General features: G+C 57.7%; 127 protein-coding genes, 1 tRNA gene and 3 pseudogenes (2 of these 131 cut by a window edge). 44 read left to right on the top strand and 87 right to left on the bottom strand.

From position 1 onward, the window contains the following. On the bottom strand, positions 1-1,021 hold the 5' portion of the coding sequence (locus ABQX22_RS14220) for a hypothetical protein (RefSeq protein ID WP_349800491.1). Its footprint begins 341 nt before the window's first position; 1,021 of the gene's 1,362 nt are visible here — the first part of the coding sequence; the start codon lies at positions 1,019-1,021; the stop codon falls past the left edge of the window. 512 nt (positions 1,022-1,533) lie between these two features. On the opposite strand from ABQX22_RS14220, the gene ABQX22_RS14215 reads away from it, so the two are divergent. Both ABQX22_RS14215 and ABQX22_RS14210 read left to right on the top strand, forming a co-directional pair. Beyond that, a complete protein-coding gene (locus tag ABQX22_RS14215) occupies positions 1,534-2,271 on the top strand; it encodes a site-specific integrase (protein WP_349800490.1) in 738 nt (245 codons plus the stop codon). A 521-nt stretch (positions 2,272-2,792) separates the two neighbouring features. Further along, positions 2,793-3,308 (top strand): helix-turn-helix domain-containing protein, encoded by a 516-nt coding sequence (locus ABQX22_RS14210; protein ID WP_349800489.1) that lies wholly within the window; start codon positions 2,793-2,795, stop codon positions 3,306-3,308. A gap of 10 nt (positions 3,309-3,318) precedes the next feature. Here ABQX22_RS14210 and ABQX22_RS14205 read toward each other — a convergent pair whose 3' ends face one another. Next, positions 3,319-4,869, bottom strand: a complete 1,551-nt coding sequence (locus ABQX22_RS14205) for a sensor domain-containing diguanylate cyclase (RefSeq protein WP_349800488.1) — start codon at positions 4,867-4,869, stop codon at positions 3,319-3,321. Between the two features lie 470 nt (positions 4,870-5,339). On the opposite strand from ABQX22_RS14205, the gene ABQX22_RS14200 reads away from it, so the two are divergent. The 4 genes and pseudogenes from ABQX22_RS14200 (at position 5,340) to tnpC (ending at position 9,976) form a co-directional block, all read left to right on the top strand. Beyond that, entirely contained in the window at positions 5,340-6,968 is a 1,629-nt protein-coding gene (locus ABQX22_RS14200) for a putative bifunctional diguanylate cyclase/phosphodiesterase (protein ID WP_349800487.1), read from the top strand. 717 nt (positions 6,969-7,685) lie between these two features. Next, positions 7,686-8,018, top strand: coding sequence for an IS66-like element accessory protein TnpA (tnpA, locus tag ABQX22_RS14195; RefSeq protein WP_349800486.1), 333 nt, complete (start codon positions 7,686-7,688; stop codon positions 8,016-8,018). Beyond that, complete coding sequence (tnpB, locus tag ABQX22_RS14190) at positions 8,015-8,350, top strand: IS66 family insertion sequence element accessory protein TnpB (protein ID WP_349800485.1); 336 nt, start codon at positions 8,015-8,017, stop codon at positions 8,348-8,350. Before tnpA ends, tnpB begins: the two co-directional genes overlap by 4 nt. A 61-nt stretch (positions 8,351-8,411) precedes the next feature. Beyond that, positions 8,412-9,976, top strand: a pseudogene (gene tnpC / locus ABQX22_RS14185) (IS66 family transposase). Positions 9,977-10,022: 46 nt separating this feature from the next. On the opposite strand, the gene ABQX22_RS14180 reads toward tnpC, so the two are convergent. Next, positions 10,023-10,862 carry an AraC family transcriptional regulator gene (locus ABQX22_RS14180; protein ID WP_349800484.1) on the bottom strand — a complete coding sequence of 280 codons (840 nt, stop codon included), beginning with the start codon at positions 10,860-10,862 and terminating at the stop codon, positions 10,023-10,025. 46 nt (positions 10,863-10,908) lie between these two features. Between ABQX22_RS14180 and ABQX22_RS14175 the strand changes: the two genes are divergently transcribed. Continuing rightward, positions 10,909-11,715, top strand: a complete 807-nt coding sequence (locus tag ABQX22_RS14175; protein ID WP_349800483.1) for a sulfite exporter TauE/SafE family protein — start codon at positions 10,909-10,911, stop codon at positions 11,713-11,715. Positions 11,716-11,927: 212 nt separating this feature from the next. Here the strand turns inward: ABQX22_RS14175 and ABQX22_RS26950 are convergent, their stop codons facing one another. Continuing rightward, positions 11,928-12,113 (bottom strand): tail fiber assembly protein, encoded by a 186-nt coding sequence (locus ABQX22_RS26950; RefSeq protein WP_441005286.1) that lies wholly within the window; start codon positions 12,111-12,113, stop codon positions 11,928-11,930. A gap of 567 nt (positions 12,114-12,680) precedes the next feature. Here ABQX22_RS26950 and ABQX22_RS14170 point away from each other — a divergent pair. From ABQX22_RS14170 to ABQX22_RS14160, 3 genes are all read left to right on the top strand, one after another. After that, entirely contained in the window at positions 12,681-12,965 is a 285-nt protein-coding gene (locus ABQX22_RS14170) for a hypothetical protein (protein WP_349800482.1), read from the top strand. 338 nt (positions 12,966-13,303) lie between these two features. After that, complete coding sequence (locus ABQX22_RS14165) at positions 13,304-13,588, top strand: hypothetical protein (RefSeq protein WP_349800481.1); 285 nt, start codon at positions 13,304-13,306, stop codon at positions 13,586-13,588. Positions 13,589-14,419: 831 nt separating this feature from the next. Beyond that, positions 14,420-14,650, top strand: a complete 231-nt coding sequence (locus ABQX22_RS14160; RefSeq protein WP_349800480.1) for a hypothetical protein — start codon at positions 14,420-14,422, stop codon at positions 14,648-14,650. 251 nt (positions 14,651-14,901) lie between these two features. On the opposite strand, the gene ABQX22_RS14155 is transcribed toward ABQX22_RS14160, so the two are convergent. From ABQX22_RS14155 to ABQX22_RS26935, 4 genes and pseudogenes are all read right to left on the bottom strand, one after another. Further along, entirely contained in the window at positions 14,902-15,246 is a 345-nt protein-coding gene (locus ABQX22_RS14155) for a hypothetical protein (protein ID WP_349800479.1), read from the bottom strand. Beyond that, positions 15,243-15,455, bottom strand: coding sequence for a phage holin family protein (locus tag ABQX22_RS26945; protein WP_441005285.1), 213 nt, complete (start codon positions 15,453-15,455; stop codon positions 15,243-15,245). Before ABQX22_RS26945 ends, ABQX22_RS14155 begins: the two co-directional genes overlap by 4 nt. Before the next feature lie 407 nt (positions 15,456-15,862). After that, positions 15,863-16,297: pseudogene (locus tag ABQX22_RS26940) on the bottom strand (methyl-accepting chemotaxis protein); the annotation flags it as partial. A 111-nt stretch (positions 16,298-16,408) separates the two neighbouring features. Further along, positions 16,409-17,089: pseudogene (locus tag ABQX22_RS26935) on the bottom strand (PAS domain-containing protein); the annotation flags it as partial. A gap of 964 nt (positions 17,090-18,053) precedes the next feature. Here ABQX22_RS26935 and ABQX22_RS14145 point away from each other — a divergent pair. From ABQX22_RS14145 to ABQX22_RS14135, 3 genes are all read left to right on the top strand, one after another. Further along, entirely contained in the window at positions 18,054-18,227 is a 174-nt protein-coding gene (locus ABQX22_RS14145; protein WP_349800477.1) for a hypothetical protein, read from the top strand. Between the two features lie 114 nt (positions 18,228-18,341). Next, positions 18,342-18,656, top strand: coding sequence for a DUF2303 family protein (locus ABQX22_RS14140; RefSeq protein ID WP_349800476.1), 315 nt, complete (start codon positions 18,342-18,344; stop codon positions 18,654-18,656). Next, positions 18,653-19,087 carry a DUF2303 family protein gene (locus ABQX22_RS14135; RefSeq protein WP_349800475.1) on the top strand — a complete coding sequence of 145 codons (435 nt, stop codon included), beginning with the start codon at positions 18,653-18,655 and terminating at the stop codon, positions 19,085-19,087. The genes ABQX22_RS14140 and ABQX22_RS14135 overlap by 4 nt, the downstream gene beginning before the upstream one ends. 110 nt (positions 19,088-19,197) lie before the next feature. Here the strand turns inward: ABQX22_RS14135 and ABQX22_RS14130 are convergent, their stop codons facing one another. The 5 genes from ABQX22_RS14130 to ABQX22_RS14110 form a co-directional block, all read right to left on the bottom strand. After that, positions 19,198-19,869 (bottom strand): HAD family hydrolase, encoded by a 672-nt coding sequence (locus ABQX22_RS14130; protein WP_349800474.1) that lies wholly within the window; start codon positions 19,867-19,869, stop codon positions 19,198-19,200. Beyond that, the gene (locus ABQX22_RS14125) at positions 19,869-20,264 is read right to left on the bottom strand and encodes a RidA family protein (RefSeq protein WP_349800473.1); all 396 of its coding nucleotides are present in this window, start codon (positions 20,262-20,264) and stop codon (positions 19,869-19,871) included. The genes ABQX22_RS14130 and ABQX22_RS14125 overlap by 1 nt, the downstream gene beginning before the upstream one ends. Positions 20,265-20,280: 16 nt before the next feature. Continuing rightward, positions 20,281-20,817: a dicarboxylate/amino acid:cation symporter gene (locus ABQX22_RS14120; RefSeq protein WP_349800472.1), complete on the bottom strand. Its 537-nt coding sequence runs from the start codon at positions 20,815-20,817 to the stop codon at positions 20,281-20,283. After that, positions 20,808-21,575, bottom strand: coding sequence for a dicarboxylate/amino acid:cation symporter (locus ABQX22_RS14115; protein WP_349800471.1), 768 nt, complete (start codon positions 21,573-21,575; stop codon positions 20,808-20,810). Before ABQX22_RS14115 ends, ABQX22_RS14120 begins: the two co-directional genes overlap by 10 nt. A gap of 68 nt (positions 21,576-21,643) precedes the next feature. Then, complete coding sequence (locus ABQX22_RS14110) at positions 21,644-22,768, bottom strand: alanine racemase (protein ID WP_349800470.1); 1,125 nt, start codon at positions 22,766-22,768, stop codon at positions 21,644-21,646. An 87-nt stretch (positions 22,769-22,855) separates the two neighbouring features. Between ABQX22_RS14110 and ABQX22_RS14105 the strand changes: the two genes are divergently transcribed. From ABQX22_RS14105 to ABQX22_RS14065, 9 genes are all read left to right on the top strand, one after another. Beyond that, positions 22,856-23,761, top strand: a complete 906-nt coding sequence (locus tag ABQX22_RS14105; RefSeq protein ID WP_349800469.1) for a LysR family transcriptional regulator — start codon at positions 22,856-22,858, stop codon at positions 23,759-23,761. Between the two features lie 450 nt (positions 23,762-24,211). Further along, positions 24,212-25,390 carry a methyl-accepting chemotaxis protein gene (locus tag ABQX22_RS14100; protein WP_349800568.1) on the top strand — a complete coding sequence of 393 codons (1,179 nt, stop codon included), beginning with the start codon at positions 24,212-24,214 and terminating at the stop codon, positions 25,388-25,390. Between the two features lie 16 nt (positions 25,391-25,406). Continuing rightward, positions 25,407-25,775 (top strand): response regulator, encoded by a 369-nt coding sequence (locus ABQX22_RS14095; protein ID WP_349800468.1) that lies wholly within the window; start codon positions 25,407-25,409, stop codon positions 25,773-25,775. Then, complete coding sequence (locus ABQX22_RS14090) at positions 25,772-26,077, top strand: STAS domain-containing protein (RefSeq protein ID WP_349800467.1); 306 nt, start codon at positions 25,772-25,774, stop codon at positions 26,075-26,077. Before ABQX22_RS14095 ends, ABQX22_RS14090 begins: the two co-directional genes overlap by 4 nt. A gap of 24 nt (positions 26,078-26,101) precedes the next feature. Continuing rightward, a complete protein-coding gene (locus tag ABQX22_RS14085) occupies positions 26,102-28,234 on the top strand; it encodes a chemotaxis protein CheA (protein ID WP_441005284.1) in 2,133 nt (710 codons plus the stop codon). A gap of 27 nt (positions 28,235-28,261) precedes the next feature. Continuing rightward, the gene (locus ABQX22_RS14080) at positions 28,262-29,893 is read left to right on the top strand and encodes a methyl-accepting chemotaxis protein (RefSeq protein WP_349800466.1); all 1,632 of its coding nucleotides are present in this window, start codon (positions 28,262-28,264) and stop codon (positions 29,891-29,893) included. Between the two features lie 11 nt (positions 29,894-29,904). Then, on the top strand, positions 29,905-30,420 hold the full coding sequence (locus tag ABQX22_RS14075) for a chemotaxis protein CheW (RefSeq protein WP_349800465.1): 516 nt from the start codon (positions 29,905-29,907) through the stop codon (positions 30,418-30,420). Then, on the top strand, positions 30,417-31,223 hold the full coding sequence (locus tag ABQX22_RS14070; protein WP_349800464.1) for a CheR family methyltransferase: 807 nt from the start codon (positions 30,417-30,419) through the stop codon (positions 31,221-31,223). Before ABQX22_RS14075 ends, ABQX22_RS14070 begins: the two co-directional genes overlap by 4 nt. Further along, positions 31,220-32,320 carry a protein-glutamate methylesterase/protein-glutamine glutaminase gene (locus tag ABQX22_RS14065; RefSeq protein ID WP_441005283.1) on the top strand — a complete coding sequence of 367 codons (1,101 nt, stop codon included), beginning with the start codon at positions 31,220-31,222 and terminating at the stop codon, positions 32,318-32,320. Before ABQX22_RS14070 ends, ABQX22_RS14065 begins: the two co-directional genes overlap by 4 nt. A 571-nt stretch (positions 32,321-32,891) precedes the next feature. Here ABQX22_RS14065 and ABQX22_RS14060 read toward each other — a convergent pair. The 9 genes from ABQX22_RS14060 to thrS all read right to left on the bottom strand — a co-directional run bounded on the left by ABQX22_RS14060 (position 32,892) and on the right by thrS (position 40,351). Continuing rightward, positions 32,892-32,968, bottom strand: a tRNA-Pro gene (locus ABQX22_RS14060). Positions 32,969-33,056: 88 nt separating this feature from the next. Beyond that, positions 33,057-33,413 (bottom strand): MerR family transcriptional regulator, encoded by a 357-nt coding sequence (locus tag ABQX22_RS14055; protein ID WP_349800462.1) that lies wholly within the window; start codon positions 33,411-33,413, stop codon positions 33,057-33,059. Beyond that, positions 33,394-33,696, bottom strand: coding sequence for an integration host factor subunit alpha (ihfA, locus tag ABQX22_RS14050; protein ID WP_002553164.1), 303 nt, complete (start codon positions 33,694-33,696; stop codon positions 33,394-33,396). The genes ABQX22_RS14055 and ihfA overlap by 20 nt, the downstream gene beginning before the upstream one ends. A 3-nt stretch (positions 33,697-33,699) precedes the next feature. Continuing rightward, the gene (gene pheT, locus ABQX22_RS14045; protein WP_349800461.1) at positions 33,700-36,078 is read right to left on the bottom strand and encodes a phenylalanine--tRNA ligase subunit beta; all 2,379 of its coding nucleotides are present in this window, start codon (positions 36,076-36,078) and stop codon (positions 33,700-33,702) included. A gap of 36 nt (positions 36,079-36,114) precedes the next feature. Further along, positions 36,115-37,131 carry a phenylalanine--tRNA ligase subunit alpha gene (gene pheS / locus ABQX22_RS14040; RefSeq protein ID WP_349800460.1) on the bottom strand — a complete coding sequence of 339 codons (1,017 nt, stop codon included), beginning with the start codon at positions 37,129-37,131 and terminating at the stop codon, positions 36,115-36,117. Positions 37,132-37,235: 104 nt separating this feature from the next. After that, positions 37,236-37,592 (bottom strand): 50S ribosomal protein L20, encoded by a 357-nt coding sequence (gene rplT, locus ABQX22_RS14035; RefSeq protein ID WP_349800459.1) that lies wholly within the window; start codon positions 37,590-37,592, stop codon positions 37,236-37,238. A gap of 30 nt (positions 37,593-37,622) precedes the next feature. Continuing rightward, a complete protein-coding gene (rpmI, locus tag ABQX22_RS14030) occupies positions 37,623-37,817 on the bottom strand; it encodes a 50S ribosomal protein L35 (protein WP_003442181.1) in 195 nt (64 codons plus the stop codon). A gap of 60 nt (positions 37,818-37,877) precedes the next feature. Beyond that, positions 37,878-38,411, bottom strand: coding sequence for a translation initiation factor IF-3 (gene infC / locus ABQX22_RS14025; protein WP_020290100.1), 534 nt, complete (start codon positions 38,409-38,411; stop codon positions 37,878-37,880). A 17-nt stretch (positions 38,412-38,428) separates the two neighbouring features. Beyond that, positions 38,429-40,351 (bottom strand): threonine--tRNA ligase, encoded by a 1,923-nt coding sequence (gene thrS, locus ABQX22_RS14020; RefSeq protein WP_349800458.1) that lies wholly within the window; start codon positions 40,349-40,351, stop codon positions 38,429-38,431. 381 nt (positions 40,352-40,732) lie between these two features. Here thrS and ABQX22_RS14015 point away from each other — a divergent pair, with 381 nt between their 5' ends. Both ABQX22_RS14015 and ABQX22_RS14010 read left to right on the top strand, forming a co-directional pair. Further along, a complete protein-coding gene (locus ABQX22_RS14015; protein ID WP_349800457.1) occupies positions 40,733-41,047 on the top strand; it encodes a hypothetical protein in 315 nt (104 codons plus the stop codon). Positions 41,048-41,344: 297 nt separating this feature from the next. Further along, on the top strand, positions 41,345-41,557 hold the full coding sequence (locus ABQX22_RS14010; protein ID WP_349800456.1) for a cold-shock protein: 213 nt from the start codon (positions 41,345-41,347) through the stop codon (positions 41,555-41,557). Between the two features lie 62 nt (positions 41,558-41,619). Here ABQX22_RS14010 and ABQX22_RS14005 read toward each other — a convergent pair whose 3' ends face one another. Next, the gene (locus tag ABQX22_RS14005; protein WP_349800455.1) at positions 41,620-41,946 is read right to left on the bottom strand and encodes an I78 family peptidase inhibitor; all 327 of its coding nucleotides are present in this window, start codon (positions 41,944-41,946) and stop codon (positions 41,620-41,622) included. A 365-nt stretch (positions 41,947-42,311) separates the two neighbouring features. Between ABQX22_RS14005 and ABQX22_RS14000 the strand changes: the two genes are divergently transcribed. Further along, entirely contained in the window at positions 42,312-42,509 is a 198-nt protein-coding gene (locus ABQX22_RS14000) for a hypothetical protein (protein WP_349800454.1), read from the top strand. A gap of 6 nt (positions 42,510-42,515) precedes the next feature. Here ABQX22_RS14000 and ABQX22_RS13995 read toward each other — a convergent pair whose 3' ends face one another. The 8 genes from ABQX22_RS13995 to ABQX22_RS13960 form a co-directional block, all read right to left on the bottom strand. After that, a complete protein-coding gene (locus ABQX22_RS13995) occupies positions 42,516-43,493 on the bottom strand; it encodes a nucleoside hydrolase (RefSeq protein ID WP_349800453.1) in 978 nt (325 codons plus the stop codon). Between the two features lie 94 nt (positions 43,494-43,587). Continuing rightward, entirely contained in the window at positions 43,588-43,992 is a 405-nt protein-coding gene (gene rbsD, locus ABQX22_RS13990; RefSeq protein ID WP_349800452.1) for a D-ribose pyranase, read from the bottom strand. Then, positions 43,989-44,906, bottom strand: a complete 918-nt coding sequence (gene rbsK, locus ABQX22_RS13985; protein WP_349800451.1) for a ribokinase — start codon at positions 44,904-44,906, stop codon at positions 43,989-43,991. Before rbsK ends, rbsD begins: the two co-directional genes overlap by 4 nt. Positions 44,907-44,934: 28 nt before the next feature. Then, the gene (locus tag ABQX22_RS13980) at positions 44,935-45,957 is read right to left on the bottom strand and encodes a LacI family DNA-binding transcriptional regulator (protein ID WP_349800450.1); all 1,023 of its coding nucleotides are present in this window, start codon (positions 45,955-45,957) and stop codon (positions 44,935-44,937) included. 1 nt (position 45,958) lies between these two features. Further along, entirely contained in the window at positions 45,959-46,954 is a 996-nt protein-coding gene (locus tag ABQX22_RS13975) for an ABC transporter permease (RefSeq protein ID WP_349800449.1), read from the bottom strand. Next, positions 46,954-48,504 (bottom strand): sugar ABC transporter ATP-binding protein, encoded by a 1,551-nt coding sequence (locus tag ABQX22_RS13970; protein WP_349800448.1) that lies wholly within the window; start codon positions 48,502-48,504, stop codon positions 46,954-46,956. Before ABQX22_RS13970 ends, ABQX22_RS13975 begins: the two co-directional genes overlap by 1 nt. Before the next feature lie 73 nt (positions 48,505-48,577). Beyond that, the gene (locus ABQX22_RS13965; RefSeq protein ID WP_349800447.1) at positions 48,578-49,537 is read right to left on the bottom strand and encodes a sugar ABC transporter substrate-binding protein; all 960 of its coding nucleotides are present in this window, start codon (positions 49,535-49,537) and stop codon (positions 48,578-48,580) included. Between the two features lie 260 nt (positions 49,538-49,797). Then, complete coding sequence (locus ABQX22_RS13960; protein ID WP_349800446.1) at positions 49,798-50,022, bottom strand: YgdI/YgdR family lipoprotein; 225 nt, start codon at positions 50,020-50,022, stop codon at positions 49,798-49,800. 190 nt (positions 50,023-50,212) lie between these two features. On the opposite strand from ABQX22_RS13960, the gene ABQX22_RS13955 reads away from it, so the two are divergent. From ABQX22_RS13955 to ABQX22_RS13940, 4 genes are all read left to right on the top strand, one after another. Then, positions 50,213-50,458 carry a DUF1654 domain-containing protein gene (locus tag ABQX22_RS13955; protein ID WP_349800445.1) on the top strand — a complete coding sequence of 82 codons (246 nt, stop codon included), beginning with the start codon at positions 50,213-50,215 and terminating at the stop codon, positions 50,456-50,458. Between the two features lie 4 nt (positions 50,459-50,462). Beyond that, on the top strand, positions 50,463-51,164 hold the full coding sequence (locus ABQX22_RS13950; RefSeq protein WP_349800444.1) for an endonuclease I family protein: 702 nt from the start codon (positions 50,463-50,465) through the stop codon (positions 51,162-51,164). Positions 51,165-51,376: 212 nt separating this feature from the next. Beyond that, positions 51,377-51,601 (top strand): DUF6555 family protein, encoded by a 225-nt coding sequence (locus tag ABQX22_RS13945; RefSeq protein ID WP_349800443.1) that lies wholly within the window; start codon positions 51,377-51,379, stop codon positions 51,599-51,601. Positions 51,602-51,685: 84 nt separating this feature from the next. Beyond that, a complete protein-coding gene (locus tag ABQX22_RS13940; RefSeq protein ID WP_349800442.1) occupies positions 51,686-51,940 on the top strand; it encodes a hypothetical protein in 255 nt (84 codons plus the stop codon). Between the two features lie 193 nt (positions 51,941-52,133). On the opposite strand, the gene map is transcribed toward ABQX22_RS13940, so the two are convergent. From map to ABQX22_RS13900, 8 genes are all read right to left on the bottom strand, one after another. Then, on the bottom strand, positions 52,134-52,943 hold the full coding sequence (gene map / locus ABQX22_RS13935) for a type I methionyl aminopeptidase (RefSeq protein ID WP_349800441.1): 810 nt from the start codon (positions 52,941-52,943) through the stop codon (positions 52,134-52,136). Further along, positions 52,940-53,194 (bottom strand): ParD-like family protein, encoded by a 255-nt coding sequence (locus tag ABQX22_RS13930; RefSeq protein ID WP_349800440.1) that lies wholly within the window; start codon positions 53,192-53,194, stop codon positions 52,940-52,942. Before ABQX22_RS13930 ends, map begins: the two co-directional genes overlap by 4 nt. Before the next feature lie 78 nt (positions 53,195-53,272). Further along, on the bottom strand, positions 53,273-53,617 hold the full coding sequence (locus ABQX22_RS13925; RefSeq protein ID WP_349800439.1) for a helix-turn-helix domain-containing protein: 345 nt from the start codon (positions 53,615-53,617) through the stop codon (positions 53,273-53,275). A 378-nt stretch (positions 53,618-53,995) separates the two neighbouring features. Further along, positions 53,996-54,196 carry a hypothetical protein gene (locus ABQX22_RS13920; protein ID WP_349800437.1) on the bottom strand — a complete coding sequence of 67 codons (201 nt, stop codon included), beginning with the start codon at positions 54,194-54,196 and terminating at the stop codon, positions 53,996-53,998. A gap of 101 nt (positions 54,197-54,297) precedes the next feature. Next, positions 54,298-55,329, bottom strand: a complete 1,032-nt coding sequence (locus tag ABQX22_RS13915) for an Ldh family oxidoreductase (protein ID WP_349800435.1) — start codon at positions 55,327-55,329, stop codon at positions 54,298-54,300. A gap of 84 nt (positions 55,330-55,413) precedes the next feature. Continuing rightward, positions 55,414-55,851: a GNAT family N-acetyltransferase gene (locus ABQX22_RS13910; protein ID WP_349800433.1), complete on the bottom strand. Its 438-nt coding sequence runs from the start codon at positions 55,849-55,851 to the stop codon at positions 55,414-55,416. Positions 55,852-56,000: 149 nt separating this feature from the next. Further along, the gene (locus ABQX22_RS13905; protein WP_349800431.1) at positions 56,001-56,267 is read right to left on the bottom strand and encodes a PepSY domain-containing protein; all 267 of its coding nucleotides are present in this window, start codon (positions 56,265-56,267) and stop codon (positions 56,001-56,003) included. A 104-nt stretch (positions 56,268-56,371) separates the two neighbouring features. Continuing rightward, entirely contained in the window at positions 56,372-56,560 is a 189-nt protein-coding gene (locus tag ABQX22_RS13900; RefSeq protein ID WP_349800429.1) for a hypothetical protein, read from the bottom strand. Between the two features lie 193 nt (positions 56,561-56,753). On the opposite strand from ABQX22_RS13900, the gene ABQX22_RS13895 reads away from it, so the two are divergent. After that, entirely contained in the window at positions 56,754-58,562 is a 1,809-nt protein-coding gene (locus ABQX22_RS13895) for a monovalent cation:proton antiporter-2 (CPA2) family protein (RefSeq protein ID WP_349800427.1), read from the top strand. 109 nt (positions 58,563-58,671) lie between these two features. On the opposite strand, the gene ABQX22_RS13890 is transcribed toward ABQX22_RS13895, so the two are convergent. Both ABQX22_RS13890 and moaB read right to left on the bottom strand, forming a co-directional pair. Continuing rightward, positions 58,672-59,886: a molybdopterin molybdotransferase MoeA gene (locus tag ABQX22_RS13890; protein ID WP_349800425.1), complete on the bottom strand. Its 1,215-nt coding sequence runs from the start codon at positions 59,884-59,886 to the stop codon at positions 58,672-58,674. 4 nt (positions 59,887-59,890) lie between these two features. Next, entirely contained in the window at positions 59,891-60,430 is a 540-nt protein-coding gene (gene moaB, locus ABQX22_RS13885) for a molybdenum cofactor biosynthesis protein B (RefSeq protein ID WP_349800423.1), read from the bottom strand. A 78-nt stretch (positions 60,431-60,508) separates the two neighbouring features. Here moaB and mobA point away from each other — a divergent pair, with 78 nt between their 5' ends. After that, positions 60,509-61,102 (top strand): molybdenum cofactor guanylyltransferase MobA, encoded by a 594-nt coding sequence (gene mobA, locus ABQX22_RS13880; protein ID WP_349800421.1) that lies wholly within the window; start codon positions 60,509-60,511, stop codon positions 61,100-61,102. 88 nt (positions 61,103-61,190) lie between these two features. Further along, a complete protein-coding gene (locus ABQX22_RS13875; protein ID WP_349800419.1) occupies positions 61,191-61,415 on the top strand; it encodes a YgdI/YgdR family lipoprotein in 225 nt (74 codons plus the stop codon). 158 nt (positions 61,416-61,573) lie between these two features. On the opposite strand, the gene ABQX22_RS13870 is transcribed toward ABQX22_RS13875, so the two are convergent. Continuing rightward, a complete protein-coding gene (locus ABQX22_RS13870; protein ID WP_349800417.1) occupies positions 61,574-62,464 on the bottom strand; it encodes a pseudouridine synthase in 891 nt (296 codons plus the stop codon). A 464-nt stretch (positions 62,465-62,928) separates the two neighbouring features. Between ABQX22_RS13870 and ABQX22_RS13865 the strand changes: the two genes are divergently transcribed. Then, positions 62,929-63,195 (top strand): hypothetical protein, encoded by a 267-nt coding sequence (locus ABQX22_RS13865; RefSeq protein WP_349800416.1) that lies wholly within the window; start codon positions 62,929-62,931, stop codon positions 63,193-63,195. A gap of 39 nt (positions 63,196-63,234) precedes the next feature. Here ABQX22_RS13865 and ABQX22_RS13860 read toward each other — a convergent pair whose 3' ends face one another. Beyond that, positions 63,235-63,471, bottom strand: a complete 237-nt coding sequence (locus tag ABQX22_RS13860; RefSeq protein ID WP_349800414.1) for a glutaredoxin family protein — start codon at positions 63,469-63,471, stop codon at positions 63,235-63,237. Between the two features lie 268 nt (positions 63,472-63,739). Here ABQX22_RS13860 and ABQX22_RS13855 point away from each other — a divergent pair, with 268 nt between their 5' ends. The 9 genes from ABQX22_RS13855 (at position 63,740) to ABQX22_RS13815 (ending at position 71,572) form a co-directional block, all read left to right on the top strand. Then, a complete protein-coding gene (locus ABQX22_RS13855; RefSeq protein WP_349800410.1) occupies positions 63,740-64,054 on the top strand; it encodes a DUF883 family protein in 315 nt (104 codons plus the stop codon). Positions 64,055-64,059: 5 nt separating this feature from the next. Continuing rightward, entirely contained in the window at positions 64,060-64,452 is a 393-nt protein-coding gene (locus ABQX22_RS13850) for a phage holin family protein (RefSeq protein WP_349800408.1), read from the top strand. Continuing rightward, on the top strand, positions 64,449-64,790 hold the full coding sequence (locus tag ABQX22_RS13845) for a hypothetical protein (RefSeq protein WP_349800406.1): 342 nt from the start codon (positions 64,449-64,451) through the stop codon (positions 64,788-64,790). The genes ABQX22_RS13850 and ABQX22_RS13845 overlap by 4 nt, the downstream gene beginning before the upstream one ends. A gap of 122 nt (positions 64,791-64,912) precedes the next feature. After that, positions 64,913-66,076: an EAL domain-containing protein gene (locus ABQX22_RS13840; RefSeq protein ID WP_349800404.1), complete on the top strand. Its 1,164-nt coding sequence runs from the start codon at positions 64,913-64,915 to the stop codon at positions 66,074-66,076. A 71-nt stretch (positions 66,077-66,147) separates the two neighbouring features. Further along, a complete protein-coding gene (locus ABQX22_RS13835) occupies positions 66,148-67,479 on the top strand; it encodes a deoxyguanosinetriphosphate triphosphohydrolase (protein ID WP_349800402.1) in 1,332 nt (443 codons plus the stop codon). A gap of 298 nt (positions 67,480-67,777) precedes the next feature. Beyond that, a complete protein-coding gene (locus ABQX22_RS13830; RefSeq protein ID WP_349800400.1) occupies positions 67,778-68,203 on the top strand; it encodes a response regulator in 426 nt (141 codons plus the stop codon). Positions 68,204-68,559: 356 nt separating this feature from the next. Beyond that, positions 68,560-69,186, top strand: a complete 627-nt coding sequence (locus ABQX22_RS13825) for a response regulator transcription factor (RefSeq protein ID WP_349800398.1) — start codon at positions 68,560-68,562, stop codon at positions 69,184-69,186. 8 nt (positions 69,187-69,194) lie between these two features. Continuing rightward, on the top strand, positions 69,195-71,153 hold the full coding sequence (locus ABQX22_RS13820; protein ID WP_349800396.1) for a transporter substrate-binding domain-containing protein: 1,959 nt from the start codon (positions 69,195-69,197) through the stop codon (positions 71,151-71,153). Positions 71,154-71,395: 242 nt separating this feature from the next. Then, positions 71,396-71,572, top strand: coding sequence for a DUF3606 domain-containing protein (locus tag ABQX22_RS13815; protein WP_349800394.1), 177 nt, complete (start codon positions 71,396-71,398; stop codon positions 71,570-71,572). A 1,761-nt stretch (positions 71,573-73,333) separates the two neighbouring features. On the opposite strand, the gene ABQX22_RS13810 is transcribed toward ABQX22_RS13815, so the two are convergent. From ABQX22_RS13810 to ABQX22_RS13790, 5 genes are all read right to left on the bottom strand, one after another. Then, complete coding sequence (locus tag ABQX22_RS13810; RefSeq protein WP_349800393.1) at positions 73,334-75,499, bottom strand: putative bifunctional diguanylate cyclase/phosphodiesterase; 2,166 nt, start codon at positions 75,497-75,499, stop codon at positions 73,334-73,336. A gap of 264 nt (positions 75,500-75,763) precedes the next feature. Further along, positions 75,764-77,341, bottom strand: a complete 1,578-nt coding sequence (locus tag ABQX22_RS13805; RefSeq protein ID WP_349800391.1) for a sensor domain-containing diguanylate cyclase — start codon at positions 77,339-77,341, stop codon at positions 75,764-75,766. A gap of 221 nt (positions 77,342-77,562) precedes the next feature. Beyond that, on the bottom strand, positions 77,563-77,802 hold the full coding sequence (locus ABQX22_RS13800; RefSeq protein WP_349800389.1) for a hypothetical protein: 240 nt from the start codon (positions 77,800-77,802) through the stop codon (positions 77,563-77,565). 280 nt (positions 77,803-78,082) lie between these two features. Further along, a complete protein-coding gene (locus ABQX22_RS13795) occupies positions 78,083-79,708 on the bottom strand; it encodes a methyl-accepting chemotaxis protein (protein WP_349800387.1) in 1,626 nt (541 codons plus the stop codon). 669 nt (positions 79,709-80,377) lie between these two features. Continuing rightward, positions 80,378-80,896 (bottom strand): glycoside hydrolase family 108 protein, encoded by a 519-nt coding sequence (locus tag ABQX22_RS13790; RefSeq protein ID WP_349800385.1) that lies wholly within the window; start codon positions 80,894-80,896, stop codon positions 80,378-80,380. A 130-nt stretch (positions 80,897-81,026) separates the two neighbouring features. Between ABQX22_RS13790 and ABQX22_RS13785 the strand changes: the two genes are divergently transcribed. After that, positions 81,027-81,398, top strand: coding sequence for a helix-turn-helix domain-containing protein (locus tag ABQX22_RS13785; protein ID WP_349800383.1), 372 nt, complete (start codon positions 81,027-81,029; stop codon positions 81,396-81,398). 115 nt (positions 81,399-81,513) lie between these two features. Here the strand turns inward: ABQX22_RS13785 and ABQX22_RS13780 are convergent, their stop codons facing one another. From ABQX22_RS13780 to ABQX22_RS26925, 26 genes are all read right to left on the bottom strand, one after another. After that, positions 81,514-82,968 (bottom strand): hypothetical protein, encoded by a 1,455-nt coding sequence (locus ABQX22_RS13780; RefSeq protein ID WP_349800381.1) that lies wholly within the window; start codon positions 82,966-82,968, stop codon positions 81,514-81,516. After that, entirely contained in the window at positions 82,965-83,180 is a 216-nt protein-coding gene (locus ABQX22_RS13775) for a hypothetical protein (RefSeq protein ID WP_349800379.1), read from the bottom strand. Before ABQX22_RS13775 ends, ABQX22_RS13780 begins: the two co-directional genes overlap by 4 nt. Positions 83,181-83,237: 57 nt before the next feature. Further along, complete coding sequence (locus ABQX22_RS13770) at positions 83,238-83,804, bottom strand: tail fiber assembly protein (RefSeq protein ID WP_349800377.1); 567 nt, start codon at positions 83,802-83,804, stop codon at positions 83,238-83,240. Positions 83,805-83,806: 2 nt separating this feature from the next. Continuing rightward, entirely contained in the window at positions 83,807-84,304 is a 498-nt protein-coding gene (locus ABQX22_RS13765; protein WP_349800375.1) for a hypothetical protein, read from the bottom strand. 21 nt (positions 84,305-84,325) lie between these two features. After that, entirely contained in the window at positions 84,326-85,051 is a 726-nt protein-coding gene (locus ABQX22_RS13760; RefSeq protein ID WP_349800373.1) for a hypothetical protein, read from the bottom strand. Continuing rightward, the gene (locus ABQX22_RS13755; protein ID WP_349800371.1) at positions 85,048-85,377 is read right to left on the bottom strand and encodes a hypothetical protein; all 330 of its coding nucleotides are present in this window, start codon (positions 85,375-85,377) and stop codon (positions 85,048-85,050) included. Before ABQX22_RS13755 ends, ABQX22_RS13760 begins: the two co-directional genes overlap by 4 nt. After that, positions 85,374-88,610 carry a phage tail tip fiber protein gene (locus ABQX22_RS13750; RefSeq protein ID WP_349800369.1) on the bottom strand — a complete coding sequence of 1,079 codons (3,237 nt, stop codon included), beginning with the start codon at positions 88,608-88,610 and terminating at the stop codon, positions 85,374-85,376. The genes ABQX22_RS13755 and ABQX22_RS13750 overlap by 4 nt, the downstream gene beginning before the upstream one ends. Then, positions 88,610-89,008 carry a DUF6950 family protein gene (locus ABQX22_RS13745; protein WP_441005282.1) on the bottom strand — a complete coding sequence of 133 codons (399 nt, stop codon included), beginning with the start codon at positions 89,006-89,008 and terminating at the stop codon, positions 88,610-88,612. Before ABQX22_RS13745 ends, ABQX22_RS13750 begins: the two co-directional genes overlap by 1 nt. Positions 89,009-89,010: 2 nt before the next feature. After that, positions 89,011-89,613, bottom strand: a complete 603-nt coding sequence (locus tag ABQX22_RS13740) for a hypothetical protein (protein ID WP_349800365.1) — start codon at positions 89,611-89,613, stop codon at positions 89,011-89,013. Then, entirely contained in the window at positions 89,613-90,197 is a 585-nt protein-coding gene (locus tag ABQX22_RS13735) for a hypothetical protein (RefSeq protein WP_349800363.1), read from the bottom strand. Before ABQX22_RS13735 ends, ABQX22_RS13740 begins: the two co-directional genes overlap by 1 nt. A gap of 17 nt (positions 90,198-90,214) precedes the next feature. After that, positions 90,215-90,535, bottom strand: a complete 321-nt coding sequence (locus tag ABQX22_RS13730; protein ID WP_349800361.1) for a hypothetical protein — start codon at positions 90,533-90,535, stop codon at positions 90,215-90,217. After that, a complete protein-coding gene (locus ABQX22_RS13725) occupies positions 90,532-93,597 on the bottom strand; it encodes a phage tail tape measure protein (protein WP_349800359.1) in 3,066 nt (1,021 codons plus the stop codon). Before ABQX22_RS13725 ends, ABQX22_RS13730 begins: the two co-directional genes overlap by 4 nt. Positions 93,598-94,020: 423 nt before the next feature. Next, positions 94,021-94,350, bottom strand: coding sequence for a hypothetical protein (locus ABQX22_RS13720; RefSeq protein ID WP_349800357.1), 330 nt, complete (start codon positions 94,348-94,350; stop codon positions 94,021-94,023). A gap of 44 nt (positions 94,351-94,394) precedes the next feature. Then, positions 94,395-94,892, bottom strand: a complete 498-nt coding sequence (locus tag ABQX22_RS13715; RefSeq protein ID WP_349800355.1) for a hypothetical protein — start codon at positions 94,890-94,892, stop codon at positions 94,395-94,397. A gap of 55 nt (positions 94,893-94,947) precedes the next feature. After that, entirely contained in the window at positions 94,948-95,334 is a 387-nt protein-coding gene (locus tag ABQX22_RS13710) for a DUF3168 domain-containing protein (protein WP_349800353.1), read from the bottom strand. Next, positions 95,327-95,830: an HK97-gp10 family putative phage morphogenesis protein gene (locus ABQX22_RS13705; protein WP_349800351.1), complete on the bottom strand. Its 504-nt coding sequence runs from the start codon at positions 95,828-95,830 to the stop codon at positions 95,327-95,329. Before ABQX22_RS13705 ends, ABQX22_RS13710 begins: the two co-directional genes overlap by 8 nt. 3 nt (positions 95,831-95,833) lie before the next feature. Next, positions 95,834-96,022, bottom strand: a complete 189-nt coding sequence (locus ABQX22_RS13700) for a hypothetical protein (protein WP_349800349.1) — start codon at positions 96,020-96,022, stop codon at positions 95,834-95,836. Positions 96,023-96,032: 10 nt separating this feature from the next. Then, positions 96,033-96,353 carry a head-tail adaptor protein gene (locus ABQX22_RS26930; protein ID WP_441005281.1) on the bottom strand — a complete coding sequence of 107 codons (321 nt, stop codon included), beginning with the start codon at positions 96,351-96,353 and terminating at the stop codon, positions 96,033-96,035. Next, positions 96,353-96,694 carry a head-tail connector protein gene (locus ABQX22_RS13695; RefSeq protein ID WP_349800347.1) on the bottom strand — a complete coding sequence of 114 codons (342 nt, stop codon included), beginning with the start codon at positions 96,692-96,694 and terminating at the stop codon, positions 96,353-96,355. Before ABQX22_RS13695 ends, ABQX22_RS26930 begins: the two co-directional genes overlap by 1 nt. Position 96,695: 1 nt before the next feature. Then, on the bottom strand, positions 96,696-97,076 hold the full coding sequence (locus ABQX22_RS13690) for a hypothetical protein (protein ID WP_349800345.1): 381 nt from the start codon (positions 97,074-97,076) through the stop codon (positions 96,696-96,698). Between the two features lie 57 nt (positions 97,077-97,133). After that, complete coding sequence (locus ABQX22_RS13685; RefSeq protein WP_349800343.1) at positions 97,134-98,327, bottom strand: phage major capsid protein; 1,194 nt, start codon at positions 98,325-98,327, stop codon at positions 97,134-97,136. Positions 98,328-98,396: 69 nt separating this feature from the next. Then, complete coding sequence (locus ABQX22_RS13680) at positions 98,397-99,260, bottom strand: head maturation protease, ClpP-related (RefSeq protein ID WP_349800341.1); 864 nt, start codon at positions 99,258-99,260, stop codon at positions 98,397-98,399. Between the two features lie 2 nt (positions 99,261-99,262). Further along, positions 99,263-100,417, bottom strand: a complete 1,155-nt coding sequence (locus ABQX22_RS13675; RefSeq protein ID WP_349800339.1) for a phage portal protein — start codon at positions 100,415-100,417, stop codon at positions 99,263-99,265. A 297-nt stretch (positions 100,418-100,714) separates the two neighbouring features. Then, complete coding sequence (locus ABQX22_RS13670) at positions 100,715-102,292, bottom strand: terminase large subunit (protein WP_349800337.1); 1,578 nt, start codon at positions 102,290-102,292, stop codon at positions 100,715-100,717. A gap of 111 nt (positions 102,293-102,403) precedes the next feature. Next, positions 102,404-102,949, bottom strand: a complete 546-nt coding sequence (locus ABQX22_RS13665; protein WP_349800335.1) for a terminase small subunit — start codon at positions 102,947-102,949, stop codon at positions 102,404-102,406. 228 nt (positions 102,950-103,177) lie between these two features. After that, positions 103,178-103,471: an HNH endonuclease gene (locus ABQX22_RS26925; RefSeq protein ID WP_441005289.1), complete on the bottom strand. Its 294-nt coding sequence runs from the start codon at positions 103,469-103,471 to the stop codon at positions 103,178-103,180. 229 nt (positions 103,472-103,700) lie between these two features. Here ABQX22_RS26925 and ABQX22_RS13660 point away from each other — a divergent pair, with 229 nt between their 5' ends. Further along, a complete protein-coding gene (locus tag ABQX22_RS13660) occupies positions 103,701-104,042 on the top strand; it encodes a hypothetical protein (protein WP_349800333.1) in 342 nt (113 codons plus the stop codon). Positions 104,043-104,057: 15 nt separating this feature from the next. Here the strand turns inward: ABQX22_RS13660 and lysC are convergent, their stop codons facing one another. From lysC to ABQX22_RS13600, 13 genes are all read right to left on the bottom strand, one after another. Next, on the bottom strand, positions 104,058-104,297 hold the full coding sequence (gene lysC, locus ABQX22_RS26920; RefSeq protein WP_441005280.1) for an Rz1-like lysis system protein LysC: 240 nt from the start codon (positions 104,295-104,297) through the stop codon (positions 104,058-104,060). Further along, positions 104,206-104,637, bottom strand: coding sequence for a hypothetical protein (locus tag ABQX22_RS13655; protein WP_349800331.1), 432 nt, complete (start codon positions 104,635-104,637; stop codon positions 104,206-104,208). The genes lysC and ABQX22_RS13655 overlap by 92 nt, the downstream gene beginning before the upstream one ends. After that, positions 104,634-104,960 carry a phage holin, lambda family gene (locus ABQX22_RS13650; protein WP_349800329.1) on the bottom strand — a complete coding sequence of 109 codons (327 nt, stop codon included), beginning with the start codon at positions 104,958-104,960 and terminating at the stop codon, positions 104,634-104,636. Before ABQX22_RS13650 ends, ABQX22_RS13655 begins: the two co-directional genes overlap by 4 nt. Before the next feature lie 656 nt (positions 104,961-105,616). Next, the gene (locus ABQX22_RS13645) at positions 105,617-106,303 is read right to left on the bottom strand and encodes a hypothetical protein (RefSeq protein ID WP_349800327.1); all 687 of its coding nucleotides are present in this window, start codon (positions 106,301-106,303) and stop codon (positions 105,617-105,619) included. A 33-nt stretch (positions 106,304-106,336) separates the two neighbouring features. Next, the gene (locus tag ABQX22_RS13640; protein WP_349800325.1) at positions 106,337-106,636 is read right to left on the bottom strand and encodes a hypothetical protein; all 300 of its coding nucleotides are present in this window, start codon (positions 106,634-106,636) and stop codon (positions 106,337-106,339) included. Next, the gene (locus tag ABQX22_RS13635; protein ID WP_349800323.1) at positions 106,633-106,839 is read right to left on the bottom strand and encodes a hypothetical protein; all 207 of its coding nucleotides are present in this window, start codon (positions 106,837-106,839) and stop codon (positions 106,633-106,635) included. The genes ABQX22_RS13640 and ABQX22_RS13635 overlap by 4 nt, the downstream gene beginning before the upstream one ends. Then, positions 106,836-108,134, bottom strand: a complete 1,299-nt coding sequence (locus ABQX22_RS13630; protein WP_349800321.1) for a tyrosine-type recombinase/integrase — start codon at positions 108,132-108,134, stop codon at positions 106,836-106,838. The genes ABQX22_RS13635 and ABQX22_RS13630 overlap by 4 nt, the downstream gene beginning before the upstream one ends. After that, on the bottom strand, positions 108,131-108,547 hold the full coding sequence (locus ABQX22_RS13625; protein WP_349800319.1) for a VRR-NUC domain-containing protein: 417 nt from the start codon (positions 108,545-108,547) through the stop codon (positions 108,131-108,133). Before ABQX22_RS13625 ends, ABQX22_RS13630 begins: the two co-directional genes overlap by 4 nt. Before the next feature lie 11 nt (positions 108,548-108,558). Further along, positions 108,559-108,882, bottom strand: coding sequence for a hypothetical protein (locus tag ABQX22_RS13620; RefSeq protein ID WP_349800317.1), 324 nt, complete (start codon positions 108,880-108,882; stop codon positions 108,559-108,561). Next, entirely contained in the window at positions 108,879-109,175 is a 297-nt protein-coding gene (locus ABQX22_RS13615) for a nuclease domain-containing protein (RefSeq protein WP_349800315.1), read from the bottom strand. Before ABQX22_RS13615 ends, ABQX22_RS13620 begins: the two co-directional genes overlap by 4 nt. After that, a complete protein-coding gene (locus tag ABQX22_RS13610; RefSeq protein WP_349800313.1) occupies positions 109,172-109,861 on the bottom strand; it encodes a replication protein P in 690 nt (229 codons plus the stop codon). Before ABQX22_RS13610 ends, ABQX22_RS13615 begins: the two co-directional genes overlap by 4 nt. Next, complete coding sequence (locus ABQX22_RS13605) at positions 109,858-110,622, bottom strand: helix-turn-helix domain-containing protein (protein WP_349800311.1); 765 nt, start codon at positions 110,620-110,622, stop codon at positions 109,858-109,860. The genes ABQX22_RS13610 and ABQX22_RS13605 overlap by 4 nt, the downstream gene beginning before the upstream one ends. Positions 110,623-110,645: 23 nt before the next feature. Further along, positions 110,646-110,745, bottom strand: partial view of a phage antirepressor KilAC domain-containing protein gene (locus ABQX22_RS13600; protein ID WP_349800309.1) — the 3' end only. The gene runs 665 nt beyond the window's last position; 100 of the gene's 765 nt are visible here — the last part of the coding sequence; the start codon falls outside the window, past its right edge — the gene reads right to left on this strand; the stop codon is at positions 110,646-110,648.

Raw genomic sequence — 110,745 nt, 5'->3', positions numbered from 1 at the left:
TCGCCAGACCATTGAGCCCGCTCAAGTTTAGAATTATACCGCCGTTACCGCTTACGCCTTGGGTTCCATTCTGTTCGACCTTGCCGCCGATGATCTTGTTGCCTGCCCCGAGAGTGTTCGCCACCAATCCGACTTGACTGTTTCCACTCCAGACTAAACTGTTGAACGTGTTTCCGTTCGGGAGAGTAAGGGCAGTGCTATTCAACATCATGCCGATGATGCCGTTTTTAAATGCTAGATTCGTGAAGACACTGCTTAGCACCCCATCCATTTCGCAGCCGACTGTTAGATATTCGGTTGCTATATCCTCAACTACTGTCCCGGCCTTGTTCAGCAAATATAGGCCAAATCCAAAATGCCCCTCGGGGTAAGGATGCCCCTGCGGATAAATCGAGAATCCACCAATCCTGTCTTGTGCGTGAATGCCTTGATTTACCGCTGTCGGGTCGGTTCCAGTCAGCTTGAACGCGATGTTTTGTCCGGTTGCCAGCTCAAAGATGGTATTTCCGGCCCCGTCGCCACGGAAATCCAGCCGACGCGATGGGTAAGTAACCTCGGGGAACACCCCAGAGTAATCCGCCACTACCGTCGCGCCCAGTCGATAAACCCCATTTTGCGCGCCTTGGGCACCGCCTGCAGTGAATGCATTCTGAATAAAAGGCGAGCTATCGGTTACGCCGTCAGCCTTGGCACCCCACTGCCGTATGTCGAGTTTCTTGGTGGTAGCTAACTTCCAGCGAGCTCCGTCTGTAGCCAGGATGACTGTGCTCCCATTGTCTAAGCTAGTTGTGTCCTCAGGATCAACGAAGTAGTGGCCTCCCCCACCATCACCCGGCGTGTAATAACCCAGGACCTGTGCACGTTGGTTTCTAGCTGACAGCAGAGATCTTAGTTCAACAATGCTGTTAACAACTCGCGAACTGTTGAATTTAAGGTATTCGTACAACTCGTCGCGTAACGATTCATCGCCGATGTCAGAAGTGCTTAGGGGTGAATTATTTGTTGGATCATTGTTGGCCATGGGTTTCCTTAGGGAAATACGCCCATCACGCGATGGGCTGAATAGTCAAAAGGGCTGCAGGAGCACTCACGTTGTTGTAAGGGTATCCGCGTTCATCCTAGCGTAACGCCGTGGATTGAAACGCCTTGCTGATGTCACTTCTGAAACCAACACTTAAGCGGCCCAACTGCAGCTACGGAAGATCCCTCCCTGCGTGGATGCCAAGTGTCAATCCGGCGCGGCAACGCTCACGATAGTGTAGAGCGCCATCTGCGGGGGCATGCACTCAGCTCTGACCCATGCGTTCTACAATCCGTTGGGGATTCTAAAATCGACAGCCCGTCAGATGACCTTCGTCATCCTATCTTACCTCGAATACTGTATATGCAAACAGTATTTTGGATCAAGTATTAGCGATGGAAACTTCCCAGAAGGACGAGGTGTTGGCCGACTGGTATCAACGGATCAACAACAAGCGGCAATGGCTCAACCCATTTGCCAACTATCGGTTCCTGCCGACCGCGTCGTGAGCCTTGATCACATCCACTGCTGGACGGTTCTCGATCAGTACGCCGCTCAAGCGCTGGCCAACCTCCGCCAGTTGGTCGGGGAACTCAGCCCATAAGTTGTTGCAGGCCGAATGGAAAAATGTCGATCTGAACCAGCAAACCTGGTTCCTCCCCAGCGAGAACGTCAAAGGCACCCGGGGCAAGAAGCAGGACCACCACATCTTCCTCTCCCCCTTCGCCCTGCATTTCTTTCAGGAACTCAAGACCCTGACAGGAGATTCCCAATGGTGCTTTCCGAACAAACAGAATGATGGGCATGTGGACGTGAAGGTGGCGAGTAAACAGGTCGGCGATCGCCAGGCCCGGTTCAAAAACAGCAAGGTCCTCTCCAGACGGCGTCACGACGACACCCTTGTTCTTGCCGACGGCCAGAACGGCGACTGGACGCCACATGATCTTCGTCGCACGGGCGCGACCATGATGCAGGCCTTGGGGGTCAGCCTGGACGTCATCGACCGCTGCCAAAACCATGTGTTGGCCGGGTCTCGGGTCAGGCGCCACTACCTGCATCACGACTATGCCGAAGAGAAGAAGTGTGCCTGGAAGCTGTTGGCGATCGACTTAGCGCTGTGCTGTCCTCCACATATGAACATCAACCGGCCGAGTCGCTGTTGTCATTTCGAACGCACGCGACAACGGGAACAATACTGCCTTCATAGATCTGAATCGGCGTTGTTACCTCGAAATCTCATCACTTCTTGAACAATATCGACTCTTTTTCTAGTTCAATTTCAATCTGGTATCGTCGGCAGATCAGTCAATAGCAGATGCTTACTGCATTCTTTTGGCGTGTTATACAACGGATATTCGTTTATGCTGCGTCGCACACTGGGGCATAGCGAACTCTGCCTTTGAAAATCAGCTTGGCGGCGCTGAGGGATGAGTACTTTTAATCGCTGGCATTCCAAGAACTGACTGCCAAGGGTTTAGCAAGCGCCGGCTTAGCCTCCCCCCGCCACTACTTCCCAAGGATCATCTGCTCGAGTGCGGATCGTTCAGCCGGTGACCGCCATCCCATCAAACCCCTTCTACGCGGCTCGCCCCATGGCGTCCGAGCCAGCACTTATAGATCTATTTTTTCACAGACATAACCGTTTATCCAGGCGATAAAAGCCGCGCTTGGCGGGTGATTGTTACTGGTGATAAACAGTCTTCTAGGGTCAGCCGTCCTGAACCCGCGTGGTCTTCTTCTCAGCCTCGTAAAAAATGGTCAGGTATTACGGATGAAATTTCTCGGCAGGCGATTGACACAAGAAAGAAAAAGGATGGGCTTAAGCCAGGCAGCAACCGCGGAGCTTGGAGGAGTTAGGCCCAATGCCCAAGCTCATTACGAGTCTGGCAAACGAAAGCCTGATGCGAACTATTTAGCATCGGTCTTTGAAGCTGGCATCGATATCAGCTATGTACTTACTGGCTACAGAGCAGATGGACCGCATTTAGAGGCTGTGCAAACAATCATGAATGAATTACACGACCAGCTCTGGAGTACGGCCAAAATGATGACTGAACTATCCCAGCTACTAAACCCATCCGATGGTCGTACTCCCCGAGACCACCTTATCGATTATATAAGATTTTTGGACAGGAATAATTTAATCTTTCCCTATGCCGTTATCGAGTGGGGAAGGATAACGACGAGCTCAAAGGAGTCTTACAACGAATCTGTTCCGCAAACTGGGATTTATCAAAATCGTATATCATATGCTAGTTCCAGAAACATCTATCAAGCTCAAATATAGGTCTCAGGCGCTACACTTTACCGAGGTGATCAACTCCGTATCCTTCATAGATCAATCGACCTTCGACGCAGTTGCGGCCTTTGGTTTTGGCGCAATAAAGCAGTCGATCTGTCTCCTCTAAGGAAGCTGTGCAGCCAGTTTTTCCAGGGGCGTTGACAGCCACTACGCCCGCGCTGACCGTTACATTGCCCATCGGGCTGGCTAAATGCTGTATAAGCGCGCCTACAATGGATAATCTGACTTTCTCAGCAACGCTCATAGCACCGGCCAAATCTGTATCTGGTAGCAGAATCACAAACTCTTCACCACCATACCTTGCCGCAAGATCACCAGCCCGATTGACACTGCTGCCAATAAGCCTTGCTACTTGCATCAAACAATCGTCGCCCTGCAGATGGCCGTAGTGGTCGTTGTATTGCTTGAACCAGTCAATATCCAACAAAATAATTGCGATGACTGAATTATTTCGGCTGGCTCGTCCCCACTCCTGATGCAAGGCGGCATCAAAGCAACGCCGATTGGCCAAATGCGTAAGACTGTCGGTCTGAGCGATGATCTCCAGTTCGGCTCTGGCGATGTTCAGTTCCCCTTCCGCCGTGATCACTTGCTGGATTTGCTTGTACAACAAGATTCCGAGCAAAGCCAAGGCCAGAATGATAATTCCAATCATGCCAATGGATCGATACGCGTATGCCCACCAAGGGGCGAATACATGTTGGCTGGATACCCCCGCAGCGGCGACGATAGGCAATCCGGAAACCCGTCGATACGCGTAGATCCTTTCCACGCCGTCCACAACAGACGTGATCACCGCCGTACCGCTATCACTGTTTGGCAGATAACGAGTGAAGATATCGCCTTTGGCCACATTGGTAGTCATCAGTGCAGTCAACGTAGGGCGTCGAGCGAGCAGATCACCATTGTTCAGCGCGAGGAAAATAACACCATTGTCGTCCACATCCATGCGTTCGAAGAACGTTTGAAAATACGCGACGGGCACAGTCGCCAAAGCCACACCTGCAAACGTACCGTCAGCAGCATTGATTCGTCTACTGATGGGGATGACCATGTCTCCCGTACTGCGGCTCTTCACGATGGAACCGACATGAGTGGATCCATCAGCATTCTCGCGATGATAACTGAAGTAAGCGCGGTCACTGTTGTTTATTGCGCCTCGGGAAAAGGAGTTGGCTACCCAGTTTCCTTGGGCATCGTAAAGGAAGAGCCCTTGAATCGCTGCCATGTTAGCCACGTTCTGAGCCATTAGCTTCGACAGCCGAGTTTGCTGCTCACCCGCAACGCCATCGTGCTCCACGCGCTCGACTAGATCCCGGAGCGTATTGTCGGCCTGCCGTACTGTATCGTGAGCTTGCTGTTCAGCGGCTCGGACAATGTTCGAAACCGAGATTTTGGCGGTGGCAACGCGCTCAAGTTTTGACTGGTTCATCTGCCAGGCTGTGGCCAGAATCAACGAGAGACATACCAGGGCAATGAAGCCTATCAGCGCCTTGGTGAGCGCTGAGGGCGAGAGCCTCGTTGACGTAAGGTAAAAAGACTTCATAAAGTAGTCATCAAATTGGCGGTAAAACGATCTATGCAGTTTCCGTACCCTGCAGCTAAATCCACCCGGAGTGCGGGCTAAATGGCTTGCTCCGTCTGCCCTCTCTGAAAGATGAACCGACGCACTCACCCACGTAACGAATGTGAGACAAATCAGTTGATGACCTGAGACCAGGCGGACGTCCATGGATGTCGGAGCCACTTATTAAACCCGGTGAGAAATATCTTAGTTGTGATGCGGCGCCCAGCTACGTACCGGCTGTCGTTCCCCACGCTCGGCGCGCGTCTGAGCTTCCATCCCAAAACCGCAGCCCTCTTGGCAGTGCGCCCTCCATGCAATGGTATTGCGAGTCATCTGACTACCCATCTCCGCATCGCCTAAATTTATATCGCATCACATGTAAAGAGCTTAACCCAACAACCGATAACAAGGGCATGGCCGCAATGTTAGTGGCCCTTCGAGCGCGCCCCATGACAGTCATTCGTAACCCGCAAATCGTACAAAGTAAGCTCTATGCTTTGCTGGTTTTTTACCTGTTCTCCATCTTCCTGCTGGCTGCTGCTTGGGAATTCAAGTTCGAGGCTGTGGCGATGCAGCTGTTGGACTTGCCTTATGAAGGCGATTTCGAAACCGCTGAACGCTGGCGATTCATCCTGACGTCCACTGGTTTTGCGATAATCGCGATGGTCGTGCCATTCATACTTTTGAAGCAGTTGGTAAACCGCCTGCATCTTAGCTATAGCAACCTTGTTGCGGCCCAGACGCATAGCGACTCGCTGGCTCGCCATGATCCTTTGTCTGGCCTGCTGAACCGACGGGTGTTCCACGAGCAATTGGTTTCGCGCTTGGAGCAGCGGGATGTGACCACAGCCGTCTTCCTGATCGACCTCGATAAGTTCAAAACTATTAATGACACACACGGCCACGCCGCTGGCGATAGCGCTATTTGCTCTGTCGCGGACATATTGCGAGAAGCGACTGCTGGATGGCATGCGGCGGTGGCGAGATTGGGGGGAGATGAGTTTGCTCTTGCTGTGACCGGCGATTTCGGCCGCCTTGAGTTAGCTACGCTAGCGGAGAACATTCTCACTGATATCGCCAGCGCGGTCACAGGTTTGCCAGGGGTAGCTTTCAGCGCAACGTTGGGTATTGCAGTGTCGCCCGTAGACGGTACGGCTGCCGAAACCTTGCTGCAGCGTGCCGACAGCGCGATGTACCGGGGGAAAAGTAGCGGTCGCGCTGTGTTTCATTTCTATGAGGCCAGCTTTGAGCGAGAGCAGCGCGAACAAATGCTCTTTGAGCAGGAACTACGGCAGGCCATTGAAGAGCGGCAAATCCAGCCGTTCTACCAGCCAATCGTTAGCCTTCCTGAACATCAACTGGTAGGGTTTGAGCTATTAGCCCGATGGATGCATCCCGAACGCGGCATTATTATGCCCCAAGATTTCATCCCACTGACCGAACAGTTAGGCCTGATCAAGCTGCTCACTGAAAGTCTCTTGCTCCAAGCCTTCACGGAAGCGCAACAGTGGCCGCGCACCATCATGCTAGCGGTCAACGTTACTTCATCGATGATCGAAAGCATCGACTTTCCTGATTGGCTGGAGCAACTCGCCAATAGGGGAAACTTTCCGCTAAACCATTTGGAGGTGGAGGTGACTGAAAATGCCTTGGTAGCGAATGTGGGCAGCGCCCGTTTGAATCTAGAGCGCCTGCGTGCGATGGGTGTTAGCGTAGCATTGGACGACTTCGGTACGGGTTATTCGGGCCTGTATCACTTGACGCAACTGGCGATTGATAAGATCAAGATTGACCGGGCTTTTTTTGACGAAACGCTGGATAACCAGAGCGAAATGGTCAAAGCCATTCTCGCTTTGGGCAGAAGCCTGCGCATGCAAATTACTGCGGAAGGCGTGGAGCATGAGCAATTGGCAGATTGGCTTGCCACACATGAATGCGATTTTGCGCAAGGCTATTTGTTTGGGCGTCCACTACCGTTAGCACAGGTCGCAGCGCTTATGGAGACTGATCTCGCTTCTGGTCCCTTAAGAGCGCTTGAAGTGCGTGTGGACCCGGCTACTGGCTTAGCTGGCGGGTGATATCCCCCAGCTGCTTCAACAATGGACATCAATGGGCGGCCAGATAAATCAACTTGCGCGAGACAGATAACGGATTACGCAGTCGAGAGGTAAATCAAAACCCACAATAGACTTTTAGAACATTCCTACCAAAGCAGATCTGCGAATATTCAGCCAGCGTCAGTAATGCATGTCATTAAATATAACTGCTCGATACGCCTCAGAAGCCTTCGCGCAAGTCGTATCAGGAGAAGCTATGAGCCACCTGCCATCACATCGTCATCCAGCGTTACCGCCTGACGTGTACCATACCTGGCTGGACCGGTTGCGCGCCATCCGTGAGGCCACTCTAATGTCTCAAGCGCATTTGGAGTCTGCTAGAGGTGAGGGATTTGTCCTAGCCTTGAGCCGAGCCCAAATAATCGATAACCGTGATACTCAAAAGATGCATACAGACTTGCTGCTAGCGTTAACGGAAGCAGAGAGCACCTTTGACGTTTTCCCGGTGGCCGTCATAGAAACACTTAAAGGAGTGTGAAGCATTAGCGATGATTTTGCTTCAACAAGCCATTTAGGATCGCGAGCCGTTCCAAAAGATATAGGCGGACTTCGGAGCTCCAGGGATATGCAGCACCGCAACCGTCCGGCCAAGTCATCTACCCAGCCCCGCAAAGCCAAGACATGGTGTGCACTTAAATTTAAGTGGGCACCAGTTCTAGCCTTTTAAGCGGGTATTTCATGCAGCCCACACGCCGTTCCTATTCCAAGTCCTTCAAGGCCCAGGTCATTCAAGAGTGTGCACAGCCCGGCGCTTCGATTGCCAGCGTCGCGCTCGACCATAGCCTCAACGCAAACCTCGTCCACAAGTGGATTCGGCTGCAAGTGCAGAAAAGCCCGGCGCTCCCACCTGCATTTATTCCGTTAGCCATGCCGCTGGCCGGGGCAATCTCCCATCCAGCATCATCGAATATCTGCGTTGAAATACAGCACCCGCGCGGCACCATCAAAGTGAACTGGCCAACTGAAAGTGCGGCCGCCTGTGCGACTTTTCTTCGAGATCTGCTGCGATGATCCGCATCGACTCCATCTGGCTCGCCACCGAGCCGATGGACATGCGCGCCGGTACCGAAACGTCGTTAGCCAAGGTGATTGCAGTGTTTGGTGCGGCGCAGCCGCACTGCGCTTATCTGTTCGCCAACCGCCGAGCCAATCGGATGAAAGTTCTGGTGCATGACGGCTTCGGAATATGGCTGGCGGCGCGCCGGTTGAACCAAGGCAAGTTCCACTGGCGTGGCATTCGCCATGATTCTGAGATGGAACTGGATGCCGAGCAACTTCAAGCCTTGGTGCTGGGTCTGCCATGGCAGCGCGCAGGTTCTGGAGGTTCGATCACACTGCTTTAACGGCTGCCATTAGCCTATCAGTCTATCGCCGCCAATTGCCTGCTCTGGCAAAATCGGCCCCATGACTTCGCTACCCAATCTTGATCACTTGACCCCTGAACAACTGCGCGCCTTGGCCGCGCAGTTGATGCAGCGTGTCGAGACGCTCGACCACCAAGTCGACACGCTGGGCAAGATGGTCGAAACGATGGGCAAGAAAATCAACCGTGATCAAACGGTTATTGAGAAGCTGACCCACGAGATCGCCCAACTCAAGCGTTTGAAATTTGCCAAGCGCAGCGAGCAGATGAATCCTGAGCAGGCTAGCCTGCTCGATGACCTGATCGATACCGATATCGCGGCAATTGAAGCAGAGCTTCAAGGCTTGCAGGCAGTGATAGCTCTGACCGAGAAAAAGCAAAAACCCAAGCGCACTGCTTTGCCGCTAGAGTTTCCACGCACTTTGATCCATCACGAACCGGACAACACTCACTGTCCATGCGGTTGTGCACTCAAACGCATCGGTGAAGACGTCAGCGAGAAGCTTGATTACACGCCTGGCGTGTTCACCGTCGAGCGTCACGTGCGTGGCAAATGGGTCTGCGATGACTGTGAAACCCTCATTCAGGCACCGGTTCCAGCTCAGGTCATCGACAAGGGCATCCCGACCGCTGGGCTGCTGGCCCACGTCATGATCCAAGTTCGCTGACCATTTGCCGCTTTACCGTCAGGAGTCGATCTTCGGTCGAGCGGGCTTGGCGATTCCACGTTCAACCTTGGCTCAATGGGTGGGCATGACCGGCGTGCAGTTGCAGCCGCTGGTCGATGCACTGCGCGAAGTAGTGCTTGGGCAACAAGTCATCCACGCAGATGAAACACCGGTGCAGATGCTCATGCCGGGAACAAAGAAAACTCACCGTTCCTATGTGTGGGACTACGCCACCAGCCAGTTCTCGGACTTGGCAGCGGTGGTTTATGACTTCAGCCCCAGCCGTGCCGGAGAGCATGCTCGCAACTTCCTGCAAGGCTGGAGGGGCAAGCTGGTCGGTGACGATTTTGGCGGTTACAAAGCCAGTTTCGAACTCGGTGTGACCGAAATCGGCTGGGGCCCATGCACGGCGCAAGTTTTTCGAACTGCACGCAACGAATAAAAGCACGCTCGCCGAGCAAGCCCTGCGCTATATCCAGTTGTTATACGAAATCGAGAGCGAAGTGCGCGATCTGGAACCGGATTTACGGCGCCGAATACGGCAAGAAAAAGCCGTCCCAGTGATGAATATGCTGCATGCCTGGATGATCGCCCAGCGTGACCTCGTGCCAGAAGGCTTGGCCATCAGCAGAGCACTCGATTACAGCCTGAAACGCTGGGCAGCGCTGTCGCGCTACCTTGATGAAGGAGCCGTACCCATAGATAACAACTGGTGTGAGAACCAGGTCCGCCCTTGGGCTCTTGGACGTAAAAACTGGCTCTTCGCAGGGTCGCTACGAAGCGGAAAACGTGCGGCAGCGATCATGAGTTTGATCCAGTCTGCGCGGCTAAATGGGCATGATCCATATGCTTACTTGAAAGATGTATTCACACGCCTGCCGACGCAGCGGGCGAATGAAATTACGGAGCTGCTTCCGCATAAGTGGTTGCCGATTTAACTACGCAAGGCGTGATGGCCGGAAGTAGCTGGTGCCGATAAGCGGCCTAATTAATGAGGTACACCGAAGGTGCCTGACCCAATACTCTGCGAAACATGGTCGCGAACGCAGCGGGGCTTTCATAACCCATTTCTAGCGCCACGGTGGTCACACTGTGCCCGTCGGCCAGTCGTGAAAGGGCCACAACGACGCATGCTCGTTGACGCCATTGCCCAAAGCTAAGGCCGGTTTGCTCCCGAAAAAGACGAGTGAATGTCCGCACACTTATGAATAATGAATCAGCCAATTGTTGGGGAGACAGGTTTATATCCGGCGTCATCAGGAAGGTTTTACAGTGTGTCAGCAACCGCCCATGTGTGGGCATAGGGATGTGCAAAGGAATTTCGTTTGCACGTTGTATTTCGTGCAAAAGAAGACTGATCAGCACGCCATCTCGACCCTCCTCTTCGTACTCCCAAGGCAAGTCCACGGCCTCTTGAAGCAGATGGCGCATTAATGCGCTCACCTCGATCACTTGGCATTGCTCTGGTTTGATTGGTGATTCTTTGGGCTCGATGTACAAACTGTGAGTCCTTACGCCAAGAAAGAGTACTTCGTGGGGTACCTGCGGCGGTATCCACACCGCGCGTTGGGGTGGCACTACCCAGGTGCCAAGGCTAGTCGTTACCTGCATGACACCTTTCGATCCATAGAGCAATTGAGAGCGCCGATGGCTGTGCATCGGTAGGCGATGCCCATGCTCATAGTCTGTGGTAATAGCCACAACGTTACGAGGGGTGGAATCCAGAGTGGCGATGGAAGCATTGTGCATCGTGATGATCCAAGAGGCTTTGGCCGGAACGAAAACACGGTTGGCTTGTTCGCTAAGGTCGTCCAGGCGCCGCATCACTAAGATGCCTGCTCACTAAACATTGAGCAATGGAAGATACTGGATGAGCCTTTTGATCCTCGCAGCCTTTGGCTGCTTGACTGGAGTGACCACTGTGCTGTTCGGGTTCGGCGGCGGCTTTGTGGTCGTGCCGCTCGTATATCACGTTTTGATTGCCGGTCACGCTCCGGGCCAGCCCGGTTATAATTCTGCGATGCAAATCGCGGTGGCTACTTCAACCGCTGTTATGGTGATCAGCGCATCGATGGCAACGTTCAAACAGCATCGGGCTGCAAAACTTGTTCGGGGCTATATCTGGCCGCTGGCAGGTTACATCGCACTTGGTTCGGTGGCTGGAGCAGTGCTAGCCAGTGCAATGAGCAGTAACGGTGTCCGGATAGCGTTCATGGTTTACCTGGGGCTGACCATCGCGGACTGCCTGCTTCGCGAGGGTTTTTTACAGAGCGCAAGTCAAATCAAAAGGACTGTGCGTGCGATACCTATCAAAGGCGTCACCATCGGAACGGTTGCTACCCTGCTGGGCGTAGGGGGCAGCGTTATGACCGTGCCGCTAATGCGCAGAGCCGGTTTGAGTATGGCTCAATCATCGGCACTGGCGAATCCGTTGAGCATGCCAGTAGCGCTAGTAGGATCGCTGATGTACGCAGTTACCGGGCAAATCGAAATGGAGGGAATTAACAACGGTTTTCTAGGTTACATCTATCTCCCCGCATTTGGTTTATTAACCGTCGGTTCGATAATCGGTGTTCGCCTGACCATACCTTTTGCAGGGAGGATCCCGGACAAGCTGCATGCACACATTTACGTTGCGCTGCTCATACTTGTCTTGTTAGCGCTTGTTATCAAATAGCTAACGGCTAGACAAGGCTGGCTTGCGGCACAGGCAAGATGAATTGGCCGGGCGTTTACACTTGAGGAGCTTGGGATAAGTGGTGCGCTGGCGCATGGTGATCCTAGCGATAAGGGCTATGGTGTCCACTTTAGGTGGACACCATCACCTTAAACGATGGCATCAGGAGGTGTGTTGCCCGGACGGTTACGCTGAAATGCAAAATGTAATGGTCAGTTCGCATGTTTTCTCCGGGCAAAAAAATCCTGCTCAACGGCGGGGTGTGGTTTGTGATGAAGTCGGGCGGAGACGGCTGGCCAGTCGATCGTGGTCGGCGTGCCTGTCTGATCGGTGACCCGACTTAGCGCGACGCGGTATTTCTTCCAAACTATGAGCAGCGCAATGTATTCGTCGACCATCTAATTAACTGCGATGGTGTCAGCGGCAAAGCAACCAGGGAGTCTTCAAGCTCGCGCCGCCTGATCTACTAGGCGTACGGATCCCTGTCACCTGCCGGCGCTCGCCGAGAGGATTCACCGCTGGAGCTAAATGCACGCTGGTCGGAAATAACGAATTAAGCCGCACGGTCCGAATCCTTAGCTAATACAGACAAAGGAGCAGCTGATATGGATACCAATGAGAGATTGACCGTCTGGACAAATCGCTGGGCTTTGACCGATGGAATGGTGGTGTGCAAGTTCTGCAAAAACTCACAATTTATGACAGAGGCGGATCATTCCTTTCTGCATGCAGCGAGGTGTACAGCCAGTAGCAACACAGACCCAAATCCATGGATAGAGCTTCATGACGCTTTAGACTATGAAAGGGGTTAGCGATGTAGTGCTCGGCGTCCTTTTTGAAAAGAAATGATGCCATGCGCCAATATCTGCTTCACTCATAAAGTTCTGTGAGCGCCTTCCGCACCGAGGGGTTCGAAGTACGCTACCTTCGGTTTAACGCTCCTGGTGCATGTGAAGGAATCATTTATGAGTGACGATCGCACAAACGATTATAGGTCGCCTGAATCCATCCTCAGCGCCATCGATACGCTGAATTTGCCTGCCCATGTAGCTGGCGAAGCAGCACTGTGCATGCACCAAATCCAGACGTCGACGTCCCTTCTAGACTTGGCTCTCTCATTGGCATACAGCACAGGCCTGGTGCGTGGACTGGGATTTGCTGGCGCCATTGGGGCTGTACAAGAGCAAGGTCTAAGCGCCCTCTTCAAAGCCGCGCATAGCGCCAGGGTCAACGATTTACGAAACGCATAACAAGCTGGGCATTACCTAACAGGCCCGCCGGGAAACGGGCGTTAAAGCATGCCGAAGGACGGACTTTCCGACCGAACCCGACTCTCGCCCAAAGCTTATGCCGAATGGCGGAAATGCTTGAGTGATTTAAGTGAAGCCAACTGCTCAGATCTGTTGCGCTATGAATCAGCCAAAGCCGAGGGCTTTGTGATCAGGCTACATAGTGGCCAGACGATTGATACCGTGCACTGCCATGCAATGTTCGCAGAGCTGCTGCGGGTGTGGATTGCCACCCGAGACTGCCTCGAGAGAAACCTGAGTGTTACTCCACGCAGATAATTATAAAGGAGTGTAAAGGCATGATTGATGAAGGGTACACACACCGTTCCATAGAGGGCGAGGGTTCCGGAAATTCGCATATCCCCTGGGTCAACCTAACGATGAAAGACTGGGCGTCACGTTGGGTAATCCTCGGCAATGGTCAGGCTGGTTGCGTGGCGTGCGGTGCTTCGCAGCGGGCAGGTGATGCTTCGCAACCCTTCGTACATGTCGAAGGGTGCATCAACCAACGCGAGCTTTTACAGCAGCCTTGGGCAACCTTGCGCGAACAACTGCGCCAACTGCCGCGCGAGGTCCCGACCTAAATGACCTATTTTAGCTACCGCGGCCCGGCACACGTGGTGCTTTACCGGAGCGATACGTTCACCGAGTTGCCTTCTGTCGAGGTGCTTTTTGCTCATACTCACACCTGGGCCAGACACTTATCATTGTTTACGAGCCAGATGAACGCATGGCGATCACACGTGTACGCGTAACTCTGCCTGACGGCACCGTCGCGGAAGGCCCGGTGACCTACACCCAGGCATTTGTTTCGATATTTCAAGAGCCTAATCTTTACTCCCCAGAGCGCAGGGAGACAATACGCGTCATGACTGATATTTCCTTGGCCAGCGTTTCCGCGTCTGGAGTCGATACTCCCCGCGCTGTTGGTGGTCATGACCTTTCTCCGGGCAACGAAATCTCGCTCGATGACGGGTTGTGGTGTAGCAATACGATCAGGCGGGAGAGGCCGGCCAATTAATGGTGCTAGGGGAGCCTGGCTGGTCTGTGACTCGATTCAAGGCCACGCGTTACTTCTTCCGAGCCTTTAGCAGAGCGATGTCGTCGTCGGTTGCTTCGTTGACGTCGACGGTGTCTTGCAGTGGAGCTACCACGAAATCCGCAATGGCGGCCGTGTCTACTCCTCGATGGCTGCTGTTGTCGGATCGACTGGGGACGGGCTTGGCTCCGGCCATCGGTGGCATCTCAAACGGTGGTAGCTCCTCAATGCAGCTGGCGCTCCTTGATGCTGACGGTTCTCGAGGATTGGCCCAAGGATTGCTTATACATGTCAGGAACCCAAAAAAGGTTGAAAAACAGGCGCATTGTATTCGCAGCAGCAACCGCTGTCGGGGTCAGCATGCCGAGGAGAAAGCGTGAGATTCAACGAGTTTGACCAACTGTCCCAAGACTACAAATTACTTTCAAATCAGCTGGCGGCAATGAAAGCAGGAACTACATGCGATGACCCTGCGCTGCTGGAAGCGCTGATGGAGCTATCTGAAGCCACCCGTAACCTCAAAGCTAGGCTGGAGGATCTTAGGCGCGCCCAGGTTCGCCAGAAGACTACGCCAAAAAACAAGCCTGCTCTTCGACTCGTAAAGTGAGCGGTAGTCATCCAGTCATTTACCCCTGCTGCGATGCATCTAAGCGTCAACCTGATCGGCGCAGGTGTTTAACAACTTAACCGTTTGATCGTTAAGCTCCCACACGTCGGTGTTGTCACGCAGATCGGTGTCGTCTGTATTGAACCGCTCGCACGGGATTAACTCAGGGGCCTCCAATCTTATTGCCGTCGTGTTAGTTACCACGGACGGCGTTGCCGCGCAGGCCGTCAGGAAGAGGCTGAGCAGCCCAATCAGGAACAGGTTTTGCTATTGCGCTTGAGGTCATCGAAGTCCGTCCTAGCCTTCTTGGCCTTGTCTTTGCTGGCCTCGATTCGCTTATTCAGGTCGGCGGTGTAGGCAACATTGCGAGTAGCCTCGGCTTTCAGCGTGGTGACGGTCGCCTGGCTTTCCTCGTTGGCATTCACGGCGACTTGCTTTGCGTCGCGCTCAACGTTGAGCTTCCCTTCCAGGCTGACCACGTGGGTCTGCTGGATAGCAATGAGCAGCGACATGACGATGCCGACGACCACAGCTACAGCAACGATGCGAAGCGTCGAAGCGGCGTTAGAGACGGCGACAACATGTCCTAGGCTCATACCGAAGCCGCCTTACGTCCGAGGAACCGGATGATGAGTTCCCTGATTGCGGTCACTCCGATAAAGCCGATGGTGCCGCCAGATTTAATAGAGATACTCGATGGCCATAACGTCCATTCAATGACGCTGCTGGCAGAAAGGCTCAACGCGCCGCAAATGAGCGCCTCGAATACGATCCGCCACTTTTTCGTTGGCCCCGTACAGCACACGGAGCAGCGAAATGGTTGCGGCCACGATCGCCCCTTGCCACAGCCCAGAAGTCGGGATTTGTCTTAGGCATTTGGGACACCCGACTGTCCTCCGATGAGAGGAGCTAAATTACAAAGAGCTGGCGTAAATGACCAAATAAGGAAGCGAAATCCAATCGGCTTTGCAATTTGGACCAATGGGAGTCGCGCAGCCTAAAACGAAAAAGCCTCAGCGAGTACCGAGGCTTAGAACGAAACGAAAACAGGTAGGAGCTTGAACCAATTTACTTGTCATGGTGACGTGGCTGGATGTCAGAGAGGAGATTTATATTTACGGACTAGTTCATGCAAACAGGTTCACACGTATAGCCTTTAGCAACCGAAAAAAAAGATACGCTGACAGCCAGTAGCCGACGGACGTCCCTGCCCTACTTCTCACTGTGGCTAACGAATTGGCTCACGGCCAAAACCACCGTTTTAGCTGCGGCTTGTATATCCTGCATTACGTTACCAACACCGTTTGCTAATAATAGGGCCTCTCCGGCTTGATCCTTACTGTGCACAACCAAGGCAACTGCTTTAGATGCGAGTTCCTGATTTTGGTTTACAACACCTACGATTTCCTGCGTGGCTTTAGTGGTACGAGACGCTAACTGCCTGACTTCGTCGGCAACGACAGCAAACCCTCGACCCTGTTCGCCTGCTCGTGCGGCTTCTATTGCGGCATTGAGAGCCAGAAGATTTGTTTGATCTGCAATGCTTCCAATCGTTTTGACAATTGTGCCAATGATCTGGCTCTGTTGGTCGAGTGCAGTGATGCCATCTGTTGCCCCCTCCATCGAGCTGGAGAGCTTTCGCAGAACGTCAAGCGTTTGCTCAATGACGCTTCGACCTTGCTCGGCGCTCGTATCAGTCTGGACAGAAGTGCTATAGGCCATTTCAGCAGCATCCGCAACTGCTAACTCACGATTAACCTGGTCTGTGATTAAAGTTGCTAGCTTAACCACCTTATATAGCTTGCCCTGAGCGTCGGTGATCGGGTTATAGGACGCTTCTAGCCAAACATTCCGCCCGTATTTATCTACCCGAAGGAAACGTTCAACCACAAACTCACCGCGCCGCAGACGGCTCCAAAATTCCGAGTAGCTTTCGGATGAAGTCTCCGCACTCGTGCAAAATATTCGGTGATGCTGACCTACAATTTCTTGGAGCTTGTAGCCCATTGCATCTAGGAAGTTTTGGTTTGCCTTCAACACCTTTCCGTCCAGAGAAAACTCGATGACTGCAGTGGAACGCAAAAGGGCAGTTACAAGAGCCTCGTTCTCCCTAGAGGCCTCAATTGTTCTCGTTAGGTTGCTAGAATAAATGGCAACCTGCTGAACTTTACCGAACTCATCTTTCAGAGGAACAACCATCGAGCGAAGCCAGACCTGAGCGCCATTTTGGCCGACTAACCTCAGTGTACCGCTGTAGTGCACACCTTCCTTAAAGGCCTTGACCGCTCGCTGCTGGTGAGGGTCAGAACTGAGCTCGTTTGGCAGCAGAGATTCAAAACTACGTCCGACAACACTCTCGTCGCGGTAACCGAGCTCGGCGTGAAACAGTTCGTTAACCGACTTTACAGTCCCATCAGGGTTAAGAACCAACGCAATCATTTCTAAGTCCAGCGTTTCTCTGACCTGCTCCAGAGCGGCAAGCCGACGCCTAAGCTCCTGATTTTCTGCCTTAATGCGCGAATTGAACATGGTTGCGGCGTCCACACTGGAGAGTTGTATCATTTCATCGACCGGGTCCAGGCAGCCTTGAGCTGTGGCATGAAATAAAAGTGATCACTACATGACAAAATACGTCCTCTGGATAATGGACAGATGCTTTAAGGGCTCCGGACACGGTAACCCGGCGCACTGGCCGGGCTATGAAGTGGTGTGCGCCGGTGGCAACTTGCGCAACATGGGAAATCCATCTGCATTTATCATTAAATGCAAGAGATTATGTTGCCCTTTAGTAATTCTATAAGTGAATCACCTGCCAAGGTAGCGATTGGCCTGTGTATCCATTTTCTAATAGTGGCCTTCAGCAAATCCCAAGTCGGCTTCCACTCCCGATTCCAATTATTAGGATCGACCACCAGTCCGTAAAAGGCCTTCATCTCGTCGGCCACCCGTGCCGGTCGCAAGTCGGATACGCCGATGACCTCGCATTTGAATGACTGCATCGCAGCTGTTACCTGTCCCACCATTTGGAAAACGTCATCGAGCATTGCTACTCGGAGATTCGCAAGAGCGCGATCCAATCACATGGTCGAGTCAGGCTGGATCGCTATACTCGACACCCCTGTCGCTCGATAGCGAATAGGCGTATTGAATTTTCAACGCCGTCGGTGCATGGAACCAGAGGAAAGCGGCGTGAGGCGAATCATCAAGCCGCCGCAACAGCGCAAGAGAGCACCCCAACATCTCCACACCAACTGATACAGCCGAGTTCCTCGAGGAGCTTAATAGCGGCACTTTCGCCAGCCAGGTCGGCCAAGTCCTGAGAAGTAGCAGCCGGCGTCGTTGACCACGGCAAGCCGGGAAGCTGATCATCACTTTGGCCCCAAGCCATGTTGGCGACGGCCAGATGGTGAAGATCAAGCACAAGCCGACTACAAGCCGACCAACCGCGGTACACGCAGCGAGAACCAGCCTCGATACGCCGATGCGCGTCGGCACCGGCGGCAAGATTTCGCTGTTGCAGGTAAAACAGGATCAGCTGTTCAGTCGTGACGAAGCACCGATCAAGCTCCGCACGTGATTCACCGTTGCACCTCCCTTCCCCTAGAGACTTTGAAAATGTCCCTGAGCAAAGAAGCAATTCAACTCATCACCGACCACACTCGAGCCGACCGGCAAGCCGCTGGCCACTCCCGTGCCCACGGTGGTGCTTGCGCAAAGCGCTCGCGTAATCGACCTTGAGAAGTACCAGGCGCTGTGCAGTCGCTTTCGCGGCACCTACTCCACCCACTCGCTGGCCGACTTCGGAATCTATGTGAATGACCCCGCCACCGACGCCGCACGCGGCTTCAGCAATCAGGACGACATGAGCTGCGTGCTGCTCTTCAACCTAGGCGACACCGCGACACCAGGCCACGCCGATGACCGCGCAGTGCTGAAGGTGAAGGCTTCTGCCGTTACACGGCAGCACAAGCAATCCGTGGCAGGGCACTTTCGCAGAAAGACTTGAGCGACTGGATTGAAGACTGGCATCAGTATCTGAACCTGGTTGACGACGCAGGCGTTGCCATCCCGGTCGCCAAAGCGATCGCCGCGGTCCGTACGATCCCCATCAAGGCTTCCAGCGAGTCGGAAACAACGGTGGGCGATACCAGCTCCAGCCGCAGTACGATGGACCCAATTGAAGCGCGCAGCAAAGAAACGCTGCCAGCTATGCTCCAGCTCCACATCATTCCCTTCGAGGGTTTGACCGAGCAGCGCGTCAGCTTGCGCATCTCGGTGATCACTAGCGGCTCTGTGCGGGTGCTGACGTCACGGTGGGTTGGCGAAGAAGTTCAGCGCGAGGAAATAGCGCACGGGTTCAAAGCGGTATTGGACGTGAAGATCGGCACAGCGGCAAAGGCGCCGGGGCAGATTGCTGGCGGAAAAACCGGACTGTAGCAGCGGATGGTGGAATTATCATGTGCCGCGCGACGTAGCAGGAGGCGCTAGCCTAGAGTTCTTCTGTTGCACCTCAGCAACTACTGCTTCCCCCAGTGCCAAAATGTCAATTACACGATATTCAACAAATCATTTTCTAACGTATCCAGTGTGGGCCTTGTCAACAGCGGCGCAGGGGCACCGGCGGGGGCCGATAAGCCGACACGGTTATGCCAGACCGTCGCCATCCCGACCTTCTGGGTGCCGAACAGGTCGTAAGCGGAACCCGCGACGAACACTGCATTTTCCGGAGCGATCTCCAAGGACTCCAATGCTAACCGATAAGGTGCAGGATCTGGTTTGTAAAACCCAGCCTTCTCTGAAGTAATGACGACGTCAAAAGGGACGCCCAGCAGGTCCGCAGCAATTAAGCCTAACTTCTCCGAGCAGTTGGTCACGACCCCAAGTTTGTAGTTAGGCTTGAGTGAAGCCAATACAGCTTTAGCTTCAGGCCATGGCTGTAGCTCGCTCCAGCGCTCCTCAAGCTGAGCAGCCGCTTGTCTGCCTAGCCCCACTTCAATGGCAGCTTCTTCCACCAAAGTCTCATAGGGACGGTAGCTTCCGCACCCGTAGGTAGCCTTCAGGTAGGCCATTCGCCAAGTCCGCCCCATTTGCTCTGATCCGGCAACTGAGTTCCACAGCGTCCAGGAATCGAGCAATGCGGTTAGCAGATCAAATAATACGAGTTCAACTGAAGCGGAATGTTGCCCATTAGTTGAGTTTGAAGACATATTTGAAGTCATTACAGCGTTTCCTGTTTAAGGTGAGGAAGTTCAGCAACAGCGGTGATTTCCACCAATGCGCCATAGTGGAGTTGACCGCATGGGATAATTGCCCGTGCAGGTCGATGCGCACCCATCATTTTCGCGTAGTGGGCATTTACAATCGGCCACTGCTCTACATCCGTGATGAAGATTTGTACATTCACCAGATTCGCCAAGCTTGCATGGGCAGCCAAGAGCACCGCTTCGACATTTGCCATAGCCTGCAAAAATTGAGCGTCGACACCCTCGGCGAACGTACCTGTGGCTGGGTTAAACGGCAGTTGCCCAGAAACGAACAACAAGCCACCGGTAACTACACCTTGCGAGTAATGCCCACCCGGCGCGGCCAACTTTTGTGAGGTGATGAGTTCCACCAAGCTTCTCCAGTCATTAGCTGTACGAGGATTCGGCGCGTCCGCCGTTGAGCGATTCCATGGGCTGCGCAGGAGGTATGACAAGGACGTCACTCTGCCCTTCCCATTTTGATACCGACGCTGTTGCAATACAGTTGCCCAACACATTGATGACCGTGCGACCCATGTCGAAAAATGGGTCGATCGCCAGCAGTAACAAAAGGCCCGATGCCGGCAATCCTAGCGACGGCAAGGATGCAGCGACAACCACGAGGGAGGCGCGAGGGACACCTGCCATGCCTTTACTGGTCAATAACATCACCAGCAGAACACCGACCTGCTGGGCAAACGTCATCTCGATATGAAACGCTTGGGCGATGAAAATGACTGCAAATGCCTGATAGAGCATTGCTCCGTCCAAATTGAAGGAGTAACCCAGCGGCAGTACGAACCCAGACACTCGACGCGGGACACCAAAGCGTTGCAATTGCTCGATGGTTTTAGGAAAAGTAGCCTCACTGCTCGACGTTGAAAAACCAATCAGCAACGGGTCGCGGATAAGCCTCAGTAACACGTAGATACGGGTCCCAAAATGATGCGGCCGGCGCCGATCAACAGTAGGCCTAGTAGAATCAAAGCCAGGTAATATCCACCCAACAATTTCCCGTAGGTCACCAGAACGCCCAAACCTCGGACAGTGATAATCGAACATAACGCGGCGCCTACGCCTAGAGGTGCGAGCCACATGATGTAGCCCGTAAGCTTCAGCATGATGTCGAAGATCGCATCCGTCAGTTCCAGGACCCGGGTCTTTAATGGCCCGCCAACCGCCGCTGTGGCGATGCCAAACAACATTGCAAACACTACTATCTGCAAGATGTCGTTGCTGGCCATGGCGCTGATCACGCTTTGGGGAACGATATTGGTTATGAACGCCTTGAGATTGAAGGGCGCAACATTGATCCCCAAGGTTTCGCCGGTACCAGGCAAATGGGCCGCCATCTCGCCGCCCAAGTCGAGAAAGTTGCAGGCCATAATACCAATGAGCAGCGAGATCACGGAGGCGGTAAAAAACCACGCCAATGAGCGCAGCCCCATTCGGCCAATTGCTTTAGTGTCTTGCATGTTGGCAATACCTGACACCAGACCGCAAAAGATCAGCGGCGCAATAATCATCTTGATCGCGCGCAAAAATATCTCGGTAAATATGGACAGGTACTGTGATACCACCATCTGTGCATTGGACTCGCTTAATACCGGATGCAAGCAGGCGCCGACAGCGGCCCCCAGGATCATTCCAATCAAGATCCAAACGGAAAGGTTCTTCATCATTAGCGGTACGCCTTTACTCTTATGTGATTAATAGGCGGCAGTTAAAGCAACAAACACGAAAACGATATTTACCAGCCCGCGATGCGTGGCCAGTAACCCAGGCGGCGTCCCTGGGTCAGGACGTGATAACCGTTATGCTGCGCAGAAGTGGCACAGGCATGGTTGGGTAGAATCCGCAGCTGCGTCCCTACGGAAAGCTCTTTAGCCGCTTCGATATCGCCGGAGCGTGATGAGATGATGCCGTGCTCTTGATTGGCCGCCGTGACGATCAGGTCGCCAACGGGCTCGCCGTGGATGTCGCAAACAATGCCGTATCCCTGATCCACACGCTGCTTGGCGGTACCTCGGTCGCGGGAAAGCGCCATCCACCCAGCATCGACGATGGTCCAGCCTTTTTCAGGCTGATGGCCGATGACAGTGGTGAGCACCGACACCGCGATGTCTTGCACCCGGCACACATCCAGGCCCGCCATTACCAGATCGAAGAAGGCAAAGACACCAGCCCGAATCTCGGTGACGCCTGAAAGATCCTCAGTGAACAGCGCTGTGGGTGTGGAACCTACACTGATGATCGACAGTTCGAATCCAGCGTTGCTGAGCAGTTGCGCAGCATCAACGACTGCCGCGCGCTCCTGACGGGCATAAGCCTGGATCTCACTGATGGAGTGGCTGTCGTAAGAGTTGCCGGCGTGAGTCATGACCCCGCTGACCTTCACGCCATTGCCGCGCAAGACGCCAGCGATCTCCACCAACAGGTGCGACTGCGGCGCAATACCTGAACGATGGCCGTCACAGTCGACTTCCAGCAGAACCTCAAATCGTTGCGCGCTGCTCTTGGCGAAATCCGCCAACAGGCGAGCGCTCTCAAGATTATCCAACACCAACTTCAAGGCAGCGCCCTGTTCGAGCAGCCGTTCGGCATGGCCAAATTTATTCGGGGCGATGCCGACGCCATAAAGAATGTCGGTAAATCCAGCGGCAAAAAAGAAGTCCGCCTCACGCAGGGTCGACACTGTGATCGGCCCTCGCCCCCCCTCAAAAAGGCGCTCAGTCACTTCAAGGGATTTGTTGGTTTTAACGTGAGGCCGCAGTTTCACATTGAATGGCGCCAGCTTTTCACGCATTCGCAGGATGTTGGCATCCAACCGATCTACGTCCAGTAACAGCGCGGGGGTTTCCAGTAATTCTGCCATGTGTTCTCTCCGGTAATGGCGCTATTCTAAGCCCTCAAAACCGCCGTGAACTTTAGACTCACTCACTCTATGATTCAGTAATTCTTAATGACTGATGCCTTTGAAATTCGCTTCCTGCTCGTGATTCGTGAAAGCAAAAGCCTGCTGGAGGCTTCACGCAAGCTTGGGCTGACGCCGTCAGCGGTCACTCAACGTCTTCAGCAAATGGAGAAAAAACTTGATATCCGTCTGGTGGACCGTTCTGCCAGGCAGTTGCGTTTCACTGATGAAGGAGAGCTGTTGTGCGCGCGCGGTGCCGAACTCCTCGAGCAGTTCGACGCCTTATTGGAAGATTTGCATGAAAGGCGCAAGGGTTTCGTTGGCAAGCTGAAAATCAACGCACCCTTTGGTTTTGGCAGGCAGTACGTTGCACCTGCGGTGGCCGCTTTCAAGAACCTGCACCCAGAGGTGGACATCGCGCTGACCCTTTCCGACCAGCCCATGGTCGAGGCAACCGACCGCTTCGATGTGGTGATTCATATCGGTCAGCTTGGGGTGTCGAATCTAGTGGGCCGAACGCTTGCGCCGAATCGCCGGTTCGTCTGCGCCTCGCCGGCGTTTCTCAAGCGACAGGGGCCAATCGAGACACCCGAACAACTCGCTGAACTGCCGTGCATTGCATTACGCGAGAATAACGAGGATGTGACCTTGTGGCAGTTCACCCGAGGACGGAATACTCAAAGCGTGCGCATTCGTCCGACCTTAAGCAGTAACGATGGTGGCGTCATCCGGCAATGGGGATGTGATGGCCAAGGCATCATCCTGCGGTCTGAATGGGATGTTGCCGACGCTTTGGCCGACGGAACCCTTGTAAGACTGCTACCGGCCTGGAAACTACCGGACGCAGACGTTGTGGCGTTGACACATCAACGGGAGGGTTTGCCTGAACGCACGCGCGACTTCATGCGTTTTTTACAGGACTTTTTCAGGCCGTTAGCGCCTTGGAGGACATGAAGCCCCGAGCTTGAAGGCTTGATGCCTGACCCGGATCACTTGCCCACGGCTCCGCGATGGAAAGATCACAAGGTGCCCATGACAAAGAAATTGAATGGAGAGTTGGAAGAAGAGATTAAGCGCGAGCGCCGGCTGCGAGGCTTTCAAATCTTTACACAGTGAAAGCGTCCGAGTGTTGCACAGAGTTGTACACGTTTAAGGCATGCCGACTACATAGCCTGGATCTAATAATTCGCCTTGAGCACCCGCCCTGTCTGGCTCATAGGATTTGGCGCCAGGACAAGCAAAAAGGCCAATACCTCACTGGATTCCCTCGCTGTACAACACTTGTATATATTTAAATGTCAGGCCGACGAATGGTGGTTTTTGAGGGGTCAAGTTTTATGACGCACTGGTGATAACCAAGTTACTTCGCACACTTGGTTTGCGACTGCTCAGTATGGAGTGCATATGCCCACGTCAAGGAATGTCGGTCTTTTCGCCCTTCTCGCCCCCGGTGCCTTAGCAGGTGTTGCAGCGTGTGGAGCGCTGACCGTCCTGGGTGGCGGCGCACTATCATGGCCGCTGATAGTCGGGTGTACATTGGCACCAGGGTTGTTCTCGGGGCTATGCGCCGCGTGGCTCGCACAGCGCATCAAAAACGAGTCAGGGCTCCGCCAAGCGGCCTTGGACGACATCCATGCGCGACAATCGGAGCAGGCTCCAACGCCTGCACTTGAAGTGCTTTGTCAGCAGGCACTGCCGATCTGGGTCAGGCAAATCGACACCTCCCGTGAACAGACCGAGCAAGCGATTTCCGACCTTACTTCTCGATTCGTCGACATCTCCCGGCGCCTGGATGAAACCGTGCGCGCTTCTCAGATCGCCGCAGACGGCGGCGCTGCAGGCGCCAGCAGCCTGACCACCAGCGCAGGTGAGCTGTATCAGGTGGTTGAGTCATTACGGCTCGCTCAGCAGAGCCGCGACGAGATGCTCGGCGAAGTACGCAATTTGACCTCTTACACCGGCGAACTCAGGTCGATGGCCGCCGACGTAGCCGCCATCGCTGCACAAACCAACCTGCTGGCGCTAAACGCGGCCATCGAAGCGGCGCGCGCCGGAGAAGCAGGACGAGGTTTTGCGGTGGTTGCCGACGCCGTACGTACCCTCTCCAGCCAATCCAGCGAGACCGGCCAGAAAATGTCGGCAAAAGTCGACATCATCAATGCCGCCATCACGCGGCTGGTAGAGGTCGCAGGCGAAAGCAGCGAGCGCAGCAACGACAGCGTCAGCGCCTCCCAGAGCACCATCGAAGGGGTGCTCGCGCGCTTCGGCTCGATCACAGATCAGCTGCGCCAATCCGCCGAGGGCCTGCTAAACGAAAGCGCGGGCATCGGTCAGGAAATCAGCGATGTGCTGGTCACCCTGCAGTTTCAGGATCGTGTCAGCCAGATTCTCAATCAGGTGCGCGAACGCATGAATGCCCTGTACGACGAGCTCCAGCAGGCCGAGCGCAGCGGCCACCCCTTGATCATGGACGCCAACGCCTTTATGGCGCAAATGGAACGCGGCTACGCAATGCGCGAGCAGCGCCAGAATCACGTTGGCAAGTCCACCCAGACCGCTGAAGAAACGATTACTTTTTTCTAGCACCACAGGAGGCCGCATGGCCAAGACAGTACTGGTAGTCGACGATTCCGCAAGCATTCGTCAAGTGGTGGGCATCACGCTGAAAAGCGCAGGTTACGACGTCATCGAAGCCTGCGACGGCAAGGATGCGCTGCGCAAACTCACCGGGCAGAAAGTGCACCTGATGATCAGCGACGTGAACATGCCAAACATGGATGGCATCACCTTCGTCAAGGAGGTGAAGAAGCTGGCGGCATACAAATTCACGCCCATCATCATGCTGACCACCGAATCCCAGGAGAGCCGCAAGCAGGAAGGCCAGGCGGCCGGCGCCCGGGCATGGGTGATCAAGCCTTTCCAGCCCGCACAAATGATGGCAGCCGTCGCCAAGCTGATTCTTCCGTGATAGTCGCCACCCGCCAGAACGGCATAACGCTGATGGCCGTGCACGGAGAAATGACCGTCTATACGGCGGCGGAACTCGCGGCGGCGTGGCGGCCATGGCTGGCGGATCCGCAAAGCTGGGAGCTGGACCTTGCTCAGGTGCCCGAGATGGATGGCGCCGGCTTGCAGTTGCTGTTGCTGGTTCAGCGCGAGTTATCCGCAGCCGGTGTGGCACTGACGCTGATCGCGCTGAGCCCGGCGGTCGAGCAGGCGCTGACGCTTTGCCGACTCGCCTCGCAATTCCAAGGACAACACCGGGCCTGATGTGCCCTTACGATGGACAGTGCCGTGAATATCAATCTTGATCAGGCTTTGCAGACTTTCATCGCTGAAGCGCGAGAGCTGCTGCAGGACATGGAGCAATCCCTGCTGCAGCTGGAACACGCGCCGGACGACGCCGATCAACTGGCCGGCATTTTTCGTGCAGCCCATACCATCAAGGGGTCGGCAGGGCTGTTCGGCCTTGAGCCGATCGTCAGCTTCGCCCATGTCGTCGAGGATGTGCTGGATCGACTGCGTGACGGTCACATCCACGTCACCCGTGACCTGACGGCATTGCTGCTGGGCTGCAACGATCATCTGCTGGAACTGATCGAGGTGGTCGCCGTACGCAGTGCCCCATTAAGCGCCGACAGCCTCAAGCGTGAAGCAAGCCTGCGGGAAAAGCTGCACGGGTTTCGCGAACCGAACCACGAACCGAGCCACGAATCGACCGGGGAACCAGCACCTCCCTGCACAGCAGACAGCAGTACCCAAGCGACTTGGCACATATCGGTGCGCTTCGGTATCGACATGCTGCGCAACGGCATGGATCCGCTGTCCTTCCTGCGCTACCTCGACTCGCTGGGGGAGATAAAAGGCGTAGCCATTTACAACGAAGGCATCCCTTCGGCAGCCGACTTCGACGCCGAGAGCTGCTATCTGGGATTTGAGATCAGCCTGCTTTCGGACCGCGGCGAAATCGACATTGCCGATGCATTCGAATTCGTACGCGATGAGTGCCAGCTGTTCATTTTTGCGCCCCAAACCCCAATCACCGCCTACCTGCAGTGGATACAAGACGCAGGAGACGAAGGCCGCTGGCTTTCCGATGCGCTGATCCGTTGCGGCACGCTGGGCAGCGAGGACTGTGCGGTCACGCAGCTGCCTGCCCCCGGCGAATGCCCAGTGACGATCGCCACCACCGCAGAGAAGCCCGCCTCCGACCCTCGCAGCCAGCCCTACATTCGGGTTCGCGCCGATCAGTTGGAGCGGCTGATTGACCTGGCCGGTGAACTGATCACCGCAGGTGCAGGCGCTCAATTGATGGCCCGGGAAACCGGTAACGAACCCCTGATGGAAGCAACGTCCATCGTTGCCGAGCTGATCGAGCAGCTGCTTGATGGCGCGCTGGCGATGCGCATGGTGCCGATTGGCGACACGTTCAACCGTTTTCAGCGGGTAGTGCGCGACGTCAGCGAAGACCTGGGCAAGGAAATCGAACTGCTGATCAGCGGTGCGGACACCGAGCTGGACAAGGCGCTGGTAGAACGGATCGGCGATCCGCTCATGCACTTGGTGCGCAACGCCATGGATCACGGCATCGAAATGCCGCAGGTCCGCCTTGCGGCAGGAAAGCCGGCGCGCGGGCAGCTGCGGCTGAACGCTTTTCACGACTCCGGCAGCATCGTCATCGAATTGATCGACGACGGCGCCGGCCTCAATCGTGAACGGATTTTGGCCAAAGCCCGCGACAAAGGCCTGATCGGCGCCGTCGATCCGAGCGAACGCGAACTGCTGAACCTGATCTTCGAACCGGGATTCTCCACCGCCGAAGCGGTGACCAACCTGTCCGGGCGCGGCGTCGGGATGGACGTGGTCAAGCGCAACATTACCAGCCTGCGTGGCAGCATCGATTTGTACAGCGAACCGGGCCAGGGCACGACGGTGCGCATCCGCCTGCCCCTGACGCTGGCGATGATTAATGGCCTGCTGGTCGAAGTCGCCGGTGGCGGTTTCGTCGTGCCGCTCGATGTCGTTCATGAATGCATCGAGCTGCCTGCCGGGGAACGAAACACACTGCGCGAGCGCGGTCATATCGACCTTCGCGGAGAGGTCCTGCCGTTGATTTTCCTGCGCGAACACCTGGCGTTGGAGGGCAGTCTGTCGCGGCGGGAAAACGTGGTCGTGGTCAAGGCCCAAGGGCAAAAAGCCGGACTGGTGGTGGACCGCCTGATGGGTGAACACCAGACCGTTATCAAGCCCATGGGCGCGCTGTTCGGCGGCCTGCGGGGCATCAGTGGATCAAGCATTCTGGGCAACGGCAGCGTGGCGTTGATCCTGGACATCCCTGCATTACTCAAGGCCTTGATGGAGCAGCACAGTGGGCAACGACCACGCTCCGTCGGGCCCACATCATCGGTTTTTCGCAACGCCATTTAGGCCGGGGCACGCCCCAAGGAAGTCATCATGCAATGGTTCGCCAATCTTAAAATCGCCACCAAGTTGCTCACCTCGTTCGTTGCGGTGCTGTCGCTGAGCGTCGTCATGGGTGTCTTTGCCATCTACGAGCTGGCGCAGGTCAATGCCACCTCTACTGAAATGAAGGAAAACTGGATTCCTTCCATACGCTCTGCCGCTGGCATGCGCTTTAACCTGACTCAATACCGGACCCGTGAAGCACGGCATATCCTGTCTGAGGACGCGGACAAACCAGCGATTGAAGCGCAGGCGATGCAATCGCGTACGGACGCCCTCAAGCGTCTGGCTGATTATGCGTCGCTCGTGAGCAGCCCCGCAGAGCAGCAGCTGTTTGATTCAGTCACCACCGACATGAACACCTATTTCAATGTAAGCAACACCTTGCTCGGGTATTCGCGACAGGGTCAGGTCCAGGAAGCCAGGGCCTTGGTCAACGGTGAGTCGAAAGCGGTTTTCGATCGAGTGTCCGATTCTCTGGGTCGTCTGGTACAGCTCAACGATGACGGCGCCAACGCGGCCAGTGAAAGAGGAGACAGTATTTATGCCAGTGCACGCCTCGCGATTATTGGCGTTCTGGCACTCGCCCTGCTGCTGGGGCTGTTCATGGCCTGGTACGTGTCACGCATTATTTCCCGGCCGATCAAACAGGCTGCTGAACTGGCGCGCCGTCTGGCGGAGGGTGATTTGACCGCCTCGCTGCAGCCTACCAGCCGGGACGAAACCGGCCAGCTCATTGGCGCCATGCAAAACATGGTGAGCAAGTTGTCGCGCATCATTGGCGAGGTACGCCACGCGGCCGATGGTCTTGCCAGCGCTTCCGAGGAGGTGAGCGCGACGGCCCAGTCCATGAGCCAGGCGACCAGTGAACAGGCGGCCAGCGTCGAAGAGACCAGCGCCTCGGTCGAGCAGATGAGCGCCAGCATCAATCAGAACACCGATAACGCCAAAGTGACCGACGGCATGGCCAGCAAGGCGGCCCGTGAAGCGACCGAAGGCGGCAAATCGGTCGAACAGACTGTGGCGGCCATGAAGAAAATTGCCCAGCGCATTGGCATCATCGACGACATCGCCTATCAGACGAATTTGCTGGCGCTCAACGCAGCCATCGAGGCGGCCAGGGCTGGCGAACACGGTAAGGGCTTCGCGGTGGTCGCGGCCGAAGTGCGCAAGTTGGCCGAGCGCAGCCAGGTAGCCGCGCAGGAGATCGGCGAGCTTTCCACCAGCAGTGTCGATCTGGCTGAACGCGCTGGCGCCCTGCTTGGAGAGATGCTGCCATCGATCAGCAAAACCTCCGACCTGGTTCAGGAGATCAGCGCGGCTTCGGAAGAACAGGCGGCAGGCGTTGCCCAGATCAACATTGCGATGGTGCAGCTCAATCAGGTCACCCAGCAGAACGCATCAAGCAGCGAAGAGCTGGCCGCCACTGCCGAAGAAATGAGCAGCCAGGCCGAGCAACTGCAGCACGCCATGGGGTTTTTCAAGGTTGAAGCGCAAGAAGTCGCCACTGCGCAGGCGTTACTGAACCGCGCCAAGAGTCAGTACGCGGCGTCCCCACGACTCAAGCCTCGCTCTGCCCAGCCCGCGCTGGAGCTGAACGAAGCCGAATTCACTCACTTCTGAGGACGTAGCGCATGGCGACTTCAGAAAAGACGGCGGCAAACAGCGCGCAGGACAGTCAGTATCTGACCTTCACGCTGGGCAATGAGTTATTTGCGTTGGCCATCCCGGGCATCAAGGAAATCATCGAGTACGGCCAAGTCACGGTCGTACCGTTGATGCCGGATTACGTACGCGGTGTGATCAATCTACGAGGGGCGGTGGTGCCTGTGGTGGATCTGGCGGCGCGATTCGGCCAGCCACGCTCGCAGGTCAGTCGTCGCAGCTGTACGGTGATCATCGAAGTGCACGGCAGCGACGGTGAGCCGCAGGTGTTTGGCCTATTAGTGGACGCCGTCTCGGCGGTGCTGGACATCCCGGATGACGCCATCGAGCCGCCGCCCAGCTTTGGTTCGCGGATCCGCACCGACTTCATCAGCGGTATGGCGCGTATCGACGGACGGTTTGTGATTGCGCTCGATGTGGAGCGAGTCCTGTGCGTCGAGGACATGGCTGCTCTGGCGAGCATCAGCGCGGACAGCGCGGCGTGAACGGCCTCGCGTTGAAGGATCGGGAATTTCAGCAGTTTCAGGCCTGGCTGCACGCAACCGCCGGCATTCACATGAGCCCTGCAAAGAAAGCCCTGGTCGCCGGACGTTTGTCCAAGCGCTTGCGCCATCACTCACTGGACAGCTATGGCGACTATTTCAATCTGATCAGCAGCCAGGAAGGCGCCGCCGAGTCGCTCATGGCGCTGGACATGCTGACGACAAACGAAACGTATTTCTTCCGCGAGCCCAAGCACTTCGACTTTCTCCGTGAACATGTGCTCCCCCATGCGTCGGGCACTCGGCCGTTCCGGATCTGGAGCGCGGCGTGTTCGAGCGGAGAAGAACCCTACAGCCTGGCCATGACCCTGGCGGATGCGCTGGGTAACGCGCCGTGGGAAGTGCTGGCCTCGGACATCAGCAACCAGGTGCTGGCCAAGGCACACGCTGGCCACTACCCCATGGAGCGAGCCCGCAATCTTCCTCACGACCTGCTCAGCCGCCACTGCCTCAAAGGCATCGGACGGCAAGCCGGTACCCTGCTGGTGGAGCGGCGCCTGCGTGAGCGGGTGCAATTCAGCCGGATCAATCTCAATGAAACGCTGCCGCGACTGGGTGACTTCGACGTGATCATGCTGCGCAACGTCATGATTTATTTTGACATGGACACCAAGCGCAAAGTCGTACAGCGTTTGCTGCCCATGCTTCGCAAAGGCGGCTACTTTCTGGTCAGTCATTCGGAAAGCCTGAACGGGGTATGCGACAAGCTCGAAGTCATCTCCCCTTCTATCTACCGCAAGCCATGAATCGCATAAAGGTGATGGTCGTCGACGACTCGGCCGTGGTACGGCAGGTCATGCAGGGGATTCTTGAGGCGGAGCCCGACATGCAAGTGCTTGGCGCAGCCAGTGATCCGCTGTTCGCCCTCGATAAGATGGCCAAAAACTGGCCCGACGTGATCGTGCTCGACATCGAAATGCCGCGTATGGACGGTATGACCTTTTTGCGCAAGTTGATGAGCGAGCGGCCGACTGCCGTGGTGATCTGCTCTTCGCTGACCGAAAAAGGCACGGAAACTGCGCTGCAGGCCATGGCTGCCGGCGCAGCTGATGTCATCACCAAACCGCGCGCCGGACTGAAAGACTTCTTGCAGCAGTCGTCCGCAGAACTGGTAAATGCGGTGCGCGGCGCAGCGAAAGCCAATCTGCGTGCGCTGCAGGTGCGACCACGACCGCCGACAGCGGTGCCACCACAGCGGTGCAGCGCGGATGTGATTTTACCGGCCACCGGTCAGGCGATGGCCCAGACCACCGAGCGCGTCGTGGCGATTGGCACGTCTACCGGTGGCACTCAGGCGCTGGAGCGAGTGCTGGTGCGGCTGCCCAGGGTTTGTCCGGGTCTAGTGATCGTGCAGCACATGCCCGAAAAATTTACCGCCTCGTTCGCAGATCGGCTCAATACCCTTTGCGCCATCGAGGTGCGTGAGGCGCGCAATAACGACCGCGTCCTGCCGGGCCTCGCGTTGATCGCCCCGGGTGGCAAGCACATGGTCCTCAAGCGCAGCGGTGCCTTCTATCAGGTCCAAGTGCTCGACGGTCCCCACGTCAACCGGCATCGGCCGTCGGTCGACGTGCTATTCCGCTCGGTCGCTCGATTTGCCGGGCGCAACGCCACCGGAATCATCATGACCGGCATGGGCGACGATGGCGCACGGGGGCTCAAGGAAATGTTCGACGCCGGGGCCGAAACGTTCGCCCAGGATGAAGCGAGCTGTGTAGTGTTCGGCATGCCTCGAGAGGCGATAAAGCTGGGTGGTGTGGGTCAAGTGGTGACGCTGGATGACATCGCCCTGCGTGTACTCGAAAGCGGCAGGCGGCGAGCTAGCGCCGCTCAGCCAATGTAAAAATCACCATAGGCGGGATGCTTGTCTTGCGCAATGTGCCTACCTTCCAAGTGAATCTGTAGGGGGTGAGCTGCTAGCACCCGCTTCAGGCGGGATATGTGAATTTCTTTACAGTCAGCTATGGCTCGAATCCTCTCCGCCCATCAAAGCCAGTTCGTGTCGTGCACTTACCTCGCGCGTGCATGCCTGCCGCGCTGCTAGGCTTTCGAGTCTTTCAATGGAGTCAAAACAATGCCCACAGAATATTCACTAGCTGATGTCCTTGAGCGCCTGTACCAGGACCAACTCGCTCTAGAGGCGGTTTTAATGGAGTAGACCTTGAGCGCTGAACAGTATGGTGCAGCGGACATCGGCGATGACGTCCGCAGTGCGCTGAAAATGACGAAGAGAATGCCGTACACATCAAACAAGGTTTGGTCACGGATACAAACTGCCCGAGGAAACGGAGAGTCGAACAGATACACCGAGATCCAAGATATCCGTGGGAGTAAATGTGGGAGTAAATGTGGGAGTATGTTTCAGACATGAAAAAACCCAATCTTTTCAGATTGAGCTAAGTCATTGAAACATATGGTCGGGACGGAGTGATTCGAACACTCGACCCCTTGCACCCCATGCAAGTGCGCTACCGGGCTGCGCTACGCCCCGACTAAGGCGTGTATCAGCTTTCGCGAACTGCGAAAACTTCGAGGAATATACCCTAAGCTTTTGAATTGTGGAAGTATCCGGGCGAAAACTACTTGCCCAATACCACCAGAACATCTTCCAGCTCGACGATCATCTGCCGGAACAACTGCTTGTATTGCTGGGTATCGTCCTTCTCTTCGCCACTGGACATGCGCAGTCGCGCGCCGCCGATGGTGAAGCCTTGCTCGTAAAGCAAGCCGCGGATCTGCCGGATCATCAGCACGTCTTCGCGCTGGTAATACCGACGGTTACCACGGCGCTTGACCGGGTTGAGCTGCGGGAATTCCTGCTCCCAATAGCGCAGAACGTGCGGTTTGACCGCGCAGAGCTCGCTCACTTCACCGATGGTGAAGTAGCGTTTGCCCGGAATAGGCGGTAGCTCGTCGTTATGACTTGGTTCCAGCATAAGCCTCAACTCGGGCCTTCAGTTTCTGCCCTGGGCGAAAGGTGACCACACGGCGAGCCGTTATCGGGATTTCTTCCCCTGTCTTGGGGTTTCGGCCCGGTCGCTGGCGTTTATCTCGCAAATCAAAATTTCCGAATCCCGACAATTTGACTTGCTCGTTATCTTCCAGAGCGTGCCTGATTTCCTCAAAGAACAGCTCAACCAATTCCTTGGCTTCTCGTTTATTCAGGCCTAGCTCTTCGTACAGACGTTCGGCCATCTCAGCTTTCGTCAGAGCCCCCATACGCTACTTCCTTAACGTGGCGTTTAACCTTTCCTCGAGCGAGGCGAGAATTTGCTGCGTCGTAGCATTGACCTCATCGTCAGTAAGAGTGCGCGATGGATGTTGCCAGGTCAAGCCAACCGCAAGGCTTTTTCTATGCGGATCAATGCCTTTACCCTGATAAACATCAAATAGCCTGAGGTCTGTGAGCCATTCCCCTGCATTTTCACGGATAACGTCCAGCACGGCACTGGAAGCGACGTCGCGATCGGCCAACAGCGCCAGGTCACGACGCACCTCCGGGAAGCGCGACAATTCGCGGAATGCAGGCAAACGACCCTTGGCGACATCGGCCAGCACCAGCTCGAACACGAAGACCGGGCGGTCCAGCCCCAGTGTCCTGGACAGCTCCGGGTGCAGTGCGCCGATGAAACCGACTTCACGACCGTCGCGCTCGATCCGGGCCGTCTGACCTGGATGCAAGGCCGGGTGCTGACCTGGCGAGAACGTGAAGTCATCCAGCGCGCCCGCGAATCCCAACACCGCTTCAACGTCAGCCTTGACGTCGAAGAAGTCGACCGCATCGCGACCCTGTGCCCAGCCTTCCGGCAGACGACTGCCGCAGATAACGCCAGCCAGCATCGGCTCTTGCTTCAAGCCATCCAGCTGCCCTACAAACCGCAGACCGCTTTCGAACAAACGAATCCGATCTTGCTGGCGATTGAGGTTGTGCTGCAGCGCCTTGACCAGACCCGGCCACAGCGAAGCCCGCATCGCCGCCATGTCGTTGGAAATCGGGTTCGCCAGTAACAGAGGCTCCACGCCCGGGCTGAACAGCTCAAACCACTTCGGATCGATGAAGCTGTAGGTAATCGCTTCCTGATAACCGCGCGCCACCAGCAGGCGGCGAAGTGCCGGCAGGTCACCCTGGGACTCGGCCTTGGCCTGTGGCGCCAAACGCGCCTGCGGATAACGAACCGGCAAACGGTTGTAGCCATACAGCCGGGCCAGCTCTTCGATCAAATCAACTTCAAGCGTGATATCGAAGCGGTGGCTTGGCACCTCGACGCGCCACTGCCCTGCAATCTCGGAAGAGATTTTCAGGTCCAGCGCCGTGAGCAAACACTCCACTTCAGCGTCATCGATTTTCAGGCCGAGCATTTGCTCGATACGGTCGGCCCGCAAAATGACTGGCGCGACCGACGGCAGGTCTTGCTCGCTGACCGTTTCGATCACCGGGCCCGCTTCACCGCCCGTGATGTCCAGCAGCAAGCCAGTGGCTCGCTCCATGGCTTCACGGGCCAGCTGCCAGTCCACACCGCGTTCATACCGATGGGAAGCATCGGTGTGAAGACCGTAGGAACGCGCCTTGCCTGCGACGGAGATCGGCTCGAAGAATGCGCTTTCAAGAAAGATATCGCGCGTCGTGGTGGTCACGCCGCTGTGCTCGCCCCCCATGACGCCAGCAATTGCCAACGCACGCTGATGGTCTGCGATGACCAGCGTGTCGGCGCGCAAGGTGACTTCCTGGCCATCCAGCAATACCAGCTTCTCGCCCTCCTCGGCCATACGGACGCGGATTCCGCCGTTGATCTCGGCGAGGTCAAACGCGTGCAAGGGCTGGCCCAGCTCAAGCATGACGTAGTTGGTGATGTCCACGGCCGCATCGATGCTGCGCACGTCCGAACGACGCAGACGCTCCACCATCCACAGCGGCGTCGGCCGGGACAGATCAACGTTACGAATCACACGACCCAGGTAACGCGGACATGCAGCCGGCGCCAGCACTTCAACCGGACGCACTTCATCGTGTACGGCCGGCACGGCAGTAATCGCCGGACGGGTCACGCTGGCGTTATACAAAGCGCCCACTTCACGGGCCAGGCCAGCGACCGACAAGCAGTCGCCGCGGTTCGGCGTCAGGTCCACTTCGATGCTGGCATCGTCCAGCTCAAGGTAAACGCGGATGTCCTGGCCGACCGGGGCATCGGCGGGCAGCTCCATCAAGCCGTCGTTGCCCTCGCCCACTTTCAATTCGGCCTGGGAGCACAACATGCCGTTTGACTCGACACCGCGCAGCTTGGCTTTCTTGATCTTGAAGTCGCCCGGCAACTCGGCGCCAATCATTGCGAACGGGATTTTCAGGCCCGGGCGTACGTTAGGCGCCCCGCAGACCACCTGAAAAGTTTCCGAACCATTGCTGACCTGACACACGCGCAGCTTGTCAGCATCAGGGTGTTGTTCGGTGCTCAGCACCTCACCGACGACCACGCCGGTGAATTCACCAGCAGCCAGCGTGACGCTGTCCACTTCAAGGCCAGCCATCGACAGGCGTGCCACCAGCTCGTCGCGGGATACTTGCGGGCTTACCCAGCCACGCAGCCATTTTTCACTGAATTTCATCCTGCTCTCCTGAAAGATTCGTTACGGGCGTGCGACCTAGCGAAATTGCGCGAGGAACCGCAAGTCGTTGTCGAAGAACAGGCGCAAATCATTGACGCCGTAACGCAGCATGGCCAGACGCTCGGCGCCCATGCCGAAGGCAAAACCCTGGAACTCTTCCGGGTCGATACCGGACATGCGCAATACGTCCGGGTGAACCATGCCGCAGCCCATGACCTCCAGCCAGCCCGTCTGCTTGCAGACACGGCAGCCTTTGCCGCTGCACATCACGCACTCCATATCGACTTCGGCGGAGGGCTCTGTGAACGGGAAGAAGGAAGGACGGAAACGCACAGCCAGTTCTTTCTCGAAGAACACGCGCAGGAATTCCTCGATGGTGCCCTTCAGGTCGGCGAAATTGATATCGCGGTCGACCAGCAGGCCTTCGACCTGGTGGAACATCGGGGAATGGGTGATATCGGAGTCGCAGCGATAGACACGGCCTGGGCAGACGATGCGGATCGGCGGCTTCTGCGATTCCATGGTCCGCACTTGCACCGGTGAGGTGTGGGTGCGCAACAGCATGTTCGCATTGAAATAGAAGGTGTCATGCATCGCGCGGGCCGGGTGATGGCCTGGGATGTTGAGCGCCTCGAAGTTGTGGTAATCGTCTTCCACCTCAGGCCCTTCGGCGATGCCGTAGCCAATATGGGTGAAGAATTGCTCGATACGTTCCAGAGTCCGGGTAACGGGGTGCAGGCCACCGGAAGTCTGACCGCGGCCAGGCAGGGTCACGTCAATGGACTCGGCGGCGAGCTTTGCGGAGAGATCCGCCTGCTCGAACGACGCCTTGCGTACATTGAGAACCTCTGTGACGCGCTCCTTGGCGACGTTGATCAGCGCGCCGACTTGCGGACGCTCTTCTGGCGGCAGATTTCCCAAGGTCTTCATCACCTGAGTCAATTCGCCTTTCTTGCCCAGATAATGAACCCGGATTTGCTCCAGGGCATTGATGTCTTCAGCGCTCTGCACAGCCTCAAGTGCTTGAGAGACCAGCGCGTCCAGGTTTTCCATTTACAGACTCCAGATACAAAATAGGGGAAGAGCTTGAAAGGCTCTTCCCCTATTTATGACGTTTAACACCGAACCCCGAGAGGGGTCCGGTGATTGCCGGGGACTTAGGCCAAGGTGGCTTTAGCTTTCTCGACAATCGCAGCAAACGCCGCTTTTTCGTTCACTGCCAGATCAGCCAGAACCTTGCGGTCGATCTCGATCGACGCTTTTTTCAGGCCGGCGATGAAACGGCTGTAGGACAGACCGTTGATACGCGAACCAGCGTTGATACGAGCGATCCACAGAGCGCGGAACTGACGTTTTTTCTGACGACGGTCACGGTAGGCGTATTGGCCAGCCTTGATTACCGCTTGCTTGGCAACACGGAATACGCGTGAACGCGCGCCGTAGTAGCCTTTAGCAAGTTTCAGAATTTTTTTGTGACGCTTACGGGCAATGACGCCACGCTTTACACGAGCCATGAGTAACTTCCTCTATTCTTGATCAAAAAATCAGCAAAGGCGCAGCATGCGCTTGACTTTTGCTACGTCAGACGGATGCAGCAAGCTGCTACCGCGCAGTTGACGCTTACGCTTAGTCGACATTTTGGTCAGAATGTGGCTCTTGAAAGCGTGTTTGTGCTTGATGCCGTTAGCAGTTTTCAAAAACCGCTTAGCTGCACCACTTTTAGTCTTCATCTTTGGCATGTTCGGATACTCCGCATTCAGTTGATAAACATAACCGCAAGGCCTGCCGTGCCCTGGTGGTTATTTCTTCTTTTTCGGGGCGATGACCATGATCAGTTGGCGTCCTTCCATCTTAGGATGCTGTTCGACGGCGCCGTATTCGAGCAGGTCAGCTTCAACCCGCTTCAACAGCTCCATACCCAGCTCCTGGTGGGCCATCTCACGACCGCGGAATCTCAACGATACCTTGGCCCTGTCCCCGTCACTCAGGAAACGTACCAGGTTGCGTAGTTTTACCTGGTAATCCCCTTCCTCCGTCCCTGGACGAAACTTGATTTCTTTAACCTGAATCTGCTTCTGGTTTTTCTTGGCTGCGGCAACCTGCTTCTTCTTTTCGAAGATCGACTTGCCGTAATCCATCAGTTTGCAAACAGGGGGTACTGCATCGGCAGAAATTTCTACCAGATCCAGTTTGGCCTCTTCAGCCTTAAGAAGCGCGTCTTCAATTGACACAATCCCAAGCTGTTCTCCCTCAGCCCCAATAAGCCGAACCTCGCGTGCCGAGATATTCTCGTTGATCGGGGCCTTCGGTGCAGCTCGTTTATCTTGTCTCATTTCACGCTTAATAATAATTACTCCGAATCTTGGCGACCACGCCGGGAAACCGCTTGTGCGAGGAACTCCGAGAATTGGGCGACCGGCATCGAGCCAAGGTCTGCGCCTTCACGGGTACGCACAGCGACAGTTTGCGTTTCAACCTCCCGATCTCCGATTACAAGGAGGTAGGGAACCTTGAGCAAAGTATGCTCGCGGATTTTAAAGCCGATCTTTTCATTTCTCAAGTCAGACTTGGCACGAAACCCGCTTTCAACCAAAGTTTTTTCCACTTCAAGGGCAAAATCTGCCTGTTTGTCAGTGATATTGAGGATCACCGCTTGAGTTGGAGCCAACCAGGCCGGGAATGCACCTTCGTAGTGCTCGATCAGAATGCCGATAAAACGCTCGAATGAACCGAGGATCGCACGGTGCAGCATCACCGGATGCTTGCGGCCGTTATCTTCGGTGACGAATTCGGCGCCCAGACGGACAGGCAGGTTGAAATCGAGCTGCAATGTACCGCATTGCCACACACGACCCAAGCAATCCTTCAAGGAAAATTCGATTTTCGGACCGTAGAAGGCCCCCTCACCCGGCTGCAAATCATACGGCAAGCCAGCGCTATCAAGGGCTGCGGCCAAGGCGGACTCGGCACGATCCCACAACTCGTCGGAACCGACGCGCTTTTCAGGGCGAGTCGAGAGCTTGAGTTCGATGTCCTTGAAGCCAAAGTCTTCGTAGACAGCAAGCGTGAGTTTGATGAACGCGGCGGACTCGGCCTGCATTTGCTCTTCGGTGCAGAAGATATGAGCGTCGTCCTGAGTGAACGCGCGCACACGCATGATGCCGTGCAATGCACCGGACGGCTCGTTGCGGTGGCAGGCACCGAATTCAGCCAGGCGCATCGGCAGCTCGCGATAGCTTTTCAGGCCCTGATTGAACACCTGCACGTGGCACGGGCAATTCATCGGCTTGATGGCGTAGTCGCGGCTTTCGGACTGCGTGGTGAACATGTTCTCGGCGTAGTTGGCCCAGTGTCCCGACTTCTCCCACAGCGAGCGATCAACCACCTGAGGCGTCTTGATCTCGAGATAGCCGTTCTCGCGCTGCACCTTGCGCATGTACTGTTCGAGCACTTGGTACAGGGTCCAGCCATTCGGGTGCCAGAACACCATGCCCGGCGCTTCTTCCTGGGTGTGGAACAGGCCCAGGCGCTTGCCGATCTTGCGGTGATCGCGCTTTTCGGCTTCTTCAATGCGCAGCATGTAGGCCGCCAGCTGCTTTTTGTCAGCCCAGGCGGTGCCATAGATACGTTGCAGCTGCTCGTTCTTGGCATCGCCGCGCCAGTAGGCGCCCGACAACTTTGTCAGCTTGAAGGATTTGAGAAAACGCGTGTTCGGCACGTGCGGGCCGCGGCACATGTCGACGTATTCTTCGTGGTAGTACAGACCCATGGTCTGCTGCTCTGGCATGTCTTCGACCAGACGCAGCTTGTAGTCTTCGTGACGGGCGCTGAACACCTCGATCACTTCCGCGCGCGGCGTGACCTTCTTGATGACGTCGTAATCTTTTTCGATCAACTGATGCATGCGCTGCTCGATCGCCGCCAGGTCGTCCGGCGTGAAGGGGCGCTCATAAGCGATATCGTAATAGAAGCCGTCATCAATGACCGGGCCGATGACCATCCGGGCAGTGGGGTACAACTGCTTGACGGCATGACCGATCAGGTGAGCGCAGGAGTGACGAATGATCTCCACACCTTCCTGATCCTTGGGGGTGATGATTTGCAGCGTCGCGTCGGCGTCAATCAGGTCGCTGGCATCGACCAACTGACCGTTGACCTTGCCGGCCACGGTGGCTTTGGCCAGGCCTGCGCCGATGGAAAGCGCGACCTCGGCTACGGACACCGGGTGATCGAAAGAACGTTGACTGCCGTCGGGAAGAGTAATGGTGGGCATGGCGCCTCCTCTCCTAGTGGTGACCCCTACCAAAGGTCACGTGGGTGGGATAGAGCCAGTACGCGATTCGGCGGTGTGCCTGCCTCACAGTGGCAGGAGCCCGTAGGCCAACCTGTGACCGAACCAGAGTGACTGGAATTTACGAATTCATAAGGACTGCGGCGAGTAAAAACAACTGCTCGTGACATCGGGTCAAATCCGCAGGACGCGCATCCTAGCACAGCTGGCCGCCGGTCGGGCCAGCTTGAGCGCCCGCTTGCGTAAAAACGTCACGCGCCAGAGCACGGGATGGGTGAACTGGCAGCGGACAATGCCGTCAGAATATCCGTGACCCCGTTCTAGGCTGTCAATTAGACAGCCACCGACAAGAAGGAAACCATCATGAAGCTCCTACGTATTGTCGCCCTGCTGACGCCGCTGGCACTGGCCCTTCCCCTCAACGCTCATGCAGCGATGGATGCGAAGACCAAATCCACCTACATGAACGAATGCGCGGCAGCGGCCGGCCAGACCAATCCGGGCATGGACGCAAAGGCCGTTCAGACCCATTGCGAGTGCGGTGCGCAGCAGATCAACAAGGGTTTCACTGACAAGGAGATTGCCTCGCTCAATGACAAGAGCACTCAACCGAGCACTGAACTGACCGCACGGCTGCAAAAAGCGGTCGGTGAGCACTGCCTCCAGGGCAAAAATTAAAAAATTTACACTTCTGCGGATTTCGGCCGACCGTTCACCGGACCCGGCGCCGCGCTCTCACGTGGAGCCCGCGTGGTTCAAGGCATTGAGCGCAGCCTCAGGGTCTGCGCAGCGCCGAAATTCGCCGTAACAAACGGGCGCTTTGAAATCATTTCGGCGTATATATGTACGGTACTGGCGCAAAGTTGTTACTGAAAAAGCTCAGCATTCGCACAATTCGACTATGATATCCCGGTGTGCCCAGTTGGCCTGAGCAGCACAGTACTACTGAAAAAATTATGTTCTTGGAGATACACCATGTCTAATCGCCAAACCGGCACCGTAAAATGGTTCAACGATGAAAAAGGCTTCGGCTTTATCACTCCGCAGAGTGGCGGTGACGACCTGTTCGTACACTTCAAAGCTATCGAAAGCGACGGTTTCAAAAGCCTGAAAGAAGGCCAGACCGTTTCGTTCGTGGCTGAGAAAGGCCAAAAGGGCATGCAAGCTGCTCAGGTTCGCGCGGAGTAATCCAAGCGTTCTAAAAAAAACCCCGTCACTGACGGGGTTTTTTTATGCCTGCAAAACGGTGCTCAGCCGCAGTTGACCCGGGTCACGTTGCCCGCCTGGTCGGTGTTGAGGTTAAGCCGTTCGGAGCGATACTCCAGCGTGACCATGTCATTGGGGCCCAGCGTCCGAGCGGTCTGGGCGCCGGCTTTGGTGCGGGCCTGCTCGAGCAGCGCGGGCGATGCCATCTTGCCCATCGCAAATTGTGCAGCGGTTGCGTCACAGCGCGAAGGAATGCCTTCACTCGTGGTCGCTTGCTGCCCCGTGTCACCTGACGACGCTGACGGGCTGCTGCAACCCGACACCATCACCACCGCGAGGCCTAGCGCCATTGGGGCTAACTTCCAGGACATACACTCTCCTTGCTCTTTAACGTAAACCAGAACCTGTGCGACAGCGCTTATCCGGCTTTGTTGCAACCCAGGGCGGGCCGAAAAAGGGTGAAAGCCTCACCTCAGCGGCGCAGTCTGCCCGACCCGGTCGCTGGCGCGCGTGCTCAAATCGTCACAAAAGGTTTTCACAATCGACTCGGCGTACCGAAAGACCCGCACAACAAGGGCAGTTATCCGGCAAAACGCCGCGCCGGGACTCATGGCTAAGTATCAGTGCGAACTCAGGCGCAAAGGTGTTCTACTGCCTCGCTGCCGCGAGCGCTTGAGGGTGCGCCTGGTAGTCGCAGGTTTGCTGTTCCGAGAGAACCCAGGAGAGACGAGAGATCATGTCAGTCGTATCGATCGATGCCGATATCAAGGCCAAGTGGCCCCAGGGGCATTGTGCCCACAGCCCGGGTAGCGCCGAGGAACTGGCGATCATTGCGATCGATCTGCTGGTCAAGGAACTGGGCACCCGCGGCGCCCAGACGTTCATGAACCAGGTGTTCCTGCGTTACACCAGCGAAGTCTCGACCGAGGCGTAAGCACGCTCATTTGAGTCGGGCGAGTCGCTCGGTCAGCAGGTCGAAAAATCCCTGCGCGTCGCCGCTTTCCAGCCACAACACATTTTTCCTTTGCCCCAGCGTGTCATACCAGTCCGCGACGGTCTGACCCAGGCCAACCCCCTCACGGTTGTCGATCGCCAGATTGACCGGCTTGCCGCTGAACAATTGGGGCTTGAGCAACCAGGCAATCACGCTCGCGTCATGCACCGGGCCGCCGGGCAGACCGTAATGCACCATGTCCGCCTTGACGTACTCGTTGAGGATAGAACTGACCAACTTCCCCGCCTGATTATTCAACGCCGCGATCTGCGCCAGGCGCCCGTCACTGGTGAGTATCTTGTGGGTCACGTCCAGTGGCACATAGGTCAGCGTCACACCGCTGGCGAGCACCACCTTGGCCGCATCCGGGTCCGCGAAGAGGTTGAACTCGGCCACCGGTGTAATGTTGCCGCCGTTGAAGTGGGCGCCGCCCATGACCACCACTTCCTTGATCCCCTGGGTGATTTCCGGCGCCTGAATCAGCGCCAGCGCCAGATTGGTCTGCGGCCCCAGCATTGCAATGGTGATGCTGTGTGGCGCGGCGTTGTTCAGCGTGTCGATCAGGTATTGCACCGCACTGCCTTTGGCCAGGCCTTGCCTGGGTTCATGCACCTCTACCCCCGGCAGCCCTTCCTTGCCGTGGATGTTCTCGGCGTAGATCGGCGTACGCACCAACGGCTTGCCGGCCCCGGCATAGACCGGCACGTCTTCGCGCCCTGCCCATTCGCGGGCAAGCCGGGCGTTGCGCGAGGTCTTGTCCACCCTCACGTTGCCCGCCACGGTGGTGATCGCCATTACGTTCAACTCATCAGGCGACGCCAGCGCCAGCAGCAAGGCGACCACATCGTCCGCTCCCGGATCCGTGTCGATGATCAGGTTACGTCGTTCAGTTGCCTGGGCGGCAGTGGTACCGATGAGGGTCAAAAGCAACACACTCCTGAGCAGTCGTGACAGATGAAGGCACATGGTTGGCATAGGAAACTCCCTGTTTCAGGTTAAGACACATACGCGTAATACGTCAGAAGACGACGCCGGACACCAGCGCAATGTTGGTGTAGGGCTGGCATTCCCCGGTACGCACGATGGCGCGTGCGCTGCGGCTGAGGGCTTTCAATTGATCGTGACTGAGCAGGCGCCGCTGGCCCAGGCTGCCGCTGGCCTCGAGTTCATTGACGGTGGCGAGCGCAGGCGGCCGCTTGTCCAGCATCTCTTCGGCCAGCACGTGGCTTTCCACCTGCATTTCCGTGAGCACGGTGTTGAGCACGCTGACGAAGTCCGGGACGCCGTGGGTGAGCGCCAGATCGATCAGTTCCACACCGGGCGGCACAGGCATGCCGGCATCCACGATCATCAGCACATCGCCATGCCCCAGAGACGCCACCACTCTGGACAGCGCGATATTGAGTAAGGGTGTCTTTTTCATGGTTTGAACGCCTGCACGTCGCTGACGGTGGGGATGGAGGGTTGAGCGCCCGAGCGGGTGACCGACAGCGCTGCGGCAGTTTGCCCGTACCTGATGGCATCGGATTCGCTTTTGCCCTCGGCCAGTGCCGCAGCGAAGCCGCCGACGAAGGTGTCGCCCGCTGCCGTGGTGTCGATCGCCTGAACCTTCGGCGCCGGAAAATGCTGTGAGCGCGCACTGGACACGAACAGCGATCCCTGGGCACCCAGCGTGACGATGACTTTGGACGCGCCCCAAGCCAGCAAAGCATCGGCAGCCGCCTGCGCACTGGCCACCGAGTCCACGGGCAAGCCGGTCAGCAGGGTCGCCTCACTTTCGTTGGGGATCAGGTAATCGATCAAGGGGTACCAGTCAGCGGGCAACGGCGCGCTGGCGGGGGCAGGATTCAGAATGACAGTCTTGCCCAGCTCATGGCCGCGCTTGAGCACGTGTCCCACGGTGTCCATCGGGATTTCCAGCTGGCAGATGATGACGTCAGCCTGACTGAGCAGGTCATCGAAGCGGTCGACGACGGTCGACGTCACATGGCCGTTACCGCCGGCCACGATCACGATGGCGTTCTGACTGTTGTCATCAACCACGATCAGCGCCACACCGGTGGATTCACCGCCGATAGGGGTGACTGCATCGCAGCCGATGCCTTCGGCAAGCAGCGCGGTGCGCAATTGCGCGCCATAGGCATCGTCGCCGACACACCCGATCATGGCCACCTGGGCACCCAGTCGCGCGGCAGCCACCGCCTGATTGGCGCCCTTCCCGCCCGGCACGGTCACGAACGAATGGCCCGCCAGGGTCTCGCCGCCCCGTGGCAAACGCGGCGCGCGAGTGACCAGGTCCATGTTGAGGCTGCCGACTATCACTACTTTTGCGTGCATGCGATTCACTCTTTAATCCGAAAGCGGTTCAGCGAAATTCATTGAAGGCATTGGTGGGCGGTGCGGTGGACTCACGCAACACGATGCTCGGCGCGACGATCAACTGTTCAATGGGCGAGGCACCCGGAGACGCGATTCGGCGCAACAGCATCTGTGCGGCACGCTCGCCCAGTTGCAGGATCGATTGGCCGACCGTTGTCAGCGCCGGATACACATAGCGGCTCATCTGGATGTCATCGAAGCCGATCACCGACAAGGCCGAAGGGACCGCAATATGGCGCTCGGCGGCGGCTCGCAAGACGCCGAAGCCCACCATGTCGTTGGCGGCGAAGATCGCGGTCGGCCGATCACGTTCCAGCAGCGCCACTGCTGCGTTGTATCCGCTGGGGCTGGTGAAATCACTTTCGACCACCCATGAATCGGGCACCGGGATGCCCGCTTGCTGCATGGCGCGTTGATACCCTGCCAGCCGCATGCGCGCCACACTGGTCTCGGCCGGGCCGCAGATGCAGGCGATGTGCCGATGGCCCAGTTCCAGCAAATGCGAGGTCGCCAGGTACGCCCCCAGCTCGTGATCGATGCGCACCAGGTCAGCCGAAATGTGCTCCAGGTCCCGGTCGACGATGACCATCGGCGTGCGCACCCCCGCCAGCCCGTCGACCATGCCGTTGTCGCCGCCCACGGATGACACGATCAAACCGTCCACGCGCTTTTCCAGCAGGACCCGCAGGTAGCTGCGCTGCTTGTCCGAGTTGTCATCGGAGTTGCAGAGGATCACGCAAAAGCCGTTGCGCTCGCAGTAGTCCTCGATCCCTCGGGCCAGTTCGGCGAAGTACGGGTTGATGCCGTTGGGAATCAACAGGCCGATGGTGGCTGTGGCCTTGGCTTTCAGCGAGCGGGCGACCGCACTGGGTACGTAGTCGAGCTGGGCGATGGCCGCTTCGACCTTGACCCGCACCTCTTCGCTCACCGGCCGGGTTCTGTTCATCACGTGGGACACCGTGGTGTAGGAAATCCCGGCCAGCGCCGCCACATCTTTGATCGTGGCCATGTCAGCCGCGCCGTTTCGCGCGATGGCTGCGGTAAGTGTCGAGCACCACTGCCACGACGATCACGGCGCCGGTGATGATGCGCTTGGTCGGCTCGGTGGCGCCGATCTGGGCAAGCCCGGCCGCCAGCACTGAAATGATCAACACGCCGAAAAAGGTGCTGATCACCGAACCGCGTCCGCCCATCAGGCTGGTGCCGCCGATCACCACCGCTGCAATGACCTGCAGCTCCAGGCCGGAACCTGCGTTCGGGTCTGCCGCTTCCAGACGGGAAATCTGAAACAGCGCCGCGACACCGGCCAGCAAGCCCATCAGCGAGAACACCAGGATCTTGTAGGGCTTCGGATTGATCCCGGCCAGACGCACGGCTTCTTCGTTTGTGCCGATCCCGATCAGGTAGCGACCAAACACCGTGCGCGTCAGCACGGCCTGAGCGACGAAGATCACAATCAAAGCAATCACGAACGACGGCGAGATGCCGAAGGCGAAGGGGTTCGAGAGCCAGGCGTAGGAATCGCCGATGTACGCGGTGCGTGAATCGGTCATCTGATACGCGACCCCACGGGCCATTTCCAGCACGCCGAGGGAGACGATAAACGACGGAATCCGCCAGGCCACCGTGATGGAACCGGTGATCGTGCCGGCAACGGTTGCGCAGGCCATTCCCAGCAACGCCGAGGGCAACACGCCCCAGCCCCAGCCGAGCATCGCGACGCTGACCGCCGAGGCCGCCAACGCCAGCACCGAGCCCACCGACAGGTCGATGCCGCCGATGATCAGGATGAAGGTCATGCCCACTGCCAGCACCATCAGATCCGGGATCTGGTTGGCCAGTGTGCTGAAGGTTTCGTAGGACAGGAAATGATCGCTGAGCAGCGAGAACAGCACGATCATCGCCAGCAATGCGCCCGCCAGCCCCAGATAGGTGCCAAGGCCAAAGTAGTTACCGCTGCGTTTGCCGGGGGAAGGAAGCGCTGCGCTGTGAGTCGGGGTTTTCATCAGTCAATCCTGGGCGCGGCGTCGGAGAGCAGCGCATCACGTTTTTGGTAGCCGGCAAACGCGGCAGCGAGCAGTTCGTCCTGGGTCCAGCTGTCGCGTTCGAAGGTGTCGATCAAGCGTCCGGCAGACAGCACGCCGATCCGGTCGCAGATCAGCATCAACTCCCGCAGGTCGCTGGACACCACCACCAACGCCCTGCCCTGGCGCGTCAGGTCGCCCAGCAACGTATAGATGTCGAATTTGGCACCGACGTCGATGCCTCGGGTGGGCTCGTCGAACAGCATCACTTGGCAATCGCGCTCCAGCCAGCGGCCAATCACCACTTTCTGCTGATTGCCGCCGGACAATTCGGACACCAGTTGGGTCGGGCTAGAGCTGCGGATGCGCATGGCATCGACCTGACGCCGGGCCAGCTTCATCTCGGCAGCGCCGTCGACCACCCCGGCTTTGGAAATCGCCTCCATGTTGCCCAGCGCGATGTTGGCGCTGATCGATTGCGAGAGCAGCAAGCCCTCACCCTTGCGGTCTTCGGTGATCAACGCGATGCCATGCCCCACCGCGTCCACCGGAGATCGCACGCTGACCTTGCGCAACGGGCTGCCCACTTCGATGGTGCCGCTGTCAGCGATATCCGCGCCATAGATCAGGCGCATCAACTCCGTGCGGCCGGCGCCGATCAAACCGGAAATGCCGAAGATCTCCCCGGCGCGCACGTCAAAAGACACGTCGAGGACCTTGTCGGAACGGCTCAGGCCCTTCACCGACAACGCGACCGGGCCTATCTTTCGTTCGCCCAGATCGATTTTTTCTCCCAGTTCGCGGCCGACCATCAGGGTCACCAGCTGCTCGCTGTTGTAGTTCGCCATCGCGTCGACGCACACCAGCTTGCCGTCGCGCAGCACGGCAATGCGCTGGGCCACGCGGGCCAGCTCTTCGAGGCGATGGGAGATGTAAATGATCGACACGCCGCGCGCCTGCAGACGGGTGATCTGCTCGAACAGCATCTCGACTTCCCGGGCGGTCAGCATCGCTGTCGGCTCGTCGAGGATCAGCACATGGCAGTCGCCGATCAGGTTGCGCGCAATCTCCACCATCTGTTGATGACCGATGCCCAGCTCGCTGACCAGGGTGTCCGGGTCGATGGCGTCCAGACCGACTTGCGCCATGGCGCTGATCGCGTCCTCACGCAGGCGCTTGCGGTTGATCCAGCCGCCACGGCTGGGAAGGTTGTCCAGGAACAGGTTTTCCGCCACCGACAGGGTCGGCAACAGATTGAGTTCCTGCATGACCATGCGCACGCCGAGCTTTTCAGCCTGGGTGCGGCTGGCCGGTTGATAGGGTTGTCCCTGGAACTGCATCTGCCCGGTGGTGGCCGTGACCAGCCCGCCAATGATCTTGGACAAGGTGCTTTTGCCCGCGCCGTTTTCTCCGGTCAGGGCCAACACTTCGCCACGCATCAGCGTCAGGTCGATGTCGCCGAGGACAGGTTGGGCGTAGGTTTTGCCGATACCGCTGACAGATAGAACAGCGGCCTGAGCAGACGCTGACATAACGCTCTCCACGCCCCCACCTTCGTCAAGCGAAGGCGAGGGCTATTTCAGGTGTGTGAGACGGAACTGGGCTTTATTGCGGCTTGGTGACCAGCTCTACGGGGGTCTCGATCACACCGTCCTTGATGTCGAGTTTTTCGCCTTTGATCATCTTCAGCGCAGTGTCGATACCGAACACGGCCTGACGCGCGGCAAACTGGTCAGCTGTGGCGAGGACGCGACCGTCTTTGAGCATGGGCTTGATGGCGTTGATGTTGTCGTAGCCGACCACTTGCACTTTGCCCGCCTTGCCTGCGGCACGAACCGCCGACACCGCACCCAGCGCCATGCTGTCGTTACCGGCCAGCAAGGCCTTCAGGTTCGGGTATTCGTTGAGCATGGCCGAGGCGACGGCGTTGCCCTTGTCGATTTCCCAGTTACCCGATTGCGTGGAGACGATCTTCATCTGCGCGCCATCCATTGCGTCCTTGAAACCGGCCGTACGCTGCTGCGCGTTGGTGGTGGTCGGTACGCCTTCGATGATGCCGACCTGGTCGCCCGCCGTCAGTTGTTTGGCCAGGTAGTCGCCCACCAGCTTGGCGCCTTTGCGGTTGTTCGGGCCTACGAACGGCACGTCCATGCTTTTGCTCTTGAGCACGTCGACGTCGAGTTGATTGTCGATGTTCACGACCTTGATGCCCGCGTCCATCGCCTTCTTGAGCACCGAAGCCAGGGCCTTGGAATCAGCCGGTGCGATGACCAGCGCATCGACTTTCTTGACGATCATCTGGTTGACGATGTCGATCTGCGCGGCGGTGTCGGATTCGTTCTTGATGCCGTTGGAAATCAGGTCGAAATCGGCGGCGTGTTCTTTCTGGTAGACCTTGGCGCCATCTTCCATAGTCAGGAAGAATTCGTTCGCCAGGGACTTCATGACCAGCGCAACGGTGGGCTTTTTGGCGTCATCGGCGAAGGCAGAAGAAACAGGGAGGGAGACAGCAGTGGCTGTGAGCATGGCAACAGCAAGAAGGCGTGCAGCGAAGGGCAGCTTCATGGGGGGTTACTCCGACATTATGATTATTTTATCGGCACCGCTGGCGCATCGAGAGTAAACGGCATTCGAGGCGCAAACGTTTGCGTGATGGGGACTATGAGAATCCCCAGCAGATTTGTCAACCGTCAGAATAGAAGCTTTTTTTGACTGGCGAGTCATTGCGCGAGGGTGTCGAGGGATACATGTGGGCCAGTCACACCAGAGTGCACGAAGACCGAGTGCGAAAAAGGGCTGGCACCTTGCGGAGCCAGCCCTGTCTTTCAATCCTCTTCCTTGACCGTCGCCACATCATCGGCGCGGACTTTGACGGTTCGGCCCGAGATGTCCTCGAATTCATAGAACCCGTCTTTGGTCTTGGTCTTCGGCGCGTCCTTGGTGACGTACTGCGTACCGTTTTGCAGGGTAACGACGGTGGCTGTGGAGCAACCCGCCAGCATCGCAGACATGGCGAACGCAATGGGCAACGCTAACTGTTTGATATTCATGAAGACTCCTGCGTTATATAAGGTGCGAACTGATTCGCCGATACGCCATCAGATCGACGCAATGGAAATTGGTTCGCCGGTCCGGCCTCTCGGACAACGCTGGGGCCGCGCTTTGTCCTACAGAGGTGTTGCGAAACGTCCCGCACTCAAATACTGTATGCATGTACAGCAAAAACAAGGGATCCTTTTCGTGTCAAAAAACAACGCCCCCGCTGCTCCCGGCCCGTACGAGCGACTGGCCATCCGCATCCAGAAAATCATCAATTCGACCAATGCCCAGAAATCCAAGGCTGCGCTGATCTTCCGCCTGCCAGACGAATCCGAGGATGACTGGAACCAGCTGCTGGGGGAAATCGCCGAGAACGATAACGTCACCCTCGCCTACCGGGATGACGGCGGTATCCAGGTGTTCTGGACGGTGCCGAAGGAAGACTGACGCCATGATATCCAGGCTTATAACCCTGCTGGGCACCTGCGTCCTGCTGACAGGGCCGATGGCCGCGCACGCCGAAGCGCCTCGCACCTTCAGTGAAGCAAAGAAGATTGCCTGGGGCCTGTATGCCCCGCAATCCACCGAGTTCTACTGCGGTTGCAAGTACAGCGGCAACAAGGTCGATCTGGCCGCCTGCGGTTACGTGCCACGCAAAAATGCCACGCGGGCCAGACGCATCGAGTGGGAGCACATTGTGCCGGCCTGGCAGATCGGTCATCTGCGCCAGTGCTGGCAGAACGGTGGACGCAAGAACTGCACGCGCAACGATCAGATCTACAAGCTGGCCGAAGCCGACCTGCACAACCTGGTGCCGAGCATCGGCGAAGTGAACGGCGACCGGAACAACTTCAGTTTTGGCTGGCTTCCCGTGCACGCAGGTCAATACGGGTCATGCCTGACGCAGGTGGACTTCAAGGCGAAGAAGGTCATGCCCCGGCCATCAATTCGCGGAATGATTGCCCGCACCTATTTCTACATGAGCAAGCACTACAACCTGCGGCTCTCTCGCCAGGACACGCAGCTTTATCAGGCCTGGAACAAGACCTATCCGGTGGAAAGCTGGGAGCGTCAGCGCAATCAGCGTGTGGCGTGCGTGATGGGACACGGGAATGATTTTGTCGGTCCCGTGAATTTGAAAGCCTGCGGCTGAACCCTTCAAATGCGGGTCAACATGCTCTATTCGCAGGTTCTGGACGCATCTTGCATTCGAACAGATATGGCACAAAGCCGCTTATCGGCGTGACGCTCAAATGCTGGAGAGATCGTGTAATTTTTCGTGTACCAAGCCTATTGAAAACCACATTTGGGTTTCGATGCGTTGGCGCAAGTCTGTACTCAACATCTCACAGGCGGGGGACGACAATGAATGATTACAAGGATTTTGAAATTCATTACCAGTTGCGCGGGGAGCCTCGACACTTTAGCCATCAGACCCAAAGCCTGAGTGAAAGCGAAGCGTTGTATTTCGCTACCCTTCACGCCGGCGTGGCGCAGATGGACGGTGGTGTGTGCGCACGCCCGGTCAGGCTGGCGATTATTCAGGCCGAGCGGCTGGGCATCACCAAGGTTCGCTGGAAACGCACCTGAGTTCAGGGAAATTCCAAACAAATGCCCAATCAGGTGGTCCCAATTTACATGCAGCGCTCATGACACCAGCAAAGCGAGGTAAATATGACCATCGATAACGCATTGAAAAACGAAGTCCTCACCCGTCTGCTCCACGCTCACCCAGCCGGCCTCGGCAAGGAGGTGCTGGATAATTACCGGGGTGAACACGCGGTGGCGGATACGCTGGAACACTTGCAGGAACACGGTTTGATTCACGACGGTAGCGTGGACACCGCCAGCAAGGGAGAGCGGTCCCTGCATTACCCGATCAAGTTGAGTTCGGCAGGCGTAGTGGCTGCCAAGAGCGTCGATCAGTGACCTGAACACGCACATAAAAAACCCGGCTTCGGCCGGGTTTTTTATTGCAGCGCTGAGCCGCGGAATCTGGTGTTCTCCCCAAGCGCTGCGCGTCTGATCATCCATGAGCCGGTCAGGCAACAGCACTACAGGGGAACGGGAAGCAGACTACAACTCAAGTCGGATAATCGTCACCCCTGCAATTGTGACTTTATTAGTCTGCGACGGTTGAAAACGACTCAACCGCCGGGTAATGACCGGTACCATCGGGCCACGGCGTCAGCAATTCGAAGCCTGTCTCGGTCACGGCCACCATGTGTTCCCACTGCGCCGACAACGACAGGTCGCGGGTCAATACCGTCCAGCCGTCATCCAGCATATGCGTGCCAGGTTTACCGGCGTTGATCATGGGCTCGATGGTAAAGACCATGCCCGGCTTGAGCCGCATGCCCTTCCCCGCCGCGCCGTAATGCAGCACCTGTGGGTCTTCGTGGTACTTGCGCCCGATGCCGTGACCGCAATATTCACGCACCACGCTGAAGCCTTCACGATGGGCCACCGTCTGAATGGCGTGACCGATATCCCCGAGGGTCGCGCCGGGCTTGACGGCATGGATGCCGGCCAGCGTCGCTTCATACGTGGTGTCCACCAGAAGCCTGGCCTGAGGGCTGACGTCACCCACCAGGTACATGCGACTGGTATCGCCGTGCCAGCCGTCCTTGATCACCGCTACATCGATGTTGACGATGTCACCGTCCTTGAGGATGTCGTCCGGCGAGGGAATCCCGTGGCACACCACGCTGTTGGGCGAAATGCACGTGGTCTTGGTAAAGCCGTGGTAGCCCACGTTGGCCGGAATGACTTTCAGCTCATTGACGATGTAGTCGTTGCACAGGTCGTCCAGTGCTTCGGTGCTGACACCGGCCTTGACGTGCGGCGCAATCATCGCCAACACATCTGCGGCCAACCGGCCTGCTACCCGCAGCCCGACCAGGTCGGCTTCGCTTTTGATACTGACGTTCATCGGGCCACCGCGCTGGCTTGAAGAGTCGAGGGGGTAATGTCGCAGGGCTGCGCGCTCAGCACCGTTGCGCCTGAGGCTTCGGCGCGGATGAGCAATTGGCAGATCTCGCTGTAATTGAATGTGGGGTGCAGTTCGGCCAGCATGCCGATGCGCATCCAGTGCTCGGCCTGCGCATTGATCGAGCGGCTGAGCGCAGCGCTGACCGAGCGGATATTGGCGTGCATCTGTTCTGAAATCTTGACCAGTCCCATGGATCACCTCGTGTGGAATATACGAAGCATAAACAGTTCATATATTCGCCACAACCCGGTGTACGGGCGAGACCAGGGTCAGCTGAGTGATTCGATGTGGGTGTTGCATTCCGACAATGACGTTGCGAGCTGTGAGATCGCTTCCTGATCGTTCTCATTCATCACTCGGTAATGCGAGATGATACGTCGCTCGGCATCGCTCAATGACTCAGTGGCCATGGGCATACGCTTGCCGGAGAGGATATACAGGACATCAATGCCCTTTTTATTCAAAGCGGCGAGGTAATCGGACCGGGGGATACGATCACCGCTTTCATACTTCCCCTGAGCGTTGGCTTCAACCCCGCCAATCGAACCAAACTCGTGCTGTGACAGGCCCAAGCGCTTTCGCACTTCTTTTAACCGCGAGCCAAAATCTTTCATAAACAGAAGCCCCCAACCTTGACTATCGTTTACTGCTGACCCCACTGACGTTCTGGAGTTGCGACGTGATGCCGCCAGTCCGGCTCAGCGGCCTATCGGTTCAAGCGCGGCGCACACCGGTCGATAGACTTGGGGATGGTTGTCATGTCCCGGTGGCAACCCGATACGTGCAGTTCGGAGAGCCCATCGTGATGACCTATTTACTGGCGTGGTGCGCGGTGTCAGTGATTGGCACCTGGATTGCGTTGGCGCTGATAAAAACCGGGAAACGCCGTGAACCCGAGGCGGACCGGATTCAGATGGCAGCCCGCGAGATACACTCAACTGCGGCGACTCATCTGGAACGCTGACCCTGGGCCCCCGGTAAACCGAGCGGAATCACTCGGTGTGCGTCTGAGTAGCGGCTGACGGGTTCAACTCGCTGTCGATCGCGGCAAGGGATGCCTGGTAGTGGCGAACGCCGGATGCCAGCGCAAGAAAGTCTTCGCGCTGCATTTCATTGCCCCATACCGAGCTGAAGGTCTGCTCTTGCGGATGACGAGCGAATTCAAAGCTATTGTCGATTCGAGCGGTTTGCATGGTCAACTCCGTTTCATTGAACACTGGTTAAACATACAGTATTTGGATCGCTGACCAAACGCAAGCGCCGTTCTGACGAGCGGTGGCATCGCGCTACCCCTTCAGGCCTCGCTCAAGTGCCTGAGACGCTCAAGATCCGCAGCTGCCAACGCAATGCCATCGGCCATCGATTTTTCCCGCTGTGCATAGCGCCGATCCCCCGGCAAGCGCGCCTGCCCCACACCCTGCATCTGATGCACAAGCACCTCGCTGCGCTGGGCGAAGTCCTGCCCGCGGCCCTTGTCCGGATCGATCACGATGATCAATTGCCCGGTCCAGGGCGTCTGCGCGCCAGGGTGAGCGGACCAGTCGAACTCGAACGAGAAATTCCCGCCGGTCAACGCCGCCGCCAGCAACTCGACCATCATCGACAGCGCCGAACCCTTGTGACCGCCAAACGGCAGCAACGCCCCGCCGTCGAGAATGGCCTTGGGATCACAGGTCGGTGCGCCGTCGCGATCCAGCCCCATGCCGGGGGGCAACAGGCGCCCTTCCCGGGCCGCGATCTGCACGTCACCGTGGGCCATGGCACTGGTGGCCATGTCAAACACGATGGGGTGGCCGCCCGCACGGGGCGCGGCGAACGCAATGGGGTTGGTCCCGAACAACGGTTTCTGCGCACCGTGCGGCACCACACACGTCATGCTGTTGACCACGCTCAATGCCACCAGACCTTGCTCGGCGAACGGTTCGACGTCGGGCCAGAGCGCGGCGAAATGGTGCGAGTTGCGGATGGCCAGAATGGCAATGCCGGCGCTTCTGGCCTTCTCGATCAGCAAGGGTTTGGCCGCCTCCAGCGCCGGTTGCGCAAAACCGCCGCCTGCGTCGACCCGCACGAACGCCGCACCAGCGTCCTCAACGGTGGGGACCACGTCACCCTTTACCCAGCCGGCCGCCAGCGACGACAGGTAACCCTTGATGCGGAAAATCCCGTGACTGTGGGAGCCGTCGCGTTCGGCGCTCGCGCAATTGGCCGCCAGCACCGCTGCGACGTCGGCGGAGGTGCCGTGGCGGACGAAAATCTGCTGCAACAGCGCGGTGAGTTCGTTGAACGAAATCGCCTGCACGGCGGTGGTTTCGTGGGGTGAGGACATCTGAAGCTCCGGTGTGAGAGTGAGAAGCGCAAGCCCGCTAAACCGTGCGGCACCTTGGGATTAGCGGGCACAGGTGGGCGCCGGTCATGCCGGACGGGGTGTCAGAATTTTCTGAAAAAAGAAGCGCTTGTGCCCCGGCGGATAGTCATCGATGTGACCGAACTCGACATACCCGTGGCGACGATAGAACTCCGGCGCCTGGAAATCGAAGGTGTCGAGCCATATCCCGACGCACTGACGCTCGCGGGCCAGGTCTTCGGCGCGCTGCATCAACGTCGTGCCCAGGCCCTGCCCGCGTGCCTGCTCCGGCACCACCAGCAGTTCGATGAACAGCCAGCGATACAGAACCCGCGCGTGCAGGCCGCCGATGATCGCGTTGGTGGCTTCGTCGCGCACGAACAGCGCCAGTTTCTCCGACAGGCCATCGCCCGCCTGCTGCGCGTTATAGACCTTGAGTGGCTCAAGAATGGCAAGCCGGTCTTCTTCAGTGGGATGGGTGTTGAGTTCGATCCGCACGCTCATGCGTCGCTTCCTGCTGACTATGGATGAAAGCAGCAGCCTAGAGGCAATCGAGGGGGTACGTAAAGAATGGTGTCGGCAGGACACCGAGGGCAGAAACAACAACAGCGCAAACCGTTGCGCTGTTGAAGGGGGTCAAGCGAGGGGATGGATCAGTCTTTCTGATCTCGGAGGACATTGCCCGACATTCCGTCGATGCGGAACTCGTAGGTCAGGCTGTCGGCCTTGCGCCCTTCGCCTTCCCAGTAGCCATTGTCATCGGCTTCGATTTTGTAGACTTCGGTGTAACCCGCCGATTTGGCCTTTTCAATGGCCTTCTCGATGGTGATCCAGCCCGGCGCGGGCTTGTCGGCCAAAGCCACCTGGGCAGTGGCCAGGGCGGCGGTGGCGAGGATGGCAGCAGTCAGTTTCTTGATCATGTTTGAACTCCATTTTCCCTATTTGGGCTTTATGACTTGCGGGGGTTTGGAGTTCTCATGAAAAAAAATAGTTCACCCAAGGTCTGTAACCCGGTGCGTCAGCTTCAGTGCTTGACCTTGCGGCGCATGATGCCGTTGACCACCACGACCACCACCGCCACGAAGATAGCGATGTATTGAAAAGTCTTCTCGGTGATCACGCCACTGTTCTGAAGATGCGACAGGCCCAGCATGATTGCCAGCACCGCCAGGGCGATGAGGATCGAATAAATCAAACGCTGCTTGTTGGTCATTTCGGTTTTCCTGAAAACGGGTAGACATCATTCGTGCGGGACAAATGCGCGCTCATGTTACGCCGTAATACGAACACTGGCACCGTCGAGGCGCGGATGCAGCCATTTGCCGCGCTGAATCGGTCACGGCAGCATGGTTTAATGCGCATTGTTTCAACCCTTCATGCCACGTCATCTCAACAAGGAGTTTCCAATGCCCCATGAAGGCAGCCTGTTACAGGCCGCAGTCGTGTTTTTGTGTGCCGCCGTTCTGGCCGTTCCATTGGCCAAGCGGCTGCAATTGGGCGCCGTCATCGGGTATCTGATCGCGGGTGTGATCATCGGGCCGTCGGTTCTCGGCCTGATCGGTAATCCCCAGAGCGTTGCGCACATTTCCGAGCTGGGCGTTGTGCTTCTGCTGTTCATCATCGGCCTTGAGTTGTCCCCCAAACGGCTGTGGGTGATGCGCAAATCAGTGTTTGGCGTCGGCCTGGCCCAAGTGCTGATGACCGGCATGGCGATTGGCGCAGTGGCCTGGTTCGGGTTTGGCCAGCCGCTCAACACCGCCGTGGTCCTGGGCCTGGGCCTGGCGCTGTCGTCTACCGCGTTCGGGCTGCAAAGTCTGGCCGAGCGCAAGGAGCTCAATGCCCCGCATGGGCGTCTGGCGTTTGCCATCCTGCTGTTCCAGGACATCGCGGCCATCCCGCTGATTGCCATGGTGCCGCTGCTGGCGGGCGTCGACCACCTGACCACCGGCGGCGGCCAGTGGCGACATGGCCTTCAAGTCTTGGGCGTGATCGCCATCGTGGTGATTGGCGGGCGCTATTTGCTGCGCCCGGTGTTCCGGATTGTCGCCAAAACCAGGCTTCAGGAAGTCTCCACCGCCACCGCACTGCTGGTGGTGATCGGCACGGCGTGGCTGATGGACCTGGTGGGCGTGTCGATGGCGCTGGGGGCGTTCCTCGCCGGGCTGCTGCTGGCCGACTCCGAATACCGCCACGAGCTGGAATCGCAGATCGAGCCGTTCAAGGGCCTGCTGCTGGGACTGTTTTTCATCAGCGTTGGCATGGGCGCGAACATCGGCTTACTGTTCAGTGCCCCGCTGGCTGTGATCGGTCTGACGCTGCTGCTGATCGCCCTGAAATTGCCGCTGTTGTATTTCGTCGGGCGGCTGGCCGGCGGGCTGGGCAAACAAAGCGCGTTGCGCCTGGGTCTGGTGTTGGCGGCGGGCGGTGAGTTCGCCTTCGTGGTGTTCAAAATCGGACGTGATCAGGGCCTGTTCGAACCGCAGCTGTACGACTTGCTGGTGCTGACGATCACGCTGTCCATGGCGGTGACGCCGCTGTTGTTGCTGGCGATGGCGCGCTGGCTGAAGCCCAAGGCGGTGGTCAAGGAAGTCCCGCAAGAGTACCGCGACATCGAATCCGACAGCCCTCGGGTGGTGATCGCCGGCATGGGCCGCATGGGGCAGATCGTGGCGCGGATTCTGCGGGCGCAGAACATCTCGTTCGTGGCGCTGGACACTTCGGTCGAAACCATCGAGCTCACCCGCAGCTTCGGCGACTTGCCAGTGTTTTACGGGGACCCGCTGCGACCGGAAATCCTGCGCGCCGCCAAGGTCGATCAGGCCGAGTACTTCGTGATTGCCACGGACGATCCGGATGCCAACATCAAGACCGCCGAATTGGTGCGCAAGCTCTATCCGCACATGAAAATCATCGCCCGGGCCCGCAACCGCCAGCACGTGCACAGGCTGATGGACGTGGATGCGCAAGCGGTGCGTGAGACGTTCTATTCCAGCCTTGAGATGACCCGTCGCACGCTGGTGGGCCTGGGGTTGAGCCAGGCCCAGGCCGATGCACGCATCAGCCGTTTCAAGCGCCACGATGAACAGGTGCTCAATGCGCAGCACCTGATTTATGACGACGCGGTCAAGGTCAAACAGACGGCACTCGAAGCGCGCAAAGAACTGGCGGAACTGTTCGAAGCCGACCGTCGGAGTGAGGAAGCGGCTAAAGCGTGAACCCCCGCGTTTCTGTAGGAGCCAACTTGTTGGCGAAAGGTTTGTGCGGTGACTCAGATACACCGCTTCGCGAACAAGTTCGCTCCTACAGGCAAGAGGTTCTGCTCAGCTAGCCCAGCACTTCACTGAGCGGGATGAAGGTCAGCAGATCCCCTTGCACCACGGTGGTGCCTTCGCGCACTTCGATCAGGCCATCGGCCCAGGCTGCGCTGCGCAGGACACCGGAGCTCTGATTGCGATAGGCGACCACGCGCCCCTGCTCCATCCGGCCCCGCAGGTATTCGCGACGAGTACCCGGCTTGTTCCAGACGAACCCCGCCGGCACCTTGAACTGCAGCGGCTGCACCTTTTCCACGCCCAAACGGCGCAACAGATATGGCCGCGCCAGCAACGCGAACGTCACCAGTGTCGAGGCGGGATTTCCCGGCAGGCCGATCACCGGCACGCCGCGAAAATGGCCGAAGGTCAGCGGCTTGCCCGGTTTGATCGCCAGCTTCCACAGCGACAGCTCGCCCTCTTCACGCAAGGCTTTGCCCAGAAAGTCCGCTTCGCCCACCGACACGCCGCCGGTGGACAGAATCAGGTCCACGTCATTGAGCCGACTCAAGGCCGCGCGGGTTTTGTCCATGTCATCAGGAAGAATGCCCGCATCCACCACCTCACAACCCAGGCGCTTGAGCCAACTGCAGAGTAAAACGCGGTTGCTGTTGTAAATCTGGCCCGGTCCGAGGGGCTGACCCGGCTCGATCAGCTCATCGCCCGTGGACAGCACCGCCACCCGAGGGCGGCGCACCACGTCCAGTTGCGCGAGCCCCATCGTCGCCGCCAACCCCATTTCAATCGGGCCCATCACGGTGCCGGCGTCAAGCACGGTATCGCCAACGGTGGTTTCCTGGCCCTTGGGCCGAATGTTCTGCAGCGCCAGCATCGGCTCGGTGAAGCGCACGCGCTCATCAGCCATGACTTCGGCGTTTTCCTGCATTTCAACGCAGTCAGCGCCCTCCGGCACCGGCGCCCCCGTGAAAATCCGTGCGCACGTGCCCGGCTGCAACGGGTCGGGGGCCTGTCCGGCAAAAATGCGTTGGGTCACCACCAGCGGCTCGCCGGTCCAGTCCGCCCTGCGCAGGGCGTAACCGTCCATGGCGCTGTTGGGCCACGGTGGCAGATCGAGGCTGGAAATCAGATCGTCGGCAAGTACCCGGCCCTGCGCATCGGCCAGCAGCACCTGCTCGCGTTCCAGAATCGGGGTCGCCTGGGCCATGGCGATCAACCGCGCCATGGCCTCTTCCACCGGGATCAGCCCCGGCTTTGCAGGTTCGCTCATCGGATCACCCTCGGGTCCCGCAGGGCTCTGCTTGCTTGAGGTGCGGCACGAAGTTGCACGGGCGGAATCGCGAATCCAGCTGCTGCGCGAGAATGCCGTCCCAACCGGTGCGCACGGCGTTGGTCGAACCGGGCAGGCAGCAGACCAGGGTCCCATTGGCCAGGCCAGCCAGCGCGCGGGACTGGATGGTGGAGGTGCCGATGTCCGGCACGGAAATCTGGCGGAACAGCTCGCCAAAACCATCCACTTCTTTGTCCAGCAGGCAAGCGACGGCTTCAGGGGTACTGTCGCGCCCGGTGAAGCCGGTGCCGCCGGTAATCAGCACGACCTGCACCTCATCGTCGGCAATCCAGGTGGCGACCTGAGCGCGGATTTTGTAGAGGTCATCCTTGAGCAGCACGCGCTCGATCAGGCCGTGGCCGGCTTCGGTCAAGCGGTCGACAAACATCTGCCCGGAGGTATCGGTTTCACGTGTGCGGGTGTCGCTGACCGTCAAAACGGCAATGTTCAGGGGTACGAAAGGTGTGTCTGCCTTGGCTTTCATCGGCGAGGTCCGGTTGTAGGGGAAACAGGCGGGTGTTATATCACAGCACTTCTTTTCACTGCGCTGATCGAGTCCGCCATGCCTGACACCCCTTTTCTTGCGCCCTGCTCCGTTGTGTTATTGGCCGGCGGCCAAGGCCAACGCATGGGCGGGCAGGATAAAGGCCTGATCCAATGGCGCGGCGAACCGCTGATTGCGGCGATCCACCGAGTCGTTCGGCCACTGACGGACGACCTGATCATTTCGTGCAATCGAAACCCGGACCGCTATGGCGAGTACGCCGATCGGCTGGTGCATGACGACCAGCCGGATTTCCCCGGCCCGTTTGCCGGTATTCGTGCAGGGCTGGCCGTGGCGCGCCATGGTTCGGTATTGATCCTGCCGTGCGATGTGCCGCGACTGGACCTTGCGTTGATACACGGTCTGCGCGAAACCGCGCAGGCCCACCCGGACCGGCCGGTGATGGTGCGCCAGGGCGAGCAGTGGGAGCCATTGGTGTGCCTTATCCCGCGTGTTCACGCCGTCGCGTTCGAACAGGACTGGCAGGACGGACAGCGCAGCCCGCGCAAGACCCTGTTGCGCCTCGGCGCTGTGGCGTGGCAATGCGACGCCGACGACCCGCGGCTGGCCAACCTGAACACACCGGATCTGTTGACCCGGATCAACGACTGAAGGGGCCAGGCAGATTTCATGGAACTTAGCCGGGCGCACCCGCGTCAGAACCCTCACTAAACAAAGAATCCACCTCGGAGACACAGTAATGAACCCACGGACTATTCCCGCAGCCTTTTTGCTCGCAGTGAGCCTTGCCACCCTCGCCGGTTGCTCGTCGCCCACTGTGATCACTTTGAATGACGGCCGTGAAATCCAGGCGACCGACACCCCGAAGTTTGACGAAGAATCAGGTTTCTACGAGTTCAAGCAATTGGACGGCAAAGAAACCCGCGTCAACAAAGACCAGGTGCGTACCGTCAAGGACCTGTAAGTCTTGAGGTAGCAAAAAAAGCCCGCATTCGTGCGGGTTTTTTTATGCCGCAACTGTTGCCCCTGTAGGAGCCAACTTGTTGGCGAAGCGCTCGGGTGGCAGATGAGCTACCAAGAACCTTTTCGCGAATAAATTCGCTCCTACAGAAACACGATTGGCTACCAATCGAGGGTCAACTGGCTTTTGAACGAGCGCGGTTCACCGGTCAGTGGGTCGTTGAAGCTCAACGCTTGCGCCAGCAGCTTGAGCGGTCGATCAAAATCGTCTGCGGCGTCGGGCAGCACGTCCGGGTAAAACGGATCGTTGCAAATCCCCGCCCCCAGAGCCGCCATGTGCACCCGCAACTGGTGCTTCTTGCCGGTGATCGGGTACAGCGCGTAACGCCATAACGGGCCGTTGCGTTCGATCACTTCGATGCGTGTCTCGGTGTTGCTGTCGCCCGGCCCTTCCTGCATCCGGAAAAAGGGGCTGCCTTCCACCAGACGGGTCTTGTGCACCCTGGGGAACTCCAGGCCCGGCAGCGCAGGCGCAATCGCTTCATAGCGTTTGTCGATCTGGCGCGTTGGAAATAACGCTTGATACGCAGATCGGGTCTGCTTGTTCGCCGAAAACAGCACCAGGCCTGCGGTGTGCCGATCAATTCGGTGCAGCGGCACTAGATCCGGGTTATCCAGACGACGTATCAAGCGCCTGAGCAGGGTTTGCTCGACATACTCGCCTGCCGGCGTGACGGGCAAAAAGTGCGGCTTGTCGGCAACCACCAGATGCGCGTCGGCATACAGGATCGTTTCCAGCACCGGGATGGGCACCTCGTTGGGGACTTCCCGAAAATAATGGATGCGCAGCCCTTCCTTGTACGCCAGGTCAACGGCAATCGGTCTGCCCTCGCCGTCCAGCACCCGTCCTCGAGCGACACGGTCCAGCCACTGCTCACGGCTGATGGCGCTGAAGTGCTCGCACAGGCAATCGAGCACGGTCGGCCATGCACCGGGCGGCAGGTACAGCGTGCTGGCTTGCAGGTGGGCGGCGGTGAAAGCGGATTCAGACATGCGAAGCTCAGGATTGGTGGCAGCCATGGCGGCGAGGCGCGCATTATCACCCAGCCGTTTACCACTGCGCGAGCACGCTGCGGCGTTTCACCGGCAGGGCTCTATTTCAAGGGTTCCAAATGCCTGCGACGACATGCCGCAGGTTTAAAACCTCTAAGTTGTCTGACAACTACATGAATACGCTGGAAAGCCGCCCCTGATTTGTTCTAAAATGTTTCGAAATCGGTAAGCAGGCGCCAGACCGAACGCAAACGACCACGTCGTGATGTTGTTCGAACGCGCCGCAAGACCTGACTACATAAAAAGAAAGCCCGTCATTGACGGGCTTTTTTCGTTTTCAGCATCTGTTCAGTGCGCCGTGCCTGGACGCCGAGCCTTTAGCCGTCGGCACTGGAGACTCACGCATCACCGAGCTGCCACTGCCCACGCCAGATTTTCTCTTACGCACTTTTGAGGTTATCCCCATGCTGGTTCAACTGTTTCAATGGATCAAACGCCTTTCCACGGGCACCGCGTCGCAGAGCGACGAAAACTATTCCGAAACCTTTTCCGGTGAACACAGCGACATCGGTCGCTGGACGTTCTTGTCGGTAGCCATCGTTTTCACCCTCAGCCTGTACGTCGTGGCCGGCCTGGGTTACTACGCCAAGGTTCACGTCTGGGACGGCATGACCGAACAGCAGAAAGAAGCGGTCTCCCAGGCGATGGTCGTCAATACGCAATACCTGTAACGCCTGTGCACTGAAGTCGCTGACCTGTCGCCGACCGGTTCAGCGCAAGAATTCAACCACCTGCCCGGCGTCGAATGGCCAGTCCAGTTCGGCGCCGGTGTCGGTGCGCCGCAACACCGGAATACGCAGCCCGTATTGCTCGGTCATCGTCACGCTTTCACCGATGTCCACCAGCTCGACCATCAGCCCGTGCTCCACCAAGGGCATCAATTCGGCTTCCGCCACTTCGCACAAATGACAGCCCAGGGTGCCGAACAGTTGGCATTCAGGTGGCATGATTGCGCCCTCTGATCAAGATGATGGATCGCCAGTTTAGGCCCGGCCGCACACAGCGTCGAGCCGGTACGCTGTCGTCTGTCCTTAGCCCTCGATCCTTGTTTCGCTTACCGGCGCGCCTGACATTGGAGCGCCCTCTGCCCTCGCGCACCGATTCAAAGCACATGGCGAATCCTCAGCCGTTTGCTCACCGATACAGCAATTGGAAGGAACCTTCAGTAATCAGCCATACTCGAAAACCCATATTGCCACCTCAACGGAGAAAACCATGGCCCTTCAAACTGCAGAGAAAGCCCAAGACATCCTGATGGCGGATTTCCAGACCCTGGTAGCCGACACCGAGAAGCTGCTGGCACATACCGCGACACTGGCTGGCGATCAGGCCGACGAGCTGCGCGGACAGATTCAGGAAAGTCTGTTGCGTGCCCGGGAAACCCTGAAGTTGACGGAAGAGGCGCTGCGCGAGCGTGGCAAGGCTGCAGTGATCGCCACTGAAGATTACGTCCAAACCAATCCATGGCAGTCCGTCGGCATCGCCGCCGGTGCCGGGTTCCTGCTGGGTCTGTTGGCCACAAGGCGCTAAAAGCTATGACTTTGGGAACGGAATCCGGTCCTTCTTCGACCGATAACACCTCATCTCCTCGTCGACTCGGCGCAGCTTTTCTGGGTTTGCTGCATACCCACGTGGAGCTGTTCGGCATCGAACTTCAGGAACAGAAAGCACGCACCGTCAGCCTGCTGCTGTTCGCAGGCCTGGCCTTGGTGTTTGCCTTGCTGCTGCTGATCGGTCTGTCGGCACTGTTCCTGATCCTGGTCTGGGACAGCTACCGCCTGATGGGCATTGTCGCTTTGTGTGGCTTTTACACGCTGGCGGCCCTGTTCTGTGCGATGAGACTGAAATCAGCCATTTTCGATGAGTCTTCGCCCTTCCACTCCACGCTGGAAGAATTGGCCAATGACCGTGAGCGATTGATGCCATGAGCCGTCCTGAAATGCCTCATTCCAACAATCGTCGTGAACTGCGCAAGGCATTGATCCGTCTGCGCATGGAAATGCATCGGCAGGAAATCCGTCACGAGTCCGGGCAGCTGATGCGTCCCTTGCATCGCATGCGCGGGATGACCCAGGACTGGCAAGGCACTTTGGGCATTAAACATGCGCCGTTGTGGGGTGTCGGGCTCGTGTCATTTCTGGGATTTTTGACCGGCAAAGGCACGCGCAGCAAACGCACCGGAACAGTCGGTCGCCTGGTCAAGCTCAGCGCAACGCTGTTGCCTCTGGTCAAGCTGGCGATCCAGGGGAGCAATCGCCGCCGCTGAACTGGCCATTTGGCTACGTTCTTGCAACCACATCCGTCCAATCCTTTCCCCCGTTGGTTCGCCCCCGGGGGAAAGGTGCGTGCTCGCTGAAAATAACCTTAATGCATCACTGAGGAGGCCCCGTGATCGATGGGCAACCGCTAGCCTGTTTTCAGCCGTTCATCGACACCGCCACCGGTCGCATCGCAGGGATTGAAGCCCTGGGCCGTGTTCGCCTGGAAAACGGCCGGCTGCAATCGGTCGGCCCGCTGTTCGCCGACCCGAAAACGCCAGGCACCGCCCTGCGCCGGATGGACCGTTTGATCCGTGACAATGCCCTCAGCCGTCTGAACGAAGCCCCGGATGACTGGTTCCTGAGTCTGAACATCTCCCCGCGCTGGATCAGCCGTCTGCGCGCCGGCCAACCGCTGCCGAGCCTGCAGCAAATGCAGCAACACGGCATTGCGCCGGAGCGTATCGTGTTCGAGATCACTGAGCTGGGCGGCGATACCCAGCGCCTGAGTGAGGTCGTGGCGCGCTACCGTGAAGCCGGTGCGCGTATCGCCATTGACGACTTCGGCGCCGGCTACTCGCAACTGGACCGGGTGCTGGCACTGCAACCGGACATTCTCAAGCTCGACATGCGCCTGTTTCAGGCCGCTGCGCGGGGCGGTCCGAGCAGCGACGTGGTCAGGGCGCTGGCGCAGATGGCCGAAAAAACCGGCTGCTGGATCATCGCCGAAGGCGTGGAAACCGAGGCCGAGTTGCACTTCGCGCTGGAGTGCGGCTCGCGCTACGTGCAGGGCTTTCTGTTTGCCCAGGGCGAACTGGATTTCTTCGCCACCGATGCCTTCGTGGACCGCTTCGCGGCCTTGCGCGACCGCTACGTGCTGCAGAAAGTCAGCGAGCGGGAGCGGCTGATGAGTCTGCGCCGGCAACTGACGCACCTGATGACCCTGCTTCAGGACTGGGCACAGGCCCGCAGGCCGCTGAGTGAGCTGCCGACGCTGCACAGCTTTCCCTGGCTGCTGCGGTTCTATCAGTGTGACCGCCATGGCACGCAACTGACCCCCAATCTGGAATGGCGCAACGGGGCGTGGCAGTCCGACGCGCGCTATCTGGGGCATAACTGGTCCTGGCGTCCGTACTTCTATCACTTGCTGGCGGAAGGCTGGCATGAACGCCGCCTGACCCTGTCCACCACCTACCGCGACGCCACCAGCAACCAGTATTGCCTTACCGCCGGGCAGTTTTTCGACAACGGCGAGCGCCTGCTGCTGATCGATGTCGACGCGGCGGGATTTTGAGCCGATTGAGCTTGCAGCCCGAGAAGTGAACCCCGAAGCTAGACCCGTAATCACCCGATGGAGTACACGCTTTGGATTGGCAAACCCTGCTTACCCGCGAGCGACTCGGCAAGACCCTGCACAGCCCGGAAGAACTGGGGCGCAGTCCGTTTCACAAAGACCATGACCGGATCATCTTCTCGGGCGCGTTTCGCCGCCTGGGGCGCAAGACCCAGGTCCACCCGGTCACCAGCAACGATCACATTCATACGCGCCTGACCCATTCGCTGGAAGTCAGCTGCGTCGGCCGCTCGCTGGGTATGCGCGTGGGTGAAACCCTGCGCGACGCCCTGCCCGAATGGTGCGCACCGAGCGACCTGGGCATGGTGGTGCAATCGGCCTGCCTGGCCCACGACATCGGCAACCCGCCGTTCGGCCATTCCGGCGAAGACGCCATCCGCAACTGGTTCAAGCAGGCGGCGGGCCGTGGCTGGCTGGACGGCATGAGCGAGGTCGAACGCAACGACTTCCTCAATTTCGAAGGCAATGCCCAGGGTTTTCGCGTGCTCACCCAGCTTGAGTACCACCAGTTCGAAGGCGGCACGCGCCTGACCTACGCGACGCTGGGTACTTATCTGAAATACCCGTGGACGGCTCGCCACGCGGACTCCCTGGGCTACAAAAAGCACAAGTTCGGTTGTTATCAGAGCGAATTGCCGATCCTTGAACAGATCGCCGGCAAACTCGGACTGCCGCAACTGGAAGATCAGCGCTGGGCTCGCCATCCGTTGGTGTACCTGATGGAAGCGGCGGACGACATCTGCTATGCCCTGATCGATCTGGAAGACGGTCTGGAGATGGACCTGCTCGATTACGCCGAAGTCGAGGCCTTGCTCCTTGGCCTGGTGGGCGACGACCTGCCCGAGACCTACCGCCAGCTCGGCGCGGATGACTCACGTCGGCGCAAGCTGGCGATCCTGCGCGGCAAGGCCATCGAGCACCTGACCAACGCGGCCGCCAGGGCCTTCGTCGAGCAACAGGACGCGTTGCTGGCGGGCACGTTGCAGGGTGATCTGGTGGAGCACATGCACGGCCCGGCCAAGCGTTGCGTCCTGAATGCCAAGGACATGGCGCGCAAGAAAATCTTTCAGGACAAACGCAAGACGCTGCACGAGATCGGCGCCTACACCACCCTCGAAATCTTGCTCAACGCGTTCTGCGGTGCGGCGCTGGAACAGTTCGGCGGCCACACGCTGTCATTCAAGAGCCAGCGCATCCTCGATCTGCTGGGCAACAACGCGCCGAACCCGAGTTGGCCGCTGCACACGTCATTTTTGCGGGTGATCGACTTCATCGCAGGCATGACAGACAGCTACGCCAGCGAGATGGCCAGGGAAATGACAGGCCACACCAGTCCGGTATAAACACCAGATTCCCGGTTAGAAACGGCCCGAATCGCATCGTGATATCGGGCCGTGCCTTCGTCCAGATAAGAAAAGGCGCAAAGAGCCTCGGACGCTTCCTACACAATCTTCGGAATACCCCTATCGCGGCAGCACCGGGTCTACCGAATACTCCGCCAGCCTTGTGCGCCGACACCCCTCGGTCGTGCAACGTCCACCCACATCTCTGGCGGCCCGTTGGCCCTCACCCACTTCGGTTGAAACGACGCCCGATACCGAGCCAGTCTCACCTGCGTAGATCGCTTTCCCGGAAACCTCGATGCTCAAAGAAAACGTTCGAATCCTGCTGGTGGAAGACCACCCCTTCCAACTGATCGCCACACAAGTCCTGCTGAACAATCACGGGTTCTATCGGCTGACACCGGCCCTGACCGCCAGTGAGGCAATGCTCGCCCTTGAGCGCAGCGCCACGCCTTACGACCTGCTGCTGTGCGACCAGGGTTTGCCGGATGTCTGCGGGCTGGACCTGATCGAACAGGCCAGTCGCCGGGGTCTGATTCATCAGGCCGTGGTATTCAGCGGGCTGGCCCAATCTCGGCTCGACGACCTTCAGTCGCAAGCCGCTGAAAGAGGGCTTCCCTTACTGGGCTGCCTGAGCAAACCGCTGTTCGCCCCCGACCTGGCACGCCTGCTCGGACACCTCGGCACTGAAGAAGGCGGCCCAGCCGACCAACCGACGCCGTGATGCGCGTTCAGGGTGTCTGCCACCGGGATCGCCAATCGCCTGCCCCCTCTGTTTGAATACCTGCAGCCTGCTCGTTTATCGGCACAGTCTGAATATCAACCGTAGTCTCATGCCGATTGAGACGTAGGATAATTCCATATCGAAATAACCACACCCGTGGGTAATAACCGTTTTGCTGAAGAAAGTGCGGTGGCGCGTTTAAAGTTTCCCGGTTCACGTGGGCATTAACGTACGTCGATACGCTTATTTTTGTAGGAAACTTCCTATATCTCCCCAGAAGCACAGTCTGTTCATGTGACTGCTGGAACAACTGAGATAAGGTGCCCGCTTTCTACGCTGCATGTATGGATTGAATTATGAACTCAGTTTTTATCATCGACGATCATCCGGTAATTCGGATGGCCATTCGAATGTTGCTTGAAAATGAAAATTACAAAGTCATTGGCGAAACGGATAACGGCGTGGACGCAATGCAAATGGTCCGGGAATGCATGCCCGACCTGATCATCCTCGACATCAGCATTCCCAAGCTGGACGGCCTGGAAGTGCTGGCCCGCTTCAACGCCATGAATCTGCCGTCCAAAATTCTGGTCCTCACCGAACAAACCCCCAATCTCTTCGCCATCCGCTGCATGCAATCGGGTGCGGCAGGTTATGTCTGCAAACAGGAAGACCTCAGCGAGTTGCTCAGTTCGGTCAAAGCGGTATTATCCGGCTACAATTATTTCCCAAGCCAGGCATTGACCACCCCCGCGGGCGAAGACGGTCAACCGAGCGAAATTGAATTATTCAAACTGGTCAATGATCGCGAATTGATGGTACTGCAACTATTCGCCCAAGGCCGTACCAATAAAGAAATCGCCAAGGGAATGTTTCTCAGTAACAAAACAGTCAGCACCTACAAAACACGTTTAATGCAAAAACTGAGAGCCAGGACACTGGTAGAACTTATCGAGATGGCGAAACGCAATTCGTTAGTGTGAGAAATAGGATGTCGAAGGGTTTAAGGGACTACTGGACACTGATCATATGCAGCTGTCTGAGCTTCAGTGCTCAGGCTGACATCGCATCGTCCGATCGCTACACGCTGCTGAGCCGATCCAATCCGGCGCACATGGACGTCACGCTGGACCGCACGCAATGGCAATGGGTGCGCAACAAGCGCGAACTGGTGCTGGGCACGTCCGCCCCGGACTATCCCCCTTTCGACATGACGCTGACCGGGCACGATTACGAAGGGTTCACGGCGGACTACGCCGGGATCATCGGCCGGGCGCTGGACCTGCCGGTCAGAGTGCAACGCTATGCGACCCGAGACGCCGCCATCACCGCCCTTCAGGACGGCGAAATCGATTTGCTGGGCAGCGCCAATGGTTACGAGGCCCACCAGCGCAACGTGACCCTGTCCACCCCGTACGCGGTGGATCAACCGGTGCTGGTCACCCGGATCGGTGAAAGCCGCTCCCTGAGTGACAACCTCAACGGCCTGCGCCTGAGCATGGTCTATCACTACCTGCCCCCCGATGACATCAGTGCGCTTTACCCCAAGGCCCGATTGCAAACGTTTCCCTCGTTCCAGAGCGCAATCAATGCCGTGGCCTTCAACCAGGCGGATGTGTTTCTCGGCGACACCATTTCCACCCATTACCTGATAAACAAGGGCTACCTGAACAACGTCCAGATGGCCAACTTCGGCAAGCACGAAGCCAACGGCTTCAGCTTCGCCACGCGCACTGATGATCCCATGCTGATGACCCTCATCAATCTGGTGCTCAAGGGCATTCCCGTGGAAGAGCGTATCTCGATCTCCAAGCGCTGGGGGGCCGGCAGCGACCTGATGCTCACCGACCAGAAGCTGCAACTGACTGCGCGTGAAGAACGCTGGATCGCTCAGCATCCAAAGGTCCGGCTGGTGATCAACGATGCCTACGCGCCGCTGACGTTCTTCGACGCCAGCGGCAATTTTCGTGGGGTGACCGCTGACCTGCTCGAACTGGTGAGACTGCGTACCGGGCTCAAGTTCGAGGTCAGCAATGCCCCCGACATGAACGACATGATGAACCAACTGGCCCAGGGGCGGGCCGACCTGATCGGCGCCATGATCCCCAGCGACGAGCGTGAAAACCGCTTCAATTTCAGCCGCCCCTATCTGGACAATTCGTTCGTACTGGTCACCCGCAAGCAAACCTCCAGCCCGGCCAATCTCGAACAGCTGGCCGGCAAGCGTGTGGCGCTGGCCTTGGGCAGCCCGATCCTTGCGCACCTGCGTCAGGCGTGGCCGGATATCTACCCCGTGGAAGTGGACAACCCCTCTAAAGCCCTCGACATGCTGGCCCATGGACGGGTCGAAGGTGCGATCACGTCGTTGCTCACCGCCAGTTATTACCTGTCGTCCAGAGCGCTGCATGATGCCTTGCAGATGCGCGTGACCGTGGGCAATGAACCGGCGCGCATCGCCATGGCCACGTCGCGCAACGCCACCGAGCTCAGCGGCATTCTCGACAAGGCGCTGTCGAGCATTGCCCCCGAAGACCTGATGGTCATCAACAACCGCTGGCGCTCCTATATCCCGGCCAGTCACGGCGCGTGGCAGGATTATCAGCTGCTGATCTATCAGATCGTGATCGGCGCCGGCCTGCTGCTGCTCGGGTCCCTGGCCTGGAACGCGTGGATGCGGCGCCAGATCAAGCAACGGGAACGCGCCGAACGGGCGCTCAATGACCAGTTCGAATTCATGAGCGCGCTGGTCAACGGCACGCCGCACCCCATTTACGTACGTGATCGCAACGGCCTGCTGCAGATCTGCAATGACAGCTACCTCGCCGCGTTTGCCGCCAAACGTGAGGACGTCATTGGCAGCAGCATTCTGGACGGCGTGTTGAGCGACACCGAGGAGGCCCTGGGGTATGTCGAGGATTACCAGCGGGTCATGGAACAGGACACGGTATAAACTCCAATTTAAATCATATTAATCATAGGCTTAGCTATGTTTACATGCATTTTCAGTAATCTGTTATCGCTCATTTCCTCCCTAATAAAATCAATCAGTTATGGTTGTGTTTTGGGGAAGATAACTTCATACCTAAACGCCTAGCTGCCTCCAATGTAGGTTCACTAACATCTCAGATTGCAAGATTGGTCTACGCTTCGAAGGCTTGGAAATAGCCAAGCTAACCATAAGGATGGCGAAAAATGGCGGATGATTTAGGTGATCGCGGACCGCGGGACAGAGCACGCGTGAACACCTCTGAGCCCTGGGAGCTAAAGCATTGGACGAAGGAGTTTGGTGTGACTGAAGAACAGCTCAAAGCTGCAGTGAAGGATGTCGGGCCAATGGTCGTCGACGTTCGCAAAAAGCTGGTGAAATAGATTGTTCTGTCCCTGCGGTGTGCCGCAGGGACAGACAGCCTCGGAATCTGAACTCTAGATACTGTTTTTTGTACAACGCATTTCGAATCCGCTTCCTTCTTTACCAAATATTGGGCTAAGCCGCTAGGACCCTCACACTGCGGGACTTTCAGCTAAGCATGACACGACATGGTTCCACAGCACTCGGGGGATTCATTCCCCCAAGCACCGCGCCCGTTTTCAAGACCGCAGATTTTTCGATAAAAAACAATGAGTAGAGAGCTTATTGTTTTCACCCGATGACATATCTGGCTGACCTGCATCTCGCAAAAATCAAAAGGTAAAATCAAAAGGTAAAATCTCAGGTGCGGAAATTATTCTAAGTTCCAGCCGTTGAGGTTCTCCCTGCAGCCAGAGTAATATGCCAAGACTTAAGGTAATTATCCCGCCCGTGCTAGCGCGAATTCGGACAAGGAGACACCATGAGCGAAATGCCACCACCTCGTCATCCAGTGTTACCACCTGACGTGTATCACGCCTGGGAGGAGCTGGTGCAGGCTGTCCGTGAGGCCACTCAAATATCTCAAGCGCATCTAGAAGCAGTCAGAGCTGAGGGGTTCGTTCTAGCGTTAAGCCGAGCCCAAATAATCATTAACCGGGATACTCAACAAATGCGGGCATACTTGCGGCAGGCTTTGATGGAAGCTGGCGAGCGCTTGTGATCTGTGCGCATTGTTGCCATACAAATAAAACAAGGAGTTTAGAGCATGTGTAACGACATAGAGCTGATTAGTATACCTTTAATCTCTTGGGTAACTTTGGCAATGGAAGGCTGGGCTGCGCGCTGGATCATCTTGGCCGATGGCCGAATCGGATGCGTGGCTTGTGGCGCAACTCAACTTGCAGGCAATGCAAGTGAAGAGTTCGAACATGTCCCCGGCTGCAGGCACTGCCTGGGCGAAGTCGTTCAACACCCGTGGCTTTCGCTGCGAGATAACCTGCGTCGCCTGCCACCCGATGACACTCATTAATTTCTGTCGACGGCCGGGGTAGGCGAACGCAACTTTGATATCTGGAGTCCCCGGGCCGTTCGTCTATAATTCGCAGCGTCCAGCGTCATAATCACTCAGTTTCCCCAGCTCCCCCAGCTGAAAACGAGGGTTCGATTCCGTTCACCCGCTCCAACCAATTCAAGGCTTCCAGCCTACCCCGCATTAATCTAGGTGCTGCTTCCACAATCGCCGACACTTACCTCTGAGTCCAAATCCTCGACAAAGCGCTGACCAGACACTTCATCCGGCCTACCTCGCACTGCATCAAAAATTAGAAAACTGTACATAAAAACAGTGCCCAGCTTCGAGAGGCCGACGGTAGATGCAGTATCGTTACGCGCCCGTATCGGCCCTACGGCGAGTTAATCGACCCTCACATCTACACCGAGACAGGGCAAAGAGTAACCCTGGTCGGATTTGATCCTGTCGACTACAGCGGTTTCGCTGGATATGAGCAGAAGGCAGCACTGCTTCAGGTTCAGCGCGCAATCATGAAATACGCCATGGGTGCATGATTTACCTAGCCGCTGACCGCCTGAATGCTGGAATTGGCAAGATATGTTCACGGAACGCTTACTGGTTTCGCCGGACGCTTATACGTGGAACAGCCTGACCCCGCGTTGCTCTTCCAGTCGATGCATCGACTTACCGATACCGGACGATGAAAGCTTGTTCCTATCCCTTAACTTAAGAGGGATAGTACCCTAGCGTTCATAACGCTACCTCACTATTAACTGCTGGTCGCTTTTCTGGAAATAAATCGAAGCGAGAACTCCACAGGCGGTATGGGCTTCCCGAACAAATAGCCTTGTGCTTCTAAGCAGTTGTTATTTTTTAGGAAATCGAGTTGTGCCTCAGTCTCCACGCCTTCTGCAATAACTCCGAGACCAAAACTTTTGCCGAGATAGATAACCGCTTTCACGACGGCAGCATCTCCTGGGTCGGTGTTAACGTCGCGAATAAACGACCTATCAATTTTTAGACGTGTGACAGGATACTGTTTCAGTAAGCTGAGTGAGGCGAAGCCTGTACCATAGTCGTCGAAGGCGAGCCCTATTCCTAGTTCGCGCAGATCATTTAGAAGCCGTACCGTGGTCCTATCCCGACCCAGAAGAATGTTCTCTACAAGTTCAAGTTCAAGAGCTTCGGGCGGGAGTGCTGTCTCCCTAAGAACCTCTTTAACTACGGAAAGAAGTCTCCCTGATCGCAGTTGTGCATCAAACAAGTTAACGCTGATCCTGAAGTCGGGAACATCCTTCCGCCATTTGACAGCTTGCTCGCAGGCAGTGCGCAAGGCCCATGCACCAACGGCGGCGGCTAAGGGCTTCTCACTCAAAACACTCATAAACGAGGCGGGCGACAACAGGCCCCGGGAAGGATGATGCCAACGCATCAACGCTTCGGCACCGGTCAATTTATGTGTGCTTGTCGTTATTTGCGGCTGATAAAAAAGCTCGAATTCGTTATTTTCGAAGGCAAGCTGTAATTCGCGCTCAAAAGTACGCCGTGCGATAGCGACATCGCGAAAGGCGGGCACAAATAGCTCGTACCTTCCTTTGCCTGCGGCTTTGGCCCTATAAAGCGCCAGATCCGCTGCACCTAACAACTCCTCGGAACTACGTCCATGTATAGGGGCAAACGATAGGCCTATGCTCACGCCAATGGAAATCAAATGCCCTGCGAATTCATAGGGTTCAGAAATGGCTAACACTAACTCCTCAGCCAAAGTTCTGGCCGCCCGTACATCATTACCTGCCATTAACGCAACAAATTCGTCCCCCCCCAGCCTTGCCAACGTAAGGGAGTTTTTACAAGTGGATTTCAGACGCAGGGCGACATCTTTTAAAACTGCGTCACCTGCAGAATGACCAAGCGTATCATTGACGTCCTTGAAACCGTCAAGATCGAAGAGGAAAATAGTTGCGGGCTTATTGCCATCAAGTGTAGCTGTTAGAGATGCGCGCCACGCACTCCGGTTAGGAAGATCAGTCAAGGGATCCAGCGATGCTAAGCGAAACAACCGCTCCTCATTTTGGCGGCGCTCAGTGATATCGCGCACAATGGCTCCGATATTGGTCTTATCCCCTTCTCCCCAAGTTGATAGTGAAAACTCCGCGGGAAATTCGCTCCCATCCCTATGCAGGCCTGACAGCTCTACGGTTTGGTCGGCACGTACCATCTTTTCGCCACGTCTCAGTCGCTCCAGCTCAGACTCGTAGATATCCCGCCAACTTTCTGGGACGATAACAGCTCCCGACTTATCCTTGATTTCGCTCGCGGAATAGCCAAAAAGTTTTTCTGCTGCGCGATTCCAGAACGTGATTTGTCCATCGATATCGGAGCAGATAATTGCATCAGGCGAGGTGGCGGCAATATTTTCAAATCTAGCCAGACTGACCGTTTTGACGTACTCGAGGCGGCGCGTCTCCATCCGGTCCATGACAAGATCAGCCAAGTCCGTAAGATTGTGGCGATCTTGTTCAATAAACGTTGTCCGCGGTTCACTATCGATCAAGCAAACAGTACCTAGCCTATAGCCTTTGGGGGTGACAAGGGGCTTTCCGGCGTAGAAACGAATAAAGGGTGGACCGAGCACCAAGGGATTAGAGGAAAAGCGTGGGTCTTTCAACGCATCCGGGACGAACAGAATATCGTCTTGCATGATTGCGTGGGCGCAGAACGAAACTTCACGACTCGTTTCGCAGATGTCAAGTCCTACCCGGGCCTTGAAGAACTGGCGGTCCCGCGCCACCAATGATATCAACACAATGGGTACGTGAAAAAGGCATGCGGCAAGGTGAGCGAGCCGATCAAAATCGCCGGTCTGAGGCGTATCCAGAACTCGATACTCTGCCAAGGCGCTAAGGCGCTTTTCTTCGTCGAACACATGGGACACTGCAGGAATCTCCAAGAAAATTCGAACTCTGTATTCAGGTGCAGTCTATGCCTAAAAAGTTGGTATTGTTTGATTGAAATCTACCACTTTTGCAACGGCAAGCTGGGAGCGACGCCTTTACTGACGACAAGCTGGCGTCGAAAAGATGGATCTAGGCTACCTGGCCTTTGCGACGATCTCAAAGAGGTCTTGCAAGTAATCTATTCCGCGAACTGGGATTTATAAATCGTATATCAATCCTATTTCCAGAAAAATCTATCGAGCTCAAATATTAGCCTCAGGCGCTATAATTCTGTCACGGTGATCAACTCCGTATCCTTCATGGATCAAACGACCTGCGACGCAGTTGCGGCCTTTGGTTTTGGCGCAGTAAAGCAGTCGATCCGCCTCCTCTAAGGAGGCTGTGTGGCCAGTTTTGTCAGGTGCGTTTACCGCCACTACGCCCGCGCTGACCGTGACACTGCCCATCGGGCTGGCTGAATGCTGTATAAGCGCATCTACAATGGATAATCTAACTTTCTCAGCAACTCTCAGAGCACCGGCCAAATCGGTATCAGGTAACAGAATTACAAACTCTTCACCACCATACCTCGCCGCGAGATCACCAGCCCGATTGACGCTGCTCCCGATAAGCCCTGCTACCTGCATCAAACAATCGTCGCCCTGCAGATGGCCGTAGAAGTCGTTGTATTGCTTGAACCAGTCAATATCCAACAAAATAATTGCGATGACTGATTTATTTCGGCTGGCTCGTCCCCACTCCTGTTGGAAGGCGGCATCAAAGCAACGTCGATTGGCCAAATGCGTAAGACTGTCGGTCTGAGCGATGATCTCCAGTTCGGCCCTGGCGATATTCAGTTCGCCTTCCGCTGTGATCACTTGCTGGATTTGCTTGTACAACAAGATGCCCAGCAAAGCCAAAGCGAGAATGATTATGCCAATCAGGCCAACAGATCGATACGCGTATGACCACCATGGTGCGAATACATGTTGGCTTGACACTCCCGCAGCGGCGACGATTGGCAATCCGGACACCCGTCGATAGGCGTAGATCCTTTCCACGCCGTCCACAACAGACGTGATCACCGCCGTACCGCTATCGCTGTTTGGCAAATAACGAGTGAAGATATCGCCTTTGGCCACATTGGTAGTCATCAGTGCAGTCAACGTAGGCCGTCGAGCGAGCAGGTCACCATTGTTCAGCGCGAGGAAAATAACGCCCTTGTCGTCCACATCCATGCGCTCGAAGAACGCTTGAAAATACGCGACGGGCACAGTCGCCAAAGCCACACCAGCAAACGTGCCGTCAGCAGCATTGATTCGCCTGCTGATGGGGATGACCATGTCTCCCGTACTGCGGCTCTGGACGATGGATCCGACGTGAATGGATTCATCTGCATTCTCGCGGTGATAGCCAAAGTAAGCACGGTCCCTGTTGTTTATCGCCTGTACGCCCCAGGAAAAGGAATTGGCGACCCAGTTTCCTTGGGCGTCATAAATGAAGAGCCCTTGAATCGCTCCCATGTTAGCCACGTCCTGAGCCATGAGCTTCGAAAGCCGAGTTTGCTGCTCACCCGTGACGCCATCGTGCTCCACGCGCTCAACGAGATCACGTAGCGTATTGTCAGCCTGCCGCACTGTGTCGCTAGCTTGCTGTTCAGCGGCACGGACGATGTTCGAAACCGCGATCTTGGCGGTGACAATGCGCTCAAGTTTGGACTGGTTCATCTGCCAGGCTGTGGCGAGAACCAACGAGAGACATACCAGGGCAATGAAGCCTATCAGCGCCTTGGTGAGCGCCGAGGGCGAGAGCCTCGCTGACGTAAGGTAAACAGGCTTCATAAGGTCGTCATCAAATTGGCGTTTAGACGATCTATGCAGTTTCCGTACCTGCAGCCTGTTTCAGACGGAGGAGGACTAATTGCACCAATTCGGCCATCAGCCAAGATGATCGCGTGCGCGGCCAGCCTTCTATAGCCAGAGTTACCCAAGAAGATCATCAACGCTAGGGCGTTGATGATGACTCTCCCCCCTTGGGCGCTCCATGACAGTCCGGGTAGACGTCACAGGCGCTCGGAGTTCTCCATCAATGCATGCAACAAGTCTGTACGCATCTGTTGAGTGTCATGGTTATCGATTATTTGGGCTCGGCTCAAGGCGAGGACAAATCCCTCACCTTTGGCTGACTCAAGATGCGCTTGAGACATTTGAGTGGCCTCGCGGACAGCACGCATCCGTTCCTGCCAAGCGTGATACACGTCAGGTGGTAGCACTGGATGACGAGGTGATGGCAGGTTGCTCATTGCATCTCCTTGACTGTTAGTAGGGATTGGGTTCGTCCGAATAGTCGGAAATCCATTTAACAATTGCAACCAATCCGAAGCGCACAGCCGCGATAGGCACTATTGGCCTAGGGTGTGTAAAAACACCGAGCACTATTTGAAGCGCGCGCTTTTATGTCGATTCTGAAACATTACCCAGTCCTATAGCGCGGGATTGCGGGCGGCTTTCACAAGCACGTGGTAACCGAAGCAGATGCAGACTGCTATAGAGCTTGCACCAGCGGCCCGGCCCCGGTATTTATCACGTTCTAAAACGTGCAACCATGCGGTTTAAATTGACCGCTAACTGCGACAGCTCGCCACTGGCGGTCAAGGTTAGTCGAGTACCCTCGCTGCTTTGCAGGGCCAAGTCTCGAATGCTGACCAACGCACGATCTACCTCGCGAGCGACGTAGGCTTGCTCTTCCGAAGCCGTCGCGATTTGTTGGTTGCGGTCATCAATCATTTGCGCAGCGTCGGTGATCAATCGCAACGATCGGCCGGCCTCTTCAGCAGTATTTTGGGTACTGTAAACCTCCTGCGAGCTGTCCGCCATCGAAGCAACCACTTGCGAACTGCGCACTTCCATCGAGGACATCATGGTCTCGATTTCCGCTGTTGAGGCCTGTGTTCTATGCGCGAGGGCACGTACTTCGTCAGCGACGACGGCGAAGCCACGACCCTGCTCCCCTGCACGTGCCGCCTCAATGGCGGCATTCAAAGCCAGAAGGTTAGTCTGCTCGGCAATAGAGCGGATCACACCTAACACCTTGCCGATGTTCTGGGTATCTCCAGCCAGTTGCTGTACTTGCTTCGAGGTCTCATCCACGCGATCTTTCAACGTACACATGGCCATGAGGGTTTCGTCGACTTTCGCCTTACCCGCTTCAGCGGCCTGGGTTGATTCTTTAGCCGCTTGCGAGGTGGACGTCGCATTTCGGGCTACCTCTTCAACCGCCGCGCTCATCTGATTGACTGCGGTAGCTGCCTGCTCGATTTCACTATTCTGTTGCTGTAGGGTCTGGTTAGCGCTTTCGGTGATAGCAGTCATCTCCACTGCGGCCGAGCTCAATTGCGCCGAAGCATCAGAAATGTCTGCAATTGTGTCGCGCAAATTTGCTTGCATGGTATTAAGTGCTGTCATAAGGCGGGCGGCTTCGTCCGAACCTGTCACTGTAAGAGACGAGCGCAAATCTCCACCCGCGATTTCCTCTGCCATCTTCAGCGAGGTATTGATGGGCACTACGATGCTGCGGGTCAGTAAAACTGCGAACAGGATGGTTAGGACCAGTGCAACAGCAACAATGAAAGCAATTACATGGTTACTGTGGTCATACACCTCCGACGCTTGAATTCCGGCAATGGCTGCCCCACTGGCATTGTGTTCGCGCAATAATGTAAGCGCATTCTGGTAAGCTTCTGCCCGAACTTTCTGCTCGGTATTAGCATAATCAACGGCCACATCATGCTGTGTTGTGTCCAAATCGCCGATCCGCGCCAGCCCTTCCAAGAATCGCCCCATTAGCCCTGCCGCAAGCTCGAAAGCCTGGCGCTCCTCCTCGTCCGAAATTAGGTTTTTCCGATAGAAATCGGTCCGTTCACTGAGCACATCACTTGCCTTCGCCAATTGAGCGATTGCCATGGTTCGGGCTTCTGGAGTAGTGGCTGCGAGCAGTCGAATGCTTTCCAGACGTGCCTCCAGCACTGCTATCTGAATATCGTCGGTCGTCTGGATGCTGGCCAGCCAGTTTTTTTCTATGTCTTGCTCGGAACCCCGCAGTTTCCCTAGCTGCAAGTAGGAGAACCCGCCCAAGGCGATCACTAAGAGAGTAATTAAGCCAAAACAAAGCGAAGCTCTTGAGGCGATGGTAAACGAGCGGAGGTTCATAGGTTTTCCAGGATCGGCATTATGGAAGGAGAGCTACTCTGCATGCTATCTGCCGACCACGATAAAACTGTAGCTGACGGAGTCGAAAAAAGCGCCGTTGATCCCAGCCTATGTATGAGCTGACGATTTTAAGACAGTAGGCTGTTGGATCGGCCTCCGGCCGTTCCATAACTTTCTCGGACCAACGGCTTTTGTGGGAAGGATTTTCCAACGTCCGATAGCTCAGGTTGCAAAAATCGCCAGCAAACATCTTCAATTCAAAGCAATCAGTTGTGGTTAATTACATCAGCGTCATTCAGACACACCCACTATAACAACGGCCCTGACGATGCCGAAGATGTCCAGCAGCTTGACCGAAGTGATCATTAAGCCAATCAGATCACGCGCCTGAGTGGCAGCTAACTGCCTGGCCCTCGCCCGGTCTCCTGCGACGGCGACATATTGCGCAGCCTCTGGCTACTGTTCATCCAGGCTCGTTTGAGCGTCTATTCGCTATAGCTCGAGCCGCGCATTGGACTGCACTTTTTGAATCCTGACCATCGCATCCGGCTTCACTGCGAGTGCAGCATCACCGCATCCGGATCGTTCGACACGCATAGGACGCTATAAACCAAGGCGACTATTGCGCCGCCTGCCGGGCCGCCGATCACTCGCCCAATATCTGGCAAGTCATGCGTCGACCGCCCCGTATTGAAGATTGCCTGCGACTCGGTTACTCCAGCCCTTTCCGTAAGTCGGCCAGGTCGACAGCTTGGTGATGAACAGCAGACGCTCGGCATTAAGTCGCATGATTACGTCAGTGACGCTCATTCTCTTCACGGCGGCAATCGATTCCGGTCCAATCTGACCGTCATCCACCACGCTAGCCGCGCGCTGGAGCATTCGGATAGCATTTCCATTTCCATTGTTCACGGCAATATCGAACAGCTGGTATGAAATCGCCTGATCGTACTGATCAGCTTTGGCGCGATCCCAAAAGTCGCGCTTGTAGATCGCCTTTGCCTGGTCGATCATGAGGTGTTTGATGTGGATATCTGGATAACTCATGGCCGATATCCCGAACTTTGAGCCATTCAGCAGACCTTGACCAATGACGCCCGTCGTCCAGTTCCCGCGGTCCTTGGGGTCGGTGCTGAAACCACCTTCATGCCCGACAACTCTTTCAAACGCCAGATCGAATCCGGTCATCACTTTTCTCCTAGCATAAACCGCACTTGGCGGGTGGTTATTACTGGTGATAAATAGTCGTCTTGGGCTCAGATTTCCGAACCCATGTAGTCTTCTATTCAGCCTCATTAAAAAGATTTAGGTATTACGGATGAAATTGCTCGGCCGGCGACTGGCACAAGAAAGAAAAAGGATCGGCTTAAGTCAGGCCGCAATCGCGAAGCTTGGCGGGATTAGGGCCAACGCCCAAGCTCACTATGAGTCTGGTAAGCGAAAGCCTGATGCGAACTATCTAGCGTCTATTTCTGAAGCTGGCATCGATGTCAGCTACGTGGTTACCGGCCATAGAACAGATGGACCGCATTTCGATACAGTCCAAAACATAAGGAATGAGTTACACAACCGGCTCTGGGTTACCGCACAAGCACTCGCTGAACTTGCCCAGATACAAAACCCTTCCGATACGCGTACTCCGCGAGACCACCTCGCCGCGTATGTAAAATTTTTGGACAGGAATAATTGAATCTTGCCCACTGCCCTCTCCGGGCTCGGCAGGATGGCGACGATCTCCCTTTCGATAACTTTCAGGCGTTTTTCCTTCCGATAGAAACCCGCCGAAGCGGGTCGATTGAGGATGGTCAGGCGACTTTAAAGAATGCTTCCATCGGCGGGGCAACGGCAGTCGCCTCAATGATCGACGACGCGCGTTCCAGGTGAAGACCGTCGACCGTATAGCCTGGCTTGAACACCAGACCGTCCTCGCCCAAGAGCGACCAGCGATCCAGCTTGAGCCCGTAGCTTGGGTCCGCCATCGCCAGCGCCTTATATTGCTGCACCACTTCGCCCGCGCCCCAGCCAGCGTGCGGCGTCTGTCCGGCCTCGGTCGTGTAGTCGCCGCTCGTATAGGCAATTGGCAGGACTAGCGCGATCTTGTCCGCAGGAATGCCGCCTTCGACCAGCTCATCACGTCGACCATCCACGCGCGCCTTGCCCATTGCCGCGGTGAGTGCGGACGGATTCAGGAAGTCGTTCGTCGGATGCTCAAGGACTGCGCCGGTGCAGTATTTGTAGTAGGCCTGAATGCGTGGCTCGCCCTTGCCCGCCTGGGTGGTGCTGCCCGCGATGGCGAAGTTAAACGCGCCGGGGCGGACCTTGAACATTTTGATCCCGCGCTGAAACCAGGCTGGCCCCGCGAAGACGTTCGCTGGATCGTTGAAGTTCGACGTGATGCTCGTGCCGATGGCCATGAGCGCCGTGGCTTTCTTACTCTTGTGGCGGGCCAGGATGAACGGGTAATACCCGCCGCTGCGCGATACGGGTTCCGTGCCGGTCCAGGTGAAAGCACCGGGCACGTCCACGTCCGACATCGCTGTCGTCCCGTTGGTACCGTCGCCTGGCTTGAACCGGTACATCGCTGTGCCTTGCCCCTCCGCAGGGTTGCGGTTCGAGTACGGCACGCCCGCGGGGCCGTCGTACAGGATCAGCAGCTTGGCAGTAACGATGGACGCGCCAGGTATCTCGTCCAGTCCAAACGCCGAGGCGGGCACCTCATCGGCGTTCACGTCAGCGGCGCCATCGGCGATTACATAGGACCGCGAGCCGTTCCAGAACACGTAGGCGGGCTTCGGAGCCCCGGGAATGTGCAGGGCCAGCTTCTGCAGAGGCTGAGCGTTGCCGGTGTTCGTCAGTGGCCCAGCGCTGTCTGGCTTCAAATAGGCGTTCATGAAGTTGACGATCAAGTGGGTCGCTGGCTCGTCGCCCATCTGGTGAGCCGTCAGTGTCACGTAGCCGTACAGATCCTGATGGTCCGTGTCGACGTTCATGAACAGTGGGTTCCAGAGCGAACCCACCAGGATCGGCGAAAGGCTGTCCGGGTCCGTGCTGACCGTGTCGCGCTTGTAGACGCTCTTCCAGGCAGCGCCATCGCTATACACCCAGGTAAAGGCGTTTGGCGCCTCGGCCCGGTCGGTCACCTTGACCACTTGCCACGGGTGATCCGCAGCGAGGTAAGTCTGCAGGTCGGCGAGTTTTTTGATTGTGCCACCCGCAGAGCCCGATCCAAGCCTGAGTCCACTGCCGATAACCAGGCTCACTTACCCACCTCATACGCAGCGCCGCCAGAGGGGGTGAAACGCGTTGGCGAATTGCCCAAGGCCAGTCTCCACGAACCGTCGGCATCGAAGGAGTCAGCCACGACCCAGTCTTCACCCACTTGTTTTTCGGCCTTGAGGCTGCCCCCATTCGCCTTAACCACCAGCGTGTGATCGCCGTAACTGAAACGCAAAATGTACTGGTCTGTTCGCATGTTTTCTCCAGGCAAAAAAAATCCCGCTCAATGGCGGGTTGTGGTGTAGCAATACGATCAGGCGGGGGCGGCCGGCCAATTAATGGTCGCCGGGTAGCCGGGCTGGTCTGTGACTCGATTCAGCGCCACGCGGTACTTCTTCCAGGCCTTGAGCAGCGCAATGTCGTCGTCGGTTGCTTCGTCAACGTCGACGGCGTCTTGCAATGGAGCAACCACGAAGTCCGCAAGCGCGCGCAAGCGGGCGTACTCTGCCAAGGCATCTTCCAGCGGGTCGGCCGGAAGATGAGCCGGTTCAGACGCCATCGGCGGCATCTCAAACGGTGGCAACTCTTCAACTGAAACATGCAGCGTGATGCTGTGATCGAGGTTGGCGGGTTCGCCGTCTTTGCCTACGGTTATGAGCAGTTCGCCGTCGGCGTACGAGATGGCCACGGTCTTGTCGCTGTCGGCCTGATTCACCACGTACCCCCATCCCTCGGGTGGCAGGGCCATGCCGAGCGTGCCCAGAACTCGGTAGCGCCCGACTTCGGGATGCGAACTGGTCAATGAGGCAACGCCCAGTGATGTGATATCGATCACCTCCCCTGTCGAGCCGAGGATGTTGATAGCTGCGCGGGTCGTCATGGTCATATCGCCTTCAAAGTGCCGTCAGCGGCGCGGGTGGTGTTGCCGGTGTGGTAGATGGTGTTGAAGCTACCGCCCGGCTGCGCGCCGGAATAGTCGCCCGAACGAAAGCCGATGATGCCGCCGGGTGAACAACCCATGTAGAGCTGTGACCCGAGATAATTCGAGCCGGGAAACGTCAAGTTAAGACAGGTGCCATAGGCAAAGGGCTGGTACTGAGTGCCGTCAGCGATCACCCCAAAGCTTGTTCCCCAGTAGTTCATGCTGCCCATGATCGACGTATTGCCAACGTCTTCGCGCTTTCCGAGCCCAAAGGCCGGCACCGTCATGACCTGATATTGGCCGGTACCAATGTTCGCGTTTGCAGCCGTTCCCAACTGGCTCAGCCGGTTGTAAATCTCGGTGGTCATGCTGTTGATCTTTTCAAAGGCGCCTTTGGCGGGCTCGCCTCGCTTGCCGTTCGCCTGGAGCGTGACGGTATCAATCGCCTGTCGTGTCATTCAGAAACCTCGATATACAAGTTAGGCGCCTGGGCTGGCGAACAGCGCGGACCACTGATACGCCTGGTAGGCGATGTCGTTGTCACCGCTCGATGCACGCGTGTAGAGCAAAAGTTTCCCGGGGAAATTCGGATGAACACCGACATGCATGTACTGAATGCTGTCGCCGGCAAAGGCATTGATCAGCCCGGAAAAGCCATTGGCCATGAAGTACACGTCAGCCCCCGCGGGCTGCCCGACGCTGTAGATCAGCACACCATGGGTGTATCGCCCGTCGGCCTGAAAGGCAGCGGTCTGCTGGATGAACTTCACCAACGGCCAGCCGCTGTCGAAGGTCAGTTGGTTGTTTGTTCTGTTGCGGATGCGGATACCCACCCGCGCGCCGGACGGCGCCGGCGGCATCGGGGTTGCCACGAAGTACAAAAGGTTGCGCGCAACGATCTGGACCATGTTGATGCCGACCGCGATATTGAACCCCGTCCAGTTGCCCGGCCCGCCCCGCATGGTGAAGGTGGTCATGACGGCTTCGCTGTCCAGAAACCTGAGAAACACCAGCGGCGGCGCTGCCGTTGTGTAGGGCGTCGCGAACACCACATGGTGACGCGAGCCCAGAAAGAAGACGGCCGGGACATCAAGCACAAGGTTCGCACTGCCGATGGTGCCGCGCTCACTCACGACAAACACCGGCGTTTGATCATCAACCTGGACCTGACCCACCACCCCTCTTATTCGAATGCCTACCGTCATAAATACTTCACCACCATCAGCTGCCAGGTATTGGCGATGTGCCCGGCACCGACCACCCAGTTCACCTGCCCCGGGGTGATCGATGTCCTGGGCATGATCGCCGGATTGGTTGCCATGAACTGATCGATGCTCGCGGCCGGGTAGCCGAACTGGAAGCACGGAATCAGGAAAGCCCCGTAAGCGCCCTCACTGACATCGGGGACTGCCAGCGCGCCGTTGCCGGTGATCGTCAACACGGTGGAATAGATGACCCGCACCGTGTAGTCAGTGACGTTCAACCGTATGGCGTTGGTGTTTGCATCCCGAATCCGGATACCGGCGGTCACGACAGCACCCCGATTTCCAGGACCAGCACACCCGTTTGCTCATCCCAGTAGCGGTCGTAGTTGGCAGTTTCCTCCCTGCGCATGCCGGTACCGCCGCTGTTGCGCTCCATCAGCCCGGAGACAAAGTCGATACTTAGAACGGGCCTGCCGTTGGGCGCCAGTGCCTTCGAGGTGATGGTCATCCCCAGCACCAGCTCCTGGATGAACGCCTTGTTGATCACCGCGTCGTTGATGTAGACCTGATTGCCCTGTGTCACCAGCAGCGGCTTGATCGTGCTACCGCCGATGTTCGGATCAAAGATCGCCACCCGACTGGCGGCCAGCAGGATCTGCGAGACAGTGATGCCCTTGTCGTTCTCCACACCGACGCCCAGGGACGCCAGGTAGGTGTATCCATCCACCGTGACCTGCGTCTTGATGGTGCTCATCGCCGACAGGCCGCCATCAGTCTTGGCCTGAGCGGTGCTGACGGCGCTGATCGCCGCACTGTTCTTGCCCAGTTGCACCTGCGTCGTATCGACCCGGCTCGACAGCGCGCTGTCTGCTGTCGCCCGAGCGAGCTGCTCCGACTGGAGCAATGCGGCAGTCTGGCCAATGGTGGCGGCCACGGTTTCCACGCGCTGCGCGACCGCTGTCGTGGCATCCGCGAACACCGATTGCACCGTAACGGAACCTGCGTAAACGTCATCCTCGCCGATGTTCCAGGTGTCATCCCCCGTCAGGTCTGGGCTGAGTTGCGCGGTCACACCGTCGATCTTTTCCGCTGCTGCTGAAAGCTCATCGCCGATTTGGCTGACCGTGCTTTTCAGCGCGCTGAGGCCTTGGGCGTTGGCCGCCAGGCCGGTGGCCGGGTTGTTGATTTGTGAGGTCACCGTTTCCAGCCGTTCGGCCTGGGCGGTGATCACGTCATTCACTTCGGTAAGGCCAACACGGTTGCGCTCCACCTGAGCGGCCAGGGCGTTGGCTGTTTGCAGGATCGTCCCAATGTCCTGCCAGTAGGTGGCATTGGGCGGCGCATTCGCGCCTGACGCATCAGCGGGGACGTCCTGTCTGGCCTGGTAAAGGCCCTGCCCCTGCCGGACGATCTCCCCGGCCAGATAGCCGCCTACCTTGTCCTTGTCGTAAACCAGTGCATCGGTGACGTCGCTGATCAGGTCCTGCAGCTCCTGCTTGGCCTCGTCGATCCGGTCATTGACGGACCCCGCACCGTTGCCGGTGATCAGGTCGATCTTGTCGCGCACTTCTTGACCCAGCTCGGTCTCGCCAATCTGCCCGCCGATCACGTCGATGATTTCGCCCACGTCGCTGGACGTCGAGGCCACCACGAACAGGAAGTCGCTCTTGCCGTAGGCATTGGACGATCGCACGTAGTAGAAATAATTGGTGGCGAACGCCAGGCCGGTGTGCGTGAACGAAAGCCCCTGCCCCAGGTACTGCGCAGCGCTCACGGGTGCATCGCGGTTGATGGTGTAGAAATATTCGTAGGTCCCGCCATTGAGCTGGTACTGCAGGTTGCTCGGCACCAGCGTGATGCTGTTGAACGACGAGTAGATCACACAGGTTTCCGGCACCGGCGGGCCGTCGATGTTGATATTGATCGTGGCCTCGCCAGACCGGGCGAGCGGGCCGCGAGCGGACACGCTGAGGGCGTACTGACCCGATGGCAGGCCGTTGATGCTGCATTGCACCGCGGGCGCCGGCACGGTGTGCGCTTGAACCACATTCCGGCCCTGACGCACCACCACGCTGCACTCGGTCACGATGCCCGCTGGCATCACCCAAGACAGCACGCCCTGCACCACCTCGGCAGCAGTGTCTGTCTGCCACATCAACCCAGTCGGCGTGCCAAGGCCGCCGGTAGGCAAGTTGATGAACCCCAGCGGGTTGTAAGGCTGACCCACCGCATCGTCGAAGATCTGCTGGTCGTATTGGCTGACCGACACCGAACACGCGTCATTGGCGCCCATGGCCCAGTCCGTGACGATGAACTCGCCCAGGATGTTCAGGGTGGGCAGGTTGACCCGCACCACGCGCCCCGGGCGGCAGTTGTAACCCGCAAAATTCATCGGCAGCGTCAGCGAGCCCCCTGCCCGCCGGCGCCGGAGTTCCATGTTGGCCAGGCGCTGCGCCTGGTACGGATCGAGCACGTAGCTGAACGACAGCGTTTCCGCCGCTTCGCCGCCGTCTTCTGCGACCCACTGCGCTACGCTGACTTCCGGATAGTCCGTTTCCGTCCAGGACTGGGTGGTATCGATGAAGGTGCCACGCACGGTGTTGATTGACGCATCGTTGCTCGACTCGGTTGTCCCGCTGACGGTGCCGATCACCATGTCTTCGGTGATTTCAAAATCATAGGGGCCGTAATAGGCGCCGGCCTGCAGCATCCAGCGCCCGCCCACGCGGATCAACTTGCCTCCGCACGCGGCCTCAAGCTTCTGCTGGACCTGGGTCTTTTGCTCGTTGGCGCCGATCACGCATCCGGTGCGGTACCGGAACCCGCCGGTGCCGTCCGCGTTGATCACTGCCTCGTCGCAGACGTTGGCCGCACTGGCGAACGTCTCCATGATGATTTCGTCATCCGGCACACCGCAGCGATTGCGCATGTACCACAGCAGATGCAGCGCGGTGTTCTCGCTGTAGCCGGTCTGGCCGTTGCGTGGGTCGAAGATGTCCACGCTGCCGCGCACCTGGAATCGCACATCGGGAATACCCGAGGGAAATTTCTCGGCGCTGTAGCGAAGCGACAGGCGCACGAACGAAAGCCCGCGCCCGATCTGGCTATCCTTCCAGTCCGGGCAGTTGGCCTTGAGAAAGGCATTTACCTGAACCGGATCGACGATCAGCTCATAACTGGCGGCATCGTAGAAATCGTTGATGTCCTGCTCGCCCAGGTAGATGGCGTCAATGCCGGCGATTCGGCCCTCGGCCAGGACGTACACCATGTGAATCCATTCGCCCTCGGTTTGCACGCCGGCCTGCTCCTGCGCCCAGACCAGCACACCGCCGGTGCTGGCCCGGCCGAGGATGAATCGCACCGGCGCCTTGGACGAACGCACGGTCTGCGCCGATGGCTCGTTGTCGCGCAGTGACGAACCGGTATTGAGCTTTTCCTGCTGATCGGCCGCATAAAAGGCCAGCGCCGTACCGGCGACCGCACCCCAGGGGCCGCCCTGCGCAAAACCCACCACTGCACCGACCACCACCTGGGCAATCTTTTTAACCGCACTGCCCATTATTCGATTCTCCAGACCACCAGTGGCTTGCATTCAATGCGGCTGACGCCATCGTCGGCCACGGACCAGAAGGCGCCGGCCCAGTGCACGGCCACACAGCGACCCAAGGGGCCGTCGTACAGCACGACATCACCGCGCTGCACATAAGCGGGCTCGACGCGTTTAAAACACGCGTCCCACGCGCCTTCCAAACTGCCGCCGATGCGCTTGAGCTGACGCTTGGCGCCTGCCTCTGTCTTGTACTTGCCGCGATAGCGCTCGGCCGGATCGACCCCGCACACGGCCACCGCGCAATCTGCCGCAAACAGGCAACAATCAAATTCGCCCCACGAAAAAGGCCGCCCTTGGGCAGCCTTGATTGCTTCGTTCAAACGCGTGGTCCAGTCTCGGTACCGCATCGCTAATCCCCGTAGGTGAAGGCCGGTGCGTCCTTGCTTGCGCCCCAGTAGATGGGCCATTCGGACATCTGCGCAATGGCATAGAAAAAGCGATCGCCCTGGTGCCGGGCGCGGTGGTTCTCATCTGTCCAGCGCTCGGTACCGGTGCGGTTCCACTCGGCCATGCGGTCAATGATCGGCACGGTGATGCTGTTGCCCTCGGCGCCGTTGCCTGCAAACGAAAACCGCGCAGCGTCCATGCGACCCGAGAACAGAATGTCAGCGGCGTACTGACCCGCCTGGTCAATCACCACAAACAGCAGTCGCGCGTAGCGGCCACGACTGCCACGTACATTGGTTTCGGACAAGATGAACGAGTCCAGGCCGTTCAGCGTGACCTCCACCGACATGGGCGTGCCGGAGTTGTTGGTTTCCTGAGACTGGCCCACTTCGCCGAACTGACCCACGCCGTCGTAGGTAATGCCGTCGATCACCAGTTGGCCAGTCCCCGTATGGGCAAACACGCTCCCGTCGGCAAAATCCAGCTGGCAGGCGTACACCACCATGAAGTTGCCCTGCGCGATGATGTCGATCACCCGCTGGCTGAAAGGAAAGACTGCCGCCATCAGAAGGCCTCCCGAAATTGCAGACTGCTGTTCGACACCACCGGCTGAATCACCACCTGGTGCGTATCCTCAACGCGGCGCATCTCCGAATAGGGGTTGCGATATTCGACCGGTGTGCCCGCGACCAATGCACGGCGAATTCGCTTGTTGAGTGACACCTGAACCCTGCCCTGCGCAGTCGAGATGGCATCCTGCACCACCTCGAACATCTCGCCGGCCACCGTGATGTAGTCGCCCAGGGAAAACACCCGTGCGCTGGGCGTGACCCCGCCAATGGTCATCAGCATGGATTGCGATGCGCCGGCCACGACTACAGGTGCGCCGATATTGTCGGTGCGAGTCCGGGTAAAGGCGGGGATTTTCACGGTGCCGAACATGCCTTGCAATCGCCCGATCAATCCGGTCAGCTCGCGCTCGTCTTCATCGAACAGCGTGCCGAAGGTCAGCGTGCACTGCCAGCAGGCCCCCGGGTAGCCCACAATCTGCTGGGCGTTGGACAGGGAGGACGTGAACGACCTGTTGTTGTAGACCATTCCCCAAGCCATTTCAGAAGGCTCAAGCAGTTCAGGCCATTCGAGAGCCATACATACTCCTGGTGATATTAATCGGATCGGGTAGGCAGTTCTGAACCGGAAAGGATCTTGCTTATCTCCCCGCCCGGTCTGATTTTCCGACTGATTTCTGTGAATACAGAGGATTGGGTTTGCACTACCCAATTCTGAATATCGAAAACGATGCTGGCATCTATTTTTTCGGCAATTAGAACAGCAGTTATGCGCCCCATAATCAGCGCGAACTCGTCACCCTTGCTCCGGTAATCCGCTGCGGTATCGTCTTTATCGACACTCGAAAAGACTTCCTGCGACACCAGCGTTGATATCTTTTGCAGCAAATCACTGCGATCTACCTTGTACGAGCTCATCTAAGACTCCTGCGAAGTGCCTGCGAAATTGGACCATTTAACTTGGCATCCTGGGCAACCGACTGAAGAGCCTGCTGCGTGCCTTGGCGGACCATATTCTGCATCATCGCAAGAGTTTCTTGGCTGACATCGCCGTTGACGTGAAACACTTGAGTGATCCCTCCGAAAGTGTTCCCAGTTTCACTCTTGCTCTCAACAGCGGCAGCTCCGCCGCCGCCCACCATCCGTACGCCCAACGAACCATCAGCGGCCCGCGTCAATGGCATGATCGCCTCCGGACCTGCCTCGCCCATCTGGCCCGTCTTACCGCCGGCCATGCCGAATGATGTCGGGGTGGTGACTACCGAATTGGTGAAAGCGGCGCCCTTGGCAAACTTCTGCACGCCCTTGTCCCATACCCCGCCATCGGCTTGAAACACCGAGGCGATGGAACTGCCCCAACTGGTCGCACCAGCGGCCGACACCGCGCCGGCTAACGCCTTGCGCATCTGGATTCGGATCAAGTCATCCACGATGGAATTGGCCAGGTCCTTGAACGACAGCTTCCCGGTTTTGACGAACTGCGTCAGAGCATCCTCGGCGCCGCTGAACGTATCGGCGAACAGTGCATTCGTCTGGCCAGCGACATCAGCGGCACTGTCACGGTAGTTTTCCCAGGCCTTTGTCGCCCCGTTCTGCCACGTGGCCTGGGCGGCATCGATCTTGGTCCAGCCTACCTTCATCGCCTCGACCTGCTTGTCGCCGTACTCCTCGGTGAGCGTGATCTGCTTGTCCAGATCCTGCCGTTGTTTCGCGGTGGTCGCGGTGGCCAGCTCGGTGCGCAGCGCCAGCACCTTGTCATTGGTCTCACGCTGCAAATCGAGCATTGCCTGGGTGCGTTCTGACTCCTTGTCGCCCATCCCGACTGACGCGGCCATCGAGTCGTAGCCGGCCTTGGCATTTGCCAGCTGCTTTTCCAGATCCGCCTGGTATTTCATCGCCTGGGAAAGCCCGGTGGCGGAGGCCACCGTGGTGTCGTACTGATCCTTCAAATAACCCAGGCCACTGGCATACGCTTCAACTGACAGCTGGTTGTTCTGAAACAACAGGTCGAGCTGTTCGGTCTTTTCCTTGAGGTCGTCGGCTGCCGCACCCACCGGGTCGAACGATTTTTTCAGTGTATCGTAGGAGGTCTGGGCGGTTTTCAGCCGTTGGTCCAGCGCCGTGTCAGCGGCTTTGCGCGCCTTCTCGGCGGCCGATTCTTCCTTGGTCGCCGCCTTGTCCGCCTCCTTGAGCGCGTCTACCGCTTTGGCCTGCTCGCGAATTTTCGCCGCCAGCGCGCTCTGCGGGTCGATCTTCTCTTTGAGAATCAGCGTCTCGGCCTGCTCCAGGGCCGTCTTGTCCTTCAGGGTCTGGACCTGCTTTTGCAGCTGCTGCAGGTAGGCGTTGCCGGCATTGATCGCGGCACTATTGTCCGGAGCTTTAGGCGCATCGCCGCCGGCCATTTCCTTGGTCAACGCTTCCTGGGTTTTCTTGAACTTGGTCGCGGCGCTGTCAGCCGTGCTGAACGCACCCGCGCTTTCACGGATGGACCGTAGCCCCTCTTCCGGAATATGGAAGCGCTTGGCCAGGTCATCCACGACCGTCGACAACTGCTGTCCCGACGCGCGCGCCGCATCAAATTCACCGCTGACCCGGGTGCCGACCGTCGACCCCAGCGTCTGTCGGATGGTTTTTAGGAAATCACCATAGGCCGCATCTGCGCCTCTTGCCGCTTGCTCCTGGTCCTTGGCGACCTTGACCAGCTCGGCGCCCTGCTGGTCCTGAGTCAGTTTGCGAAACTCTTCGCGGATCTCCTGTATAGGGCGCTTGAGCGCGTCCAGGCTGTTGGCCACCTGTACCGTGTTATCGCGCATGGTCAGGAAGGCGATACCGGCGCCAATCGCCAGCGCCGCAATACCTGCCGGGCCGCCCAGCAACGACATGATGCCGGTGGAAACACCCTTGAGCGTAGCCTGCGCGACAGCCACCTGTGCGGTCGCGGCCCGCTCGGCCATCCGGGCCTCGGCGAGCTGGAGCGACATCTGGGTCTGCACCGCCGTGCCGCGTGCGGCAATCGCTTCTTTCTCGGCACGCACCACGGCCGACTGCGCGGCGATCGCATTGGCGCTGGCCACTTCAACAGCACTGGCCGCCTGCGCAATATTGGCAGACCGGGATTGCACACTGGCCGCCGAGCTCGATGCCAGGTTCGACAGATAGCCCACAAACGACGCCGCGACCTTGCCACCGAGAATCGCGGCCAGAATGTTGAGGTTGTCTACCAAAAAGCCGATACCGGCGCCAAGCCCCTCGGTAACGCCGCTCTTGGACATCGCTGTCAGGCGCTGGGTGACACTTTCGATGCCCGGCAGCATACCTGCCACCAGTTGACGTGAAGCCCCCGCGAAGGACGCCTCCAGCGCCTTGATCGACTGGTTGACCTCCACCAGGCGCGCGACCTGAATGTTGGACAGGATATTGCCGGCGGCCTCGGCCTGATCGCCTAGCTGCTTGAACCCTGCCCCGTTGTTTTTCAGCAGGGGAATGAGGGCAGTCGCCTCGTCCGCCATGGCCTCCATGTAGGTGGTCATCTGCTGTTGGTTCACGCCGGCCTTTTCCAGCGAGTTGTAATACAGCTGCAGGGCCTGTGGCCCGGACAGGTTGGCAAACATCTGTGCGGTGACACCAACCCGGGGCGCAATCTCTTTGAAGAAGTCCGCCATCTCGCCGCCGCCACGCGAAATGAACTCGCCGGCGCGGTCTGTCGTGTCCTTGTAGATGTCGGCCAGTTTCTCCTGCTCGACACCCACGGTCCTGGCACCGGCCGCCATCCGCTGGAATTCGGTGGTCGAGGTGTTGGACAACGCGGAGAGGTTGCGCACCTCCTGCGCGTACTCCGTGGTTTTGCTGGTGATGGCGACCAGCCCGGCAATGGCGGCCGTTGCCGCCAAGCCCATGCCGGTGAATGCTGAACTGATCGATCGCTGCAGTAGGCTGGCATTGGTGCCAGTGCGATCGAAGGCCTGGTCGACCGCGCCCAAGCTGCTGTCGATCTGGCCCGAGGCCTTGGCTACCGCGCTTTCGCCTCTGGCAATCTCTTGCCGCAGCTGGGCGGTGGTCGCCTCGATCCGGACCAACATGCCCTGGACATCGGTATCAGCCATGTGTGTCTCCGTGTGGTAAAACGCCGGCAGCCGGCGGGTTTAAAATGCCTTGCGGCTACTTGTCTGAGCGCCGTCCGGTGAGGACCTGGCGAAGCTTGTCAGCCACTGTCGAAGGCTTGGGTTTCTCAGTCGGCTTTGCGCCGCCAAATGGACTGGTCATCTGCGCCCATTCGATCTTTGCATCCATGGCGATGAAAAGTTCCGGCAACGGCGTACGCCAAGCGACATCGGGCGGCCAGCCGAGCCAGCCTGTCGCCACCGCAAACAATCGATCGACGTAGCTGCCACCCTCGACAGCGCTTACCCCTTTCCCGCTTCGACGTTTTCCGGCGTTGCACCGCGGGGGTTGTAGAGCGCTCCCAGATAGCCCGTGAGCTGGACCGCTAGATCCGAAACACCGGCCTGCCAGACCTTTTCGGGCAACAGCTCGGCGTCCTTAGCGCCAAGGCCCGCGCCGGCGGCGATTACCAGGGCCACGCCGTCTACGCTGAGCACGCGCATGGCTTCGGCCGCACCACGCAAACCACCAAAATGCGCCTCGATCTTGCGCACCGCGCCGAGGGTGACAGACAGATCAAAAGTTTCCTCGCCGACCTTGATGGCCAACGAACCGTGCAAAGTCTTGCTCATGAACCAGTTCCCTTATCAGGAAGGGGGGCCGAAGCCCCGGATGATCACGCAGCAGGGCCGGCCGCAATCTCGAGAATGTCGGAGTTAATGCCCAGGGTGACGTTGCGGCGCACCACATTGTCGGCGGCACCCGGCGCGACGGTGTTGTTCATCACCTTCGCCCGGAAATAAAACGTGGTCGGCAGGATCGCCGGCTGCGCGGCCGGGTCACCGTCGTTCAGGGTGATCTTGATGTTGTAATCACCCTTGGAGCGATCCTTGTGCGCCACCTTAATCGCCGCCTGGCCCACGTCACCGTTATCCAGTCCGACGGTCACGGTCAGGTCACCCGCGTCCGCGGTGCCCTTGTATTTGCGCACACGACCATCGCGTAGCGACGTGAAGGTCACCGAGCTGAAGGTGTCGCCGAATTCGCCGAGGTCTTCGATTTCACCGACTTCGCCGTAAGTGTCGGCCTTGTAAGCCGTTTCGGTGTCCGCGCCAGTTTTGGTGCCGAGTGCCAGTCGGCATCCGGCGGCTGTGTTGAGGTTGTCATCGGCCATGGGTATGCCTCCAAAAGCACATTGGATAAAAAGCCGCTGGGCGGCCAAGGGTTGGTTAGTGAGTGGTAATGATGCGGACCGTTATTGATCCCTGATACGTCACGCCGTCAGCGTCCCGCTGCGCATCGGCGCGCTCAACTCTTACCGAAACAGCGCGACCTGTCTCGAGTGGAAGCCGACGCTCATTCAAAGCGTCAATAATTTCCCCGTTTATACGCTTCACTTCAGCCTGGCCGTGCGCATCCGACCAGACGGACAGGTAGATCAGACGTTGATCGCGTTTGCGGCCATAGATGGGCGATATGTTGGTCGATATCTCCCGGTCAATGGACACGTAGGGCATATCCGTATTCATTGGCGCGCCATCATAAACGGGGCAAGAAACCTCTGCTTCAAGCCGCGCAAACAGCGCCTGTTGGAGAGCAACAGAAGGATCAGGCATCGGTCACTCCTTTGCTCGCTTTTTCCAGCGTATCGCCGATGGCTTTACGGATACTCATAAGGACCCACTCGCGATTTACATCGAGAGATGGCCGCAGCCATGGATGCGCAGGTAGTGGCGGAATGTCCGGAAACTTTCCGAAGAAGTGCGACCCATCGGTCTTGTTTGTCGCGCGGCGACTTCGGTTCTCCTCTCTTTTCTTACCGCTCAAACCCTTGGTGCCATATTCAAGGAATCTGAGGTAGAAAAAACGTCGGTTGTCTTTCTTTCCCCGGATACCGATTTGTGCGTCCAGGCCACTCTTGGACACAAATGCCTTGAGCGCTCCAGCAGCCTCACCGGTATCCCTGGGTACGAGTTCAAGCATGGTTTGGAGAATTTGGTCAGCGCCCTTTTGCATGGCCGGGCGCAATTGGTTGTCCATGTTCTGATGAATATTACGAAGGGTTTTGCGAAGTTTAAAATCACCAGACATGCGAGAGCGGCGACTGGCCAAGGCCTAGCCCTTTTCTTTTACAGGTTTTCCAGAGGGCTCAACCGCAGCCGCTGCCGGAGCAGCTGAATCGACTTTGACGGCAAGGCCTCGATCAATGAGGGCCTGGCCGGTCGTCGCGTCAGTGCTGAACTCGGCACCTTTTTCGACTTCGCCAGTTGCACCGGAAAGATTACCCAAAGCACGGAGTTTCATAATTTCCCCTTCAAGGATTCGGAACATTGGAGCACAGCAACCGCAGCATGGATTGAGCGTTATCAATCAACGATGCTTCGATTTTATAAGTGCCGGAGGTGTGGACTAAGCGGCAGCCAGCCAGCGCGGCAGCCCTGGGACGAATACGGATCTCGGCGCTGACCACTGCCTGTAGTTGCTCTGCGATCGGAGTGACACGTCCAGTCGGGAGGGTTATTTCTGCCCAGAGCTTACCCACTTCCAGCCATGTGGTATCGAACCCGCCGGAGCTGTTCTTCAGCAAAAGAGGTTGGAAGAGAGCGCAGCGATGCCGAAGCGGACCTGCTCGCATCACACCCCCCAGCCAACGCGATAAGGCGTCAGCAAGGACCGAGAACCCATAGGAATTTCGCTGGCGGTTGTGCCGACGACGACATCTTCGCGGTTGCTGTACAAGTTGCCCAAAATGAGCAAACACGCAGCTTTGATCGACGCGTTCACCACAACTGGATTGCGGTCGGCATCGCCGCGCAGCACAGCGCTCGCAAGCGATTGCGCATCTGCATAGAACTTTCGATTGAGATATTGCTCGGCCGCGTCTTCTGCGGCTTCGAGCAATACCTGGACGTGCGTGCGGTCATCCTCTTCCGCGCGCAAATGGAGCATTGCGACTTCGAGAGAGATCGCGTTCATGTCAGGATTTGGGTTTTTTATCGGTAGCCAGATCGGCAGCGATCAATGAAACCGCATCATGCTTCGGTGACTTATAGCCCTTGCCGCCCGCGCGGCGTACTTCCTTGCCGTCAAGGTAGCTGCGAAGCGGGTAGAGGGTGATTTCGCCCGTATCTCCTAGGCCGTTTGCCTGCGCATCAGGAACTGCAGCTTGCCCGACACCAGCGTGGGCGACCGCGGTTACCGATTCGCCAGCAGTCGTCGATGTTGCTGCGGAAAGAGGTTGTGCACCTTCGACAGTGCCTGTAGCACCATTCGCTGCGTCAGCCGGTTGCGTAGCAATCACGGGGGTCGAATCTGAAACGACAGGCTTGGCCGCATCGTTAGAATTTGAACGTGCCATTTTCATATCTCCAGAATCAGCGGGGCCGCCCAGGGGCGGCACTCAGTTACGAAGGGATCAGGCTGCGGTCAGCTCACCGGTGACGAACGCTTCCGGACGGTAAACCGCGAAAGCCAGGCGCTCTTCCGCGCGAATGGTGACCATATTGTTCTCGAAGTCCTTGTCGTTCTCAGTCGAGACAAGCACCTCGATACCCATCCGGTCGTAGATCTGCGCCGCCAGGCTGAAGGCGCCCACCAGGAACTGGTCTTGGACAATCGCCTGGGTTTCAACAACGGGCAGATTCCACAGCCGAGGGGCGGTGCCATCTTGCGGTTTACCAATGATGTAGCGACCTTCGGCGTCCTTCAGCAGCTCAATGGCGGCCCAGTCGATCGGGTTGAGCACGATGCCGGTAGATGGGAACTCGGCCAGCATGGCCTGGAGCAAAGCCAAACGAATGCGGTCGATACGCTGTTCTGCCTCGACCACGATGCCCGCAGGCGGCGCGTATGCCTGGGCCTGAGGGATGATGCCCTTCAAGTTGTTCCCGGTACCGTTGCCGTACAGCAACTGCGCTTCTTCGGCGAGCAGCAAGCCATACCGTGCACGGGCGTCGATGTAGCTCTGCAGCGCAGCAGCATCGTCGAGGATCTGCCGGCTGCCTTTGAACAGGTGAGCGACTGTGCGAACGTTCGCGTTTTCGAGCGCAAAGGTCAGTTCGCTGTATGGCTTCGCCAAGCCCTCACCCACGATCGCGGCGTTGTTGGTAAAGCCTGTCTCACGCACGTACTCGACAGCGTTGCTGTCGGTAGTGCCAGGTGCGACCAGTTCGCGGATAGTGAGGCGCCGCTGAGGCGCCAGAATCAAACCTACACGCTCCGTCTGGACAAGCGCACCACCGGAAGTCGGTACAGACGTGATGGCCGCGCGTGGAACCTCAACACGGCGCGAGCCGCGGAAAGAGCTGGTTACGCCCTCCTCGGTCATTTTCGCGGCCACGAGCTGACCGGCAGACTGCTGAACTTCTGGGTCATGACGCTTGTTGGCATTAACCAGCTTTTGCTCAGCGTCCTGCATGCGAGCCTGAAGCTCGCCCTGCTTCAGCAGCAGCTCGTCCACCTTGCCACGGGTCTCAGCCTGCATTTCACCGGACGCTTTGATTTCCTTCTCGGTGCGCTCGGCGTAAGTCTTGATCTGGTCGCCAACAGCTTTCAGGTCGGCCTGGGTTTGCTTCTGAGAAGCTTCAATCGCAGAAAGATCTTGGGGCATGGTTTTGTCCTTTCAGAAATGAAAAAACCGCCTCTAGGGCGGTCAGTAGTCGGTTGCTGTTTCAGTCGTTTAGCCCGTCGGAAATAGATTCCGAAGAGCTGACGCCTGGAGTGCGGTTTCTTCAAACGCAGATACATCAAGGGCAGCGCGAGGCGTACCCGGCACGACAGCGCTAGGCGTGTCGCCGCCAACAGCTTTACGCGTGCTGGTCTTGATTTCGGAAAGCAATTTTTTGCGCTCGGTGCGGGTCATGCCGGACTTCGCCAGCGCCGCGTCGAGCTTGCGCGTGGCATGGGCACTTGCCCGTTCTGGATCCGCATCCTCTGTAACTTCGGAAGCACTGATCAATCCGGTCGCGAAACCCTTTTCCACGGCATTCGAACCGTTCATATAGGTTTCGGCGTCGAGCATTTTTTCAATGGCCTTATCGTCCTGCCCGCTGGTGTCCGCATAGAGGCTGATCATGGCCCGATCAAACTCCTCCATGGTGTCAGCGAGCTCGCGAATTGCGTGCCGGTTACCAGCGAAGTAAGTCCAGCAGTTGTGGATCATCAGGAAAGCTGTCTTGGCGACTTCGCGCTTTGCGCCAGCCATCGCAATGACCGACGCCGCTGAAGCGGCCAGGCCGAGGACCTTGGTCGTGACCTCCTGCGAGTGCTCAAGGAGACGGTTGTAAATCGCGATGCCCTCGAACATGTCGCCGCCCGGTGAGTTGATGTACACCGTCACGGGCTTGTCGCCAATCGACCGCAGCGCCGCATCCACGCGCTTGAGGGTGACGCCCTCGCCATACCAGTCTTCACCGATGATTCCGTACATCGTGATGGTGTCGGTATTGGATTCGAGCGCAGCGCGCAGATCCGGATTCCATAAATCGAGCGCACGCGGGCTCAGCTCACAGTTGAAACTGCGAGCATTTACATTCAATGGCATGGTTACTCCTGAGCCTGGCCGAGCCAGTTCTTCAAAGCATTTTGAGCGGCTTGCCCGTCGGTGGACTGCCCGAGCTTGTCGATTGGCGCGAGGTTGGTCTGCACGGTGAGGACCGCGGCATTGCCGCCGTGACGTGGCAGGTTTTCCTTAACCCGGCATTCGTCCCGGGTCATGATTCCGTTCTGCGTCATCTTGCTGTACCACTCTGCCCTGCCCGTACTGTCAGCCTTGAGGAACGCCTCGAGCGAGAATTCTGCGTAATAGGACCGGCGGTCCACCGGGGTCAGTAGCCGCTTATTCACGCACTGCTGAATCTGAGTGGTGATGGAGCTAATGCTGAAGGTCAGAAACGCAATCATCTGCTGTTCAAGCCCGGTTCCCCAGTTGCTTCCTGCGTCAGTCTTGCCGACCATCCATGGCGGAACCCCAAACCAGCGGCATACCTCCTCGACGCTGTAGCCCCTAGATTCGAGAAGCTGCGCATCTACCGGGTTGATACCAATGGTTTCCGGGGTGATGCCCTGCTCCAGCACCGGTGAGCGGCCTGCGTTCAGCGCGCCGGAAACCTGCTTCACATAGTCTCGAAACTCCTCGCGCTGCTCAGGCTTGAGCACGCGATCCACCTTAAAAGCCACGGCTGGAAGCAAGCCATTCTTGAAAGTGCCGTTGGCTGCATCATCGGCCGACATAGCAGCGCCGAACACATCCGCACCATAGCGAATCGCTGACAAGCCGACCCTGCCGTCCAAGCTAAACGCAGGGATGTGGAGCATGTCTTGCCGCTCGATCTGGCGCCGCGCACCTTTGCGTGGTCGAAACCAGTAGGTCACCCTTCCGTCATCATCAAGATCGAGGTCCACTCGCCCCGGAAGCAGGAAGTCCAGAGCAATAACGCGCGAGCCGGCACGATGAATTTCCGCGTACGCATTGCCCCGTAGCAGCATCGAAGCGACCATGGCCTGCCAGAACTGGAAAGCGGTCATGTCCTCATTCGGGCTCGTATGGATGACGTCATAGAGGGCGAACGACCGAGCATCCTCACGGTCACCGTTCTGCTCGCGTCGATAAACGCCCATCGGCAGACCTGCAACCGAAGTCGAGACGATCCGAACGCAGGACCACACGGCTGAGAGTTGCATAGCATTGTCGACGGTCACTGTCTTGCCAGAGCTTGACTGGCTACCTCGGAACTGGCTCCAAAAGCCGCCATCGCTCAGATTTATCGACTTCCCCAGCCACTCGCCGAGTGAAGCTCTCGGAGCCCGAGCCGCCCGGCCCAATACGGCTGATAAGGATTTATTCACCGATCAGCCCCTTGCGCACAAATCCAGCGATTAGAAGTAGTGCAACACCGCCGGCGATCAAGGCCCAGCCCAAGCCTTGGAGAACGTAAACGCCCGCAACGGCGGAACCGAACCCGCAGAGTGCGAGCAGAATGAATAGGAGCAATGGGTTCATACGATGATGGGGTTCCTGATGGCGGCCATGAAGTCGTCATTGCCCCTGCCTTCAGGGTTCAAGGAAATCAGGGACACTGCGTTAAATAGGGCCATTAATGGATCGATCTTTGCCGACCCGCTGGCCTGCTTGGTGATCAGGATGGAGTTTGCACGCGGCTCGACTTTTGCGTTACCGACGCACCAGGCCATCATCGGCTGCCCGCCGTGCTTCATGCCTCCTTCAGCCAACTTGCGCTCGGCCGTCTTGATCGCCCCGCCCAGCTTCCAGCCTTGGCTGACAGCAACAATCTTGTCCGGAGGGATTTCGCGCTCAATCATCGCGTCGTAAATTGCGCCGATTCCCACCGGGTCGACACCGACCTTATCCAGTAGGCCAGACGCCTCTATTTGCTCAACCAGATCTGCAACGTCGTTCACGTCATCGCCGATGCGCACAGACAACGTGAGATTGCCATCCTTCTCGAAGTCATTGAATCGCGGAGCCTCGGCTTTGCGTCGCTCAAGCACCGAAGGGTGGGCCCAGGCATGGGTCCAAACGAGCCAGTCACGTGTGCGCTTGTCGCGCCCCACCGCGGCGAACCCCAAAAGATCGTCCAGGCCACCGCCGTCGATGCCAACGTCAATGACTTCCGACATGGAGATCAGCATGTCCAGCGTCAGCACTGGAACAGCGGCTGCCATCCAGAAATCTGCGCCTGCCCAACGATCTGAACGAAGTGCCAGGCCGATTTCAACGTTCAGGTGCTTCGACATGAAGCCGAGAATTTCTGACTCGCCGGCCTCCTCCGCCTTCTTCATCTCCCGGATCAGGAATTTCTCGCTGACCGAATAACCCAGGTTCGGGTTGGTGATGTAGAAGTTTTCAGGATTGCGGTGCTGGTTTGCCTTGAGTATCCGGTCAGGAAACTCGTAGATCACGGGCAGGAAGTTTGGATCAATGATCTTCCCGTCGCGGACACCGCGGGCGTACTGCAGCTTTTCCCGGAAGACGCCCGCCGGCGGCTGGTCAGACTGCGTAGTCAGGTAGATGACAAACCCTTCCGGCCTGGAGGCCAGGCCGCCAGTTGCTTCTCGCAACATGTTCGCCGCGTGCGGGTTCTTGCCAAACAGATGAAGCTCGTCGACCAGAACAACGGCCGCTTTCTTGCCGCCCACCGTGTTCTGGTCAGCAGCGACTACCTTGAGCGTCGCACCTGACTCGCGATGCGTGATAGTGCGGACATGATCCTGGACGTGCAGTAACGCCGAAAGCTCTTCGTCATGTTTGACCATGTCGCGCGCCGGCGCATAGGCGTTATTCGCAACCTCAATGGTGGGCGCCAGGATGATGAACTCGGCCGACTGCCGCCAATTTCTGATCAACACCGTGAGCATGATCGCGGCGGCGATGGTGCTCTTGGCGTTCTTTTTACTGATCAGGAGAAAGAATTCCTGAATCAGACGCTCACCGGTGTCGCCGTTGTATGCACCGAATATCGCCCCGGCTAAGTCAGTGATCCACGGGGCACACGACTCACCGATGAGGGGGCTACCCGGGGCATCGACAATTTTCAGGTCATTCAAGACCTGCATGCACGCCTGCGCCTCAGCAGGAAACAGAGGCGGGAACGGTACAAGTGACTGGCGGTTAACGATTCGCGCTTCCCAATCTGGGCACGACGTGTCCCAGGTGGGTTGGCTCAATTATTTCACCGATCGTAAATGGCTAGGAGGTGGAGCCGATGCTCCAAACTTTCCTTTTGACGCCGCCTTGGCCGCGTTTTCTTTCTCCTGCTTCTTACCTGCATCGCCCGGCTTTTGAACAGTAAAGGCAGCCAGAGACTTGGCGGCTTCAAGCCGAAGTTTTGGGTCCATGTCGTCGTCGGCCATCATCGACCTGAAAAACGCTAGCGGGTCTTCATCCAAAACGTCCGGCGATACGGCTGCGCGTTCGACGGGCTCAATTGCGGGGGTTAATGCATGTCTCCCCGCCTTCACCGGCTTCGCTTTAACATCAGCTTTAACATCAGCTTTAACACCGGTTTTAACATCGGTTTTAACATCAGCTTTAACAGGGAAAAGCGCATTGAGCTTATGCAGTTCGCGGATGACGTCCGGATCCTTCGCAAGCCTGGAGCCCGCGGCCGACGCGGTCTTCCCCGAACATCCGGCCGCGATGGCTGCGTCTTTGTTGGACGCACCTTCCCTCACTGCGACGATAAAAGCGCGCTTTTTGGAGGTGAGTGCCATCTTTAACAAAAACCTGTGAAGGGGAAAAAATCTGTGCGTGCGGTCGGGGGCGGTGTCCGGAGCGAAAAGTGCCAAGGTTTCGACCCACCCCCTCCGAAAATGAGAATACCTCTCATTATCTTAAGTTTCCGTGCATTTCGCGCGATCTTGCCTGAATATCTAAGCCGATCGACTGTCATCGCGACTCTACGTCGCTCTGAACCACACGTTGTGCACGGCTAGGGGACCTCAGACTCGGCCAGCTCCGCGCGCTGATTCCTCGGCGGTCTTGGCCTTATGACAAGGCACACAAAGCGCCTGCAGGTTGGCTTCGTCATCTGTCCCGCCCTGCGCCACGTTGATGATGTGATCGACCTCGAGGTCAAGCGTGACAGTGCTGCACGCTTGGCATGTGTACTCGTCCCGAATCAGGATCGCTGCGCGTTTGCGTCTCCAAGGTCTGCCGCCACGGCCAGAACCCCAGCCGCCATCACCTTCATCAGCTACAGGCGATGCGAACTGCCGCCCGGCAGCCTCTGCCATCCGCGGTTTAAGCGCTGTAAGTCTGCCCATTCAATGTTCCCTCATGACGTGGCATCAAGCGTTTAAACGCACAGGTCGAGCATGCCATCAGCCAAACCTCACCTACCCGCGTGTTTTGATCTTCTGGGTAAATTCAGATTACCGAATCCAGCCTCCAGTCGTTCGACGAAATTGCTGACCCAGTCGCGGTGAAGAGCTAAGCGATGGATGGGAGCAAGGCGCGTAAGGCTTGGCCCATGCATTGCTTAGCCATGCCAGGAAACCAAAAAGTGTTGAAAAACAGGCGCATTGGATTTGCAACAGCAACCGCTGTCACGGTCAGCATGCCGAGGAGAAAAATGTGAGATTCAACGAGTTTGACCAACTATCCCAAGACTACAAACTACTTTCAAAGCAGCTCGCGGAAATGAAAGCAGGAACAACATGCGATGATCCTGGGCTGCTGGACGCGTTGATGGAGCTATCTGAAGCCACCCGCAACCTCAGAGTTAGGCTGGAGGATCTTAGGCGCGCCCAGCTTCCCCAGAAGACTGCGCCAAAAAACAAGCCTGCTCTGCGACTCGTAAAGTGAGCTGTAGCTATCCAGTCATTTACCCCTGCTGCGCTGGATCTGAGCGTCGACTTGGTCAGCGCACGTATCAAGCAATTTGATAGCCTGGTCCTTCAGCTCCCACACGTCGCCGTTGTCACGCAGATCGGTGTCGTCTGTATTGACCCGCTCGCATGGAATCAACTCAGGGGCTTCCAATCTTATTGCCGTTGTCTTTGTTACCAAGGACGGCTTTGCCGCGCAGGCCGTCAGGCAGAGGCTGAGCAGCCCAATCACGAACAGGTTTGCTATTGCGCTTGAGGTCATCGAAATCCTTCCTGGCCTTCTTGGCCTTGTCTTCGCTGGCCTTGATGCGTTTGTTCAGGTCGGCGGTGTAGGCAACATTGCGCGCAGCTTCGGCTTTCAGCGTGGTGATCGTCGCCTGGCTTTCCTTGTTGGCATCCACGGCGACTTGCTTGGCATCGCGTTCAACAGAGACGGCGCTCTGCAACGTGACCACCCGGATCTGCTGGATAGCAATGAGCAACGACATGACGATGCCGATGACCACAGCGACAGCGATGATGCGCAACGTCGAAGCAGCTTTGGAGACAGCGACAACAGGTTCTAGGCTCATACCGAGTCCGCCTTGCGTCCGAGGAAACGGATGATCAGCTCCCTGATGGCGGTCACTCCGATGAAGCCGATGGTGCCGCCGGCTCCTACAGACAAGCTCGACGGCCATGACATCCATTCAATGACGCTGCTGGCCGACAGGCTCAACGCGCCACAGATGAGCGCCTCGAAAACGATCCGCCACTTGTTCTGTTCCTTGGCCTCATACAGCACACGGAGCAGCGAAATGGTTGCGGCCATGATCGCCCCTTGCCAAAGTGGGTTACTGAGGACGAGCCAGACTTGCGCCCAGAAGTCGGGGTTTTTCTCAGGCATGTTCGACATCCGACTGTCCTCCCTTGCGGGGAGCAGAAATGAAAAAGCCCCGGCAAATGCCGAGGCTCGAAGTAATCGCGCGTCTTTCGAAAGTCTTGGCCAATAGCAGGCTGGGCCTGTCAGCGGATGCCAGCCCCACATGCTATTGTCAGAAATTTATCAACGTCGACAGCAGGTATAGCCGTGGATAAAACAAGGATCATGCAAACAGACTTATTCGAAGTGAGAAGCACCGCAGGGAGGGTCTACGAGATAAGTGAACAAACGATGCAGATAATGACTTCGTTTCGAAATGGCTCCGACACGGGCTGGTTGGACGGACCCAAGCGATATGTAGTCAATAGCGGGGGTTCCGTAAGGAGAGTGAGCGAGAACGAATTTTTTATCATCGCCTCGGGCGAAACCGCGACTCGCTTGGCCTGACATAGTACGAGGGATCTTTACCGATATGCGGCTGACGCCGCTAGTGGAACAGCGTGGTGCCCGGAAGACAGATGCGTAATAGCGCCGGACAGAAGTCCGATCACTGTTCTGTCTGAAAAAGCTTCGCCGGACTTCAAAAACGAAAAACCCGGCACACCGGCCGGGTTCTGAATTGGTGTGCGGCTGATGTAACTTTCGCACTGTGAGAAATGTATCTGAATTTTCCATTCAATACAAGGGATTTATGCCGCCCCTTCACCAAGCTCCAAGTGAATCACCTGCCAAAGTGGCGATTGAGCCTCTATATCCACTTCTTTAATGGTGGCCTTCAGCAAATCCCAAGTCGGCTTCCAGTCCCGATTCCAGTTATTAGGATCGACCACCAGCCCGTAAAAGGCCTTCATCTCCTCGGCCACGCGTGCGGGCCCCCATTCAGGCGCGCCTGTAACTTCACATTTGAATGACTGCAGGGCCGCTGTCACCAGGTATTGAGCGCGTGCACGGCGCAGCGGGGTGAGTTCCGACAACTCCGCGCGGGTGGCGATCAGCAGGACGGCATTCATCACGTAGCGCATGTTCGGCATCGGCGAATACATGTAATGCCCGAACTGCTGCACCTGAAACGGCAGCGTGGCGATGGCGCGTTGAAACTTGCCCATCATCGTCAGGTGGGCGGCCCGCGCCGTAGAACGACCCGCAGGTGTTCTGCGCGTCTCGCTGATGCTGATCCGCTGGCCCAGCACCGGAAAGCGCCCGGCCTTTTCATTTTCCTCCGTGCCCATAGCGGGAAAGAACGCCTCGCGGCGCTGTATCCGCGCCTTGCTCTTCTTGATGCCTGACTTCGCCGTTTCGATTGCGACCGCCGAGATTGAGGCCCCGGATTCGTGCTGCGAATCTGTCCAGGCCTGACGAGCTCCTATCAACTTCATGTGCTGCTCTCCCCAATCAAATAGTCGTGCCGGTCAGTCGCCGGTCCAATGCGAGCCGCCGGCGCCCCGGCGGTTGTTCTGTTCTTCTGTGCCGCGATTGTTCGCCCGGGCCAGCGCAGCGACGGTGTTGCGGAGCCGCATGCTCAACTGAGGCACCAACTCTTCCAGCGGCAGCGGTTCGCCCGTTGTCTGGCAGATCCAGCCCGACGCATTGCAGGCGGTGCAGTCGATCTGGTGAAAAATTCCATTGGTGCTGCCAGCGCCGCGGCAAAGGGCGCACTCCATCAACGGCTTCATCTGGCGGCGAAATTCTGGTCCGTGGCTCTTCTTCACTGACTGGCCTCCATCAATCGGGCGTGAATGGCAGTCAGATCAACCTGGCCGTTATCGTTGCTGGCCGGAATCAAGATCTCTCTGCCGGACATCATGTGCAGCTCCAAAACCCACCGGCCGCCAGGGCTGAGTACCACCTGCATCGAGCTGATATCGCCTGGCTGTACTGCCAGTTTTCGGCGCGGATCGACCAGAATCATCATTTTGAAACCTCGCCATTCACAATGTTAGAAACAGGCTCGCAGGCCACGCCGTTCGCGGCTTGCGCAGGGTTTTGCGAATTTTCATATTGGGTGTCTATCAGGTTGTGGATCGAATTGAAGCCGCGCTCATCTAACCAGTGGTGCCACTTCTCCAACGCGGCCAACCGCTGCGCCCGTGCCTGGGTGTTGATGTAGGTGGACGCGATCTTGCCCAGCGAATGGTTGAGCAGCATCTCGCCGATATGACCGTCAATGCCGAGGTCGGTCCATGCGGTGCGAGCCACCTTGCGCAGGTCATGGCTGGTCCAATCTCCACGACCTATCCGCCTGAACACGGCACTGGCCTGCCCTTCGCTGATGGCCCGCCCACGACGTGACGGGAACAGGTAGATCCCCTCGTACCCCTGGCTGATCTGGATTGCCCGGTATCGGGTCAGCAGCGCCTTGGTCTGAGCGGTCAGCGGTAGGCGATGCTCGGTCCGGGTCTTAGTGTTCTCGGCGGCGATGAACCACTCACCGTCCGGGAGCGAGACGTCGGACCAGCGCGCCATCCGCGTCTCGCCGACCCGCGTGCCGTGGCACAGCATCATGATCGCCAACATGGCCTCGCCCGGCTGGATCTCGAACAGGTCGGCCAGCATCGGAACCACTTCCACCAGGTGCACGCCGCGCAACCGGGCAGCCTTGGGCATGATCCGGGCCTTGGTAAAGTCCACGAACTTCATGTCAGCCATCGGGTTCTTGTCGATCAGTCCCAGCTTGTAGGCCTGGAGGAAGGCGACCACCAGCAGCACGAACAGCTGATGCACGTACGACAGAGACAATTTCCGCTGGCATGGCCACATCAATTCCTTGTCCAGCACGGCGGCAGTCAGATCGCGCACCGGGACATGTTCAAGCCTGGGCTTCAGGTGACACTTGATGGCGGACTTGGCCCCGGCCTTGCGCTTCGCCGACAACGACCGGTCCAAGCTCATTCGGTTGCCATACCAGTCGATCAGCTGGCCGCACGTGGCCAGGCCGCCGAGCGCCACGGTGGCCGCCGAATCCCGAAGCAGGCGCTGACGCAGCGCAGGTAGTTCGGCCAGTACCGCGGCGGCGCCCAGGTCAGGGAAACGTGCAATATGGTTCCACACCTTGCCCTTGACCAGATACCACGACCCGCGCTGACGATCCTGACCGAAGCGCAGGTACAGGCCGGGGTGACGCGGGTCGCGCAGGTCGTTCACGCCTGGGTCGGCGGCCTGCCGTCGGATCTCGGCATCGCTGAACTTCACCGTGCGGGTCTTGCTCATGCGGCCCCCACTGTCGGGGAAAGGCGCAGATACGCGCGCAGCTTCTCCATGGCGTCAAAGTGTCCCCGGCAAACGATGGCGAGATAGCCCTGGGCGTTGAGCGCGGCGATGCGCCTGTGCTGTTCGGCCGACACCGGCGCGTCATTCGGCGGCGTGGCCTTGAACTCGATGTACAGGCCAAACCACCCGCCGCGAGCCATGGTCAGCACCAAGTCAGGGATGCCGGCGACAACGCCCTGCTTCTTCAGGCCCATCGCGACCTTGATGTGCCGGTGCCCACCGTTCGGGACGTGGTAGATCAGCGCGAAGGCTTCCGGGTGCTTGAGCTGAATCTCTGCCAGCAGCGCGGCCTGCTCCAGCCCCTCGCGATCGATGCGAGGCGCGCGTACGGCCTTGGGCTTGAATGCCTTCATTGTGGGGGCTTTCAAGGCAATACCTTCAGGCCGGCGGCCTCGATGAACTTCGCACAGGCATGGCGCATTCCGGTGGCGGCGTAATAGGCGTCCATGTGGCTGTCGTCGATGCCTTCCTCGGAATCTTCTGGCACCGATGGCGCGGGCGGGAGTTCGATCACCAGGCCGGCGCGGGATGCCTGCCATGCTTCCCAAGCAGCCTGAGTTTCAGTCCAGACGTAGTACCCGGACTCCATTTCAAGACGGAAGCCTTCCACATCTTCAGAGTCGTCCCCGTAAATCAGGTGTGGCTTCGCCCAGGCCTCAAACTCTTGACGCATTTTCAATTCGTTCACAGTGCCACCTTCCCTTCTCGAAACAGAATGTCCTGAGTGCGCATCACGCCCTCTGCCAGATAAAGCCGAACCTCGTAGCGAGTCAGCTCCCCCGGTGCGCGGAGCCGGCCATCGGCGATGTCATGGCAGTAGCCGCAGGCCCAGGCCGCTTGGAAGTCGTTGGGCTTCATGCCCATCCCGCAGGTGCCAGCCAGGCGGTAGTGCGCAAGGACCGTGGTGGACGATTCGCACCCACACCCCGGAAAGCGCACTTGGCATTCGCGGTCACGGGCGGCTTCCGTCAGCCTGCTCATAGGAATGCTCTGGCGCGGCGGGCGCGCAGTTCGGCCAAGGCTTTATTGCCCACTTCAGGGGTAATTTTTGGTGACGGCGCAGCGAGCTCGGCTACGGGCACCGGCGCCAACTGCTCGCCGCGCCAGACCTTGCACACTTGGACCGAGTAACGCTTCTCGAAGCTGGCCAGCCCAAGCTCGCGGGAGAGAAGCGGCAAGCTGTGGAAGCCTGCGGCCGCGGTGGCGTGATACACCGCCGGGTGAAGCCATTTGGCGGTATCGCGCATCACTGGGTGGCAGTTGCGCAGGGCCTGCTCGTAAGCGGATTCAACGCTGGGCAGATTCAGCATCTCCGGCGTTGGCACGCAGCCCTGAATGAACTTACCCACGCTGGGGATGAAGTCGGAAGCCTCGGCGCGGCAGCGCATCAGGCCGATATCGATCTGTTCCTGAGTGCAGATGCCATTCTCGATGAAGCCCTGAAGCCAGGTCTTTTTCGATTCCAGATAGGACTTCTTGTCCGGCCAGGCCTGCCGCCATGCGGTGCGGATCGAGCGCAATTCCTTGAACAGGTGGTTGATCACCTGACCGGTCTGGCGGGCCTGATCCTGCTGAGCCTGGGCTGATACGGCGGTGCTCGCTTCGACGAACTCACCGGCGTGAACCTTGGTCATGGCAGAAGCTGCGTAGGTGGCGACCGTTTTCATGAGTTCACTCCGTCCATCCAACTGGTGTCATCGTCGTCGGTGCTGTCGACCACCGTGGTGCCGGCGTTGCTGGTGCGGTCGCGTTTGATCCAGGAGGCAAGGCGGTATGCCCAGCCACCGTTGCTGTCGATAGTGGCTGGGCGAGCCAGATAGAAACCCTTGAAGCTGGCAATCAGCTTGGTGGTCGCGGCGTCGGCCGGCAGTGCTACGATTTGGAGTTGGGCCGAGAGCGCCTTGGCCGACGGCTCCCAGCCAGCGAACATGCCGAAGCGTTGACGGTCGTCAGCCGCTTGCAGGGCTTCGAGGTCCTGCTCGAGGACAGCGCCCAAAATCTCGCGCCGCTGCAGCTGTTCGGTTAACTGATGGTTAAGTGATGTATTGGGTGCAGCTGCTGCACCCCGTTCTGCGTTTTCCTGCACCCCGTTCTGTTGTGAGCTGCACCCCGCGCGGTTATCTGCACCCCGTTCTGTACGGGGTGCAGCATTTGCACCCCGTTTAAGTTGGAGGTCATACACCACGGGGCGGCGGTCACGGCGATCAATGTAAGCCGCTGCAATGGCTTGATTGCCCTCGGTGATGAAGCCCGCCTTCTCCAGCTCATCCAACTTCAGGCGGACGGTGCGCTCGGACAGCCCCGTATGTTTGGATATAGTCAGCGCGGATGGAAAAGCGCCGCGACCTTCAGGACCGGCATAGTTCGCCATGCACAGCAGCACGTGGCGGGCAGCAGGGTTTTCCAGAGAAGACCTGGGGATTTCCATAGCCCAGGTCATTGCTTGAACACTCACAGTGCTGCTCCAATATTCTTTTCGGCTAAGTAGGTCAGGCCTTTCGGTGTGATCAGGGGTTGATACGCTGCGCGATCCGCACCGGTCTCAGCATCA

The sequence above is a fragment of the Xanthomonas sp. WHRI 1810A genome, from assembly GCF_040202885.1.
In the GTDB taxonomy this organism is placed as follows: Bacteria; Pseudomonadota; Gammaproteobacteria; order Pseudomonadales; family Pseudomonadaceae; genus Aquipseudomonas.
The sequence above is the reverse complement of the archived record's forward strand: the minus strand, read 5'-3'. Positions and strand labels throughout refer to the sequence as shown.

Coding starts and splice junctions, on each gene's coding strand:
- ABQX22_RS14210 (WP_349800489.1), top strand. CDS start 2,793: ATGAAATTTCTCGGCAGGCGATTGACACAAGAAAGAAAAAGGATGGGC.
- ABQX22_RS14205 (WP_349800488.1), bottom strand. CDS start 4,869: ATGAAGTCTTTTTACCTTACGTCAACGAGGCTCTCGCCCTCAGCGCTC.
- ABQX22_RS14200 (WP_349800487.1), top strand. CDS start 5,340: ATGACAGTCATTCGTAACCCGCAAATCGTACAAAGTAAGCTCTATGCT.
- tnpA (WP_349800486.1), top strand. CDS start 7,686: ATGCAGCCCACACGCCGTTCCTATTCCAAGTCCTTCAAGGCCCAGGTC.
- tnpB (WP_349800485.1), top strand. CDS start 8,015: ATGATCCGCATCGACTCCATCTGGCTCGCCACCGAGCCGATGGACATG.
- ABQX22_RS14180 (WP_349800484.1), bottom strand. CDS start 10,862: ATGCGGCGCCTGGACGACCTTAGCGAACAAGCCAACCGTGTTTTCGTT.
- ABQX22_RS14175 (WP_349800483.1), top strand. CDS start 10,909: ATGAGCCTTTTGATCCTCGCAGCCTTTGGCTGCTTGACTGGAGTGACC.
- ABQX22_RS26950 (WP_441005286.1), bottom strand. CDS start 12,113: ATGGTCGACGAATACATTGCGCTGCTCATAGTTTGGAAGAAATACCGC.
- ABQX22_RS14170 (WP_349800482.1), top strand. CDS start 12,681: ATGAGTGACGATCGCACAAACGATTATAGGTCGCCTGAATCCATCCTC.
- ABQX22_RS14165 (WP_349800481.1), top strand. CDS start 13,304: ATGATTGATGAAGGGTACACACACCGTTCCATAGAGGGCGAGGGTTCC.
- ABQX22_RS14155 (WP_349800479.1), bottom strand. CDS start 15,246: ATGAGCCTAGGACATGTTGTCGCCGTCTCTAACGCCGCTTCGACGCTT.
- ABQX22_RS14145 (WP_349800477.1), top strand. CDS start 18,054: ATGGTGAAGATCAAGCACAAGCCGACTACAAGCCGACCAACCGCGGTA.
- ABQX22_RS14130 (WP_349800474.1), bottom strand. CDS start 19,869: ATGACTTCAAATATGTCTTCAAACTCAACTAATGGGCAACATTCCGCT.
- ABQX22_RS14115 (WP_349800471.1), bottom strand. CDS start 21,575: ATGATGAAGAACCTTTCCGTTTGGATCTTGATTGGAATGATCCTGGGG.
- ABQX22_RS14110 (WP_349800470.1), bottom strand. CDS start 22,768: ATGGCAGAATTACTGGAAACCCCCGCGCTGTTACTGGACGTAGATCGG.
- ABQX22_RS14105 (WP_349800469.1), top strand. CDS start 22,856: ATGACTGATGCCTTTGAAATTCGCTTCCTGCTCGTGATTCGTGAAAGC.
- ABQX22_RS14100 (WP_349800568.1), top strand. CDS start 24,212: ATGCCCACGTCAAGGAATGTCGGTCTTTTCGCCCTTCTCGCCCCCGGT.
- ABQX22_RS14095 (WP_349800468.1), top strand. CDS start 25,407: ATGGCCAAGACAGTACTGGTAGTCGACGATTCCGCAAGCATTCGTCAA.
- ABQX22_RS14080 (WP_349800466.1), top strand. CDS start 28,262: ATGCAATGGTTCGCCAATCTTAAAATCGCCACCAAGTTGCTCACCTCG.
- ABQX22_RS14075 (WP_349800465.1), top strand. CDS start 29,905: ATGGCGACTTCAGAAAAGACGGCGGCAAACAGCGCGCAGGACAGTCAG.
- ABQX22_RS14065 (WP_441005283.1), top strand. CDS start 31,220: ATGAATCGCATAAAGGTGATGGTCGTCGACGACTCGGCCGTGGTACGG.
- ABQX22_RS14055 (WP_349800462.1), bottom strand. CDS start 33,413: ATGCTGGAACCAAGTCATAACGACGAGCTACCGCCTATTCCGGGCAAA.
- ihfA (WP_002553164.1), bottom strand. CDS start 33,696: ATGGGGGCTCTGACGAAAGCTGAGATGGCCGAACGTCTGTACGAAGAG.
- pheT (WP_349800461.1), bottom strand. CDS start 36,078: ATGAAATTCAGTGAAAAATGGCTGCGTGGCTGGGTAAGCCCGCAAGTA.
- pheS (WP_349800460.1), bottom strand. CDS start 37,131: ATGGAAAACCTGGACGCGCTGGTCTCTCAAGCACTTGAGGCTGTGCAG.
- rplT (WP_349800459.1), bottom strand. CDS start 37,592: ATGGCTCGTGTAAAGCGTGGCGTCATTGCCCGTAAGCGTCACAAAAAA.
- rpmI (WP_003442181.1), bottom strand. CDS start 37,817: ATGCCAAAGATGAAGACTAAAAGTGGTGCAGCTAAGCGGTTTTTGAAA.
- infC (WP_020290100.1), bottom strand. CDS start 38,411: ATGAGACAAGATAAACGAGCTGCACCGAAGGCCCCGATCAACGAGAAT.
- thrS (WP_349800458.1), bottom strand. CDS start 40,351: ATGCCCACCATTACTCTTCCCGACGGCAGTCAACGTTCTTTCGATCAC.
- ABQX22_RS14015 (WP_349800457.1), top strand. CDS start 40,733: ATGAAGCTCCTACGTATTGTCGCCCTGCTGACGCCGCTGGCACTGGCC.
- ABQX22_RS14010 (WP_349800456.1), top strand. CDS start 41,345: ATGTCTAATCGCCAAACCGGCACCGTAAAATGGTTCAACGATGAAAAA.
- ABQX22_RS14005 (WP_349800455.1), bottom strand. CDS start 41,946: ATGTCCTGGAAGTTAGCCCCAATGGCGCTAGGCCTCGCGGTGGTGATG.
- ABQX22_RS14000 (WP_349800454.1), top strand. CDS start 42,312: ATGTCAGTCGTATCGATCGATGCCGATATCAAGGCCAAGTGGCCCCAG.
- rbsD (WP_349800452.1), bottom strand. CDS start 43,992: ATGAAAAAGACACCCTTACTCAATATCGCGCTGTCCAGAGTGGTGGCG.
- rbsK (WP_349800451.1), bottom strand. CDS start 44,906: ATGCACGCAAAAGTAGTGATAGTCGGCAGCCTCAACATGGACCTGGTC.
- ABQX22_RS13980 (WP_349800450.1), bottom strand. CDS start 45,957: ATGGCCACGATCAAAGATGTGGCGGCGCTGGCCGGGATTTCCTACACC.
- ABQX22_RS13975 (WP_349800449.1), bottom strand. CDS start 46,954: ATGAAAACCCCGACTCACAGCGCAGCGCTTCCTTCCCCCGGCAAACGC.
- ABQX22_RS13970 (WP_349800448.1), bottom strand. CDS start 48,504: ATGTCAGCGTCTGCTCAGGCCGCTGTTCTATCTGTCAGCGGTATCGGC.
- ABQX22_RS13965 (WP_349800447.1), bottom strand. CDS start 49,537: ATGAAGCTGCCCTTCGCTGCACGCCTTCTTGCTGTTGCCATGCTCACA.
- ABQX22_RS13960 (WP_349800446.1), bottom strand. CDS start 50,022: ATGAATATCAAACAGTTAGCGTTGCCCATTGCGTTCGCCATGTCTGCG.
- ABQX22_RS13950 (WP_349800444.1), top strand. CDS start 50,463: ATGATATCCAGGCTTATAACCCTGCTGGGCACCTGCGTCCTGCTGACA.
- ABQX22_RS13945 (WP_349800443.1), top strand. CDS start 51,377: ATGAATGATTACAAGGATTTTGAAATTCATTACCAGTTGCGCGGGGAG.
- ABQX22_RS13940 (WP_349800442.1), top strand. CDS start 51,686: ATGACCATCGATAACGCATTGAAAAACGAAGTCCTCACCCGTCTGCTC.
- map (WP_349800441.1), bottom strand. CDS start 52,943: ATGAACGTCAGTATCAAAAGCGAAGCCGACCTGGTCGGGCTGCGGGTA.
- ABQX22_RS13930 (WP_349800440.1), bottom strand. CDS start 53,194: ATGGGACTGGTCAAGATTTCAGAACAGATGCACGCCAATATCCGCTCG.
- ABQX22_RS13925 (WP_349800439.1), bottom strand. CDS start 53,617: ATGAAAGATTTTGGCTCGCGGTTAAAAGAAGTGCGAAAGCGCTTGGGC.
- ABQX22_RS13920 (WP_349800437.1), bottom strand. CDS start 54,196: ATGCAAACCGCTCGAATCGACAATAGCTTTGAATTCGCTCGTCATCCG.
- ABQX22_RS13915 (WP_349800435.1), bottom strand. CDS start 55,329: ATGTCCTCACCCCACGAAACCACCGCCGTGCAGGCGATTTCGTTCAAC.
- ABQX22_RS13910 (WP_349800433.1), bottom strand. CDS start 55,851: ATGAGCGTGCGGATCGAACTCAACACCCATCCCACTGAAGAAGACCGG.
- ABQX22_RS13905 (WP_349800431.1), bottom strand. CDS start 56,267: ATGATCAAGAAACTGACTGCTGCCATCCTCGCCACCGCCGCCCTGGCC.
- ABQX22_RS13900 (WP_349800429.1), bottom strand. CDS start 56,560: ATGACCAACAAGCAGCGTTTGATTTATTCGATCCTCATCGCCCTGGCG.
- ABQX22_RS13895 (WP_349800427.1), top strand. CDS start 56,754: ATGCCCCATGAAGGCAGCCTGTTACAGGCCGCAGTCGTGTTTTTGTGT.
- ABQX22_RS13890 (WP_349800425.1), bottom strand. CDS start 59,886: ATGAGCGAACCTGCAAAGCCGGGGCTGATCCCGGTGGAAGAGGCCATG.
- moaB (WP_349800423.1), bottom strand. CDS start 60,430: ATGAAAGCCAAGGCAGACACACCTTTCGTACCCCTGAACATTGCCGTT.
- mobA (WP_349800421.1), top strand. CDS start 60,509: ATGCCTGACACCCCTTTTCTTGCGCCCTGCTCCGTTGTGTTATTGGCC.
- ABQX22_RS13875 (WP_349800419.1), top strand. CDS start 61,191: ATGAACCCACGGACTATTCCCGCAGCCTTTTTGCTCGCAGTGAGCCTT.
- ABQX22_RS13870 (WP_349800417.1), bottom strand. CDS start 62,464: ATGTCTGAATCCGCTTTCACCGCCGCCCACCTGCAAGCCAGCACGCTG.
- ABQX22_RS13865 (WP_349800416.1), top strand. CDS start 62,929: ATGCTGGTTCAACTGTTTCAATGGATCAAACGCCTTTCCACGGGCACC.
- ABQX22_RS13860 (WP_349800414.1), bottom strand. CDS start 63,471: ATGCCACCTGAATGCCAACTGTTCGGCACCCTGGGCTGTCATTTGTGC.
- ABQX22_RS13855 (WP_349800410.1), top strand. CDS start 63,740: ATGGCCCTTCAAACTGCAGAGAAAGCCCAAGACATCCTGATGGCGGAT.
- ABQX22_RS13850 (WP_349800408.1), top strand. CDS start 64,060: ATGACTTTGGGAACGGAATCCGGTCCTTCTTCGACCGATAACACCTCA.
- ABQX22_RS13845 (WP_349800406.1), top strand. CDS start 64,449: ATGAGCCGTCCTGAAATGCCTCATTCCAACAATCGTCGTGAACTGCGC.
- ABQX22_RS13830 (WP_349800400.1), top strand. CDS start 67,778: ATGCTCAAAGAAAACGTTCGAATCCTGCTGGTGGAAGACCACCCCTTC.
- ABQX22_RS13825 (WP_349800398.1), top strand. CDS start 68,560: ATGAACTCAGTTTTTATCATCGACGATCATCCGGTAATTCGGATGGCC.
- ABQX22_RS13820 (WP_349800396.1), top strand. CDS start 69,195: ATGTCGAAGGGTTTAAGGGACTACTGGACACTGATCATATGCAGCTGT.
- ABQX22_RS13815 (WP_349800394.1), top strand. CDS start 71,396: ATGGCGGATGATTTAGGTGATCGCGGACCGCGGGACAGAGCACGCGTG.
- ABQX22_RS13805 (WP_349800391.1), bottom strand. CDS start 77,341: ATGAAGCCTGTTTACCTTACGTCAGCGAGGCTCTCGCCCTCGGCGCTC.
- ABQX22_RS13800 (WP_349800389.1), bottom strand. CDS start 77,802: ATGAGCAACCTGCCATCACCTCGTCATCCAGTGCTACCACCTGACGTG.
- ABQX22_RS13795 (WP_349800387.1), bottom strand. CDS start 79,708: ATGAACCTCCGCTCGTTTACCATCGCCTCAAGAGCTTCGCTTTGTTTT.
- ABQX22_RS13790 (WP_349800385.1), bottom strand. CDS start 80,896: ATGACCGGATTCGATCTGGCGTTTGAAAGAGTTGTCGGGCATGAAGGT.
- ABQX22_RS13785 (WP_349800383.1), top strand. CDS start 81,027: ATGAAATTGCTCGGCCGGCGACTGGCACAAGAAAGAAAAAGGATCGGC.
- ABQX22_RS13775 (WP_349800379.1), bottom strand. CDS start 83,180: ATGCGAACAGACCAGTACATTTTGCGTTTCAGTTACGGCGATCACACG.
- ABQX22_RS13770 (WP_349800377.1), bottom strand. CDS start 83,804: ATGACGACCCGCGCAGCTATCAACATCCTCGGCTCGACAGGGGAGGTG.
- ABQX22_RS13765 (WP_349800375.1), bottom strand. CDS start 84,304: ATGACACGACAGGCGATTGATACCGTCACGCTCCAGGCGAACGGCAAG.
- ABQX22_RS13760 (WP_349800373.1), bottom strand. CDS start 85,051: ATGACGGTAGGCATTCGAATAAGAGGGGTGGTGGGTCAGGTCCAGGTT.
- ABQX22_RS13750 (WP_349800369.1), bottom strand. CDS start 88,610: ATGGGCAGTGCGGTTAAAAAGATTGCCCAGGTGGTGGTCGGTGCAGTG.
- ABQX22_RS13745 (WP_441005282.1), bottom strand. CDS start 89,008: ATGCGGTACCGAGACTGGACCACGCGTTTGAACGAAGCAATCAAGGCT.
- ABQX22_RS13740 (WP_349800365.1), bottom strand. CDS start 89,613: ATGGCGGCAGTCTTTCCTTTCAGCCAGCGGGTGATCGACATCATCGCG.
- ABQX22_RS13735 (WP_349800363.1), bottom strand. CDS start 90,197: ATGGCTCTCGAATGGCCTGAACTGCTTGAGCCTTCTGAAATGGCTTGG.
- ABQX22_RS13730 (WP_349800361.1), bottom strand. CDS start 90,535: ATGAGCTCGTACAAGGTAGATCGCAGTGATTTGCTGCAAAAGATATCA.
- ABQX22_RS13720 (WP_349800357.1), bottom strand. CDS start 94,350: ATGAGCAAGACTTTGCACGGTTCGTTGGCCATCAAGGTCGGCGAGGAA.
- ABQX22_RS13715 (WP_349800355.1), bottom strand. CDS start 94,892: ATGGCCGATGACAACCTCAACACAGCCGCCGGATGCCGACTGGCACTC.
- ABQX22_RS13710 (WP_349800353.1), bottom strand. CDS start 95,334: ATGCCTGATCCTTCTGTTGCTCTCCAACAGGCGCTGTTTGCGCGGCTT.
- ABQX22_RS13700 (WP_349800349.1), bottom strand. CDS start 96,022: ATGAAACTCCGTGCTTTGGGTAATCTTTCCGGTGCAACTGGCGAAGTC.
- ABQX22_RS26930 (WP_441005281.1), bottom strand. CDS start 96,353: ATGCGAGCAGGTCCGCTTCGGCATCGCTGCGCTCTCTTCCAACCTCTT.
- ABQX22_RS13695 (WP_349800347.1), bottom strand. CDS start 96,694: ATGAACGCGATCTCTCTCGAAGTCGCAATGCTCCATTTGCGCGCGGAA.
- ABQX22_RS13690 (WP_349800345.1), bottom strand. CDS start 97,076: ATGGCACGTTCAAATTCTAACGATGCGGCCAAGCCTGTCGTTTCAGAT.
- ABQX22_RS13685 (WP_349800343.1), bottom strand. CDS start 98,327: ATGCCCCAAGATCTTTCTGCGATTGAAGCTTCTCAGAAGCAAACCCAG.
- ABQX22_RS13680 (WP_349800341.1), bottom strand. CDS start 99,260: ATGCCATTGAATGTAAATGCTCGCAGTTTCAACTGTGAGCTGAGCCCG.
- ABQX22_RS13670 (WP_349800337.1), bottom strand. CDS start 102,292: ATGCAGGTCTTGAATGACCTGAAAATTGTCGATGCCCCGGGTAGCCCC.
- ABQX22_RS13665 (WP_349800335.1), bottom strand. CDS start 102,949: ATGGCACTCACCTCCAAAAAGCGCGCTTTTATCGTCGCAGTGAGGGAA.
- ABQX22_RS26925 (WP_441005289.1), bottom strand. CDS start 103,471: ATGGCAGAGGCTGCCGGGCGGCAGTTCGCATCGCCTGTAGCTGATGAA.
- ABQX22_RS13655 (WP_349800331.1), bottom strand. CDS start 104,637: ATGAGCCTAGAACCTGTTGTCGCTGTCTCCAAAGCTGCTTCGACGTTG.
- ABQX22_RS13650 (WP_349800329.1), bottom strand. CDS start 104,960: ATGTCGAACATGCCTGAGAAAAACCCCGACTTCTGGGCGCAAGTCTGG.
- ABQX22_RS13645 (WP_349800327.1), bottom strand. CDS start 106,303: ATGAAGTTGATAGGAGCTCGTCAGGCCTGGACAGATTCGCAGCACGAA.
- ABQX22_RS13635 (WP_349800323.1), bottom strand. CDS start 106,839: ATGATGATTCTGGTCGATCCGCGCCGAAAACTGGCAGTACAGCCAGGC.
- ABQX22_RS13630 (WP_349800321.1), bottom strand. CDS start 108,134: ATGAGCAAGACCCGCACGGTGAAGTTCAGCGATGCCGAGATCCGACGG.
- ABQX22_RS13625 (WP_349800319.1), bottom strand. CDS start 108,547: ATGAAGGCATTCAAGCCCAAGGCCGTACGCGCGCCTCGCATCGATCGC.
- ABQX22_RS13615 (WP_349800315.1), bottom strand. CDS start 109,175: ATGAGCAGGCTGACGGAAGCCGCCCGTGACCGCGAATGCCAAGTGCGC.
- ABQX22_RS13610 (WP_349800313.1), bottom strand. CDS start 109,861: ATGAAAACGGTCGCCACCTACGCAGCTTCTGCCATGACCAAGGTTCAC.
- ABQX22_RS13605 (WP_349800311.1), bottom strand. CDS start 110,622: ATGGAAATCCCCAGGTCTTCTCTGGAAAACCCTGCTGCCCGCCACGTG.